The organism is Burkholderia sp. AU33423, from assembly GCF_002223135.1.
Lineage (GTDB): Bacteria > Pseudomonadota > Gammaproteobacteria > Burkholderiales > Burkholderiaceae > Burkholderia > Burkholderia lata_D.
The window spans coordinates 974593-1089243 of record NZ_NKFH01000004.1 but is presented as its reverse complement, the minus strand read 5'-3'; the positions used below and the strand labels follow the sequence as shown (position 1 = coordinate 1089243).

Genomic DNA, 114651 nt, shown 5'->3' with positions numbered 1-114651 from the left:
TGCGCGTTCGTACACGCCGCGTAGCGTAGCAGATGGTCGAGCCCGTCACGATCGCGCACCTCGATGCCGCGCGCCATCGCGTCGTGCTCGGCCTCGAGCGTCGGGTCGAGCGCGGCCGGCCAGTTTTCGCGGATCGTCACGTCGTGCTCGGTGTTGCCGTCGACGGTCTTCATGAACGTCAGCTCGCCGAGCGCCGTGCGCAGCGGCCGACCTTCCGGCAGCGGCAGCGACAGGCGCGACCCGTAGCGCTTGGCCGCATGGTTCGCGATCAGCACCGTGCCGGCCAGGTCGGTCACGAAGATCGGCTCGGGCATGCTGTCGAGGCTGTCCCACACGAAGCGCTTCATGTCCTGCACGCGCTGCGCGGCTTGCGCCATCAGCGCCATCTGCCGCTCCAGCACGTCGCCGCCGACACTGCGCGTGCGCGGCGCCTCGGGCAGCAGGTGCGGCTCGTCGGCGAGCTTCTGCAGCTCGCGGCGCAGGTACGACATCGTCATTTCCAGCCGCCGCCAGTTCCAGATCGGGTAGACGGCGATCAGCCCGAAGATCGCGGGCGCCGGCGACAGCCAGACGCGCGCCTCGAACAGCAGCGCCAGGCTCGCGACGACGGCAAGCGCGGCCAGGCTCAGCGTCAGCAGCAGCGCGCGCCACGGCGACAGCATCAGGAAGCCGCCCAGCAGCGCGGCGAGCGGCAGCAGCGACGCGACGAACAGCCCGGTGCGCGACGCGGGCGAGATCGCACTGCCGGTCGCCAGCATGTCGAGCACGTTGGCATGGATATACACGCCGGCGAGCGGCCCGAACTCGCCGGACACGGGCGTGGCGAAGCGATCGTAAAGCCCCGACGCGGTCACGCCGACGACGACGATCTTGCCGCGCAACGCGTCGGGCTTCACGCGCCCTTCGAGCACGTCGTCGAACGACAGCGTCGGATACGCGGGCGTGTTGCGGCTGAACGGGATCAGGTAGCGGCCCTCGCCCGCCGCATCGCGCGACAGGTCGTGCGCATCCGCGCCGGGCACGCCGCCGACCGGGTGCAGCCGGCCGGCCTGGATCGCGCGGTAGACGGGCACCATCAGCTGCGGCCAGCGCACGCGGCCGTCGCTTTCGAACAGCGCGACGCTGCGCACGATGCCGTCGCGGTCGACTTCGAGATTGATATGGCCGAGCCCCGTCGCGCGCGCCGCGAGCGCGGCGACCGGCGGATCGACGGATCGCGTGCCGTCCGCCTGCTCGGGGCTCAGCAGCACCGGCAAGAAGGTCGGCACGCGGCTCATTGCGTCCGCGAACGCGCGATCTTCCGGCGACGGTTCGGTAAACAGCACGTCGTAGACGACGGCGGCGGGCTGCGCGCGCGCGAGCGTGTCGAGCAGCCGCGCATGCACGTCGCGCGACCACGGCCAGCGGCCGAGCGCGGACACGCTCTGGTTGTCGATGTCGACGACGACCACGTCGGGAGACAGCGGCAGGCTGCGCAGCATCAGCAGCCGGTCGTAGATCAGGCCGTCGACGCTCGCCGACAGCCGGCCGAGCGCGCACGCGAGGATCACCGCGATCCCGAGGCAGCCGATCGCGATCCATTCGATCAGGAAGCGGCGGCCGAGGTGCCGCCGCGGAGAAACGGAGTCGGGTTTCATGCGCCGCGGATCAGCGCGACAACGTGAACGCGCTGACCGGACTGGTCTTCTCGTAGAACTTGCCGCCTTCGAACTCCTCGACGGTCACGGCCCAGAAATAGTCGCCCGGCGGCAGGTGCGCGACGGTGATCTGGCGCGTATGCAGGCCGACCTGGTCGACGACCGGCGCGCTCAGGTCCTTCGAGCGCGACAGCACGAACCGGTAGCGCGCCCCCTTGCCCGAACCGTTCGGCGACCAGCGGAACTCGTAGCCGCCCGCGCCGGGCGACGCGCTCGCGTCGAGCCCCATCACGCGGCGTTCGAACGTGTACGTACGCGGCCGGCCCTCGAGGCCGTTCGCATCGATCGCGGCGACCCGCACGAAGTAGTTCCCGTTCGGCACGTCGCGGAAAACCGCGCGCGGCGAATCGGTGCGCGTTTCGCGGAACAGGTCGAGCAGCCCGGCGTCGTGCGCGAGTTGCACGCGGTATGCCTGTGCGTCGGCGAGCGGCACGACGTCGAAGGCGACGTCGGGCTCGTCCTGCACCTTGTCGGGATGCGCGAGTGCCGGTGCGGGCAGCAGTTCGACGGGCGCGCCGACCGCGCCGGACGACGTCGCGACACTGCCGAAATTCGCATGCACGAGCGTCGGATCGGCCGGCTTCCGGCCGCCCGCGACGCCGACGGTGCCATCGAGCACTTCGACGCGTGTCGACGCATTGCCGGCCGCGTCGTAGTTCACGCGAAAGTGCGTGCCGCGCACGCCTGCCACGACCGACGGCGACCGGATCTGGAAGCGGTCGTCGCGTTTCTTCAGATGGGTGACCTCGCTGTCGACCGAGCCGCGCGTGAGTTCGAACTCACGATCGAGCGTGCCGGTCAGCACCGTGCGGCGCAGCGCCTTCAGGTCGAGCTGGCTGTCGGGCGGCAGGCTCATGTGCGTGCCGTCGGCGAGTTCGAGCGTCACGAAGCCGTTCGGGCCCGTGCGCACGCGATCGCCCTCGGCGAGCGTCGCGTCGTTCGCGAGCGGCGCAAAAGCATCGCCGGACGCGCGTTCGGCCGTGCCCTGCACCGCGATGACGCGGGCGGTCAGCTTTTCCTTGCGCAGGCGCGCCACCGGCAGCTTCAGCGCGATGCCGGGCTGCAGGTGCTTCGGCGCGGGCACGCCGTTGATCTGTTGAAGCAGTTGCCAGTCGTCCGCGCCCTGCAGGTAGCGCGCGGCGACGTCGTACAGCGTGTCGCCCGCCTGCGTGCGGTAGACGACCATCTTGCCCGCCGCCGCGGGCGGCTGGGCAGCCGCATGCTGCGCGGCGAACGCAAACGCGACCGCGCCGGCCGCGCGCAGCGCGACCGTGCGCAGGTTCGCCGTGCGCTGCGTGATTCCCGTGGTCACTCCGGTTCTCCCTGGCCGACCCGCTCGAGCCGGTAGCCGTAGCCGTAGATCGGCGCGAGGCGATAACCGTTTTCGGGCCGCAGGCCGAGCTTGGTGCGCAGCATCGAGATGTGCGTATCCATCGTGCGCGACGGGATGTCGGTCGCCTGCTTCCACACGAGATCGAGAATGTGCGCGCGCGACAGCGGCCGGTCGAGGTGCTGGAACAGCAGCAGCGCGAGTTCGAATTCCTTCTGCGTGAGGCTCACGGCCTTGTCGCCGACGTAGGCCTGCTTCAGGTTCACGTCGAAACGGAATTGATCGAATTCGCGAACGGTAGCCTCGGCGTTGACCGGATACGCGCGACGCAGCAGCGAGCCGATGCGCGCGCGCAGGATCGGGCCCGACACGGGCTTGACCACGTAGTCGTCGGCGCCGGCGTTGAGGATCTGTGTGATCCCCGCCTCGTCGTCACGGCTCGTCATGAAGATGATCGGCAGGCTGTGCTCGGTCTGATTGGCACGCACCCACTTCAGCACTTCCTCGCCGGACATGTCGGGCACGTTCCAGTCGAGCACCAGCAGATCGAACGTCTCGCGCTGCAGACGCTTCTTCAGGGCCTTGCCTTCCTTGAACGCATAGCACGTATGGCCAACGGCCGTCAGCGTTTGACTGACGAAATCCGTCTGGGCCGGATCGTCATCCAGTACAGCAATTCTCATAGCACCCCGCAAATCGAAATCGATTCGTCCAGTTCAGCTTCCCGCCCCCACCCGGCCGCGCAGCACGTGGGCCGCTTCCGGATACCGGCCGGCGAGCCGTCATTCGCCGCTCGCGCCACCTGCGCAAACCGGCGACCCCGGCTAAATATCTCAAAAACGGGGCACGGACGAACCGGCGATTTCATCATAGTAGTATGAAATTCGCCAATAAATTGCGCGGACTACCGTCTTTTCTTCGAATAATCCTTCCCCCCGCGCAATCGAGCGCCTAATCGGCGCCCGTGATGCCCGCCACCGGCTCGGCCACATCGTCGGCCGGCACGCGATGCGGCAGCGGTTCCGGACGCGCAGGCTCGACAAGCATCCGCTGCAGCTGGCCGCGCACGCGTTCCCACGCGGTGGCCGCATAGTCCGGCTGGCTCGCCGCCCACGCCTGCGCCAGATCGAACACGCGCTCGATCGTTGCACCGCAGTAGGTCAGGCCCGAGCCGTCGTCCTGCGCGGCATCGCGCAGCCGTTCGTCGAGCCACTCGGCCAGCCACGGCATCTCGGCCGCGACGGAATCCGCGTAGGCCTCCAGCGCGGCACGCGCGTGGCGATCCTGTTGCGGGTCGAGCTCGATACGGCTCAGTCCCGATACGCTGCGTCCCGCTCCGGACGGACTTCGAATGGTCCCTGGTCTGAAGGACATGTCCTCTCCCCGTTGTACGACGGTAGCATCAGGCATGGCCCCCGTGCCCGCCGTACGACGTACCGTGGCCGGCGCATCCGCTGGGAGCGGACGACCGGCCGGGTGAGTATACGCAGCCGATCACGAAGCGAGGTTTAAGAATTGTCAGAAAAGGGTAGCCGGCGCCAGGCGCTGCCGGCAGCGTGATGCGGGCCGTCAGCGGCGGCGCATCAGGAACACGAAGGTCTTGTCCTGCGTCGTCGATTCGACGATCTCGTTGCCCGTCTGCTTCGCGAACGCGGCGAAATCGCGCTGCGAGCCGGGATCGGTCGCGAGCACCTTGAGGATTTGCCCGCTTTCCATATCGGCGAGCGCTTTCTTGGCACGCAGGATCGGCAACGGGCAATTGAGCCCGCGCGCGTCCACTTCCTTGTGAATCTGCATCGGCTGTCGACCTTCGAATGACGCGCCGTTCAAGGCGCGGAGAGAAGCCGCGATTTTACCGCAGCGCCGCCGCGCCTGCCCGGGCCGCCAGCGGCCCGGCGCTCGCGGACACCGGGCTCAGGTGCCCGAAAAGCCGCCCGCGAGCCGTTCGCGCAGGTGACGCACGAGCGCGCGCACCGCGCTCGGCACGACCGGGCTGTACGGGCGGATCGCGAAGATGTGGTCGCCGAACGCGCCCGACGGCCGCCAGCCGTCGAGCAGCGCGACGAGCCGGCCGGCGTCGAGATCGCGCTGCGCGCTGAAATCCGGCAGCAGCGCGATGCCGAGGCCGCCGAGCGCGGCCTCGCGCATCGCCTCGCTGTTGTTCGCCGCGAAGCTGCCGCGCACCGGCACGCTCACGCGCTCGCGCCGCCGGCCGTGCGGCTCGAAGCTCCATGCGGCCGGCTCGTTGTCGCGCAGGTAGCACAGGCAGCTGTGGTCGACGAGCTCGCCCGGGTGCCGCGGCGCGCCGCGCGCGTCGAGATAGTCGCGGCTCGCGACGAGCAGCGAGCGCGTGTCGCACAGCTTCCATGCGACGTGGGTCTGCGGCGCGGTGGTCGTATGGCGGATCGCAAGATCGAAACCCTCCTGCGTCAGCGAATGCAGCCGGTCCGACAGGTCGAGCTCGATCTGCACGCCCGGATGCTGCCGCAGGAAATCGGGCAGGTGCGGCACGACCTGCTGGCGCCCGAGCGCGACCGGCACCGTCAGGCGCAGCAGGCCGCGCGGCTCCCCGGCCAGATCCTTCACGCGCGCGAAGTGCTGCCCGATCGACTCGAACGCGTCGCGCGTGCTGTCGACGAGCGTCTGGCCCGCGTCGGTGAGCCGCACGCTGCGCGTCGTGCGCCGCACGAGCGGCACGCCGGCGGCCTTTTCGAGATCGGCGATGCGCTGGCTCATCGCGGCCTTGCTGATGCCGAGCCGCTGCGCGGCGGCCGTGAAACTGCCGGCCGCGGCCAGCACCGTCAGCGAATGGATATGCGGCCAGAGCGCCTGGACATTTTGCTGATTCATCCGGTGATTATTCAGAATTCTGAACAGTGAATCAAGCTGCTCGGCCTTCTCCCGCCCTGCCCGTTTGCCTAGACTGGGCGCTGTCCACCCTCACCCGATCCCCCCAGGAGACACGATGAATCCGGTTCCCGCGTACACCTCCGACGCCGACGTCGGCCACTATGTCGACGGCGCGCCCGTCGCCGGCCGCAGCGGCCGCTTCCAGGACGTCCTCAATCCGTCGCTCGGCCGCGCGGTGCGCCGCGTGGCGCTCGCCGACGACAGCGAAGTGCAGCAGGCCGTCGCGTCGGCCCACGCCGCGTTCCCGGCCTGGGCCGCGACGCCGCCGATCCGCCGTGCGCGCGTGCTGCACCGCTTCCTGCAACTGATGAACGAGCACCGCGACGCCCTCGCGGCGATCATCACGGCCGAGCACGGCAAGGTGTTCTCCGATGCGCAGGGCGAAGTCGCCCGCGGCATCGACATCATCGAATTCGCCTGCGGCGTGCCGCAGCTCCTGAAGGGCGACTTCACCGACCAGGTCAGCACCGGCATCGACAACTGGACGATGCGCCAGCCGCTCGGCGTCGTCGCGGGCATCACGCCGTTCAACTTTCCGTGCATGGTGCCGTGCTGGATGTTCCCGGTCGCGATCGCGACGGGCAACACGTTCGTGCTGAAGCCGAGCGAGCGCGACCCGTCGGCGGCCCTGTTCATCGCCGACCTGCTCACACAGGCCGGGCTGCCGGCCGGCGTGTTCAACGTCGTGCAGGGCGACAAGGGCGCGGTCGACGCGCTGCTCGACCACCCCGACGTGCAGGCCGTCAGCTTCGTCGGCTCGACGCCGATCGCGGCGTACGTGCAGCAGCGTGCCGTGCAGTCCGGCAAGCGCGTGCAGGCGCTCGGCGGCGCGAAGAACCATCTCGTCGTGATGCCCGACGCGAACCTCGAGCAGGCGGTCGACGCGCTGATCGGCGCCGCGTACGGCTCGGCCGGCGAACGCTGCATGGCGATCAGCGTCGCGGTGCTGGTGGGCGACATCGCGGACCAGATCGTGCCGCTGGTGGCCGAGCGCGCGCGCAAGCTGGTGATCGGCGACGGCATGTCGCCGGAAGTCGAGATGGGCCCGATCGTCACCGGCGATGCGCTGAAGCGCATCGAAGGCTATATCGAGCAAGGCGTGAACGAAGGTGCGCAACTGGTGGTCGACGGCCGCGGGCTGCGCGTGCCGGGCCGCGAGGCCGGCTTCTTCACCGGCGGCACGCTGTTCGATCACGTGACGCCCGACATGCGCATCTACCAGGAAGAAATCTTCGGGCCCGTGCTCGGCTGCGTGCGCGTGAAGGATTTCGGCGAAGCGGTCGACCTGATCAACGCGCACGAATTCGGCAACGGCGTGTCGTGCTTCACGAGCGACGGCGGCATCGCGCGCGAGTTCGCGCGGCGCATCCAGGTCGGGATGGTCGGCATCAACGTGCCGATTCCGGTGCCGATGGCGTGGCACGGCTTCGGCGGCTGGAAGAAGAGCCTGTTCGGCGACATGCACGCCTACGGCGAGGAAGGCGTGCGCTTCTACACGCGCCAGAAGTCGGTGATGCAGCGCTGGTCGTCGAGCATCGGCAAGGGCGCCGAATTCGCGATGCCGACTGCGAAGTAACTACCCTACGGCACACCGCCCGCCGATCGGTCGCGCGGGCGGTACGTCGGCAGGATGCGTCAGCTGGCCTTCGTCCCGTGCGCGCCGTCGGCGGTCGGCAGGTACGACAGTTCGAGCCGGTACGCGAGCGCGACGAACAGGCTCTGCGCAAGACCCATCGTGGCCGTCAACGCGCGGAAGCCGAACGTCGCGCTGTCCTGCACCATCAGCGTCACCTCGGCCTCCCGCGCCAGCGGGCTCATCCGGCTGTCGGTGATCGCGATCAGCCGCGCGCCGCGCTGCACGGCCTGCTGCGCGACCTGCACGGTTTCCTCCGCATACGGCATGAACGAGATGACGATCATCACGTCACCCTCGCGCACCGAGCGGATCTGCCCGAGATGCATGCTGCCGAGCGCGCTGAACAGCCCGATGCGCTTGTCGGTGTGCTGCAGCGCATAGTCGAGGTACACGGCAATCGGAAACGCGCGCCGCGAGCCCGCGATCCAGATCGCCTGCGTATCGGCGAGCAGGTCGACGGCACGCGCGAGCGCCTGCGAATCGAGCGTCTGCCGCAGCTGCTGCATCCCGGCAATGCTGCCCTTGATGAATTCGTCGGCGATCTGCTCGGGCTGCAGGCTCGACGAGCCCGATTCGATCACGTCGCGCAGCCGCAGGTTGTACGCGCGCCCCGGCGCGATCTGCTGCGCGAGCCCTTCGCGGAACAGCTTCTGCATTTCGGAGAAGCCGGAGAAGCCGAAATGCTTCGCGAAGCGCACGACGGCCGACGGCTGGACGCCGCACGCCTCCGCGAGCGACTGGATGCCTTCCAGCCCAAGCTGGTCCCGATGCGTTTCCACGTGGCGCGCAATCACCTTCAGGCGATTGCTGAGGCCGTCGTACTCCTGCGTCAAATGCTGCAGGAACTGCTCGACGGTGGCGGGAGGTTTCTCGGATGAACTCATCGGATAGCGCGAAGTTGACGGCCCCGATGTGCGCGCGGTATTGGCGGGCGCGGCCCGGGACTCGACTGGATACATGCATGAAGGGCGAATTTAATCACGTTTGCGGCGCGGCCCGCGCCGCGTGCTCGCTCCCACGCGCTCGATCATCACTTGCCTACGCTCCACGGCAACACTGGAAGCGATTGTCCAACGCTCTCGCGGCGTCGTAAAGATCAGGGTGTCTACCAACGCCGGCCGTCGGTGCGAAGCCTTGTACGACAGGCGCGCCGCGCGCCGCGGCCGGCCCATGCCGCCGGTTCAGCGATAGTCGACCCACACGCCGCCCGCATCGGCGGAGCGCACGCAGTTCTCGACCCAGCGTACGCCTTCCACGCCCGCATGGACGTCCGGATAGCGGATGTTCTTCAATGCCGCAACGTCGCCGCGGTCGGCCGCATCCATCGCGAGCGCGAAGCGCGCATACAGATTCGACCAGGCCTCGAACAGCCCTTCCGGATGCCCGGCGCCGATGCGATCCTCGCGCAATGCATGTGGATGCAGATAACCCATCCCGCGATCGAGCACCTGCGCCGGCTGCCCCTGCACTTCGTAGCGCAGCTGGTTCGGATGCTCGTCCCACCATTCGACGCTCGCCTTCGAGCCGATCACGCGCACCTTCTGGCCGTGCATCGAGCCCGCGTTCACCGCGCTCGACCACACGTAGCCGACCGCACCCGTGTCGTATTCCATGATCGTGAACGCGTTGTCTTCCAGCGGCGCACGGCTCTTCACGAAGCTCTGACGCGAGCACATCAGCCGCCGGATCTTCAGCTCGGGCGCCATCACCTCGGAGATGTACAGCGGATGCGTGCCGATGTCGCCGAGCACGTAGCTCGGGCCCGCGAACTTCGGGTCGACGCGCCAGCGCGCGGCCGCACTCGCGGCCTCGACACCCTCGCTGTGGAACCCGTGCGCGAACTGCATCTGCACGATGCGGATCTCGCCGAGATCGCCGCGCGCGATCATCTCGCGCGCCTGCTCGATCATCTGGTGTCCGGAATAACCATACGCGACACCGACGATCCGGTTCTTCTCGACCGACAGCCGCTCCAGCGCCTCGGCCTCCTCGGTCGTGAAGCACAGCGGCTTCTCGCAGACCACGTGCAGCCCCGCGTTCAGCGCGGCGCGGCAGATCTCGAAGTGCGTGTTGTTCGGCGTCGCGATCGACACCGCGCGGATGCCGTCCGGGCGACGCGCCTCGGCGTCGAACATCGTCGCGTAGTCGGGATAGCAGCGCTCGGCCGCGACGCCGAGCTTCACGCCGAACTGGCGGCCGCGTTCGGGATCGATGTCGAACGCGCCGGCGACCAGCTGGAAGCTGCCGTCGCGCAGCGCGGCCGACCGATGGCTGTAGCCGATCTGGCTGCCGAGCCCGCCGCCGACCATGCCCCAGCGAATCGAATGTCCAAGCAGAATCTGTCCGTCAATCATGATGAGGGTGTTCCTGGTCCGTGTTCAGTTCAGGGTGTGCGTGATGAGGTGGATCACGCGAAGCCGGCCGACGCGAGAAACGCGCGGCTCGCGGCGACGTCGCGCAGGCTCGTGCCGGCATTGCGCGGGTCGCGCTCCTGCTCGATCGTGATATAGCCCGCATAGCCGATATCGTCGAGCGCGTGCCGGATCGACCGGTAGTCGAGCACGCCGGTGCCGATCGGGCACATCACGCCGCGCGCGCAGGCGGCGAAGAACGCGATGTGCTCGCCCATCACCGCGTCGTACACGGCCGCGTCGATGTCCTTGAAATGCACGTAGTCGACGCGCGTCGCGTGGCGGCGCAGCCACGCCTCCGGGTCCATGCCCGAGTAGTACAGATGGCCCGTGTCGAGACAGAGGCCGGCCGTGGCCGCCGGAATATCGGCGACGATCCGGTCGATCTCGTCCGCGAACTCGATGTAGCCGCCCGCATGCGGATGAATCACCGTGCGCACGCCGAATTCGTCGCGTGCGATCGTCGCGATCTGCCGGATGTGCCCGACCATCGCCGCCCAGCTTTCGTCCGACAGCCGCGGTGCCCGATCGCCATGGCCGGCCGCGTAGTCGCGTTCCTCGTGGCCCCAGTCCATCACGACGAGGTACGGCGCCGCGTAGCGCTGGCCTTCCTGCGTCGGCAGCTTCGGCAGCCGCGTGATCAGCGCGCAGATCTCGCGCGTCTGGCGCAACAGGTTCGGCAGGTTCTCCGGCGACACCAGATCGTCGAAGATCGTGCCGGCGGTGATGCTCAGGCGCTGCCGCTCGAGCTCGGCGCTCACCACGTCCAGTTCGAGCGGGATGTAGCCGTACGGCCCGAGCTCGATGCCCGAGTAGCCGGCCTCGGCGGCTTCGGCAAGCACCTGCCGCCACGGCGGCAGGTGCGGGTTCTTCACGTCGTCGACACCCCAGCAGCACGGTGCGCAACCTATCTTCATCGTCATGTCGGTCAGTCCCGCAAATAGGCGGCTGCGGTTCAGCCGCGATAGAACGCAGGGCGTTCAGCCATCGCGATCGGTTCGACCGCCCCGCTCTTCTGCGCACGCACGCAGGCGTCGGCCGCGACCGCCGCCGCGTAGCCGTCCCAGGCCGACGGCCCGGTGAGCGCATGCGCCCGCACGCCGTCGATGAACGCCTGCAGCTCGACGTCGTACGACGCGATGAAGCGCTCCTTCCAGTCGGTCATGATCTCGACCGACTGCCGCGCCGCCTGCTTGAGCCCGACGGCCGGCGGATCGGGCAGCTTCGCGATGCCCTGCTCGCCCACCACCTCGCACTGGATGTCATAGCCGTACTGGCAGTTCACGAAGATCTCGACGTCGATGCGCACGCCGCTCGCGGTTTCCAGCAGCACGATCTGCGGATCGGCGAGATGGGCGGACGCATGGCGCGTCTTCTTCGGATAGACGACCTGCGTGCTCACGTAGTCCTCACCGAGCAGCCAGCGCAGCACGTCGAGCTCGTGGATCAGCGTGTCGGTGATCGCCATGTCGGTCGTGTAGCGCTCGCCGACCGACTGGTTGCGGTGCGCGCAATGCAACATCAGTGGCGCGCCGATCTCGCCGCTGTCGATCACGCGCTTCAGCGCGCGGTAGCCTTCGTCGTACGGCCGCATGAAGCCGACCTGCACGAGCCGCTTGCCGTGCACGACTTCGGCCTCGACGATCCGCATGCAGCCTTCGGCCGTGACGGCGAGCGGCTTCTCGCAGAACACGGGCTTGCCGTGCGCGATCGCGTCGAGCACGAACGCTTCGTGCGTCGGCCCCCACGACGTGACGAGCACGGCCTGCACGTCGGCGGCCGCGACCACCTCGTGGCCGTCGCCGTAGATCTCGGCGTCGAGCCCATACTTCGTCACCGCGTCGCGCGCCTGCTGCGGATCGATGTCGTTGACGGCCACGACACGCGCGCCGGACAGCGTGCGGGTCAGTCTGCGAATATGGTCCTGGCCGATCGCACCGCAGCCGATCACGCCGATTTGCAAGGTCATCTAGGAGTCTCCAGTCGTTCATTGGCGGTGCGGCACGCGCCGCACCGGTCAGTCATCCGTCAGCGCGCCGTGCGATCGAAATGACGATCGACGTAGCGCTGGATCGTGTCGCGCATGTAGCGCGACGACGCTTCCGCGCGGTCCTCCCACGCGAACACGCACGACGACATCACGCCGTCGAAGCCGGCCGCGCCGAGCGCGCGAAAGAACACGTCCCAGTCGATCTCGCCCTGGCCGATGTCGAGATGCTGGTGCACGCGAATCTGGTTCGAACCCGGCGGGTTCACGATGTAGCGCAGCTGGCTGCTCTTGCGATGGTCGAAGGTATCGGCCACGCGCACGTGTGCGAGGATCGGCGCCGCCTGCGCGATCATCGCGGCCATGTCGTCGCCGTAGTAGAACGTGTGCGGTGCGATATACGACAGCTTCAGCGACGGCGAGCCGATGTTCGTGACGATGTCGATCGCCGGCTGCAGCTGCTCGATCCAGTCCTCCGGATGCGGCTCGACCGACAGCACGATGCGTTCGCGCTCGAGGATCGGCAACAGCTCGTCCATCGACCGGAACCACGCGGCTTCGCACAGCTCCCTCGGGTTTGCGCCCGGCCGTTCGCCGACCGAGCGCTCGGGCGACGCGCCGCGCCCGAACTCCGACACCATCAGCGCGCACTCCATCTCGACCGCCACCTCGATCGCCTTCTTCCAGCAGCGCACTGCCCACTGGCGCTCGTCCTCGAACGGGCTCGCCCAGCGGTACATCGGCTGCAGCGACGCGAGGCCGACGCCGCTCGCGCGCATCGCCTGCCGGAACGCGGCCATCCGCTCGCGCGTGGCGCGCGGCATCACCCACCAGTCGAGAAAGTCGCTGCGCGGCGACAGCTCGATCTGGTCGTAACCGAGCTCGGCCACCGCGTGCGGCAGGCGGTCGAGCGGCAGGTGGCGAATCATGTAGGGGTCCAGCGCGATCTTCATCGAATGTCCTCGACAGTGATGGGTGCCGGACGCAGGCGGCGGCACGTGCCGCCCTCGCCCGGCGATGCATGACGGGTCAGCGGCGCTTCTTCTTGTTGCGGTACTGGTCGGCGATCACGGCCGCGACGATGATCGCGCCCTTGACCATCTCCTGGTAATACGCGTCGATGCGGATGAATGTGAAGCCCGACGTCATCACGCCGAGGATCAGTACGCCGATCACGGTGCCGGTCACGCGGCCGAGGCCACCCGACAGCGACGTGCCGCCGATCACGACCGCCGCGATCGCATCGAGTTCGTACATCACGCCCATGCCCGACTGGCCGGAAATCGCGCGCGCGGCCGTCACGGTGCCGGCGATCCCGCTCAGGAGGCCCGCGATCGCGTAGACGAAGATCAGGTGGCGCGTGACGTTGATGCCCGACACGACGGCCGCATGCCGGTTCGCGCCGATCGCATAGGTGTACTTGCCGAAGCGCGTGTAGCGCAGCACGACGTGGAAGATCGCGGCGATCACGAGAAAGATGATCACCGGATTGGCGCCGGCGCCGATGGCCGCGAACTGATCGGTCAGCATCGACACCGGCATCCCGTTGGTGAACCACTTCGCGAAGCCGCGCGCGGCGACCATCGTGCCGAGCGTCGCGATGAACGGCGGGATGCCCGTCATCGCGATCAGCGAGCCGTTCAGCAGGCCGACCAGCAGCCCGACGCACACGCCGGCGAGCACGGGCCAGATGATCGGCAGGTCGGTCAGGTGCGGAAACACCGCGCGGGGAAAGTCGGACACCTGCGCGAGACTGGCCGAGACGACCGCCGCGGCGGCCACGACCGAGCCCGACGACAGGTCGATCCCGCTGGTGATGATCACGAGGTTCACGCCGACCGCGATGATGCCGATCACGGCCATCTGCAGCACGATGATCTCGAGCCGCTCGGTGTTGAACAGGAAGCTCTGGCCGACGACGATCCAGCCGACGATCTCGAAGAACAGGCTGATGCCGACGAGCACGAGGAAGATGCTCAGCTCGGGCGGCCACTTCGTGTGCCGCGTCTTGAGGGTCATGGTCTGCGCATCCGCGACCGGGTTCATGTTGCCCATTTCCTTGTCTCCAATCTTGGTTCGGCTCAGCGCGACGCGAGATCCATGATGCGGACCTGGTCGGCGTCCTTGCGATCGACGATGCCGGTCATGCGCCCTTCGTGCATCACCATCACGCGATCGCTCATTCCCAGCACTTCCGGCATCTCCGACGAGATCATCAGCACCGCGACGCCCTTGCCGGCGAGCGCGCTGACGAGCCGGTGGATCTCGGCCTTCGCGCCGACGTCGATGCCGCGCGTCGGTTCGTCGAGGATCAGGATGCGCGGCTGCGTGAGCAGCCACCGGCCGATCAGCACCTTCTGCTGGTTGCCGCCCGACAGGTTCTGGATTTCCTCGTGCAGCCCGGGCGACTTCACGCGCAGCATCCGGCTCATTTCCTCGCAGTCGCGCTTCAGCTGCGCCTGCCGCACGAAATTGAACTTCACGTAGCGGTTGCTGAGCACCGCGGCTTCCATGTTCGCGAGCAGGTCGAGATTCAGGAAGCAGCCGGTGTCCTTGCGGTCTTCGGTGAGGAAGGCCATCCCGTGCTTCATCGCCTGCGCGGGCGTCGTGATGCGCACCGGCTTGCCGTCGATGCGGATCTCGCCCGACGTGGCCGGCACGACGCCGAACAGCGCCTCCGCGACGTTCGAGCGCCCCGAGCCGACGAGGCCGGCCACGCCGAGGATCTCGCCCGCGCGCAGCTCGAAGCTCACGTCGCGGAACACGCCGTCGACGCCGAGGTTCTGCACCGACAGCACGACCTCGCCGATCGGCACCTCTTCCTTCGGGAACATCTGCGTGATCTCGCGCCCGACCATCATGCGGATGATGTCGTCGCGCGTGACGTCGCTCGATGCATGCGTGCCGATGTACTTGCCGTCGCGGAACACCGAGAACTCGTCGGCGATCTCGAACAGCTCGTTCATCTTGTGCGTGATGTAGACGATGCCCTTGCCCTGCTCGCGCAGCTGGCGAATGATCCGGAACAGGTGCGTGACTTCCTTGTCGGTCAGCGCGGAAGTCGGCTCGTCCATGATCAGCACGTCGGAGTCGAACGACACGGCCTTCGCGATCTCGACCATCTGGCGGCTCGCGACCGTCAGCGTGCGCACGTCGGTTTCCGGATCGATGTCGATCGACAGCCGCTCGAACAGCTCGGCCGTCTGGCGGCGCAGCGCGGCGTGATCGATCAGGCCGAAGCGGTTCTTCGGTTCGCGGCGGATCCAGATGTTCTCCGCGACCGTCATGTACGGCATCAGGTTGAGTTCCTGGTGGATCATCGCGATGCCGCGGTCGAGCGCGTCGAGCGGGCCGTTCAGCACGACCGGTTCGCCGTTGATCAGGATCTCGCCCTGGTCGGGCGTGTAGACGCCCGCGATGATCTTCATCAGCGTCGACTTGCCCGCGCCGTTCTCGCCCATCAGCGCATGGACGGTGCCGCGGCGCACGCGGAACTGCACGCCGTCAAGCGCGACGACACCCGGAAAGGACTTGCCGACGCCGCGCACCTCGAGCACGCAGTCGGCCGCGGAAGAAGCCGGCGGGGCCGACGCGCCGGTCGAGCCGGACGAAGCGGCCCGCGCAGCGTCGCCGGCCATCGGGCGCGCGACTCTGGCTGTAAACATGGACGTTCCTCGACAAGTCGTGCGCGAACCCGGTCGTGCCGGGCCCGCGCCATTCAACGGATCACCGGTCAGTGCTTCGCGTACTGGTTCATGTTCTCGGGCGTCACGAGCTCGAACGGCACGTTCACGTAGCGGTCGACGGGCTGCTTCTTCGCGAGCTTGAGCGCGGCCGCGACGGCCTGCTGCCCCTGGCCGGATGCGTTCTGGTACACCGACACCTTCAGCTCGCCGGCCTTCATCGCCGCGAGCCCGTCCGGCGTCGCGTCGATGCCCGCGACGACCGTCTTCGGCGTCAGCTTGCGCGCGGCCTTCAGCGCGTTGATCGCGCCGATCGCCATTTCGTCGTTGTTCGACACGATCGCGTCGAACTTCGTGCCGGAGCTCAGCCAGTTCATCGTGATGTCCTGGCCCTGCGTGCGGCTCCACTTGCCTTCGCGCTTGTCGACGATCTTCATGCCCGAGCAATCCTTCGTCGCGATCACGTCCTCGATGTCCTTGGTGCGGGCGCGCGCCGATTCGTTGGACAGCTCGCCCATCAGCACGAGGAGGTCGCCCTTGCCGCCGAGCAGCTTGCACACCTGGCGCGCCTGCAGCGTGCCCGACTGCTTCTCGTCGGACGCGACGACCGCGACGCCGGCCGGCAGCTTGTCGAAATCGACCGGCTTGCGGTTCACGTACACGAGCGGGATCTTCGCGGCCGTCACCATCTTGGTGATCTTCGGCGTCGCGTCGGTATCGACCGCGTTCACGATGATCGCGTCGACCTTCTGCGCGATCATGTTCTGGACCTGGCTCAACTGCTTGCCGACGTCGTTGCCGCCGTCCTCGATCTGTACCGTCGCGCCGTCCTTCTTCGCCGAATCGGCGATGCTGTTGCGCAGGATGGTCAGGAACGTGTCGTCGAACGACGCCATCGTCACGCCGATCTTCTCGGCATGCGCGAGCGGCGCTGCCAGGATCGCGGCGGCCGCGACGGCCATCAGCTTGGTCTTCATGATCAATCTGTCTCCTCATCTCCGGGGGGCGGAAGACGGCGCGTTGCGCGCCGCCGGGCCGAGTCCGATCGGGGCCCCATCGGGTCCGATCGGGACTGAAGCATCCGGATGAAACTGTAGATCACTTCCTCGAAAATTTGGAAATTTATTTCTACGTGATTTCACCTAGGGAACTGGATTTCCAAAAAGTCTAGACTCCGTTCCGTAGCCCGATTCCTTGCGGCAGGCAGTCCCGCGTCGTGCAGCACACGGTGCGGCTCGCCGCCCGAGGTTCGGTCCCCTAATCCGCCGGCATCGCCGAACGCCGGCCGCGAGCGTGACACGTGATATGAGCCTGCTGAACTTTCCGAGTGACCGCCCCATCGATCTCGCCTGCCTCGGCCGCGTGGCCGTGGATCTCTATGCGCAGCAGTACGGCAGCCGCCTGGAGGATGCGCGCAGTTTCCAGATGTATCTCGGCGGCTCGTCGGGCAATGTCGCGTTCGGCGTGGCCCGGCTCGGGCTGAAGACCGCGATGATTTCGCGCGTCGGCGACGAGCAGATGGGCCGCTTCCTGCGCGAGACGCTCGAGCGCGAAGGCTGCGACACGAGCCAGTTGCAGACCGACCGCGAGCGCCTCACCGCGCTGGTGCTGCTCGGGCTGAAGGACCGCGACACGTTCCCGCTGCTGTTCGTGCGCGAGAACTGTGCGGACATGGCCGTGCGCGCCGACGAGATCAGCGAGGACTTCATCGCCGGCTGCCGCGCGCTCGCGATCACCGGTACGCACTTGTCGACGCCGGGCACGCGCGAGGCGTCGCTGACCGCGCTCGGTTATGCGCGCCGCCATGGCGTCGTGCGGATTCTCGACATCGACTACCGGCCGGTGCTGTGGGGGCTGACCGCGCGCGGCGCGGGCGAAAACCGCTACGTGCCGGACGCGCAGGTGACGCGGCAGCTGCAGCAGGTGCTCGGCGAATTCGACCTGCTGGTCGGCACCGAGGAGGAATTCCTGATCGCGGGCGGCGTGCCGCACGACGTGATCGGCTCGTTGCAGGCGGTGCGCAAGATCACGAATGCGACGCTGGTCGTCAAGCGCGGCGCGCTCGGCTGCTGCGTGATCGAAGGCGACGTTCCCGCGCGCATCGACGATGCGCCGACCTTCCTCGGCGAACGCGTCGAGGTGCTCAACGTGCTCGGCGCGGGCGATGCGTTCCTGTCGGGCCTGCTGTCCGGGCTGCTGCGCGGCCGCGACTGGGCCGAGTCGACGCGCATCGCGAATGCGTGCGGCGCGATCGTCGTGTCGCGCCACGCGTGTTCGGCCGCGATGCCGACGCCGGCCGAGCTCGCGCACTGGTTCGACGGCAGCCGCAACCCGGTGGTCGACGCCGACCACGCACTCGCGCACCTGCATCGCGTGACGGTGCCGCGCCGCGAATGGGACGACCTGTGCGTGATGGCGTTCGACCATCGCAGCCAGTTCTACGAACTCGCGGTGCAGGCCGGTGCGGACGAAGCGCGGATCAAGACGCTGAAGCGCCTGCTCGTGCGCGCGGTCGAACAGGTCGAGCGCGATCGCCACATCGAAGGCCACGTCGGCGTGCTGATCGACGGCGGCGGCTACGGCAGCGACGCGCTGGCGTCGGCGACCGGACGCGGCTGGTGGGTCGGCCGCCCGGTCGAGCTGCCCGGCTCGCGGCCGCTGCGCTTCGACGAAACGCGCTCGGTCGGCTCGTCGCTCACGCACTGGCCGACCGAACAGGTCGTGAAGTGCCTCGTGCACTATCACCCGGACGACCCGGTCGACCTGCGCGTCGAACAGGAGCAGCGCGTGCTGGAACTGTGGGAAGCCACGCGCGCCAGCGGCAACGAACTACTGCTGGAAATGATTCCGCCGCGCGCGGTGACGCCGGCCGGCACTGAGGACGACGCGGTGCTGCGCACGATCGCGCGCTTCTACAACCTCGGCGTGAAGCCCGAATGGTGGAAGCTCACGCCGCTCACCGCCGACGGCTGGACGCGGCTCGCCGCGCTGATCGCCGAGCGCGACCCGCATTGCCGCGGCGCCGTGATCCTCGGGCTGAACCAGCCGCTGCAATACCTGGTCGACAGCTTCCGCTCCGCGACCAACCCGATCGTCAAGGGCTTCATGGTCGGGCGCACGCTGTGGGCCGACGCATCGCTGAACTGGTTCGCCGGCCGGATCGACGACCAGGCGCTGATCGACGAAGTCGCCGGCAACTTCGCGCAGCTCGTCGACGCATGGCTCGGCCGCCGTGCCGCGGCCGCCCGCGCCGCCGCGGCCTGATGCGACGCCCGCGATGACCCATTCCTCTTCACCGACCGACATGACCTCTACCGTGAGACTGACCGTCAGCCAGGCGCTCGTGCGCTACCTGGCCGCCCTGCGCGCCGAAGTCGTACAGCCCGACGGCCGCACCGAGATCCTGCCGTACTGCGGCGGCGTGTTCGCGATCTTCGGCCACGGCAACGTGGCCGGGCTCGGCGAGGCGCTGCACGCGGAAAAGGACCGCCTGCCGACCTTCCGCGCCCACAACGAGCAAGGGATGGCCAATGCGGCCGTCGCGTTCGCGAAAGCGAATTTCCGCCAGCGGATGATGGCCGCGACGTCGAGCATCGGCCCCGGCGCGACCAACATGCTGACGTCGGCCGCGCTCGCGCACGTCGGCCGGCTGCCGCTGTTGCTGCTGCCCGGCGACGTGTTCGTGTCGCGGCTGCCCGACCCGGTGCTGCAGCAGGTCGAGGATTTCGAACAGGGCGACGTCAGCGCGAACGACTGCTTCCGGCCGGTGACGCGCTACTTCGACCGGATCACGTCGCCCGAGCAACTGCTCGCCGCGCTGCCGCGCGCGATCCAGGTGATGACCGACCCCGCGCAGTGCGGCCCCGTGTGCCTCGCGTTGCCGCAGGACGTACAGACCTTCGCGTACGACTGGCCCGAGGATTTCTTCGCGTCGCCGGTGATCCGGATGCGCCGGCCGCCGGCCGACGCGCTCGAACTCGCCGATGCGCTCGACGTGCTGAAGGCCGCGAAGAAGCCGCTGATCGTCGCGGGCGGCGGCGTGCTGTACAGCCAGGCGTGGGATGCGCTGCGCGCGTTCGCCGATACGCATGGCGTGCCGGTCGCCGAATCGCAGGCCGGCAAGGGCAGCCTCGCGTGGGACCATCCGCTGAATCTCGGGTCGATCGGCGTAACGGGTTCGCCTGCCGCGAACCGCGCGGCCGCGCAGGCCGACGTGGTGTTCGCGGTCGGCACGCGGCTGCAGGATTTCACGACCGGCTCGCATGCGCTCTACGGCAATGCGACGCTCTTGAGCCTGAACGTGCAGCCGTTCGACGCAGGCAAGAAACGCGGCCGTCAACTGGTGGCCGATGCGCGCACGGGCCTCGGCCAGCTGTCGGCCGCCCTCGCCGGCTGGCAAGCCGATCCGGCATGGACCGCAAGCAACCGCGACCAGGCCGCCGCCTGGAACGCGCGCGTGACCGATCTGACGACGCGTATTCCGAAAGACACGCTCCCGTACGACGCGGAAGTGATCGGCGCGGTGCGCGACTCCGCGGCCGACGCGGGCCGCGACAGCGCGCGCGACGACCTCGTCGTGTGCGCGGCCGGCACGCTGCCGGCCGAGCTGCACAAGCTGTGGCGCAGCGGCGTGCCGGGCAACTACCACATGGACTACGCGTACTCGTGCATGGGCTACGAAGTCGCGGGCGGCCTCGGCGCGAAGCTCGCGCGGCCCGAGCGCGAAGTGATCGTGATCGTCGGCGACGGCTCGTACATGATGCTCAACGCGGAACTGGCGACGTCCGTGATGCTCGGCCGCAAGATCATCGTCGTGATCCTCGACAACCGCGGCTACGGCTGCATCGAGCGGTTGCAACTGAATTGCGGCGGCGCGAGCTTCAACAACATGCTCGACGACTGCGTGCCGGAGGGCGGCGAGCGCTCGACCATCGATTTCGCGATGCATGCGCGCGCGATGGGCGCCGAAGCCGTGCACGTGCGCGACATCGGCGAGCTGCGCAGCGAGATGAAACGCGCCCGCGCGGCGACGACGAGCCAGGTGCTCGTGATCGACACCACGCACCGTCGCACGACCGACGACGGCGGCGCGTGGTGGGAAGTCGCGGTGCCACAAGTATCCGAACGCGCCGGCGTCGATGCAGCGCACCGCGCGTATCTCGACGCGAAGACCCGGCAGCGGCGCTGATCGCGCGCACGGCCCACGAACCCTCCCCGCGAAAAACACATTCGAACCAAGGAAGCACCATGAGCTGGAACGTCCGCATCGGTATCAATCCCCTGTCGTGGATGAACGACGACCTGCCGTCGCTCGGCGGCGAGACGCTGCTCGAAACGGCGTTGAAGGAAGGCGCCGAAATCGGCTACGCGGGCTTCGAGCTCGGCAACAAGTTTCCGAAGACGGGCCCCGAGCTGAAGGCGAAGCTCGCCGAGTTCGGGCTCGTGTGCGTGTCCGGCTGGTATTCGGGTTTCCTCGCCGAGGTCGAGCCCGGCATGAGCGACGCCGATGCGGTCGCCGCCGAGATCGAGCGTTGCCGCGCACACCTGACGAAGCTGCAGTACAACGACGTGAAGGTCGTCGTGTACGGCGAATGCGCGGGCACGATCCAGGGCAACATCGACACGCCGGTCGCGAAGCGCCCGCGCTTCGTCGACGACGAAGCCTGGCGACGCTACGCGGCGCGCCTCGACGCGTTCGGCGCACACCTGCTCGACACGTACGGCATCAAGCTTGCCTACCATCACCACATGGGCGCGTACGTCGAGTCGCCCGACGACGTCGACCGGCTGATGGCGCTCACCGACCCGGCGAAAGTGTTCCTGCTGTTCGACACCGGCCACGCGTATTTCGGCGGTGCGGCCGATCCGGTCACGCTGCTGAAGAAGCATGTGTCGCGGGTGGTTCACGTGCATTGCAAGGACGTGCGGCCGCAGGTCGTCACGCAGGCGCGCAACGACGGCTGGAGCTTCCTGAACGGCGTGATCAACGGCACCTTCACCGTGCCGGGCGACGGCGCGCTCGACTACGAGGCGACGCTGCACACGCTGAAGGATGCCGGCTACGAAGGCTGGCTCGTCGTCGAGGCCGAGCAGGATCCGGCCGTCGCGCCGAGCTATGCGTATGCGAAGAAGGGTTACGAATCGCTGCGCGCGATCGTCGACCGGTTGAGCGCGTGAACGCATGAACGCGTGAACGCATGAGCCCTACCCTGTTGCGGAGCCCCACCCCATGACGATTTCTCCCCTGCTGGTCAAAGCCTCTGCCGACCGCGAAATCTGCAACGTCACGCCCGAGTCGGCCGGCTGGAAGCACGTCGGTTTCCGCGCGCTGCGCCTGAAAGCCGGCGACACCGAAACGCTCGACACCGGCGCGCGCGAGCTGTGCATCGTCGTGCTCACCGGCACGGTGCGCGCGGATGTCGACGGCACCCCCTACGATGCGCTCGGCAAACGCGACAGCGTGTTCGAGGACATTTCGCCGGACGCGCTGTACGTGCCGGGCGGCAAGACGGTCACGCTGGTCGCGACGCGCGATGCGGAAATCGCGCTGTGCACCGCGCCGTATGCGAGCGGCGACAAGCCCGTGCAGCGCCTCGACGGCGAGCGGATGCGCCGCTCGGTACGCGGGCAAGGCACCAACACGCGCTACGTGTGCGACATCCTGATGGGCGACAACCCGGCGGCCGACCGGCTGCTCGTGGTCGAGGTCGTCACGCCGGCCAGCCATTCGAGCAGCTATCCGCCGCACAAGCATGACCGCGACGCGGCGCCTGAAGAAACGTCGCTCGAAGAAACCTACTACCACCGGATCGATCCGCCGCAGGGTTTCGCGTTCCAGCGCGTGTACACGGACGACCGCAGCCTCGACGAAGCGTGCGCGGTCGAGGACCATGACGTCGTGATGGTGCCGCGCGGCTACCATCCGGTGGTCGCGCCGCACGGCTACAACCTGTACTACCTGAACGTGATGGCCGGGCCGAGCCGCGCGTGGGCGTTCAAGAACGATCCCGCGCACGAGTGGATGCTCGACGCGGCGCCCAAGCGCTGAAACGCCGACGTGCCGACACGCCGAAGCACTAAACGGAAGACGGGCCCGCGCGCGGCCCGTGACGATGCGACGCCCGGCACGCGCGTACCGCGCCGGCAACGCTACGGAGCCGCCATGGTGACGCCCCTCTTTCGCCTCGACCACCCCGCCTTCGACGACGATGCGTCGAACCCGGCGCTGCCGCACTTCAATGCGTCCGTCGCGCGCCGCATCGGAGAGATCGCGGTCAACCTCGCGTCGCGACGCGGGCTGCCGATCGCGGTCAGCATCGTCGGCGGGCACGCGCCGCTGTTCTACTGCGCGCTCGACGGCAGCGGCGCGCACGACAGCGATGCTGTCCGCCGCCGGCAGAACACGGTGCTGCGTTTCGGCCAGAGTTCGCTCGCGGTCGGCGCGTGCTTTCGGCGTGCCGGCTGGTCGCTGCGCTCGCAGGGCCTGTCGGACGACGATTACGCGCTCGACGGCGGCGGCGTGCCGTTGCGGCTCGACGGCGCCGGCATCGTCGGCGCGATGACGATCGCGGGGCTCGGGTCCGAAGCCAATCACGCGCTCGTCGTCGAATGCTTGCGGTGGCACGTCGGCGCGAATGCGCTGGCGATGAGCGCGTAACAGCCGTTGCGCGGTCGCACGCGCGCCGTCACGAACGGCGCGTCGGCAACACGTCGAGCGTGCTGGCCGGCCGTTTCGCCACGGCCGCATCGGCTTGCTCGTCCGGGATATCGTCGAGCGACCGGTTGTTGGTGCGCGGCCCGAACGCGCCGATCGACAGCATCACGATCAGCATGCTGCCGCCGATCAGCGCGAACACCGCCGATACGCCCGCCCGCTCGAGCAGCAGCGCGACGATGAAACTGCTGACGGCCCCGGTCAGGCGGCCGATCGAATGCACGAAACCGAGCGCGCGCCCGCGGATCGCGGTCGGAAACAGTTCCGCCTGGTACGCGGTGCCATTGCTCGCGAGTACCGTGCTCGACAGCGTGACGAGCAGGCCGAACGCGATGACGAACGGCGCTTGCGCCGACATCGCGAACGCGCTGCCGAACAGCGCGACGCCGAACGCCGACGCGACGATCAGCCACTTCCGTTCGATCCGGTCCGCGATCAGACCGGCGACGAGCGGCGACACCGGATAGGCGAACGCGATCACGAACGCATAGCCGAGACTCGTCGCGACGGTTGCGCCCCGGGCGGCGAGCAGCGTCGGCAGCCATTGGCTGAAGCCGAAAAAGCCGATGCTGAGGAATCCGTTGAACGCGATCAGCATCGCAGTGCGGCCGCGGTATCGCGCCCCCCACATCGACGGCGCACCCGGCGCGAGTGGCACGGCGGCAGCCGGTAGCCGGACCGCGGGCAGCGGCCGGCCGGATTCACGCTCCACCCTCTGTTCGAGTTGCCGCACGATGCGTTCGGCCTCGGCTTCCCTGCCCACGCCGACGAGCCAGCGCGGCGACTCCGGCAAGCGCGCCTGCAGCCACCAGACGACCGCCGCCCCGCTTCCGCCGAGCAGCACGACCCAGCGCCAACCGGACCAGCCGAGCGGATCGTGGGGCACCCAGAGCCACGACACCAGCGCGAGCACCGGCATGGCCAGGTACCCGACGGCGAAGCAGACGGCGAATGCCCGGCCCCGTACCGCCTTCGGCACCAGCTCGGTCAGGAACGCGCCGATCGTGATCAGCTCCGCGCCGACGCCGCAGCCTGCGACGAGGCGGCACACGAGCACGCCGAGCGCGCTCGACTGCACGCACATCATCAGGCTCGCCGCGGTATAGAGCAGCAGCGCACCGGTGAACACCGCGCGGCGCCCGTAGCGGTCCGCCAGGCGCGACACGAACATTTCGCCGATGAACAGCCCGATGAACGTCGCCGCGCCGAGCGCGCCCTGGTCCGACATGCCGAGCAGGCCGCGTGCCCCGGTGTGAAAGATGCCGTCGCGAATCAGCCCGGGCGGCAGATAGGTCATCTGGAACAGGTCGTAGACCTCGAAGAAGCCGCCGACGCTCAGGAACAGCACGAGCTTCCAGATACCGGCTGTCGCGGGCAGGCGATCGATGCGCGCGGCAAGCGATGCCGCAAGGGAGTCAGACATGGCGTGTCCTCGGTAGTCGCCCGCGTGGCGCGCGGGACGGCGGTCATGGCGCGGCACCGGCCGCGCGGCGTGGCAATCACACGGTGGCGACCGGATTGACCGGCGAACCGACGAGCCCGCGCAGATGCAGCGGCGGCGCGGTCAGCAGGAAGCGGCTGCGGTGATGGGCGTGCAGCCAGTCCGCGAGCGGCGTCAGGTGCCACAGTTCGCCGAGATGGATGCCGAGCTTGAACAGGCACAGCTCGTGCAACGGCATCAGCGCACCCGGCTGGGCGAACGGCTGCGCGTCGCGCGGGCGCTCCTCGACCGCATGGTTGTCGGCCGCGAGCGCCGCGAGCCCCGACGCGTCGATCCAGTTCAGCAGGCGCGCGTCGGCCCCGTCCAGCACGCAGCAGGCGTGCGGCGCACCGGTCTCGCCGCGCGCGGCCGCTTCCAGCAGACGGTCGGCGAAGCCCGTATGCACGCACACGATATCGCCGCGCTCGACGCTCACGTCATCCGCGCGCAGCACCGCCATCCAGTCGTCGAAGCCGATCTTGCGCCGCGCGTCGCCGAAGTGACGGCGCAGGTCGACCATCACGCCGCGCCCCTGCACGCCCGTCCGTGCCATCACCTCGATGCCGAGCGCCCGTGCGCCGCCTTCCGGCGCGCCGGTCTCCGGCACGCGGATATGCTCGCCCATCCGGTAGCCGTTGTAGAACACCCGGGTCTTTTCACCGTCGCCCGCCGGATCGAACAGCGAGCCGACGTGCGACAGCGCGTCCCATTGCGTCGAGAACTGCGAATGCATGCAGAACGCGTCGTCGCACACGACATCGGTTGCGTTCGCAACCTGTTCGTCCGCGCGATAGCCGAAGTACGGCCTGTCGCCGACCAGCGCCGGCATGATCGCCGGCGGACGCCGCCGTGCGTTGAGTCCGCCGCCGCGCGGCACGTCGAGCGGCAGGCTCAGCGAAAAAACGCGGCCTTCGCGCACTTCCGCGACGCCGCGCAGCACGGCGTCGGGCGTCAGCCAGTTCAGGCGCCCTTTCTGGTCGTCCGGGCCGAAATCGCCCCAGTTCGAGCCGGGCGGCCGATGGGTCCAGCGCGGATTCATGGTGTCTCCTCCATGCAATGTCCGGTGCATCCGGTTTCCGTCGTTGCGCGGTCCGCTTACCGTGAACGGATCACGCCCCGCGCAGCGAGCCGCGCGTACTCGTGCTCGCCGAGCAGCGGCTCGAGGATCTCGCGGTTGTGTTCGCCGAGCGCGGGCGCGGGCCGGCGGAACGCGCCGGGCGTACCCGACAGGCGCGGCGTGACGTTGTGCATCGGCAGGCTGCCGACGTCGTCGTCGGGCAGTTCGACCAGCGCCTCGCGCTCGATCACGTAGCGATCCGCGACGATCTGCGCGATGTCCTGGATCGGCCCGACCGTCACGCCCGCTTCCTCGAAGAACGCGAGATTGGCATCGAGATCGCGTGCGACAATGAATTCGCCGACGATCGCGTCGAGCGCCTCCGCATGCCGCACGCGCAGCACGTTGGTGGCATAGCGCGGATCGTCGACCAGATCCGCGCGGCCGATCGCGCGGAACAACCGTTCGGCCATCGCCTGCGTCGAACTCGACAGGCACAGCCACTTGCCGTCGCGGGTGCGATACGCATTGCGCGGCGCGGTGTTCGTCGAGCGGCTGCCGGTGCGCGGCTTGATCTCGCCGGTCATCACGTAGTTCGCCGCGGCCGGCCCGAGGATCGACAGCAGCGGCTCGAACAACGACACGTCGATCACCTGCCCCGCCGCCCGCTGCGTCCCGCGTGCATGCAGCGCGACCAGCACGGCGAGCGCGCCGGACATCCCTGCCGTCATGTCGGCAAGAAACATCGGCGGAAGGACCGGCTCCCGATCGGCGAATCCGTTGATCGCGGCGAAGCCCGCATAGCCTTCGGCGAGCGTGCCGAAGCCCGGCTTGTGGCGATACGGGCCGGTTTGCCCCCAGCCGGAAATCCGCGCGATCACCAGTTCCGGCCGGATCGCGAGCAGGTCGTCGGGGCCGAGCCCCATCCGCTCCGCGACGCCCGGCTTGAAGCTCTCGACGAACACGTCCGCGTCGCGCACCAGCCGGCGCACGATGTCGACGCCCTCCGGCGTGCGCAGATCGACGCACACGCTGCGCTTGTTGCGTCCGTAGACCTTCCAGTTCGTGCTGATTCCACCCGCGCCGACCGCGCGCAGCGTATCGCCGCGCTCGCTTTCGACCTTCACGACATCCGCGCCGAAGTCGGCGAGCTGCACGCTCAGCATATTGCCGGCCATCAATCGCGACAGGTCGACCACGCGCACGCCGGACAGCGGTCCGCCCGCGCCTGCGTCGAACGATTTCTGACGGATCGGACCGGTGGGCGCGCGACGATGCGCGCCGGCCGCATGAGCGGCCTGCGTGTCGGGTACGGACATGACTGTCTCCTGGTAGGTGTCTGTCGGTGGGTCAGGGAGGCGCGCGCCGCGCGCCTGCGCTATTCGAGCAGCGCGCCAAGCTGGTCGGCCGCCGGGAACGGCGCACCCGCGGCGGGCAGGTCGCCGCCGAGCGCATGCGTCAGCTCGGCAGCGGCGGCCTGCACGTACGGCAGGTAATCGGCCAGCACTTTCTTGTTGAAGCGATAGCGCGGCACGCCGAGCGAGATTGCCCCGCTCAGCACGCGGCCGACGCCGAACGCCGGACATGCGATCGCCGCGCTCTCCGGATCGCGCTCGGCAATCGACACCGTGTAGCCCTGCTCGGCCGTCTTCTCGTACTCGCCGCCGCGCGTGCCGGAAAACGCGAGCAGCACGCGCCCCGCCGCGCCGACGTCGAGCGGAAATCGGTCGCCTTCGCGCAGATGCGTACGCACCGCGCGCTGGGCCTGGATGCGGAACAGGCAGACGCGCTGGTCGCCTTCGCGCACGTAGAACGCGGCGGTTTCGCCGGTCTGCACCGACAGCGTCGACAGAATCGGCATCACATGCTCGCGCAGCTGGAACGACTCGCGGTACATCACGCCGAGCTGGAATACGGCCGGCCCCAGCACGTAGCGCCCGTCGGGCAAACGCTTGATGAAGCGGAACTGTTCGAGGGATTCGAACATCCGCAGCAGCGTGCTCATGTTGAGCCCGGTCACCTCGCTGACCTGCGCGAGCATCAGCCCGCCGGGCGCGCCGGAGAAAGCCAGCAGCGCGGTCAGCGCGCGATTGACCGCGGCCACGCCGCCTTCTGCCGGGTTGTTCGTCTCCACCTTGCTCATGTCCGCCTCACGCTGTGCCGGGCGACCGGGTGATCCGCATCGCCCAAGATCATCTAAAAATGAAAGTAACTTTCATTATACGCAGAGTGCCGACGACATCAACATGAATTCGCATGGCGCAGATCGTTCATCTTCTTTCAATTCCCGTTATTTATAGGCGTTAACGATAATCTTGACGAATGCGCCAATCAGTCACAAAAATGAAAGTGACTTTTATTTTACGAGAACGACGATGAACCCCTCTTCCCAACCCGTCTGGCGCTCGCTCCTCTACGTCCCTGCCCACGTCCCCCGTTTCGTCACGAAAGCCGCGACCAGCGCAGCCGATGCGCTGATCCTCGACCTCGAGGACAGCGTCCCGTTCGCGTGCAAGCCCGACGCCCGCGCCGGCCTCGCCGACGCCGTGCCGATGCTGCGCGGCGCCGGCTGCGACGTGCTGGTCCGCGCCAACGGCCCGCTCGACCTGCTGGTGCCGGACCTGCGGGCAGCCGTGCGGGCCGGCGTGCACGGCGTCGTGCTGCCGAAAGTGCGTGGCGGCTCGCACGTCGAGGCGATCGACGAACTGCTGGCCACGCTCGAGGACGAAGCCGGTGCCGCGCCCGGCAGCACGCGTATCGTCGCGATCATCGAAACGCCGCGCGCGTTCCAGGCAATGGACCGTATCGCGCGCGCCTCGCCGCGCGTCGTCGCGATGATGCTCGGCGGCGGCGACTTCGCGCTGAACTGCGAAAGCGGCACCGGCGCCGACGTGCTGCGCGTGCCGAAGCAGTTGCTGATCATCGCCGCGCGAGCGGCCGGCATCCTGCCGCTCGGCCTGATCGACGGTCTCGACGAACTGCGCGACCTCGATGCGTTCGAGCGCATCGCCTGCGCGTCCGCGGCACTCGGCTATGCGGGCGCCACCTGTATCCATCCGCTGCAGGTCGATGCGCTGAACCGCGCGTTCCGCCCCGACGACGATGCAGTGCGCGACGCGCGCGCCGTGCTCGCCGCCTACGACGACGCGCGTGCCAACGGCCGCGGCGCATTGCGCATCGACGGCCGGATGGTCGACGCCGCCGGCGTCGCACAGGCGGCGCGCGTGCTCGCGCGCGACGCCGCCGTACGGGCGCGCGCACGCTGACCCGCGCGAGCCTGCGATGCGCCCGTCCCCCCGCGTGATCCCGCAGCCACGCCTCGCCCGCGTACGTCGCCCGACGCACGCGAGCGGCCCGGCGCGGCACGCCCCGTTCGCCGTCCGCCCCGGATAGCGCTGCGGCGCCGCGCCTCTCGACCCGCGCGGCGTATGGAGAACAACAACCTCAAACAAGGAGACAGCCCCATGGGCAAGCGAATGTCCGCATTGTGCGGACTGGGCCTCGTATCGGCCGGCGCCTGCGCGCAAACCAGCCTCACGCTGTATGGCGTCGCCGACGTGTACACCGAATTTCTCACCGGCCAGGTCGCACCGGACGGCAAATCGTCGGCATCGCTCGTGCGGATGGCGTCGGGCGGCAAGAGCGGTTCGCGCTGGGGCCTGAAGGGCGTCGAGAATCTCGGCGGCGGCTGGCAGGCGGCGTTTCGCGTCGAAAGCAGCATCAACCTGACCAACGGCACCGGTGCCGGCTCGGGCGGCTTCGACCGCTCCGCGTGGGTCGCACTGCAGCACGACCGCTGGGGCGCACTGCGGCTCGGCCGCCAGTACACGACGCTGTTCGACATCATGGAGCGCTATTCGCCGACGGGCGCCTATTCGACGCTGTACGAGCCGGACGGCGCGATCGTCGGCATCAACTATCGCGAGAACAACGTCGTCAAATACCTGGCGAAGCTCGGCGCGCTGACGCTCGAAACGCACTACGCGTTCAGCGGCACGGCGGGCGCGTTCCAGTCGAACGCCGCGTACGGCGCAGGCTTCGACTACGCCGGCGATGCGTTCTCGTTCGCCGCGGCGTTCGACGATGTCCACACGCCGCAGCCCGGCGGCTTCGCGCATTTCCGCCGCTACGCCGCTTCCGCACTCGTGCCGCTCGGCCGCGCCCAACTGCTGGCCGGTGTCGAACACGCGCGCAGCGACATCGCCGCGCCGTCGGTCGTGACGAACTTCACGTTCTGGTGGGCCGGCGTCCGTTACGCGATCACCGATTTCCTGCAGGTGATCGGCGCGGTCTATTACGAACACATCCGTACGCAGAATCCCGCCCATTCACCCGCGCCGGCGTCCCATCCCGTCAGTCCGCAGCAGGTCACGCTGCAGTTGAACTACTTCGTGTCGAAGACGGTGACGCTGTACCTGGCGGGCGGCTACGCGCATCGCGCCGCGCTCGATTTCGACAACGACAACTACAACTTCCTGCACTACTCGCTCGCCGCCGATCGCTCGGGCAGTGCGGGCGTCGCGCTCGGCCTGCGCAAGGCGTTCTGACATTCGCAGCCCCTTCCCGCACCTGACACCTTCGGAGTCCAGAACCATGAACCGCCGCCATTTCCTTTCCGCCCTGACCGGCGCTGCGCTGACACTGCCCGTCATGCGCGCCCGCGCCGATGCGTCACCAGCCGCCAGCGGCGCCACGCGTGCCGACCTGCGCGACACCGACCGGCCCGAACTCGCGCGGCAGCTCGCCGACTATGCAGCCGGGCTGCAGTATCGCGACCTCGACGCCGCGACGGTCGAGACGATCAAGGCGCATCTGATCGACGCACTCGGCTGCGCGATCGCCGCGTATGACGAGCCGCCCGTGCGCATCGCGCGCAATGCGGCGCTCGCCTCGCCCGGTGGTGTCGCGACCGTGATCGGGACGAACCGGCGCACGAACCCCGATCTCGCCGCATTCGCAACCGGCACGGCGCTGCGCTACTTCGATTTCAACGATGCGTATGCCGGCAAGGAAACCGGCCATCCGAGCGACAACGTCGCCGCGTGCCTCGCGGTCGCCGAAGCGCAGCACGCCACCGGCCGCGACCTGATCCTGTCGATCGCGATCGCGTACGAAATCGCGTGCCGGCTGATGGACGCCGCCGCCATCAGCCCCCGCGGCTGGGACCACACCTGCTACAGCCTGCCCGCCGTCGCGCTCGCCACGGGGAAACTGATGCGCCTGCCCGCGCCGCAACTCGTGCAGGCGGTCAACCTGTCGATCAACAGCCATCTCGCGCTGAACCAGACACGGGTGCAGCAGTTGTCCAACTGGAAAGCGCTCGCCGACGCGGACGCGGCGCGCAACGCGGTGTTTTCGACCGAACTCGCCCGCGCCGGCCTCACCGGCCCCGCGCCGATCTTCGAAGGGACGGCCGGGTTCTTCGAGCGGGTATCCGGGCCGTTCACGCTCGATACGGGCGAATTCGGCGGGCGCGGCGGCGCGTTCCGGATCGGCCGATGCTTCGTGAAGTTCTATCCGGCGCAAGGGCTCACGCAAACGGCGATTCCGGCCGCGCTCGCGGTCGCCGCCCAGGTCGGCGACCTGCGGCGCATCCGCCGCATCGAGATCCACACGACCGAAGTCGGCTACGTGACGGCCGGCCGCGATCCGGAGAAATGGGCACCGTCGACCCACGAGACCGCCGATCACAGCCTGCCTTACATCGTCGCGCGGGCGATGCTCGACGGTGACATCACGACCCGAAGCTATGCGAGCGCCGCGCTGCGCGACCCGGCATTGCGCGCGCTGGTCGGAAAAATCACGGTCAGCGCCGATCCGGCGCTGACGGCCCGCTATCCCGCGCATGCGCCGAATCGCGTGACGGCCGTGTGCGACGACGGCGCGATTCATGCGAAGCAGGTGGACGACCTGCCGGGTTCGCCGACACAACCGATGCAGCGCGACGACTACGAAGCGAAGTTCATGAAGAATTGCCGGCCGCACTGGAGCGCGGCACGGATGCGCGCCGCGCTCGATTATCTGTGGCGCCTCGACGAACAGCCCGACGTCGCGACGCTGCCGCCGCTGTTCGTCATGGGCTGACCCGTGCACGGCCGGCATCACGAGGCACCACGAGGCACCACGAGGCTTCACGCTCAGCCGACGCTGAACGCGTCCGCCGCGACATCGTCCTCGAGCGACTCCGCGACCGCAATGATCATGCGACGCATCCAGCCGTGCGCGTTGCTCGCATCGTACCGGTGATGCCAGTACAGCGACCACGTGACCGGCTCCATCGCGAGCGGCAGTTCGCGGATCACGAGGCGCGGATCGCCGAGGCTCAGCGCGTGCCGCTCCGACATGATCACCGCGTACGGCAGCGCATCGAGCATGTTCGGCACGACGAGCCAGTGCGGCACGTTGAGCACGATGCGGCGCTTGCAGCCCATGTTCGCGAGCAGGTTGTCGATCAGGCTGTGGTCGACCGGGTTGATCGATACGTTGAGGAAGTCGAGCGCGAGGAACCGTTCGAGCGTCAGCGGCTTGTCCGCGTCGGGATGCTTGCGGCTCAGCATGCAGACCAGCCGGTCGTGAAATACGGTTTCCGACGACAGCGTGCCGGCATGCTCGAGGCCCGCGCTGATCGCCATGTCGAGCCGCCCCGCTTCGAGCGCTTCGGCCGTCTTGGCGGCGCTCGGATGCACGACGTCCAGGCTGATGTTCGGCGCCGCCGTACGCATGCGCCGCAACAATGCGGGCAGCAGCAGCAATTCGGTCAGATCCGACATGCGGACCGTGAAATGACGTTCCGATGTAAAAGGATGGAATTGATAATCCGATTCAAACAATTCTTCTATTTGTTGCATGATTTGCCGGACCGGCGAGATCAGCGCCTGGGCGCGCGGGGTCAGTTCCAGCCCTATCGCGCCACGCGCGAGGATCTCGTCGTTGAACAGATACCGCAGCCGCGACAGCGCATTGCTGACCGCCGGCTGCGTCAGGCCGACCTTCAGGCCGGCCCGTGTCACCTGTTTCTCGGTCAGCAGCGCATCGAGTATGACCAGCAGGTTCAGGTCGATCGAACGTAGATTCATGATTGTGACCATCCACTAAACGGGTTAATCGCCCTCCCCGGTTCACGATTATCGCAATGGGGAATTCCCCTGATATTTAGTTCAATAAACGAGAATAGTCCAATCTTGACGTTTCAATATTTTTTATATACCTGCCGCCATTGATTCGATTTTTGATTTAAATGACTCGTTTTCCAGGATTTTTTTGAAAAAACGAGTCAATCGAAATCAGCAATCGATGGATGGAAACGGTTCGCGCCGGCACGCGCGTACGGGCCGCCGTCCGCCCGCGCGTCAGACCGTCGCGACCGGATTCACCGGCGCACCGACCAGGCCCCGGATATGCAGCGGGGGCGCGGTCAGCAGGAACCGGTTGCGCCGATGCGCACGCAGCCAGTTCGCGAGCGGCGTCAGATGCCACAGCTCGCCGAGGTGGATGCCGAGCTTGAACAGGCACAGCTCGTGCAGCGGCATCAGCGCCTCCGGCTGCGCGAGCGGCTGCGCATGTTGCGGCCGCTCCTCGATCGCATGGTTGTCGGCTACGAGCGCGGCGAGCCGCGACTCGTCGATCCACTGCAGCAGGCGGGCGTCGCTGCTGTCCAGTACGCACGCACTCGCGACGGTCGCGGGCGACCCGCTTTCGTCGTTCAGCAGCAGATCGGCGAAACCGGTGTGAATGCAGACGATGTCGCCCTGCTCGACGCGCACGTCGTCTTCTTCCATCACGCGCATCAGCTGCGCGAAGCCCACTTTCGTGCGGGCGACGCCGAAGTGATGCCGCAGGTCGATCAGCACGCCGCGCCCCTGCACGCCGGTCCGCGCCATCACCTCGATGCCGAGCGCGCGCGCGCCGCCGGTGGCGTCGCCCTCCTGCGGCACCCGCAGATGCTCGCCCATCCGGAAGCCGTTGTAGAACACGATTTCCGGCACGCCGTCGCCGTCCGCATCGAATACGCCGCCGACATGCGCGAGACCGTCCCATTGCGTCGAGAACTGCGAATGCATGCAGAACGAATCGTCGCAGACCACGTCGGTTGCGTTTGCAACCTGTTCATCCGCGCGATAGCCGAAGTACGGCTTGCCGCCCAGCAGCGCCGGCATGATCGCCGGTGGCCGGCGGCGTGCGTTCAGCCCGCCGCCACGCGGCACGTCGAGCGGCAGGCTCAGCGAGAACGACAGGCCTTCGCGCACCTCGGCAACGCCCTGCCGCACGTTGTCCGGGGTCAGCCAGTTCAACCGCCCTTTCTGGTCGTCCGGACCGAAATCGCCCCAGTTCGAGCCGGGCGGCCGCTTGTTCCAGCGTGGTGTGCTCAAGATGGATCTCCTCCTTCCAGGTTCGCATGCGCGCCGGAGGTCAACGCCGCCAGCCCATCGAGCGGCGCGCCGTCGGCGAGCGCCTGCACCGCGTCGCGCAGTTCGAGCGCGCGAGGCAGGCCGATCGTCGAACTCGCCGCGAGTATGAACTTCGCGACGAGTTCCTGTTCGGTCAGCGGCCGCGCATTGGTGCCCTTGCTCGACTCGACGCGCGCCTCGAGCACCTGTCCGTCGCGCAGTTCCACCCGCAGCACGGCGGGCAGGAAATGCGGGAACCGCTCGTCGCACCACGGATCGCCGACGCAGCGCACCTTCGCGGCCAGCGCACGGCGCGCGGGATCCCGCACGAGCGTGTCGTCGAAATCGTCGAACCAGACCCCGAGCCCGCCGCCGCCGAGCAGCGCGGCCGCGACGGTGTACGGCCCCGAGAACGCCGCCGCATACCCGTCCGGCGGGTTGGCCTTCAGCGCGGCGGGCTCGCCGATCGTGCGCAGCGTCGACGTCGCGACCCGCAGCTCGGCGGACACCACGTCGTCGGCCGTCACGCCCTGCGCCTTCAACTGCAATGCCGCGTCGATGCCAGGATGCGTGAAGTGGTTGCACGGATACGGCTTGAAGATGATCCGGCTCGTCTCCCAGTCGACACCGAGTTCGCGCAGCACCGCGTCGACGTCGGCCAGCTCACCGCACCACGCGCGGAAGAAGCCGAAGCGGCCTTCGAGCGCGGTCGGCGGCGCGGTCACGCCCGCGCCCGCCAGTTCCGCCGCGCTCACGCCCGCATGCGCTGCCCAGCCGCAGTGGATCCGCTTCACGGAGCCGCCGGTGCGATTGGCTTCGAGCAGGCCCGCGCCCATGCTCGCGGCAATGCCGAGCGCGGCGGCGATTTGCGCGGCATCGAGCCCGAGCAGCATCGCCGCGGCCGCGGCGGCGCCGACCGTCCCGCAGATCGACGTCGCATGCTGGCCGCGTTCGAAGAACACCGAATTGCCGATCTGCGGGTTGTAGGCGGCCACGCCGAGCCGGATGCAGATCTCGGTGCCAACCGTGATCGCATCGAGCAACGCCGTGCCCGACGCGCCGCTCGCCTGTGCGGCGGCAAGCGCGGCCGGAATCACCGATGCGCTCGGATGCAGCACCGACAGCATGTGCGAGTCGTCGAAATCCATCGCGTGCGCAAGCGTGCCGTTGACGAGCGCGGCGCTCGCGGCCGGCAGCCGGCCGGGCGCGCCGATCACGGTCGCAGGACCGTTGCCGGCCCAGCGCCGCGCGACCTGCAGCACGGACTGTGCGACGGGCTCGTCATGCGCGATCAGGCTGTTGCCGACGAGGTCGAGCACGCGGGCGGCGGCCTCGACGCGCAGCGTGCGGTCGAGCCCATCGGTGCGCACCGCCGCCGCGAAGCGACCGAGCGCGCCGATGATGCCGTCCGGACTCACGGGCCCGGCGACCGCGGCCGGGGCGGCAAGCGTGTCGGGCGCGTTCATGCCGGTGCTCCGTCGCGCCGGAGATGGGTCGCCAGCGCGAGCGTCACGCGCGCGTTCGCGATCAGCGGCGGCGCCACCACGCGACCGTCGGGAAGCACGAACACCGACGATTCGCCATCCGCCGCATCGACGGCCTCCAGCACCCGCTCGGCCGCATGGATTTCCTCGTCCGACGGCGTGAACACCGCGTTGATGACCGGAACCTGCGAAGGATGAATCGCGAAACGGCCGACGAACCCCATCGATTTCGCACGCAACGTCGACTCCTTCAGACCGTCGAGATCGTTCAGCGTGTGATAAACCGTCTGGATCGGCCCGTTCAGCCCCGCCGCGCGCGACACCACCACGCAGCGCGCGCGACACACTTCGAGCGTGAAGTTGTCGACGCCGATCCGCAGGTCGGCGCGCAGATCGCTTTCGCCGAGCCCGATCCGCTCCAGCCGCGGCGACGCGGTCGCGAGCTGGTAAGCCGTCTCCACGCCATACGCCGATTCGATCAGGATCTGGATCCCCGCTTCGCTGCCGAGCGCATCGAGCCAGCCCGCGACTTCCTGGATATGCGCGGGAAAATCGCACTTGGGCAGACGCAGCGCCTGCAGCGCGGGCAGCGCAATCGCCTCGACATCGTCGCGGCACCATGGACTCCCGATCGGGTTGACGCGCACGTAGGTCGGCTTCGGCGGGCCGCCCGCGAGGATCGCGGCGGCGGCCTTGCGGGCGTCGATCTTGTGGCTCGCCGGCACGGCGTCCTCGAGATCCAGCACGATCGCATCGGCGTCGCTCGCATAGGCCTTCTCGACCACCTGCGTCTTGTGCGCAGGCACGTACAGATAGCTGCGGCAGGTTGCGCTCTGTTTCAAATCACACCTCGTTCGGTCAAATCGGCAAGGTCCTGCGGTTCCAGTCCCAATGCGCCGAATACTTCATCGTTGTGCGCGCCGCGCGACGGCCCGCCCCAGCGGATCGCGCCGGGGGTATCGGACAGCCGGAACGGCACGTTGTGCGTGCGGAACGCGCCCAGTTCGGCGTCGGCCACCGAGACAACCGAGCCGAGCGCCGCATACTGCGGATCGTCGAGCACGTCGGCCACGTCGTAGATCGGCGCGACGGCCGCCTCCGCGCGTTCGAACTCATCGAGCACCTCGGCGCGCGTGCGCTGCCCGATCCAGCCGCCGACCGCCGCGTCCAGTTCGTCCGCATGCTTCGCGCGCTCGACGCCGTTCGCGAACCACGGCTGGTCGATCAGGTCGGCGCGGCCGACGAGCCGCATCACGCGCTCGGCGATGCTGTGCGCCGACGTCGACAGCGCGACCCACTTGCCGTCCGACGTGCGATACACGCCGCGCGGCGAATTGTTCGGCGAGCGGTTGCCGGTGCGCTCGGGCACGCGCCCCGTCTGGTCGTAGCTCGCGACCTGCGCGCCCATCGCCGCCAGCATCGTCTCGATGATCGCGAGATCGACCACCTGCCCGCGTCCGGTGCGATCGCGCGCCTTCAGCGCCGTCATGATCGCGAACGCGGCGGTCAGCCCCGCCACCGTGTCCGCCAATGGAAACGACGGAAGCAGCGGCGGTCCGCCTGCCTCGCCGGTCGCCGCCGCCAGCCCGCTCATCGCCTCCGCGAGCGTGCCGAAGCCGGGGCGGCGCGCATACGGGCCGAACTGGCCAAAGCCCGTCACCCGGACGAGCACGAGCCGCGGATTGATCGCGGACAGCACGTCGTAGCCGAGCCCCCAGCGCTCCAGCGTGCCGGGCCGGAAATTCTCGACCACGACGTCGGCCTGCGCCGCCAGCTCGCGGAAGATCCGCTGGCCGTCGGCCGTGCCGAGATTCAGCGTGACCGCCCGCTTGTTGCGCGCGACCACCTTCCACCACAACGGGACGTCGTCGCGGCGCGCGCCGTACTTGCGCGCCGGATCGCCCGTCGGATGCTCCACCTTGATCACGTCGGCACCGTAGTCGGCGAGCATCGTCGCCGCGAGCGGGCCGGCGAACAGCGTCGCGGCGTCGATCACGCGAATGCCGCCGAGCGGCGCGCGGCTGGAGCTGTCCGACGCCGTGCCGGCGTCGACCTCCCCGGTTTCCACTGAGGCCATGGCGTTCTCCTACGAGATGGATTGCACGGCGCGCCGTGCGTCGCCATCGTCTGCATGACTAATCATCGTGCGACGAGGCAGGCACGGCGCGCGACCCGCGGCTTAGACCACGTTGATCCGATAGATCGGGAAATACGTCTCGATCTTCCCGTTCAGGTAATCGGACGCCAGCTTCGGCACGTCGTCGAAATCGAAGATCTCGGTCGGTTCCTGGCCGATCCAGCCGGTCGACTCCTGGAAGTCGCGGATCGTGATGCTGTCGTCGTAACGCCATGCGTGCGTGTGGATGTGCAGGCGGCGGTTGATGCATTCCGTCGCGCGCAGGTTCCACAGACGCATCCCGGTTTTCCAGCCGACCGTCGCGACGATGCCGGTGCGGCCCGTCACACGCATCGTCGCGCGATACAGTGCGCCGCCGAGATTGTCGAGGAAGATCGCGACGCCGCGGCCGCCGCTCAGCTCGGCGATCGTTTCGGCAAATACGCGCTCCGACTCCCGGTAACGTGCCTGGTAGTCCGGATCGGCGCGGTAGCGCGCCTCGTCATACGCGAGATCCGGAAACTTGCGGCGGTCGACCGGCGTGATGCCAAGCTTCGCGAGTTCCTCGAGCCGGCGATCGTTGCTCGCCGTCATCGCGACGCGAAAGCCCTCGCGCTTCGCCAGCTGCAACTCGGCCAGCGTCGTGCCGCCGCCCCAGCCGAACACCAGATAGTCGGCCGGATCGACGTCCGGCAATTGCGAACGCCAGCACGTCGACGCGACCTTCCAGTTGTCCCATGCGGTGAAGTAGCGGCCGTAGGTCGCCCATTGCAGCAGCGAGTGACGGCTGTCGGTCGGCACCGGCACCAGGTTGTCGGCGCGCATCTTGGTGCGCTGCGCCATCACGCCGATCGTGCCCGGTGCGTCGTACGCGTAGACGAGTTCGGCGAACCCGTATTCGTCGCGCTTGCCGAACGGCATCACCATGCAGATCTCGCCGTCCCTCAGCGTACCGACCGCGCTGCCGCGCTCCAGGACACGCACCAGTGCGCCGTTGCCCAGCACGATCTTGTCCTCGCGGCGCTGGCGGCAGATATCGACCGGATTACGCGACAGCGCGTGGTCGAGGTTCGCTTCCCACGATCCGTACAGCGGCTCGACGAGCACCTCGTCGGCTTCGAGACTGGAAAATTCGAAGGTCTCGCGGCGCAGCTCGCCCGCGACGGGCGGCTGCTGGCGGGTCGGTTCCGGTCCTGCGTAAAGAACCCATGCATCGGTCTTGATCATCGTCATTCCTCGGTAAACGACTGGTATGTGAAAAAGCGCGCCGAACGACTCGCCGGCTTCAGCGCGACTGGGCCTGCTCCAGTGCCGCCTCCACGTCCGCCGCCGCGGCGACCTGCCCGAGCTTCGGGAAGATCTGGGTCAGCGCGAACGTCTGCGCATCGGCCGACGAGGTGCTGACCGCGTCGCTCACGACGACGACGTTGTAGTTGTTTTCGTAAGCCTGGCGCGCCGTCGACTCGACGCCGATGTTGGTCGCGATGCCCGTCAGCACGATGTCGGTGATGCCGCGGCGACGCAGCTGCACGTCCAGGTCGGTGCCGGTGAACGCGCCCCACTGATGCTTCGTCACGACGATGTCGGACGGCGATACGCCGAGCGCCGGCGCGAACGCGCTCCATTCGGGATCGAGATTCGGCGGCGGCGACGGCGCATCCGTCTTCACCTTCAGCGCCACGCCACCGTCCGGCAGGTAGCTCGTGTGCACGTAGATGACGGGCAACCCCAGCGCGCGAAAAGCCGCCGCCAGCTCGACCGTCTTCGCGACCACCTGTGCGCCGGTGTACGGCGTGACCGGCAGCGAGACGATACCGTTCTGCAGATCGATGGCGACGAGCGCGGCGGTGCGATTGAGCGTCGGAATGGACATGTAAAACCCTCACTTTTGTTGTGGAACGGAAGAAACGGCGGCGTCGAGGTGCCGGCTCGATACGGCATTGAGCAACAGCAGCACGCTGATGACCGCCAGGACGACGGCAAGCTCGCGCAGGCCGTGATCGCTCGCCGGATGGCCGAGCGCGAGACCGACGAGCGCGAACGACAGGCTGCCGCCGACGTACTGCGCGGTGCGATACAGCCCCGAGGCCGTGCCGATCCGGTCGTGCGGCGTGCTCTGGTAGAGCGTGGCCTGGTTGCCGAGATTGTTGAAACCATTAGGAATACCAAACACGATGGACAGCACGACGATCGCCGCGACCGGCAGGCTGCTCGTCATCAGGCTCATCACGACGCTGCCGATGCAGAGCAGCGCGGAACCGATGACCAGCACCGGGCGCGCGCCGTGACGGTGCACGATGCGGGTCGCGAGCATCGTCGTAACCGTACCGATACCGGCGACCGGCAGCATCACGAGGCCGGCATCGGCGGCCGATAGCCCCCTCGCCTCCTGCAGCCACATCGGCAGCGCATAGAAGATCGCGTAGAACACCGCATAGGTGCCGATGCAGCGCAGGTACGTGCCGAGCAGCGGACGGTTTTCCGCCAGCATCCGGATGTCGATCAACGGTGCCGCGGCCTGGCGCTCGCGGTGGATCAGGAGCGGCACCAGCACGAGCGTCGCGGCCAGCAGCAGCCAGTCGGGTTCGCGCGTCACCGATTGCAGGAACAGCAGCAGGCTCGCGAGTGTCAGCACGAACAGCACGACGCCCGGCAGGTCCAGTTCCTTCAGCGTGCCGCGCAGCGTGGTGCGCGCCTGCGCGCCGCGATAAGCCGGGTCGGCCGGAATCCACAGCCACGCGAATAGGAAGGCGGCCAGCACGATCGGCACGTTGATCCAGAAGATCGCGCGCCAGCCGGCGAACTGCACGAGCGCGCCGCCGAGCGGCGGGCCGAACGCGACGGCCACCTGTGCCGCGATCGAGATCGCGCCGAGGCCGCCCGTCGGCGTCGCGCCGTTCGCGTGCCGCTGCGACCACGCACGAATCATCGCCATGCCGGCAGGATAGGCAGCGGACGTGCCGATGCCGAGCGCGACGCGCGAGGCGATCAGCCAGCCGAGCGTCGGCGCGAACGGCGCAAGCGATGACGCGACCAGCACGATCGCGAGGCCGATACAAAAGATCCGCTTCGCACCGAAGCGATCGGCGAGCCGCCCCATCGTCGGCTGGCCGGCGGCCGTCGCGAGATAGAGACCCGACACGAGCCAGAGCGTATCGATGCGCGCCTGCGCGGCGCCGTGCGGCGCGAATGCCTGCTGGATGCTGACGAGCGCGACCGCGATCATCGACGAGTTCAGCGCGTTGAGCAGCGTGCCGAGCACGATCGGACCCACCAGCTTCGCCGGCAGGCGCAGACCTGCGTTGCGTCGGTCGTCGCCGCCTTCGGGCGGGCCGCCGGCGGTTGGACGTGCCGCTTGCCCGGATCGATCGTCAGTCGTTTTCATGGCGCCTTCGCGTGGTGAATGTGCATCGTTCGATGAATGTCGAACGTGCGTTCACCATACCGCCCGGCGCGCCGCGGATGAAATGGATTGTTGCGATGCACACATTCGCAACTTGAATGGGTGGCATGCGCGTGACGCACCGAACCGGCACCTGTCGAGAGGCTGACGCGGCACGGGAAACGCCCGTCAGCCTTACGCGACGGGCGATCAAGGAGAATTCGGGGAGATGGCTTCAGTCATGCACGGCAAGCGGGATGCACCGTCGCCACGCACGTCGCATGACAGTTTTATGCCGCGGTGCGATGTGGGATCAGAGGGCGGCCTCTACAGGAATCGTAGTCATCCCGCATGCGTACATCGAATGCCGTGGGTCGCACGGCAACCGGCGGCACGCTGCGTGGCCTGCCGAAGCAGACTCGCCGCAGCGTCCGCCGGATTTCGTCGCCCCTGCTGCCGGGGCGGCGTGATCCGGTCAGTTCAACCCGCCACTCACGACGAGGTGCTCGCCGGTCATCCAGCGTGCATCGTCCGATGCGAGGAACACGGCGACCGACGCGATGTCGTCCGGCTCGCCGAGGCGGCCGAGCGGCGTCTGGCCGAGCACCTGCGCTTCGAGATCGGAACCGATGATGCCCGCGCTGTGCGTGCCTTCGGTCACGACCATCCCCGGGTTGATCGCGTTCACGCGGATCTTGCGCGGCGCGAGTTCGAGCGCGAGCACGCCGGTGATCGCGTCGACCGCGCCCTTCGTGCCGCTGTACACGGCGCTGGCAGGCGGCGTGATGCTGGTCACCACCGAGCTGATGTTGATGATGCTCGCGCCTTCACCGAGATGCTTGACCGCTGCCTGCGTGGTAAGCAGCACGCCGAACACGTTCGTGTCGAACTGACGGCGGTAGTGCTCTTCGGTGATCGCTTCGATCGGCGCGAATTCGTACACGCCGGAATTGTTGACGAGCACGTCGAGACGGCCGTACGTGTCGATCGCGGTATCGACGATGCGCTGCGCATCCGCCGCCTTCGACACGTCGCCGCCCACCGCGACCGCACGGCCGCCGGCTTCGACGATCGCGCTCACGACCGCATCGGCGCCCGCCTTGCTGCTCGCGTAGTTGACGACGACCGACGCGCCTTCCGCGGCCAGTGCCTTCGCGATCGCCGCGCCGATGCCCTTCGAGCCGCCCGTGACGATCGCGACCTTGTTTGCCAGCTTGCTCATGATTTCATTCCTCAGTCCAAGACTTTCGATGGATGGCGCCGGCTGCCGCGTTGCTGCGTCGTTGCGTTGCTGCGTCGATATGCAACCGGTATGGCTGGCAATTTACGGTGCGGCACCGCAGCGATAAAGCGGCTCGACACGAATTGACTGGCAGCGTTTTCCGAACAATCGCTCGCGCGCCGTCAGCCGGCGCTCAGCCATGCGTTCGCGACGTCGCCGCCCAGGCCGTCGAGCGCACCGTCGTAGACGATCCGTCCGCGCCCCATGACCGCGACGCGCCGCGCGAGCCGCGGCGCGAACTGCAGCCGCTGCTCGATCAGCACGATCGCGACACCGTCCGCCTGCAACGCGGCAAGGCACGTGCCGACTTCGTCGACCGCGAGCGGCGCGAGCCCTTCGGCCGGTTCGTCGACGATCAGCACGCGCGGGCGGCCGGCCAGCGCCCGCACCAGCGCGAGCACCTGCTGCTCACCGCCCGACAGCCGCCCCGCTTTCACGTCCGCGCGCGCGGCCAGCAACGGAAAGCGGTCGAACAACCGTTCGAGCGCCGTCCGTTCGGCCGCGCCGGTGGCGCCGCGCAGCCCGAGCCGCAGGTTGTCGCGTACCGTCAGCAGCGGGAACACGTCGCGGCTTTCGGCGACGTAAGCAACGCCGCGCCGCGCGATCTCGAACGTGCGCGCCCCCACGCATTCGGCGCCGCCGATGCGCACCGAGCCGGCCGTGCGCACGAGCCCCATCACGGCCTTCGCGAGCGTCGAGCGCCCCGAGCCGTTGCGGCCGAGCAGCGCGAGCGTCTCGCCCGGCGCCAGTGCGAGATCGACGCCGTCGAGCACGGGTTGCAGCCCGTACCACGCGCGCAGGCCGCGAATGTCGAGCAACGCGCTCATGGGCCGCCCTCGCCCAGATAGGCGGCACGCACGGCCGGATCGGTGCGGATCGCATCGGGCGCGCCGGTCGCGACCACCGTGCCGCGCACGAGCACCGTGATGCGTTCGGCGAAGCCGAACACCGCATCCATGTCGTGTTCGATCAGCAGGACCGTGCGCCCCTGCGTCGTCGCACGAATCAACGCGATCATCCGCGCCGCCTGCGCGCGGCTCATCCCGGCCGTCGGCTCGTCGAGCAGCAGCGTGCGCGCGCCGCTCGCGAGTGCGATCCCGAGATCGAGCGCGCGCTGTTCCGCATAGCTCAGTTCGCCGGCCAGCGTGTCGCGGTGCGCATCGAGGCCGATGTCGTGCAGCACGCGAGCGGCCGCGAGATCGACCGACGCCGATTCGCGCAGCCGGTTCCACCAGCGCCGCCGTTCGGCCGGCGCATGCAGCGCCGCGCAGCGCAGGTTGTCGAACACGGTCAATCGCGCGAACGCGCTCGTCTGCTGGAAACTGCGACCGATGCCGAGCCGGCTCGCGACCACCGGCCCGCGCCCGCGCAGCTCGACGCCGTGCAGCACGACGCGCCCGCGCGTCGGCGGCACCGCACCGGCGATCACGCCGAACAGCGTCGACTTGCCCGCGCCGTTCGGTCCGATCAGCGCATGACGCTCGCCGGCCGCGATGCTCAGTTCGACGCCATCGAGCACCGTCTGCGCGCCGAAGCGCTGCACCACGCCGTGCAGCGCGATCGCGTTGCCGTTCATCGCCCGTCCTCCCGCTGGCCGGCCTGCCCGCCCGGCGCGAGCCGCGTGCGCCAACCCCACAGCAGCGTACCGATACCGAACGCGGAGCACGCGACGGCCCAGCCGGCCGGCGTATCGGCGTCGACGCTCCAGGCGCCGAACGCGAAGCCCGCGCCGTCGTCCTGCGCGAAACGCCACGCGTAGCCGAGCTCGGCCGCGCAGACGATCGCGACGCCCCAGAACACACACGCACCGACCGCGCACAGCATGCGCCACCGCTCGGCCGCCGGCGCGCCGCGCCGCAACGCATGCGCGAGCGCCTGCACGATCCCGGCGATCCCGCGCGGCGCGGCCACGACGATCACGACGAACAGCACGCCGAGATACAGCGCCCACGCGCGCGACACGCCCGCGACGACGATGCTCAGCACCGTGAGCACGGCCGCACCGGCCGCCGGCCCGAAGAACGCGCCGGTGCCGCCGATCACCGCGGCGATCAGCACGGTCGCCGAGCGCGCCATCGATGCGCTGTCGGGCGTCGCGATCTCGACGTCGATCAGCGTCAGCGTGCCGGCGACGCCGGCGAAGAACGACGCGCAGGTGACCATCGCGAGCCGCACGCGGCGCGGATCGGACCCGAGCGCGGCGACGCGCACCGGGTTGTCGCGCACCGCATTCGCGAGCCGCGCGAGCGGCGTGCGCGTCAGCGCATGCATCGCCCACGCCGACGCGAGGCACCACACGGCGATCACTGCATAAGCCTGGACGGGTGCGCCGAAATGCCAGCCGCCCCACGGCGTGCCGCTCGCGCGGTCGATCGGCACGCCGCCGATGCCGCCGAACCAGGCCGGCACGCTCCACGCGGCGGCCGCGACGCATTCGCCGAGCCCGAGCGTGATCATCGCGAACGCGGTGCCCGAGCGGCGCGTCGCGAGCAGCCCGGCGGCGAAGCCGAAAGCGGCACCAGCCACGCCGCCGACGAGCGGCAACAGCGGCAGCGGGCCGCCAAAGTGATTGAACCAGTGCGCGGCCGCAAACGCGCCGAGGCCCGCGAACGCCGCGTGCCCGAACGACAGCAGCCCGGTCGTGCCGAGTTGCAGGTTGTACGACAGTGCGAGCACGACGAGCGCGGCTGTCTGCGCGAGATAGCCGAGCACCGCGCCGTGCGGCCACAGCCACGCGGGCAGCGCGACGCATGCGGCGAACAGAGACCAGCGCGCGACGCCGGCGAGCATGCGGCTACGCATCGGCACGCTCGCCGAACAGCCCGCGCGGCCGCGCGACCAGCACCACGACGAGCAGCAGGTACGGCACCAGCGGCGCCAGCTGCGCGATCGACACCGCGGCCACGCTGTCGGGCAGCACGATGCCGGCCCATTCCGTCAGGTCGCGCAGCGACGTGTCGCTCGCGGCCGCGAAGGTCTGCGCGAAGCCGACCGCGAGCGACGCCGCGAACGCGCCGCCGAGCGAGCCGAGCCCGCCGATCACGACAACCGCGAACACGACCGACCCGACGGTCTCGGCCAGCGCGGGTTCGATCACCGCGAGCGGCGCGCCGATCACGCCGGCCAGCGCCGCGAGCGCGGTGCCTGCGCCGAATAGCGCCGTCATCACGCGCGGCACGTCGTAGCCGAGCGCCTCGACGGCCGCGCGGTGCGTGAGCGCCGCGCGCACGACGAGCCCGATGCGCGACGCGCGCAGCAGTGCGCCTAGCGCGACCAGCATCGCCGTGGACATTCCCATCATGAACAGCCGGTAGCGCGGCAGCGCGAGGCCGAATACGGTCACGGGCGCGCCGTCGAACAGCGCCGGCACGGGCGCCGGCAGCGGCGCGAGGCCCCACACGAGTTTCGCGCCCTCGCCGATCAGGTACGCGAGGCCGAAGGTCAGCAGCAGTTCGCTCGTATGGCCGCGCGCCTGCACGCGGCGCAGCAGCATGCGTTCGCAGCCGGCGCCGAGCAGCCCGACCGCGAGCGGCGCGAGCACCAGCGCGGGCCAGAAGCCCGCGCCGGCCGCGATGCTGTAGCCGACGTACGCGCCGAGCATGTAGAAGCTCGCATGCGCGAAATTGAGCACGCCCTGCACGCTGAAGATCAGCGTGAGGCCGGCCGACAGCATGAACAGCAGCAAGCCGTAGCTGAGGCCGTTGAAGGCCTGGAGCGCGAACGCGTGCACCGCGCAGTCAGGCCGCGAGCGGCTCGAGCGCGGCGCGCAGCGCATCGGGCAGCGGCACCGGCCGGCGCGTGCCGCGATCGACGTACACGTGCACGAAATGCCCCTGCGCGGCGGGCGTGGCTTCGCCCTGCGCGAACAGCCCGACCTCGTAGCGCACGCTCGACGTGCCGAGCTTCACGACCCGCAACCCGGCGTCGACCGACTGCGGGAACACGAGCGGCGCGAAGTAGTTGCACTGCGTCTCGACCACGAGGCCGATCGTCTGCCCGTGCTCGACGTCGAGCACGCCGGCGCGGATCAGGTATTCGTTCACGACCGTGTCGAAGTAGCTGTAGTAGACGACGTTGTTCACGTGCCCGTAGACATCGTTGTCCATCCAGCGGGTCGTGATCGGGAGGAAGTGGCGATAGGCGTCGCGCGGACGCGGTTGCGGCTTGTCGGACATGGCGATGGCGGTCAGGACGAGGGAAGCGAGGTGGACGACGCGCGGCCGCCGCGGGACACGGCGCACCGGCAAGAAGCGGAACGCCGCGCCGCGATCGCTCGCGGCACGGCGGATGCAACGCTGCTGACGGGCCGGCCCGTCACTGCCCCGGCCGGTCGACGAACTCGAAATCGAGGCCGCGCGCACGCATCCAGTCGGCGAGCGCGACGCCCGTGCCGGCGCGCCACGGGCGCAGCAGCGGCGGATCGACGAGCTTGTATTCGAGCAGTTCCGGTGACAGCGCGACCGTGCCCGATGCACGCACGTGGTACGCGATGATCAGCTCGTTCTTGCGGATGAATTCGTAGACGCCGACGAGCGACACGTGTTCGGCCTTCAGCGCCGTTTCCTCGAACACTTCGCGCGCGATGCCGTCCTCGGGCGTCTCGCCGTTCTCGAGGAAGCCGGTGATCAGCGCGAACATGCCTTCGGGCCAGGCCGCGTTGCGCGCGAGCAGGATCTTGCCGTCGAGCTCGACGATCGCCGCGACGACGGGCAGCGGGTTGTTCCAGTGCACATAGCCGCAGGTGTCGTCGGGGCACGCCTGGCGAATGCGGCCGCCTTCATGGTCGGGATCGGCGCGCTCGGTGAGCGGGCTCGCGCAGCGCGGGCAAAAGCGGTAATCGGCGGTGGTCATCGATGGGAATCTGGCAGGCGCCGGACGGCCGCCTGCCGGCTGCCCGCGCACCCGCTTGGCGCGGGAAAGGCTTCATTCTAGCGAGTTTGCCCGTGCCGCAGACGATCCGGCCCCGCCGACATCAGGGTTGCCCGCGCCCTCGCGCGGCGGTCGCCGCGAAGCCGGCGGCGCCCAGCAACAGCGCGGTTACCGCGACCCACAGCGCGGGGGAAAACGACCCGAAGCGCGCGGCCAGCGGTGCCGCGACGAGCGGGCCGAGAATCTGCCCGACCCCGTACGACGCGGTCGCGTAGCCCATCAGCCCGGCGGCCCGCTCGCCGTGCAACCGCCGCGCCTCGCGCATCGCGAACAGCGTGATCGCGGTGAACGGCAGGCCGAGCAGCGCGCTGCCGACCGAGAAGCCGGCCGCGTTCGGCCACACGATCCCGGCGGCAATGCCGAGCGCCTGCGTCGCGCAGCCGGCCGCCAGCAGCAGCCGGTTGTCCCAGTGCCCGGGCAGCCGCGCGGCGGTGATCGCGCCAACGATCAGCGCCGCGCCGAACATCGGCCAGAACAGGTCGGGCCACGGCGAACCGGCCGGCAGCGCGGCGCGCGCGATCACCGGCAGGAACGTCGCGGTGATGATGTAGCCGAAGCCCGGCATGCCGTACAGCACGACGAGCCATGCGGCGTCCGCGCGATGGCGGCGCTTGTGCGCGGGGTTCGACGCGGTGGCGGCGGCCGCCTGCGGCGCGGCACCGCCCGACGGCACGGCTTGCACCGCCGGGGCAGCGGCGAACGTGCGCCAGATCGCGACCGACAGCACCGCAGACAGCGCGGCGAACCCGAGCCAGCCCGACGCCGCGCGCTGGCCGGCCAGCGCGCTGCCGATCAGCCCCGTCACCACGATGCCGACGCCGGGCCCCGCGTAGATCACCCCGCTCCACTCGGGCGCACGCAGTTCGGCGAGCCGCCGCAGCCCCCATTGCGACACGAACACGAACGTCCATGCGCTGACGATGCCCGCGACGAAGCGCACCGCGAGCCATACCGGCAGCAGGTGGCCGACACCCATCGCGGCGGTGAGCAGCACGGTGGCCACGAGCCCGACGCGCACCATTCGCGCGGGCGCCACCCGCAGCGCCGCGCAACTGACCGCGCCGACGAAGTAGCCCGCGTAGTTCGCCGACGCGAGCCAGCTGCCGCCCTTCAGCCCGATCGAACCGTCCGCGAGCATCAGCGGCAACAAGGGCGTGAACGCAAAGCGGCCGACGCCGAGCACGACCGCGAGGCCGACCATGCAGGCCAGCGCGGCCGCGCGGGCGCGGCGGTCGGCATCATCGACGGAAGGTGCGCCGGCGGCGGCGGTCGGGGCATCGGAGCGGGACATGGCGGCATGGGCCGGCGTTCGACGCGCCGGCCGGATCGGAAATCGGAATGCTGCCATCCTAGCTTGACCAAACGTTCTCGAAAAATGAATAATTGAGAATCTACTCATCGCTCGGAGAGAATTATGGACCTGGCGGCGCTGGCGATTTTCCGGGCCGTGGTGCGCGAGAACGGCGTAACGCGCGCGGCGGCCAAGCTCAATCGCGTGCAGTCGAACGTCACGACGCGCATCAAGCAGCTCGAGGAAGAACTCGGCGCGGCGCTGTTCGTGCGCGACGGCCGCCGGCTCGTGCTGACGCCGGCCGGGCACACGCTGCTGCCGTATGCGGAGCGCCTGCTCGCGCTCGCCGACGAAGCGCGCGACGCGGTGCGCGAGGACACGCCGCGCGGACGGCTGCGGCTCGGCACGATGGAAAGCACGGCCGCGAGCCGGCTGCCGACCCTACTCGCGCGCTATCACCATGCGTGGCCCGACGTGTCGCTCGAACTGCTGACGGGCACGACGGGCTGCCTGATCGACCGCGTGCGCGACTTCGAGATCGACGCCGCCCTGTTCGCACGCCCGCCCGAACCGGACACGCTGCCCGACACGTTCGACACGGTGCCGATCTTCCGCGAGGATCTCGTGCTGCTCACGCCGCGCGGCCATCCGCCGGTGCGCACGCCCCGCGACGTGATCCTGCCGACACTGATCGCGTTCGAGCGCGGCTGTGCGTATCGGCAGTACGTCGAACGGTGGTACGCGGCGCACGGTGTGAAGCCGGAGCGCGTGCTCGAACTCGGCTCGTATCACGCGATCGTCGCGTGCGTCGCGGCCGGCGCGGGCATCGCGGTCGCGCCGCGCTCGGTACTCGATCTGCAGCCCGAGACCGGCAACATCGCCGCGCACGCGATTCCCGAACTCGAAGGCATCGACACGCTGCTCGGGTGGCGGCGCGGTTATGCGTCGGCGGCGCTCGCCGCCCTGCGTGATGCGCTCACCGACGCCACGCGGCAGCCTGGCGACGCGGCGAAGCCGGCCGCGACCGTGCCGGCCTGACCCGGATGACCGTGCCGGCCTGACCCGGATTCGCGCGCCACCGTAGCGATCGACGCGCACGGACCGCACAAACGAAACGACCCGACCGGCACCTGCCGATCGGGTCGTTTTTCATTTCACGCGATGCCGTCACTGCGACGGCATCGCATCGGTCATGCAACGATCAGAGCCGCTCTTCGACCCAGCCCTTCACGCCAGCCAGCGCGCCCGGCAGGTTCGCCGGCTCGGTGCCGCCTGCCTGCGCCATGTCCGGACGGCCGCCACCCTTGCCGCCAACCTGCTGCGCGACGAAGTTCACGAGCTCGCCGGCCTTGACCTTCTTGCTCGCGTCGGGCGTGACGCCTGCGATCAGGCTGACCTTGCCGCCTTCGACGGCCGCCAGCACGATCGCCGCGCTCTTCAGCTTGTCCTTCAGCTTGTCGACCGTTTCGCGCAACGTCTTCGCGTCGGCGCCGTCGAGCGTCGCGGCCAGCACGAACACGCCGCCGATTTCGACCGCCTGCTGCGCGAGCTCGTCGCCCTGGCTCGACGCGAGCTTCGACTTCAGCGCGCCCAGCTCCTTCTCGAGCGACTTCACCTGGTCCTGCACCTGCGCGATACGCTGCGTGAGTTCCGACGGCTGCGCCTTCAGCGCGGCCGCGGCTTCATTCACGCGCGCGTCGAGCTCCTGCACGTAGCGCACCGCGTTGTCGCCGGTGATCGCCTCGACGCGGCGGATGCCGGCCGCGACGCCGCCTTCGACGACGATCTTGAAGAAGCCGATGTCGCCGGTGCGGTGCACGTGCGTGCCGCCGCACAGTTCACGCGAGAAGCCGAGGTCGAGCACGCGCACTTCATCGCCGTACTTCTCGCCGAACAGCGCCATCGCGCCGCCCTTCACCGCTTCGTCGTACGGCATCACGCGCACGATGCCCGGCGCGTTGGCCAGGATTTCGTTGTTGACGATCTGCTCGACGCGACGGATTTCGTCGTCGGTCATCGGTGCGTTGTGCGCGAAGTCGAAGCGGGTCTTTTCCGCGTCGACCAGCGAACCCTTCTGCTGCACGTGCGCGCCGAGCACTTCGCGCAGCGCCTTGTGCATCAGGTGGGTGGCCGAGTGGTTGCGCTGCGTGCGGGCGCGGCGATGCGCGTCGATTTCCGCGCGCAGCACGTCGCCCACTTTCAGCGTGCCCTGCTCCAGCGTGCCGTGGTGGCCGATCACGTCGGCCTGCACCTTCAGCGTATCGGCCACCGCGAAGCGCGTCGCGGCGTTCGCGAGCACGCCCTGGTCGCCGACCTGGCCGCCCGATTCCGCGTAGAACGGCGTGTGGTCGAGCACGACGACCGCGTCCTGGCCCGTCTTCACTTCGTTGACCGACGAACCGTCGACGTACAGCGCGACGACCTTCGCGTCGTCGAACGCGATTTCTTCATAGCCGTGGAAGGTGGTCTTCGCGCCCGTGTATTCGAGGCCCTGCGCGGCCTTGAACTTGCCGGCCGCACGCGCCTGCTCGCGCTGGCGCGCCATCGCGTCGTCGAACGCCGGCTCGTCGACCGTCATCCCGCGCTCGCGGCACACGTCGGCCGTGAGGTCGAGCGGGAAGCCGTAGGTGTCGTGCAGCTTGAACGCGAGCTCGCCGTCGAGCACCTTGCCGCCCTTCGCCTCGACGTCGGCCAGCGCGGCTTCGAGGATCGACATGCCGTGCTCGATCGTCTCGAAGAAGCGCTCTTCTTCCTGGCGCAGCACGTCGGTCACGCGCTGTTCGGCTTCCTTCAGCTCCGGGTAGGCCGTGCCCATCTCGGCGACGAGGTCGGCCACCAGCTTGTGGAAGAACGAGCCCTTGCGGCCGAGCTTGTAGCCGTGGCGGATCGCGCGGCGCACGATCCGGCGCAGCACATAGCCGCGGCCTTCGTTGCCGGGAATCACGCCGTCGACGATCAGGAACGAGCATGCGCGGATGTGATCGGCGATCACCTTCAGCGAGTTGTTCGTGAGGTCGCTGATCTCGGTCACGCGCGCGGCGGCCTTGATCAGGTTCTGGAACAGGTCGATCTCGTAGTTGCTGTGCACGTGCTGCAGCACCGCGGCGAGACGCTCGAGGCCCATGCCGGTGTCGACCGACTGCTTCGGCAGGCGCGTCATGTTGCCCTGCGCGTCGCGGTTGAACTGCATGAACACGAGGTTCCAGATCTCGATGTAGCGGTCGCCGTCTTCTTCAGGCGATCCCGGCGGGCCGCCCCACACGTCCGGGCCGTGGTCGTAGAAGATTTCCGTGCACGGGCCGCACGGGCCGGTGTCGCCCATCGTCCAGAAATTGTCCGACGCGTAGCGCGCGCCCTTGTTGTCGCCGATGCGGATGATGCGCTCGGTCGGCACGCCGACTTCCTTCGCCCAGATGTCGTACGCCTCGTCGTCTTCCTGGTAGACCGTGACCCACAGCTTCTCCTTCGGCAGCTGGTAGACCGTGGTCAGCAGCTCCCACGCGAACTTGATCGCGTCGTGCTTGAAGTAGTCGCCGAACGAGAAGTTGCCGAGCATCTCGAAGAACGTGTGATGGCGCGCCGTGTAGCCGACGTTCTCGAGGTCGTTGTGCTTGCCGCCCGCGCGCACGCTGCGCTGCGCCGTCGTGGCGCGCGAGTACGGACGCGGGTCCGTGCCGAGGAACACGTCCTTGAACTGGACCATGCCCGAGTTCGTGAACATCAGCGTGGGGTCGTTACCGGGCACGAGGCTCGACGAGCGGACGATCGTGTGGCCCTTCGATTCGAAGAATTTGAGGAATTTCTCGCGGATTTCGGCAGCTTTCATGGCGTGCGGGGACAGTCTGGCAAAGACGGCTTCAAACGCCGGCGCCCTCGTCGGGGCGCGCGGCGGCATGGATTCGGAAACGATCGATTATACGGGATCGGGGCCGGCTTCCGGGCAAAGCGGCGGAAAGCGGCTCGGCCCTCCCGCCGGCCCGGGTGGGCCACTCGCGCAGCCGATTCGCCGTAAGATGCTCGGCATGCCAACCGGCCCTGCCCGACAAGGCGAGCCATGAAAGGAGACGATTCGACGATGGGTGCCCTGAGCCATATCCGCGTGCTGGACCTCACCCGCGTGCTCGCGGGCCCGTGGTGCGCGCAGACGCTTGCCGATTTCGGCGCGGACGTGATCAAGGTCGAGCGCCCGGGCGCCGGCGACGACACGCGCCACTGGGGGCCGCCGTACCTGAAGGACCCGGACGGCGCGGATACCGCCGAGGCCGCGTATTACCTCGCGGCGAACCGCAACAAGCGCTCGGTGACGGTCGACATCGCGACGCCCGAGGGCCAGCAGATCGTGCGCGAGCTCGCCGCGCAGAGCGACGTCGTGCTCGAGAACTACAAGGTCGGCCAGTTGAAGAAATACGGGCTCGATTACGACTCGCTGCGCGCGGTGAAGCCCGACCTCGTCTACTGCTCGGTCACCGGCTTCGGCCAGACCGGCCCGTACGCGCACCGCGCGGGCTACGACTTCATCATCCAGGGGATCGGCGGCTTCATGAGCATCACCGGCGAGCGCGACGGCGAGCCGGGCGGCGGCCCGCAGAAGGCCGGCGTCGCGATCGCCGACCTCGCGACCGGCCTCTATTCGACGATCGCGGTGCTCGCCGCGCTCGCGCACCGCGACCGGACCGGCGAAGGCCAGTACATCGACATGGCGCTGCTCGACGTGCAGGTCGCGCTGCTCGCGAACATGAACACCAACTTCCTCGCGAGCGGCAAGCCGCCGGTGCGCTGGGGCAACGCGCATCCGAACATCGTGCCGTACCAGACGTTCCAGACGCGCGACGGCTGGATCATCGTCGCGGTCGGCAACGACGGGCAGTTCCGCAAGTTCGTCGAGGCCGGCGGCCGGCCCGAGCTGGCGGACGACGAGCGTTTCGCGACGAACCCGTCGCGCGTGCGCCACCGCGACACGCTGGTGCCGATCCTCGCGGAGATGGTGAAGGCGCGCGACAAGGCCGACTGGATCGGTGCGCTCGAAGCCGCCGGCGTGCCGTGCGGCCCGATCAACGATCTCGGCGAGGTGTTCGACAACGAGCAGGTCGTCGCACGCGGGATGCAGGTGTCGCTGCCGCACCCGTGCGGCGCGGACGCGAAGCTCGTGCGCAACCCGATCCGGATGAGCGCGACACCGCCGGAAGCACGCACGGCCCCGCCGCTGCTCGGCGCGCAGACCGACGACGTGCTGCGCGACATGCTCGGCTACGACGACGCGAAGATCGCCAGGCTGCGGGCGAAACAGGCGATCTGAACGCGGCGGGGGGTGCGGGTGCGGATGGTCGCGTGGCAGCGGCTTCAACCGCCGCCCTGCCCCGCGCGGTCAATCGAACTGTCAATCCAACTGTCAATCGCGACGGGCGAGCGCGTCGAGCCAGCCGCGCGCATCGGGCCAGTCGCCCAGCCCGCTGTCCGCATTGATGTGGCCACGCGGGCCGATATCGTGGAATGCACTGCCCCACGCGTTCGCGCAGGTGCGGGCGAACGCGAGCGAGCCATACGGATCGTCGCTGCTGGCGACGACGCAGGTCGGAAACGGCAGCCGTTCGTATGGCACGGGCCCGAAGCCGTGCGCGTCGGTCGGAAACGCTGGACCGTCGGGATCGGGCAGCGCGACGAGCAGCGCGCCGCGCACTTTCGCGAGCGCGGCCGGGCGCGCATAGCGCGTCGCCCACCACGCGGTGGTCAGCGTACCGAGGCTGTGGCCGGCAATCAGCACCGGCTCGCGCGCGGCTTCAACCGCGCGATCGAGCGCGAGACACCAGCCGTTGCGGAACGCCCGGTCCCAGTCGGGCATCGCGACGCGCGAGAAACGTGCATCGGCACGCTCCCAGCGGCTCTGCCAGTGAAGCGGGCCCGAATTGGCGTAGCCCGGCAGGACGAGAACGGGGAATCGGCTCATGGAAAGTGCGTCGACGGGTGAAATCGTTATGGTGCGTCGGCGCAGTGTCGCACACCCGTTCCTCCCTGATGCTGCCTGTCTGATACCGGAAGGATGTGCGTGGGGTCGGGACGCGTCGAGCGCTGCGTCTCGCCCGGACTGCGAGCCGCCTGGCAGGCGGCTCGCGTCATGTCATCGGTCAGCGCACGTTCGCGCCGACGATACCGCCTGCCGCTGCGCCGGCGACCGTGCCGAGCGGGCCGCCCGTCACCAGGTAGCCGAGCGCGCCGCCCGCGGCTGCGCCGATACCGGCATTGCGCTGCGTATGCGTCATGGCGCACGCGCCGAGTTGCGAGAGGGCCGCGACGATCACGGCGGTACGAACGATAAACGTGGTCTTCTTCATCATGATTTTTTTGTCCTCCCGCCGCACGGCATCCCGAACGGCGGCGTTGATTTGGTGAAGCCATCATAGGCAACGCCAAACGGCCCGGGCAATCCGATTTACGTCGTGTTACAGCCGACACAATATCGAGATAATCGGTCGAAACCCGCCCCCGTCATGCCGCAAGCCGCGCGGGACGGACCCCGGTCAGGTAGAATTACAGGATTAAACCGGCGCGACGCGCCGACACAACCCTGACGCCATCCGCATGAGCACCGAACGCAACGACGCCCCCGCGGCTTCCAATTTCATCCGCAACATCATCGACGACGACAACCGCACCGGCAAATGGGGCGGCCGCGTCGAGACGCGCTTTCCGCCCGAGCCGAACGGCTATCTGCACATCGGCCATGCCAAGAGCATTTGCCTGAACTTCAGCGTCGCGCGCGACTACGGTGGCGTGTGCCACCTGCGCTTCGACGATACGAACCCGGAAAAGGAAAGCGTCGAGTACGTCGATTCGATCGTCGACGCGGTGCGCTGGCTCGGTTTCGACTGGCGCAAGGACGCGGTCGATCACCAGTACTTCGCGAGCGACTACTACGACAAGCTGTACGAGTTCGCCGAGCTGCTGATCCAGCGCGGCAAGGCGTATGTCGACAGCCAGAGCGCCGATGAAATGCGCGCGAACCGCGGCTCGCTGACGGAAGGCGGCAAGCCGTCGCCGTTCCGCGATCGCACGCCGGAAGAAAACCTCGACCTGTTCCGCCGCATGAAGGCAGGCGAGTTCAAGGAAGGCGAGCACGTGCTGCGCGCGAAGATCGACATGGCTTCGCCGAACATGAACATGCGCGACCCGGTGATCTACCGGATCCGCTATGCGCACCACTACCGCACCGGCGACGCATGGTGCGTGTATCCGATGTACGACTACACGCACTGCATCTCGGATGCGCTCGAAGGCATCACGCATTCGCTGTGCACGCTCGAATTCGAGGATCACCGCCCGCTGTACGACTGGGTGCTGAACGAACTCGCGGAAGCCGGCATGTTCACGCGCCCGCTGCCGCAACAGATCGAATTCTCGCGACTGAACCTCACGTACGCGATCACCAGCAAGCGCAAGCTGCTGCAGCTCGTGACCGAAGGCCACGTCGACGGCTGGGACGACCCGCGGATGCCGACGATCGTCGGCGTGCGCCGCCGCGGCTTCACGCCGGAGAGCATCCACCTGTTCTGCGAGCGGATCGGCGTGACGAAGATCGACTCGTGGATCGACATGAGCATCTTCGAAGGCGCGCTGCGCGACGACCTCGACGACAAGGCCGCACGTACCGTCGCCGTGCTCGATCCGCTGAAACTCGTAATCGACAACTATCCGGAAGACCTCGAGGAAGCCTGCACGGCGCCCGTGCATCCGCACCACCCGGATCGCGGCGTGCGCACGTTCCCGATTTCGCGCGAGCTGTGGATCGAGCGCGAGGACTTCGTCGAGAACCCGCCGAAGGGCTATTTCCGCCTGTTCCCGGGCAACAAGGTGCGCCTGCGCTACGGCTACGTGATCGAGTGCACGGGCTTCGACAAGGACGCCGACGGCAACGTGACGGCCGTGCACTGCAACTACTTCCCGGACAGCAAGTCGGGTACCGAAGGCGCGAACACGTACAAGGTCAAGGGCAACATCCACTGGGTCAGCGCGAAGCATGCGCAGCCGGCCGAAGTGCGGATCTACGACCGCCTGTTCAAGGAGCCGCATCCGGACGCGGGCGGCGCGAACTTCCTCGAGGCGCTGAATCCCGATTCGAAGAAGATCGTGCAGGCATACATCGAACCGGGCAACGACGACGTCGCACCGGAAACGCGCCTGCAGTTCGAGCGCCACGGCTACTTTGTTGCAGACCGTGTCGATTCGAAGCCGGGCAAGCCGGTGTTCAACCGGATCGTCGGGCTGCGCGACAGCTGGGGCAAGCCGGCATAACGGCATGCTTCACACGCGGCACGCGGCTTCGCAAGCCGTCGTCGCGTGACCATAAAAAAACCGGCCCCAGGGCCGGTTTTTTGTTGCGTGCTTCGAAGCGAAGCCGGGACATGGAGCCGCAGAAGCCGCCGCGCTCGTTCACTCACCCGTCAACCGCCGATGCAGATCCGCGAGCGACAGCTTCGTGCGAAACAGCCGTGCGAGGCTGCGGCTCGCATACGCGTCGATGTCGCCGGGTGTGGTCCAGCGGTACGCATCCATCTCGGGAATCATCGAGCCGTCGCGACGGCTCGGAAACAGCGACGTGCACGTGCACTGCGCGGGATCGATCTCGCCTTCGGCCACCTGCACCGCGAACAGGTGCAGGTCCTTGTCGTGCCGGTACGCGAAGCGGCCGAGATCGAGCAAGCGTGCCGGCGAGAACGCGATGCCGGTTTCCTCGAGCAGTTCGCGCAGCGCGGCGTCGGCCGGCGTCTCGCCCGGCTCGCCCTGCCCCTTCGGGATATCCCAGTGCGTGGTATCCGTCGCGTGCGCGAGGAACACGCGGCCGGCTCCATCGAGGATCACGACGCCGCACGACACCGTGCGCGGCGCGCCGCCCCGCTTCATCACGCGCGTGCTCAGCGCTTCTGCAGTTGCCACTTGCCCGCGGCCGTCTTGCAATAGACGGGCTTGAGCGTCATCGTCTGGCCCTTCGCGGTGATCTCGGTGGCGACTTCACGGCAGGTCTTGCCGTCCGTCTCGGTCGTGCTCGGCGTGAGCTTCGCATCGATCTGCGTGCCGCGGCCGCTGCTCTGCCACGTCGTGGTTTCGCCGTCCTTGCCTTCGTCGCGCACCTGCACGACCGCCTTCGAGAGCGACGCGCGGTCGGTCTTGTTGAAATAGCTGATCGGCGTGTCGTTCAGGAAGTTCAGGTTGTTCTGTGCATGGGCGGGCAGCATCGCGGCTGCGCACGCGGCGCCGGCCAGCACACGCGTGACGACGGAAAGGGATGCACGCATCGACATGTTTTTTCTCCTTGGATGTTCGATCGAACGGCGCGGTGCATGCCGGCGGACCGGTACGCACACTGCGCCTGTCAGCGAGCGAGGATAGCATGCGTGCCGTCGGCGCCGCCTTCTAGTGGCCGGCCGGTGCGGCCGTTTGCTGATATCCGTCAGTCAGCGTACCCAGGAACGCGATCACGTCCTTGATCTCGGCCGCGTTCAGCGCCGGCTGGTCGCCGCGCTTGCGGTCGAACGGCGGCTCGCGGTTGATGTTCGGCCAGTAGCGCTTCGGCAAATCGTCGTAGATCTGCACCTTGCCGTTCACGACCGGATAGAACTTCTCCGGATGGATGTCGCGTTCGACGTAGAAGCGCATCACGTCCTCGAGCGAGTGATACACGCCGTTGTGGAAGAACGTCTTGCGCAGCGCGACGTTGCGCAGCGACGGCGTGCGGAACAACCCGCAGAATTCGTCGCGCCCCTTCAGGTCGGTGCGCTCGGGGCCGCAGGCGCCGAGATCGTAGAAGCGCGGGTCGCGATTGACGGGCAGCGCGCGGTTGCGCGGCACCGCGACCGCGATCAGCCCGAAATCGCTGAACTGCGGCGGGCCGCCTTCGAGCGTGCGCTGGCTGATGTGGCAGCTCGCGCAGTTGCCCTTCTTCTCGTCGTTGAACAGCTGCAGCCCGCGCAACTCCGCGGGCGTGAGCTGCGCGTGGCCGGCCAGATACGCGTCGTATTTGCTCGTGTACGGATCGAACAGCGCCGGCTGCTGCTGGAAGGCGTCGAGCGCGCGCAGCACCGCATTGAACGTCGCCTGGTCGTCGCCGAGCACCTGGTCACCGAACGCCTTGCGGAACGCATCGGCATACGGTGCGGCGCGAACCGCCTTCGCGACCCTTGCCGGCGAGCTGCTCATCTCGAACGGCGACGTGAGCGGAATGCGCGCCTGCGCGTCGCGCGTGTCGACGCGACCATCCCAGGTCAGCCCGCCGGTCGGACCCGCGTCGATGCTTTCGTCCCCTTCGTCCGGCGAATCGTGGAAGTGCTCGCTGAACGGCGGGATGCCGCGCAGGTACTTCAGCGACGGCACCGCGCGAAAACCGGTCCGGTGCATGTCGTCGCCGCCCAGTTGCACCGACAGCGCGTTCGGCGGCCCGAACGCATGCTCGGCGCTATGGCACGACGCGCATGCGAGCTTGCCGGAGCCCGACAGCGACGGATCGAAGAACAGCTGCTTGCCGAGCGCCGTCATCTGCTTGACGCCCTCGAATACCTGCGCGCGCGTCTGCGGCTGGCTGGCCGGCGCGACCGCCGGGGCGGCCGGCGCGGCCTGAGCCGCGGGTACGACGGACGCGGCCGATGCAGTCGTGCCGGGCTGCGCATCGCAACCGGCGAGCGCCGCGAGCGCGCCGACCACCGCGAGCGTCGCCGCGGCCGGGATCAGCGATCGCGCGGACGCGAAGGTTTTCAGAAGGGTGTGCATCGTCATTGTTCTGGTAGCGGTGGGCAATCGGCCGGAGCTTATGTCAGTTCCGTGACCGTTGGATGACGTTCAACCGACAGTCAATTGAAAGCGTCCCTACACCCGGCTGTCAAATCGGTTCCAGATAATGCGCGCAGCCGGGCGGTACCGCGAGGTTCGTGCGCCGGCCCTCCCGCCACCCGGTTCCCACACGCGACCAACGACGAATGAGAGAGAACATCGCATGAAGAAGCACGCCTGGATTCGCTATACGCCGATCGCCCTCGCGGCCGCGCTCAGCCTGACCGCCTGCGGCGGCGACGACGTCACGCAGCAAGGCCTGTCGGCCGTCAAGAACGTTGTCGTGATCTACGCGGAAAACCGCAGCTTCGACAACCTGTATGGCAACTTCCCCGGCGCGAACGGCCTGCAGAACGCAACGGCCGCGAACTCGGTGCAAAAGGATCGCGACGGCTCGACGATGGCGACGCTGCCGAAGATCTGGGGCGGCCTGACCGCGACCGGCATCACGCCGGCGGTGACCGAGGCGATGACGGCGAACCTGCCGAACACGCCGTTCGCGATCGACGATCCGAAAGGCTTCAACCAGTCGATGAGCATCGCGACGCGCGACATCGTGCACCGCTTCTACCAGGACCAGATGCAGATCAACGGCGGCAAGAACGACATGTATGCCGCGTGGACCGACGCGGGCGGCCTGACGATGGGCCACTACACGGCCGATCCGTCGAAGCTGCCGCTGTGGAAGGTCGCGCAGCAGTACGTGCTGGCCGACAACTTCTTCATGGGCGCGTTCGGCGGTTCGTTCCTGAACCACCAGTACCTGATCTGCGCGTGCGCGCCGTTCTATGCGAACGCGGACAAGAGCCCGGCGGCCGGCAAGATCGCAGTCCTGAACGCCGACGGCAAGTCGCTGAAGGTCGCCACGAACTCGCCGGCCTCCGCGCTGAGCGGGCCGCCGAAGTTCGTCAATGACGGCGCGCTGACGCCGGACTTCTACGGCGTCAACACGATGCAGCCGGCGTACCAGCCGAGCGGCAACAAGGCGGCCACGGGCGGCGATCCGCTGCTCGCCGACCCGGCCAATCCGTCGACGATGCCGCCGCAGACGGCGACCAACATCGGCGACCTGATGACCAATGCGGGCGTGTCGTGGGCATGGTACGGCGGCGCGTGGGGCCAGGCGCTGCAGGCGAGCCAGAACGGCACGTCGAACGTGATCTACGGCGCCGATCTGTCGACGCCGAACTTCCAGCCGCACCACCAGCCGTTCAACTACTTCGCGAACCAGGCGCCGGGCACCGCGAGCCGCGCGCAGCACCTGCTCGACGGCGGCGCGAACGGCGCCGAGTTCATCAAGGCGATCGACGCGGGTACGCTGCCGCAGGTCGCGTTCTACAAGCCGCAAGGCAACCTGAACGAGCACCCGGGCTACACCGACGTCACCTCCGGCGATCAGCACATCGCCGACGTGATCGCGCACCTGCAGGCGAGCCCGCAGTGGAAGAACATGGTCGTGGTCGTCACGTACGACGAAAACGGCGGCTTCTGGGATCATGCCGCGCCGCCGACCGCCGACCGCTGGGGCCCGGGCACCCGCATTCCGGCGCTGATCGTGTCGCCGTACGCGAAGAAGGGCTTCGTCGACCATACGCAATACGACACGGGCTCGATCCTGCGCTTCATCACGCGCCGCTTCTCGCTGCCGCGCCTCGCGGGCCTGCAACAGCGCGACGACACGCTGAAGGCCAACGGCGGGCAGCCGATGGGCGACCTGACGAACGCGCTGCAACTGTCGCCGAACCTGTAACGGGTTGGCGGCACTGCAATGAACCGGCCGGCGCGATGCCGGCCACCCCATGACACAGGGCGGCTCCGGCCGCCCTTTGTCATTGCGCAAACGCAAACGTCAACACGTGCGCGCCGCATCACCCGCCGCGCTGCAGCCGGACGCCATCGAGTGCGATGGCCAGGATCATCGCGCGCGCATTTGGCGGCGTCGGTCGTCCGCTCGGGCGGAACACGTCGTCCCCGCACGCGATCCGTGCGCCCGACAGCACGCAGACACCGGCCTGCCGTGCGCGCCCCGGTTTCCAGTGCTGCTCGCCGAAATGCGCACGCCCCGGCTCGACCCAGCGCACGACCAGCAGCTGCGCCGAGCGCTCGAGCACCTGTACGTGCGGGCGAACCGTCGACACGCGCGGACGGTCGAGCGCCGCCGCCAGGATCATCGCTTTCGATTCGAATGGCGCCCGCCCGCGCGGGCTGAACACGGCGTCGCCGCAGACGATCTTCTCGCCGGACAGCGCGCAGTGGCCCGAGCGCAGCGCACGCCCCGGCGCCCAGCGTTGTTCCGCGCCGCCCGGCGCGAGCCAGCGCACGATCAGCATCTCGTCCGAATACGCGAGCACCTGCACACGCGCATTCATCCGGCACCACGCATCGGGCAACGCTTCACCGGAGGACGCGCCGCGGCGCGCGTGCTACCACCCATACTTCAGCTCGACGCCGACATAGTCGGCGTTGTGCCCGCCCGCCTGGCGGATCGCATCGCCGACCTGGAAATGCACGGCCTCGATCGCACCGATCAGGTTCGCGGCGATCGTCCAGTCCGCGCGCAGCTGCACGTACATCCCGGTCCACAACCCGCCCTTGCCCGCCGTGCCCGGCACCGGGATGTTCGGCTGCTGATAGACGGCGTCGCCGGTCGTCTCGCGCCACTGGAAGCCGAGCGCACCGAGCAACGACAGGTTCGCCGACGGCTTCAGCGTCACGGAAGGCTTCACGTGAATCAGGTTCGCGTAACTCGTATAGCCGGCCAGCGTGAAGTAATAGCCGTTCGGAAACAGCGGGTTGAAGGTGCTCACACGGCCGTCGTGCGGATGCCGGTCGCCAGACGCCGCGTCGACCTGCAGCGCGATGCGCGGCGACCACGGCGCATCGAGCTTGTAGCCGGCAATCGAACCGACGGCCCACGCCCCGATCGTCGCGTTGCCGACCGTGCCGGTCTGCAGCATCGTTTCGAGATCCCAGTCGAAGCGCCCCAGTGTGCCCGTGTAGCGCACGTCCCACACGTCGCGATGCTCGGGACCGCTCGCATCGAGGAACCGCGCGTTGTTGCGGTTGTAGCGCGACCAATAGCCGGACAGGTCGCCCGGCCCGACCGACTGCCGCTCGAAGCGCACGCCGCTGAACGTGAGATCGCGATTCGACACGTCGTCGAAATCGGACGCGTTGCGGTTCTGCACCGGCTGCGTCGCATAGCCGATGAAGCGCCACTTCTGGTACTCGTAAACGGCCCAGACCGCATCGAACGCCTGCCGCACGTTCGGGCCGTCGCGCGTGGCGATGAAACGCTGCAAGTCGAACGCCATCTCCTGGCGGCCGACGCGGAACTTGAACGTGCCGCCGCCGAGCGCGCCCGTGTAGGTCGCGAACGCCTGCTCGAGATCGAGCGGGTTCTTGTCGACCGGCGACACCGTGTTCTTGCCGAACGCGCGGGCGTCCTGCAACTGCACGAAGAACTGCCAGTGCTGGCCGAGATGCGCATCGGCATGCACTTCGATGCGCTGGATCAGGTACGTATCCGATTGCGCGGAGCCGATCCCGAACAGCGGCGCGTCATTGGTCTCGAGACGCTCGCGCACGTTCACGCCGAGCGATAGATAGGAAGCCGGATCGTTGCCGAGCGGCATGTATTTCAGCCCGTCGAGCGGCGCGCGCGGCACGCACGGATTCGCGAGCACCGACCAGTCTTCCTGCCAGCGGTTGAACAGCACCACGGGGCGCTTGGCCGTGCAGGTCGATGCGGCAGCGGCGGTTGTCGTCGCCGATGTCGTTGGCGTTGCCGATGACGCGGCCGGCGCCGGTTCCTGCACCGGCGTGGAAGCCGGCGTCGATGCCGCCGCCGTTTGCGCGCATGCCGCGTCGGCGCCCGCGAACAGCAGCCCCGCGACGATCGACACGCACGCGGCCTGTGCGGCGTGCTGGCCGTGATGTCTCCTCCCTCCCCGCTCGATCATGCGCGCTCCTGGGTGGTCGTACCCGCCGTTCGTGCCGCGCACAGGGCAAGCGTCGCGAGCGCGCCGACCGGCGCGAGCAGCGCGAGGAACCCGACGAAGCGAAACCCGAGCGCGCCGCATGCGGCGCCGAGTGCGAACGCGACGATCGCCGGCAGCATCTTGCCGAAGCGCGCCCGCGCCGCCGTGCGCGCGGCATCGGCCGTGCCGGCGGACAGCATGTCGACGACGTCGAGAATCGCCTGCGTGACGTTACCGGTCATCACCGTGTTCGGCACGCCGCCGGCGCGCGCAATCACGCGCGGATGCGCGTTCTGCACGCCCATCGCGAACGTGCCGACGATGCCGGCCACGAGCGCCGGCAGGCTGTCGGGCTGCGTGACGGGCGTCGCCCACACGCCGGCCGCGCAAAAGCCGAGCAGCAGCACGGCCTGCACCGCATGCAGCGTGCGCGTGCCCTGCCAGGCGGGCCGCCCGGACATCGACCGCGCGATCAGGCTGCTCGCGATCACGCCGCAGACGAACGCGGGAAACACGCTCAGCTTCAGCACGACGCCCTGGCCGAAGCCCGCGATGCCCGCGCCGATCAGCACGAAGTTGCCCGTCACGTGCGCGGTGAACAGCCCGAACAGCGCGACGAAGCTCAGCGTGTCGACGAAGCCGGCCACCGCGGCAAGGATCGTGTCCTCGTGCTTCATCGCGCGGCGCTCGCGTGGATCTCGGCGACATAGCCGCCCGGGAACTGCACGAGCGCAGCGTCACGGCCGTCCGACGTGAACGGCGGCACGAGCACCGTCACCCCCGCGGCCTGCGCCTTCTTCAGCGTCGCGGCGAGATCGGCGACTTCATAGCCCGTCATTTCATGCCCGTACGGATACGGCAGGTGGCCGTCGGTCACGAGCACGGTCATCTTGCCGAAGCCCGATTCGATGCGAATGCGGCGATACGTGTCGTTCGGCCGGCCGATCTCGATGCCCGGCGCCTTGAGGGTGTCGGACACCACCTTGCCATTCGAGAACTTCACGAAATCGTGCACCAGCTTGTGCACGCTTTCCGGCGATACGTACACGCGGTTCTCGGGTACCGTCTCCAGCGCGTCGTAGTGCGGCGCTTCGGTATGCCAATAGAGTTGCATGTTCAGCCCGCCGGTCCAGCGGATGATCGCGTCGCGGCCGATCGGATCGGGGAACGTGTCGACGACCACGTCCGCGCCGTGTGCGCGCGCCGTCTTCATCGCGACGTCCATGTCGGTGACGAGATAACCGGTGCGCTCCGCGCAGAACGGATACGGGATCGGCGTCTTGAAGCCGAACACCGACACCGTGCCGACCGGCGTGAGCACGAGCTGCGACATCGTCTGGCTCGGCGTCGGCGTGACCTGGAACACGCCCTGCTTCGACTTCTTGCCGCCGAACGTCGCGACGAAGCTGTCGGTGAAGCGGTCGAAGTCTTCCGGCGCCACGCACACGTGCGTCGTGTCGTACTGCGGCCCGACGGCCAGCACCGGCACCGGCGGCGTCGGAACCGGCGGTTTCGCGAACGTCGCCGGCGCCGCGACGCAGCCGGCCGCGATCGTCAGCGCGCACAGTGCGGATCGAATGGTCATCATGATCAGGTTTCCTTGTTGTGTCATCGAATGGTGCAACCGGTCACGCGCGGCCGTCGCCGTCCGCGCGCTTCGCATCGGCGAGCAGCGTCGCGAGCACGAGTGCGGCGATCAGCCCGAGATGCTCGAAAAAGCTGTTGAGTGCCATGAAATGCTCGGCGCCCGTGCGGTTCCAGAAATCGTTGGCCACCGCCATCGCGACCAGCGTCAGCATACCGAGGCTGCCCGCGCCGAGCCACGTAAAGCGACCCAGCACGATGCACAGCGAGCCGGCGATCTCGACCGCGATCGCGAACGCCGCCCATAGCGTGGCCGGCTGCAGCCCGAAATGCGCCTGCTCCGCGACCGCGCCATTGAAGTCCAGCGCCTTCGCGACGCCGCCGATCAGGTACGCGGACACCAGCGCCAGCCGCGCGAGCGGCAGGACCCACGGCTGCGCGAGCAGCGCGCGGACCCACGCCGGGTTGCCGGTGCCGGCGTGATGGGTCGGGGTCGCCATGTCAGACCGCCCAGCACGAACAGCCGAACGCGCCCCAGAAGCCCTTCGCGTCCGACGTCGGCAACGCGCGGCTCCACGCGTTCGCGTGTGCATGGCCGTGCAGGCCGCACGCGCTTGCGCAACCGCACTGCGCGGCGGCCGCCGCGGCGCGCTGCAGCGGCGCGCCGTTGCGCTGCGTCGCGCCCCAGCCGCCGTAGCCGCCGTACTCGCGCACCGGCGACCAGTCCGGCATCGCGGGCGGAATCGGCGCGTCGTGCGACGCGAACGGCCCCGCGCCCCACACGATCCGGCCGCCGACCACCGTCAGCAATGCAGTCGTCTCGACGATATCGTCCTCCGCGCACGTGAAGAAATCGCGATCGGGGACCATCAGGTCGGCGAGTTGCCCGACCGCGATGCGTCCTTTGCGGCCGACTTCGTTCGAGAACCACGTCACGTACTCGGTCCACATGCGCAGCGCGGTCTCCCGATCGAGCAGGTTGCGCTGCGGGTACATCCGCATCCCGCCGACCGTCTTGCCCGTCACGAGCCACGCGAGCGACACCCACGGGTTGTACGACGCCACCCGCGTCGCGTCGGTGCCGGCCGACACCTTGAGCCCCTTCTCGAGCATCTTCGCGACCGGCGGCGTCGCCTCGGCCGCCTGCGCACCGTAGCGCTCGACGAAGTATTCGCCCTGGTACGCCATCCGGTGCTGCACCGCAATGCCGCCGCCGAGCGCGGCGATGCGGTCCATCGAGCGCTCCGAGATCGTTTCGGCGTGGTCGAAGAACCAGTTCAGTCCGTCGAGCGGAATATCCTCGTTGACCTTCTCGAACACGTCCAGCGCACGGCTGATGGTTTCGTCATAGGTCGCATGCATGCGCCACGGCCAGCGGTTCTGCGCGAGCACGCGCACGACGCCTTCGAGATCGTCCTCCATCTGCGCCGGCAGGTCCGGGCGCGCGACGCGGAAATCCTCGAAATCGGCCGCCGAAAACACCAGCATCTCGCCCGCGCCGTTGTGGCGGAAGTAGTCGGTGCCGTCGTGGTACTTGACGCTCTTCGTCCAGTTCACGAAGTCTTCCTTCTCCGCATTCGGCTTCTGCGTGAACAGGTTGTAGGCGATGCGGATCGTCATCTCGCCCGCGTCGTGCAGCTTGCGGATCACCTCGTAATCGTCGGGATAATTCTGCGACCCGCCGCCTGCGTCGATCACGCCCGTCACGCCAAGGCGATTGAGTTCGCGCATGAAATGGCGCGTCGAGTTGTACTGATACTCGAACGGCAGCTTCGGGCCTTTTGCGAGCGTCGCGTAGAGGATCGTCGCGTTCGGGTTCGCGAGCAGCAGGCCGGTCGGGTTGCCGGCGGCATCGCGCAGGATCGTGCCGCCCGGCGGCTCGGGCGTGTCCTTCGTGTAGCCCACCACGCGCAGCGCGGCCGCGTTCAGCAGCGCGCGGTCGTACAGGTGCAGGATGAACACGGGCGTATCGGGTGCGACCGCATTCAGTTCGTCGATCGTCGGCAGGCGCTTTTCGACGAACTGGTGTTCGGTGAAGCCGCCGACCACGCGCACCCATTGCGGCGCAGGCGTGATCGCGACCTGCTGCTTCAACATCTCCATCGCGACCGCGAGCGAACGCACGCCATCCCAGCGCAGCTCGAGGTTGTAGTTCAGGCCACCGCGAATCACGTGCGTGTGGTTGTCGATCAGGCCCGGCAGCACGCTGCGGCAATCGAGATCGACGACCTTCGTCGCACGGCCCGCGAGCGGCACGATGTCGGCATCGGAGCCGACCGCGACGAAGCGGCCGTCCTTGATCGCCACGGCGGTGGCGACGGGGTTCGCACGATCGAGCGTCGTGATGCGCCCGTTGTGCAGGATGAGATCGGGTTGAGTAGCGGTTGCGCTCATGAAGTGTCCTCGATGCGGTCAGAAGCCGAGCCAGTGACGGACCGGCGCGATGGCCTGGGCGCCGATCAGCATGCCGGCCAGGCCGACCAGCGCGATCAGCGGCGGTGCCGGCGAACGCACCTTGATCACGCTGTACACGACGCCGATCAGCACGCCGGCGCCCAACGAAAGTAGATAAGATTCCATAACGATTTTTCTCCCGGCCGGATTAGAATCACCTGCATCGCACGCCCGCTTTCGCGGTGCACTGCATCCGTTCCGCTTCCCTGCCATTCATCCCGATCATGCAATACCTTCCTGATCTCGAAGCCTGGGCCATCTTTGCGCGCGTCGCGGAGACGGGCTCGTTCGCGAAAGCCGCCGACCTGCTCGGCGTATCGCAGCCGACGGTGTCGAAGGCCATTGCGCGCCTCGAAAAACGTCTCGGCGCGATGCTGCTGTACCGCACGTCGCGCAAGCTGTCGCTCACGCCGACCGGCGAACTGCTGCGCGACCGCGCGATCCGCCTGCTCGCCGACGCGGAACTGATCGAGAGCGAAGCGTCCGCCCAGGCGCTCGAACCGCACGGCCTCGTGCGCGTGAATGCGCCGATGTCGTTCGGGGTGCGTCACCTGTCGCCGGTGCTGCCCGCGTTTCTCGAACGCTATCCGCGCGTCGACATCGACCTCGTGCTCACCGATCACATCGTCGACATCGTGTCCGGCGGCTTCGACGTCGCGATCCGCATCGCCGAGCTGAGCGATTCGTCGCTGCGCTCGCGCCGGCTGTGCGCGGTGCGCCGGCCGCTCGTCGCGTCGCCCGCATACCTCGACCGGCGCGGCCGCCCCGCGCACCCGCGCGACCTTGAACAGCACGTGTGCCTCACCTACACGAACCTGCCGACACCCGAACACTGGCGCTTCCGCCACGCGGCATCGGGCGACGAGGTCGGCGTATCCGTGCACGGCCGCATTCGCACCAACAACGCGGACGTGATCGTCCCCGCGCTCATCGCCGGTCATGGCCTCGCGCTGCAGCCCGAGTTCCTGGTGTGGGACGCGATGCAGCGCGGCGAGCTCGAGGAAGTGATGGCCGACTGGAAGATCGCCGACATCAACGTCAACCTCGTCACGCCGCCGGGCATGCTGCGCGCCGCGCGCGTGACGGTGCTGCTCGACTTCCTCGCGGAGCACTTCGCGCGCGCGCCGTGGGCGCTGCCTGCAGCCTGAGCGGGCGACGGCCGGCGACAGCAGATCGCCGCGGCCGGCCGTTGCCGCGATCGTGGCCGGTGTCCGTTACTTCGCCGGTACTGCCGCGAGCGACTCGTGCGGCGTTGCGGTGCGTTGCGCGGCCTTGTGAACCATCGTGTACGCGTAGTCGACGCCCATCCCGTACGCACCCGAGTGCTCCTTCGCGATCGCCATCACCGCGTCGTAGCTGTCGCGGCGCGCCCAGTCGCGCTGCCATTCGAGCAGCACCTGCTGCCACGTGACGGGCACGACACCGGCCTGCACCATCCGCTGCATCGCGAAGTCGTGCGCGGCCTGCGACGTGCCGCCCGATGCGTCGGCCACCATGTAGATCTCGTAATCGCCTTCGAGCATCGCGCACAGTGCGAACGTGGTATTGCAGACTTCCGTCCAGAGACCCGACACGACCACCTTCTTGCGGCCATTCGCGGCGAGCGCGTCGCGCACCTTCTGGTCGTCCCACGAGTTCATCGACGTGCGTTCGAGCGTCTTCTGGTTCGGGAACACGTCGAGCAGCTCGGGGAAGGTATGGCCGGAGAAGGCCTCGGTCTCGACCGTCGTGATGGTGGTCGGCACGTTGAACGCCTTGGCGGCCTTCGCGAGCCCGACGACGTTGTTCTTCAGCGTCTGGCGATCGATCGACTGCACGCCGAACGCCATTTGCGGCTGCTGGTCGATGAAGATCAGCTGGCTGTTCTGCGGCGTCAGTACTTCAAGTTTCGGATTGCTCATGGCGCAAGGTGTCCTGTGAACGAAAAAAGGGGGCCTGCCTCGACCGTCTGAACGGGAGGAGCCGGAGGTACGTCAGCGCCGGATCGTCGTCCGGGCCGAAACATTTAAGCCGCAAACGCGCGGCGCGAACACCCAAGAAACGGAATCGATCCGATTCCTGAATCGATGCCTGTTCGGGGCTGCCCGCTCTTTTTTTCTTCACGCAAACCCGATACGCTTTCGAAATCTTGACGGCGCGCCCCGCGCCGCTCGTCTGCCATCACGGGACGCCCGCCATGAAACCGTATTTCCTGTCGCTGCTTGCCGGCATCCTCGCCGGTGTCATCTACGGCGCGCTCGGCGTGAACTCGCCGGCCCCGCCGATCATCGCGCTCACCGGCCTGCTCGGCATGCTGGCCGGCGAACAGATCCTGCCCGTCGCGCGCCGGATGCTTTCCGGACACCGGCTGAACACCGCATGGCGCGATGCACAATGCAGCCAGCACATGTTCGGCGCGCTGCCCGGCGGCACCACGAACGATCGCAAGCCGTCGTGACGCAATCGTTCAGCACCGGCCACGCATGACCAACGTCGAACTGTTTCATTACCTGCTGCTGTTGATCTGCGGGGCCGGCGCACTCACGTGGCTCGCCGAACGGATTTCGATTCCGCCGGCCGTCGTGCTGCTGCTCGGCGGCTGCGTGGTCGCGGTTGCCGGCAAGCGCGTGCCCGACATGGACCCGGCGCTGCTGCTCGCGGCCGTGCTGCCGCCGCTGCTGATGTCGAGCGGGTTCTACACCGCGTGGAAGGAATTCCGGCAGCAGCTTGCATCGATCGCGTCGCTCGCGCTCGGCGCCGTGGTGTTCACGACCGTCGCGGTCGCGCTCGCCGTGCATGCGGTGAACCCGGCGCTGCCATGGGCCGCCTGCTTCACGCTCGGCGCGATCGTGTCGCCGCCCGATGCGGTCGCCGCGAAGGCGATCCTGCAGCGCCACCCGCTGCCCGCGCGGCTCGTCGCGGTGCTCGAAGGCGAAAGCCTCGTCAACGATGCGTCGGGCCTGCTGCTGTACCAGATGGCCGTGTCGGCCGCGCTCGCCGTGTCGATCACGGCCGCGAGCGCCACCGGCCTGTTCTTCTCGCTCACGCTGATCGGCATCGCGGTCGGTCTCGCGTGCGGCCATGCGATGAGCTGGGTGCTGCCGCGCCTGCGCGACCCGATGCTCGGCATCGTCGTGACCTTCGCGATGGCGTGGGGCAGCTACGGGATCGCGGAAGCCGTCGACGGCTCGGGCGTGCTGTCGGTCGTCACCTGCGGCCTCGTGCTCGGCGTGCGCCAGCATCGCGTGTTCGACGCCGACATGCGGATCAAGGCGAAGGCGACCTGGGAAGCGATCGTGTTCGTTCTCGACGCGCTCGTGTTCATCCTGATCGGCCTCGCGCTGCACGCGATCCTCGCGCGCGTGAACCACGAAGGCGCGGTGCTGATGGCCGGCCTGCGCGTCGCGCTGCCCGCCACCGCCGCCGCGATCTCCGCGCGCATCGTCTGGGTGTTCGTCGCGATGTGGCTGCCGGGCCGCCTGCGCGCGCCGCACGCCGGCCATGCACCGTGGTCGTGGCGCGAAGCCGTCGTGCTCGGCTGGTCGGGCATGCGCGGCGTCGTGAGCCTCGCGGCCGCGATCGCGCTGCCTGCCAATTTCCCCGGCCGCGACCTGATCCTGTTCAGCACGTTCCTGCTGATCATCGCCACGCTCGTCGTGCAGGGCGGCACGCTCGCGCCGCTGATCCGCGTGCTGAAGCTGCGCCCGGCCGCGCGGCACACGATGTCCGAGCATGCGGTGCGTGCGCATGCGTTCGGCGCGGCGCTCGCCGAACTCGACGCGCTCGAGCAGCGCGGCTCGACCCTCGAGCGGCCGTCGCTCGACCGCCTGCTCGCCGAATACCGGAATCGCGTCACCTTCAACGAACGCGCGCATCGCCACGGCGCCGAGCCGGCCAACGTACGGGCGCGCATGCTGCGCGTCGAGCTCGAACTCGTCGGCGTGTCGCGCCGCGCGCTGCTCGACCTGCATCGCGACGGCAAGGTCGACGACGCCGTGCTGCACCGGATCGAATCGGAACTCGATTTCGAGGAACTGCGGCTGCAGCGGCTGCTCGAACCGTGACGCCCGGCCCGTCCGCCGGCCTCCCCCTTTTTCACATGGAACTGCAATGAGCGAACTGTCCGTCGAAGCGAGCATCGGCTCCGTCGATTACCTCGTCCACTTCAGCGATGGCGTCCACCAGTGGCGCGCCGACGAACCGGCGTCGCTCGGCGGCGGCGATGCGGCGCCCACGCCCGTCGCGCTGCTGCTGTCGAGCCTCGGTGCATGCACCGCGATCACGCTGAAGATGTATGCGCAGCGCAAGGGCTGGCCGCTCACCGAAGTGCACGTGAAGCTCGCGCACGAATCGGGCAGCGCGGGCAGCACGATCGTGCGCCGCATCACGCTGGAAGGCGACCTGTCTGGCGAACAGCGCGAACGGCTGCTGCAGATCGCGAACGCGTGCCCGGTGCACAAGATCCTCACGCATCCGATCACCATCGACACGGCGATCGCCTGACGCGCCCCGCCTCGACTACCAGATCCCCACCATGTCCGCCTCGATCAAGACCCTGCTCACGCCGCGCGAAAGCGACATCGGCAACCTCGTCGTGCGCCGCGTGCTGCCCGCGCGCGCCGCCCGCCTCGTCGGCCCGTTCATCTTCTTCGACGAGATGGGGCCGGCGGTGCTGCCGGCCGGCAGCGGCATCGACGTGCTGCCGCATCCGCACATCGGCCTCGCGACCGTCACCTACCTGTTCGACGGCTCGCTGATGCACCACGACAGCCTCGGCTTCCGGCAGAAGATCGTGCCGGGCGACGTGAACTGGATGACCGCCGGCCGCGGCATCGTGCATTCGGAGCGTTCGCCCGACGAAGACCGGCCGCGCGATCAGCCGGTCCACGGGATCCAGACCTGGGTCGCGTTGCCGGTCGAGCATGAGGACACCGCGCCCGCGTTCGTCCATCATGCGGCCGACACGCTGCCGTCGTTCACGCGCGACGGGGCGAGCGTGCGCGTGATCGCGGGGACCGCGTTCGGGCTCACGTCGCCGGTCGCCGTGTTCTCGCCCACGCTCTATGCGTATGCGGAATTCGCGGCAGGCGGCACGCTGGCGCTCGATGCCGAACATGAGGAGCGCGGCGTCTACCTCGTCGACGGCGATCTCTCGATCGACGGCACGCCGCTCGCTGCCGCGACGATGGCGGTGCTGGAGCCGGGCGCGACCGTGGCGCTGGCGAGCACGAACGGCGCACGCGTGATGCTGCTCGGCGGTGCGCACCTGCCGGGCGAGCGCTTCATCGAATGGAATTTCGTATCGAGCGAGCGCGCGAAGATCGATGCGGCCCGTGCGGCGTGGGCCGATCAGACCTTCGGCAAGGTGCCGGGCGAAGAACACGAGTGGACGCGCCAGCCGGAACGCAAGGCGCAACAAGGCAACAACGCGCAGTAAGCGGGTTCGCCCGCAGGCGAGCCACGCAACGGCCGGCACACCTGCCGGCCGTTGTGCGTTTACCGCTTCAATCCCATTAGCTTCGCGAGCGTCGGCCAGCGGTCGAGCGACTCGATGAACGCGCGGCGCGCCTGCTCGTCGACGTAACGCTCGGGATCGAGCGCGGGCAGATGCCGCGCGAGGCCGAGCACGTCGTTCGGTTGCGACAGGCGATCATCGTCGCTGTCGGCGGGGAGAATTACTGTTCGTCGATCCATACGCCATCCGGAGTTTTCACCGAGTAGCCCGCGGCCGTCTGCATCGTCACCGTGCCCTCGTTCTCGCCCACCATCCGCGTGCGCGGCAGGTCGGCCGCGTACTGCGCGAGCGTCGTGCCCGGCTTGAACGGGCTGTTCGACACGAGGTTCGACAGCAGTTGCGCGAGCGCGAGGAAGCTGGTCGGCTGGTCGATCACGGTCGTCGCGCCGTGGTTGCCGGTAAAGCCGACGAGCCGCACGCCGACCGGCCCGTGCACGATGCGCGGTGTCGGGATCTCGCGCAGGCCCGCGACCTGGTACTTGTCGCCGCGCAGCGCGGCGCCGTGCTCGGGCACGAACACGATCACCGCGCGGCGGCCCGATTGCGCGATCAGGTCGGCGAGGTGATCGAAGTCGTCCATCAGCTTCGTCACGCGCTGCGGATACGAGTCGATGCTCGTCAGCGCGCTGCCGACGACGCGGTTGCCGTCGTGCAGGCTGATCGTGTTGTAGTACAGCGCGACCGGGCCCGGCACCGACGCGCGCTGCGCGTACCAGTTCGCGAGCGTCGCGTAGTCGCTCTTGATCTCCGAGCCGTCGAACGCGTGCATCGCGACGGGCGCGGCCGCGTTCGACACCGGCGGCGCGTCGGGCACGCCGATGTTGTCGTGGATCACCTGCAGGAAGTTGTCGAAGTGGCCGTCGTGGTTCAGCAGCGACTGCACCTTGTAGCCCGCGCTCGCCAGCTGCGAGAACAGGTAGCACTGCTGCGGCGCCGGCTTGTACAGGTCGGCGTGCGCTTCCTGCCCGCAGCTCGCGCGCAGCACGCGGATCGCGGCCGGGCCGCTGTAGCTCGCGGCCGTGCTGAAGTTATTGAACAGGTAGTCGAAGTGACTCAGCATCGGGTGGTTGCGCACCTTCGCGGCATCGAGGTCGTCCCACGACAGCGAGCAGATGTGCAGCACGATCACGTCGAACTGCGCGGCCGGATCGTTGCCGAGATGGCCGAACGCGACCTGCCGCTGCGATTCCTGCGTGCGGAACGTCGCGAGCGCGGCGTTGTGATCCTCCGGCTGGCCGGCGAGCGTCGTGCCCGTCGCGGTCGCTTGCTGCGGAAGCGGTGCGACGACGCGCGCCATCAGCCCGCTGCCGGCCTGCCACAACGGCATCACGATCAGCACGGCCAGCACGAACGTCGCGACGCGCAGCCAGCGATTGACGATGAAGTAGACGATCAGCGCGCCGGCCACCGTCAGCAGCAGCACCGGCGGCAACAGGCGCGGCAGCAGCTCCATCCAGTACTCGAAGCGGAACGTGCTCACCTCGCGCGCGGCCTCGGCGAGCCGCGCGAGCGGCGGCGCATGCATCTCGCGCGCGAGCAGCGGCGCCGCGATCGCGATCGCCGCGACCTGCCGGACGATGCGCCACGCGCGCCGCCGGATCGGTGCGCTCGCCGCGAGCGCCACCGCGAACGCGAGGTTCGCGAGCCAGAACGGCTGCAGGTGCCCGGTCGCGAACAGCGCGAACTTCAGGATGAAATACAGATTCCAGAACGTCATCTAACCCACTCCATGATGAGCGCCGCGTCAGTCGCGCGCCCGATCGAGTTTCGGCGCCAGCATGGCCAGCAGGCCGCGCGCCGCACCCTTCCACATCCGTACGTTGCCGTCCAGGCCGATACGCAACACTTCCTTCAACCCGCCGAGCGGCGTGTCGACACGCTGGCCTTCGTGCCAGTCGAGCCACGCGTCCGCGCGGCCGAACGTGCATTGCACGAGCTGGCGCTCCTGTTCGAGCGTGAGTTCGTCGAAGCTCACGCCGACATGGGTCGGCGTCACGCGGCTCACGCGCACCGGGAACGGGAACGACCGGTCGCCGCGCGTCACGCACACCGTCAGCGTGTCACCGACGGCAAGCGGGAGCCCCGGCACCGCTTCGAGGCCGAGGCCGCCGGTCGAGTAGTCGCTCGTGAAGCACGCGGCCGTCGAACCGTCGGCGAGCAGCAGCATGGCCGGCACGCGCATCGCGATCCGGTGCGTGACGCGCACCTGCTTGGTCTCGCGCGCCACGGCCAGTGCCGCACCGAGCATCGCGAGGTTGTACACGGTCCAGCCGAGCGTGATCAGGATCGTCGATGCCTCGTCGCCCTGGTCGACCACCAGCCGCCACAGGCCGGCGAGGATCGCGAGCACGTTCATCCCGAACAGCACCAGATACGGCTTCGACGTCGACCAGTCGACGTAGCCTTCGTCGATCTTGCCGCCCTTGTCGGTCACGTTGAACTTGCCGTGCTTCGGACTGAAGAACGCGACGGTGGTCGGCAGCGCGATGTACCACGCGAGCACCGACTCGTAGACCTCGGCCCAGAACGAATGGCGGTAGCGCCCCTGCATCCGCGAGTTTGCGACGTTCGCGAGCACGAGATACGGGATCACGTAGCTCGCAAGCGCGAGCGCCGACGCGTTGATGAAGTACAGATGGAAGAACAGGTACGCGAGCGGGATCGTCAGGAACACCAGCCGCGGAATCCCGTAGAAGAAGTGCAGCATCGCGTTGCCGTAGCAGATCCGCTGGATGAGGCCGAGCCCGCGCCCGAGAAACGGGTTGTCGATGCGGAAGATCTGCGCCATCCCGCGCGCCCAGCGCGTGCGCTGCTTCACGTGCCCCGCGAGGCTCTCGGTCGCGAGGCCGGCCGCCTGCACGGTCGGCAGGTACGCCGACGTGTAGCCGCGCCGGTGCAGCTTGAGCGCCGTATGCGCATCCTCGGTCACGGTCTCGACCGCGACGCCGCCCACCTCTTCCAGTGCGCTGCGCTTGAGCACCGCGCACGAGCCGCAGAAGAACGTCGCGTTCCACAGGTCGTTGCCCGACTGCACGAGGCCGTAGAACAGGTTGCCTTCGTTCGGGATCTCGCGGAACGTGCCGAGGTTGCGCTCGAACGGATCGGGCGAGAAGAAATGGTGCGGCGTCTGCACGAGCGCGCACTTCGGGTCGCGCAGGAACACGCCCATCGTCGTCTGCAGGAACGAGCGCGTCGGCACGTGATCGCAGTCGAAGATCGCGATGTATTCGCCGTGCGTCTTCGGCAGCGCGCGGTTGATGTTGCCGGCCTTCGCGTGGCGGTTGTCGTCGCGCGTCACATAGTCGATGCCGGCCTCGCGCGCGAACGCCTCGAATTCGGGGCGCTTGCCGTCATCGAGCAGATACACGCGCAGCTTCGCGCTCGGCCAGTCGATGCTCTGCGCGGCGAACACCGTCGGCTTCACGACCGACAGCGGCTCGTTGTAGGTCGGGATGTAGATGTCGACGGTCGGCCAGGTATCGGGATCGTCGGGCAGCGGCACGATCGGCCGGTCGAGCGGCCACGCGGTCTGCACGAAGCCGAGCAGCAGGATCATCCACGTATAGGCTTCCGCGCCGTACAGCAGGTAGCCGGCGACGGCCTCGACCGGGCCGCGGAAATCGAGCGTCTGCGTGGTGCGCCACCACACGTAGCGCACCGTCGCGAGCAGGGCGAGCGACGCGAGCGCGAGCGTCGGCAGGTGGCCCGGCAGGCGGCGCAGCGCGAGCGCCAGCACCGCGACGATCGCGAAGAACGCGAACTGCGCGCCCGGCATCAGCGGCGACATCCCGGCCGCGGCCCACAGCAGCGCGCCGGCGATCAGCAGCAGCGGCGCGAGCCAGGGGCGCCTGCCGACGCCGTTCGCGCGCGCATCGAGCCAGCCGCCCCAGCGCACCCACGGCAGGCGCGCGAGCATCGCGTCGATGCGCCGGCCGACCGCGCGCCCGGCCACGTAGACGGGCACGACATACTTGTCGAACCATGCGAGCGGATCGCGCGCCGGCCGGCCGTCCGCCGCACGCGGCGCACGCACGATCGCACGCCACAGCCATTCGCGCGGGCTGAGCGGCTGCAGCACGCCCCACTCCTGCGCCAGCCGCAGGGACGTGACGCGCACCCAGCGGCGCACGTGATCCGGCCGGCCCGGCGGCGGCGCATGGAAGAACAGCCGCACGATCCAGTCGACCAGCGTGCGTTGCGCCGGCAAGCCGATGCCGCGTGCGAACCAGTCGGCCGCACGACGGCCGACCGCACGCAGGCGCAGCACGAAGCCCGCGTTCATCGCGCCGCTCCGCGGCGACCGGCGGCGCCTGCCGCCAGCCACGTATCGACCCAGTTCGCCACGCCGTTCAGGTCGTGCGACGCCTGCGAATACGGCGCGTCGTCGAAGATCCAGCTGCCGCGCGCGAGCGCTTCGGGCAGGGCCGCATCGACGTGGATGCGCTGCTCGAGCATCGACGCCGGCCCCGCGACCGCGCGCAGCATGCCGAGCGCATCGCGCTGCATGTCGCGCGCCGGATTCAGCCGGTTCACGACGATCTGCAGTTCGCCGCCGCCGGCACGCAGCGCACCGAGCCGCGCGGCCGTCGTCGCACACGCGCTCGGCTCGGGCGGCACGACGACGAGCGTCAGGTCCGCGCGGCGAATCGCCTGCTCGGCCTGCGTCGACGGATAGCGCGCGGTGTCGATCAGCACGACGCCGTCGGCCGGCAGCGCAATCTCGTCGAGCGCGCGCGACAGCCACGCGGGATCGGCCGCGAGCCGCGCATCGCACGCGGCGGCGCCGGCCGCGTCGACCTGCCCGTACGGGACGAACAGCACGCCGTCGGCGTTACGCCACGTCTGTGCATGCCACGGCTCGCCGCCGCCGAGCACGCTCTGCGCGAGGCCACGCTCGGCCAGCGAGTCGAGGCCGAGCGTCGCGCCCATCAGGTTCTGTGCATCGAATTCGACGGCGACGACCGGCCGGCCGCGACGCGCGAGCAGCACCGCGAGCGCGGCCGTGAGCGTCGTGCGGCCCGCGCCGCCCGTCGTCGACGTAATGGCGATCGTCTTCATCGGGCCGCCTCGCCGCTGCGCTCGCCGCGCTCCGCATCGGGCAGCAGCCGCCCGCGCAGCGCGACCGGCACGAGTTCGCAAGGCACCGCGTCGCGCCGGTCGATGCCGCGCGGCGCATGAAAACCGCGGCCGATGCCGAGGTGCTGCGCGATGATCCATACCGGCACCGCGATCACGATGCCGACGATGAAACCGATGACGATTTCGGCAATCATGCGACTCCCTCCTTGCGCAGCGGCATCGCGCTGCGGACGGCGCTGCGCTTGCGCGCGGCGGGAATGACAGGTTCCGGCGCCGATGCATCGACAGCCGCGGCCGCCGGTGTCGCACCGATCGCCTCGAGCGCGACGATCGTATCGATGGCGTCGATCGCGCCGCTCACTTCGCTCGCGTCGGGCAACGCCGCGCCGAGGTCGGTGCGCACCGACGGTTGGCGCGTCGCGCCCGCCGGCTGCGTGGCCGCGAACAGATCGCTGTAGTCGGCGATCGGCGCGCGCCGGTTCTCCGCCTTCAGCGCATTGAGCTCGGTGTCGATGCTGCCGTGGCCGAGGCATACGACCCGGTCGGACAGCGTGTCGACCGGCACGTCGAAGATGCGCGCGAGCGCGTCCTCCGCATCGACCGGTTCGCACGCGAACAGGAACACGTACAGGTGCGCGGCATCGGCGGTCACGACGTCGCCCGCGCGGCGCGGCCGGCAAGACCGCAGCGCGTCGACATGCGACACGCTCGGCAGCAGCGCGATCTTCGCGAGCGTATGCGGCAGCGCGAGCACGGCGCCGCGATCGAGCACCGCGCGAATCCGCAGGCAGAACGCGCCGACCGGCAGGTAGCCGAGCACCGAATCGCCGAGCGCAGCCGCGAGCGCCGCACGATAGTCGGCCGCGACGGGCCGCGCATAGAGCTGGCCGCGCAACGCGTGCACGGCGGCCTGCATCCGCGATACCGGCAGGTCGCGCGCGACGACGCGGCTCGCGCCGACGCTCAGCACGAGCACCTCGAACTGCTGGCGCAGCACTTCGCCGCGCTCGACGACCGCGATCTTCAGCGCACCGCCGCACTGCCGGCGCAATGCGTGCACGTCCGCGCAGAGCGCTTCGAGCTGCGCATGCGAGCGGAACACCAGCACCGCGGTGGCGGCCTGCGCATGCGCGCATGCGGCGACGACGGCCGCGTTGTCTTCAACGACCTCCCAGCCGTCCGGCACGCGGTTCGCGCCGTCGAGCACCGCGCGGCTGACGACGACGCGATCCTCGTCGCTCGCGATCTTCATCCGGTGCGCGGGCTCGGTCGCGCCGCCGTCGACGTTCGCCGACAGCCGGCCGCCCGGCGCAAAGCGCAGCGGCCGCACTTCGCCGGCCGCAAGCGTATCGCCCGCCCGCCAGAAATCGACGACCCACAGCAGCTCGCCGTGCGTGCGCTGCAACTGCGCGACGCCCGAGCAGATACCGTGAAAACCGCTGCGCGGCGCGCGATCCGCATCGCGGACGAGCGGTGCATCGTCGGTGCGCGCTGCGCCGCCCGCACGGGTCGCTTCGGGATCGAGCAGCAGCACCAGCGCGATCCGGTGCGTGCGGCACCAGTCGGCGAGTGCATGCGCCTCGTCGGCGAGCGCGATCGGGTCGTCCCAGCTGAACCAGCGCTGCGCGCCCTCGACGAAATACAGCGAGCGCGCGCGAAAACCGTAGCGCTTCATCGCGCGCAGGCCGCCGGTCAGTCGTGCGAACGGGCCCGGCGCCGCGCGGCGCGGGGCGTCCGCGGTTGCGCCGGCGCCGGTGTTGTCACCGTTGGCCGGCTCGGCCGCGGGCGGCATCGCCAGCACGTTCAGGTTGCGCGGCCAGCCGGCCGGCTGCGCGCCGCCAGCAAAGCCGCGCGCCTGCATCTGGTCGGCGACCTGCGCCGCGTCGCGTGCGAGCACGATCGTCACGTCGCGCGTGCGCGCCTGTCGCGCGCTCTCCCAGACGAGCGCATCGCAGGCCGGCGTGGCGCCGGCCGCGTAGATCGCGTACAGGCCGCCGGCTTCCAGTTGCGTCCACGCATCGGGCAAGCCGTCGATCGCGAGCCGGCTCACCGTGCCGACACGGCCGCCGGCCGGCGCGCCCAGCAGCGCGCGCAGCCAGTCCAGCAGGCCGGCTGCGCCGAATGCGGGACGGGTGGCATCGAGTTCCGTATTCACGGCGTTCCCCTAGTAACCTAGTAATCCGAATAAAGCCGCACCGGCGTCGGCGTGACGAGCCAGCTGCGTTGCGCGCGCGCGTCGAACGCATAGCGCAGGTACACGAGCGCCGAGCTCGGCGCGTAGTCGTGCGACCGGTCGACCTTCAGCTGCGCGCCGACACTCAGGTGCGGGTTCACGCGGTACTCGACGATCCCGTTGATCCCGTACGAGAACGACACGCCGCGCGTCGAGCTGCCCGCGTACACGAACCCGGCCGCCACCTGCGCGGCCCGCTGGTCCGACGACATCGGGTAATACAGCGAATCCTTCTCGTAGCTGTTCGAGATCCCGCCCGTGACGGTCAGGTCCCACGACAGCGCATCGTGCCGCCCCGCCCATTCGATCGGCACGCCGAGCGACAGGTAGCGTTGCGGGCTGTAGTAACCGCCCTGCCCGTACGTGTAGTAGCGCAGGTTCTCCGCGTAGTGCCACGCATTGCCGACGAGCCCGGTGCTGACCTTCATCGTCGCGCGCTCGTACACGGGCACCGTAAAGCCGGTGCGCAGCGTGACTTCCGCGTTGCGTTCGACGTTGCGGCCGGACAGCACGCCCGCGCCGAGTTCCGCGAACAGGTTCGTGCGGCCGACGTCGACCGACGCGCGCAGGTTCACGCCATCGCGGCGCACGCCGCCCCAGACCGCGCCCGTCCACGGGTCGCGCATCCCCGAGTACGACAGCACGCTGCTCGTTTCCGGCCGCCGCGACGCATTCACCGAGAAACTGGCCGGGCCCGCGTCGAAGCGATAGCGCACGCCGCCGACCAGGTAATGCACGGGGAAACCGAGCGGCGACGTGCCGAGATCGAAGCGCCATGCGTCCGTCAGATAGCCCGCGCCGAGCGCGACGCCCGTGGCCGTCTGGTGCAGCGAGCCCGGCGGATTCGCGATCGACGCGGGAGTCAGCGCGTTCTGCGCCTTGAGCGCCGCGTAGCTGCCGAAGGTACTGAGCGAATACGCGTTCGGGTTGCTCGTGTCGAGCGTGCCCGGGTCGAGATGCACGGTGTCGATCTGCGCGAACACGTGCCCGTCGTAGCGGATCGGCATCTGCATGTAGATCGGCACCTGCTGCGCGCGATACGACGAGATGCCTTCGTCGCCCGACTTGTACGCGGGCGTCCAGCCGGTTTCGATCTCGGGATTGCGCCGCTGCTGGAGATCCGCGAACGCGGCCTGCGCGGGCGTCAGCCCATCACGGCCCGGGCTCACGCCCGTCGTGCGCTCCTGCGACTGCGACAACCGGTACAGCGACGCCGCATCGTCATAGCGCCCCTGCGCCTCGGCCACGCGGCCGGCCGCGACCGTCACATCCGGGCGCGACGGATACGCGGCATGCAGCCGGTCGGTCACCTGCACGGCTTCGTCCGGACGGCGCAGCGCATTCAGGCGACGCACGGCCGACAGTTGCGTGTCGACGTCGTCGTCCGGCGTGCGCGCGAGCACGGCCTGCACGCGTGCGAGCGCGCCGGCACGATTGCCGCTGTCCTCGTCGATCCGGGCGAGCGCGAGCTGCGTATCGGCGTCGTCGGGGGTACGCGCGACGACCGGCGCAAGCGCGGCGCGCGCCGCATCGTAATGGCCTTGCGCGCGTTCGAGATCGGCCAGTTCGAGCGCATAGCGCTTGTCCGCGCGGCCGGCCGGGCTCGCGCGATCGAGCAGCTTGCGCGCCTGCGCGTAATCCTGCTGCGCGATCGCGTCGTCCGTCTGCCGCAGCACGAGCCGCAGCGACTGGTCCTCGATCCTCGCCGTCTGTGCAGGCGTCAGCGACGGTTCCCGGCGCAGCGTGTCGAGCCACGCGGCGAGCGCGTCGTCGCGCCCCGCGCTGCCGAGCAGGTCGCCGTAGCGCAGCCGCACGTCCGCGTCGGCTTCGCGCGGGTGCGCGGCGATCCAGTCGTGCAACGGTGCGAGCCCGCGGTCGGGTTCGCCCGCGTCGATCCACTGCGCCCCGATCGCGGCGAGCATGTCGGGGTCGTCCGGCGCGCTGGCCTGCGCATGCGCGAGCGTGGCGGCGAAGGCCGCGCGATCGCCGCGTGTGTACGCGCCGCGCGCGTCGGCCAGGGCGCTTTCGGCATCGAGCTTGCGCGCAAGCGCCCGCATCCCGTCCGAACGCTGCGCGTCGTCGACCGGCGCGAGCGCGGCCTGCGCGCCCGCGACGTCGTCGAGCGAATTGCGATACAGCGCGGTCGCGTAGCGCATCTCGGGCGTCGCGCCTTGCGCAAGCCCGTCGTCCATCACCGTGCGGCCGAGCTGCGGCAGCCCCATGTCGCGGTAGAGGCGCGCGAGCGCGAAGCGCGTCCACGGCGCGTCGGGCGCCGCGCGCACGGCCGCCTCGTAGCGCTGCGCGGCAGGCCCGCGTTCGCCCTTGTCCGCCAGCACGCGCGCCTGGTTCGCGAGCAGGTCGGCACGCAGGCCGTCGAGCGCGCGCCGATCGTCGCGGCCCGTCACGCGGCCTTGCAGCGCATCGAGCAGCGGGCCGATCTGGTCCGCGCGGCCGGTGTTCTCATACAGCGTGGCCGTGCCGCGCACGGCCGAGAGGTCCGGCGAACGCGCGGCCAGCAACTCGCGCAGCAACGGCTCCGCGCGTGCCCAGTCGCGCTGCGCGAGCAACGCGTCGGCCAGCTGCAGCTTCGCATCCGGGTTGCCCGGCTGCATCGCGAGTGCCGCGCGTGCGGCACGCTCCTCGTCCTGCGGACGGCCTGCGGCGGCCGCCGCGCGGCCTTGCGCGAGCAGCCCCCAGAACTGCGCGGTGCGCGCGAGGCCCTGCCATTTGCCGCGCTGGTCGGTCGAAAGCGTCGCGGCGCGCGTGAACAACGTGCGCGCTTCGTCGTGCCGCCCTTCGCGCAGGCGCAGCAGGCCGAGCCCGCCGACCGCGTCGGCGTCGTCCGCCCGCGCCCGCGCGGCACGCGTGAGCAGCGGATCGGCGCCGCCCAGGTCGCCGCGCGCGAGCGCCTGCAGGCCGCGCTGCTGCGCGATGTAGTCGGGATTGCGTTCGAGCTGGCGCTGCGCGTCGCGCCGGCGATCCAGTTCCGCGACGCGCTCGACGAATTCGGTATCGTCCGGCACGAGCGCGAGGTACGCATGCAGTGCATCGAGATACGCGGGATCGCTACCGGCCGACTGCAGCACGCGCCGCCACAGCGCCATCGCCTCCGTATGGTCGGCGTCGGCGCGCTTCGCGAGCGCCCAGGCGATCCGGTTCGCCTCCGGCCGCGTATCGGCGCGCTGGTTCAAGAGCCGCGCCAGCGCCATCGTCGCGCTCGTGTCCTGCGGATCGGCCGCGACCGCGCGGCGCAGCGCGGCGATCGCCGGCTCGCGTCCGCCCGGCGCATTCGACACGATCTGGTAATACTCGGCGCCGAGCGCACCCGACGGCGCGCCGTTCGGAAACAGCGCGACGATCCGCCGGGCTGCTTCGTCCGCGCGGCCGCTGCGCGCGAGCAGGCGAATCTGTGCCATCTCGCCCCGCCCGCTCGTCGCGACGCGGTATTCGTCAGCCGCCCGCCGCGTGGCGGGCGCATTCGGCGCCTGCGCCTGCAGGCGCGCGAGCGACGCCTGCGCGCCTTTCGCATCGCCGAGCCGCAGCAGCACGCGCACCTGTTCGGCCAGTAGCTCGGGATCGCCCGGCGCGATCAGCAACCCCTTGCGCAGCGCGTCGCGCGCGAGGTCGTCGCGATGCTTGACGCCCCACATCCGCGCGGTGTCGAGCTGACGCTGCGCATCGGCGGACGCGGCAGTCGCCGGCGCTGCGGGGTTCGCCAGCGTCGCGTCCGCGGCGGTGCCCGGCGCCGCCGCGCACACCGACGACGCGAGCCATGCGAATCCCGCGACGTGCGGCGCGGCGCGCTTCAGCGGGCGGCGCACGAGCGGCCTCCCCAGCGGGCGTCGAGCGTGCCGTCCGCGCCGAACCGGTAGCGCCCGTCGCGCCAGCCGAGCCCGAACAGCGTCAGCACGCTCGTGTAGTAACCGGGCGGCGACTGGCGCGCGAGCGTATCGACACGCGCCGCCTGGGCATCGGCCAGCGCGCGCTGGCCGCGCGCGTCGAGGAACGGCACGGCCGCCGCCGAGAACCCGCCGTTGCCGTCGTTCGGCCCGGCGATGCCGGTCGTCGTGTCGACCTTCTCCGGCGGCGCGCCATGCGCGGCGATGTAGTCGGCGAACGGCGCAAAACGCGCGAGCATCGGCGCGGCGAGCGGATCGGCGCGGTCGAGCATGCCGGCCCACAGATAGACGCGGATCGCGTTGTACGCGCTCTCCGCATGCGTGTCGCGATCGGGCCCGAAGCCCGTGCTCGCGCGATACAGCGCCCAGTCGGGCGAAAAACCTTTCGGTGCGGTGTCGAGCAGCACGCGTCCGGTGCTGGAGACGAGCGCGGCCCAGCGCTTGTCGTCGGGCAGGCGCGCGCCGAGCGCACGGATCACCTGCGGCGGCGAATAGCTCGGGTTCACGCGCCACTGGCCGTCGGCGAGCTTGAACCCCGTCGGCCCGGGCAGCAGCGTGAGGCCGAGGCCCGGCACGGTCGCCGTCTCGACGTCGAGCACGCGCTTCGCGAGCAGCGCGCCACGCGCCGTGTAGCTGCGTTCGTGCCACAGCCGCCCAGCCTCGACGAGCGCATACGCGATCCACAGGTCGGCGTCCGACGCCGCGTTCGCGTCGAGCACGCGCCACGCGCCGTCGGGCGCGCGGCCCCACAGCCACGCCGGCAGGTGTGCGCTCAGGTCGCCCTGCGCGAGATTGTTCTCGGTCCATGCGAGGATCGTGTCGAACATGCGCCGGTCGTTCGCGACCAGCGCGAAGAACAGTCCATACGCCTGCCCCTCCGATACCGTGCGTGAATCGGCCGAGCCGACGTCGATCACGCGGCCGTCGGCCGAGATGAAATCGCGCTTGAACGCGTCCCAGCGCGGCCACGCCGCGCCGCATCCCGCGTCGGCCGCACCGGCTCCCGCGGCCTGCGCACGCGTGGCCATCCCGGCCGCCGCGCACGTCATCGCCACCGCCAGCGCGAGGGCCGCGCCGACGCGCCGCGCCGGCCGCATTGCCCGTCGCTTCGCCATTGCCCGCGCCATCCGTTACATCCCCCGACGACGCGCGGCGATTCTCTGCAGCACGCTGAACACGCCGAGCGCGAGCAGCAGCCCCGCCACGACGCCGACCGCGCCAAGCACGACCGGATGCCGCGCCGCCTGCGTCCACACCCGCGCATACCACGGCACGAATCCGACCACGTAAGGCTCGCCGACGCGCAGGCTGTCGACCTGCCCCGGCCGCACCAGCGCCAGGTCGCCCTGCAACTGCGACACGAGCCCGGCGTTCTCGAACACGTTGAGCAGGTCGCCGAGGTGCGGCTGGTCGGTCGCCGTCAGCGCGACGACGCTGCGCCCCCGGCTGCCCGGCAGCTCGAATCCGGCGAGCGCCGCGAGCGAGCCCGTCTGCTCGATATGCGCGCCGCCTTCGGTCAGGCCGACGCCATTGCGCCAGCGCTCCTTCACCGAGAACGCGACGCGCGCGGCGCCTTCGCCGCCCGCGCCACCCTGCTCGCCGATCACGAGCGGCAGCGCCGAGCGCCAGTGCGCGAGCAGCGGCGACGTGGGCGAGCCGTCGATCACGAGCAGGTCCTTGCTGCCCGACAGCGCGGCGACGTCGCCGGGCCGCGCCACCTGCACACGCAGCGCCGGGAAGCCGGTCCATTCGCCCATGTGGCCGAGCATCGTCAGGTAGGCCTCGAGCTCCTGCGGCGACGGCCGGTCGGGCATCACGACGGCCGTCTGCGACAGGTCGGCGAAGCGCGTGAACGGGAAGCCGCTGTTCGCGAAGAACGCGAGGTTCGGCAACTGCGCGTAATGGACGAAGTGCGAGAAGTCGATCGTCGAATCGGGATCGATCGCCGCACGCTGCGGCTCGGTCGCCGTGCTCGAGCACAGGCCCGTCTTCTGCGAATCGAGCGTGAAGCGGAACTGCAGCTGGTTGCCGCTGCCGACCCGGAACGCCGGGATGTCGACGTCGCTCGTCACGCGCCCTTCCGGCACCGACAGCAACGGCAGCTGCATGCGGCCGTGCGCATCCTCGGCATGGGCCGGCCCGAGCCGGTACGACTTCACGAGCTGGTCGTTGATCTCGACGGCGAGCGTCGAGTTGTCCTGCACCGTCGGCGCCGTGTAGCGGTAGCGCAGCGCGATCGGCACGCCCGCGCCGTTCCACGAATGCAGGTCGGACGGCACACGGAGGTTCAGGCGAATGGCGTCGGGCGACGTGCCGCGCACTTCCAGCTCGCGCGTATCGGATACGAGCTCGCGGAACGTGATCGGCCGGTTCACCGGCAGCCAGCGCGGCGCGTCGTACGGTTTGCGCGGCGCGCCGAGATCGACGTGCGCGACCGTCGCCGACGGCCCCGACAGCGCCGCGCGGCCCAGCACGAGCGTCGCGACCGCATCGTCGACCTCGGCCGCCGTGCGGCCCGTGACGACCAGCAGCTTGCGCCCCGGCGCGGCCGGGTTGTCGGCCACGGCGAGCAGCGGACCGTTGATCGACGGCAGCGCGAGGCCGGCCGGCAGCGTCGCGGCCGTGCCGATCACCACCGCCTGGTCGTCGGCCGGCAGCCCGGAGGACACCGGGAAGCGCGCATGCCGGTAGTCGGCCAGCGCGCCGAACCACGACGCGAGCACGCCCGCGCTGCGCAGCGTCGCTGAATCGGGCGACGCCGGCAGCACGAACGGCAGCCGCACGCGGCCGTTGTCGCGCCGGTCGAAGAACGGCGCGGGCAGCAGCGCGAGATCGTTCGGCAGGCGAACCGGCGATTCGTCGAGGATCAGCTCGCTCTTCGGGCTCACGTCGGCCCACAGCGCCGAGTTGGCCGGATCCTCGCAATGGTCGAGCGTGTAGTGCGCGATCAGGCGCAGGCCGATCTGGTTGAAATCCGAGAAGTAGCGCGGATCGATCGGGATCTCTTGCGTGACCGTGCGGCCTGCCTGCGCGGCATCGAACGGGACGGTCGCGATGACCTCGCCGTTCACCGACACCTTCAGGTGCGACATCGGGAACACCAGCGACGGCGAATATGCGTAGGTCAGGCGCAGCCGCGCGCCGGTGACCACGCGGTCGAGCCGCACGCCCGCGTTGATCGTGCGGGCGTCGTCGGCGCCGCGCAGGCGCAGCGGATCGAACGCGCCGAGCGACGCGAACGGCAGGTGTACCGTCGTCGCCGGCAGGCCGGCTGCGCTCGCGCCGGCCGCCGCGGGCACGGTCGCGGGCACCGGCGCCGGCGCAGCGCCGGACGCGGCGGCGACCGGCACGGCCGGCATCGGCGCGGCCGACAGCGCGGCGGCATGCAAAGCGCCGGCCATCGCGGCCGAGAGGACGAGCGGCGACACGGCCGGCTTCATGCGGCACCCCGTTTCATCTGGATCATCCGGTCGTCCGTCGTATCGAAATCGATGCACGCAAAGCAGCTATGCCCGTGAGTGAACATCCCCACTGCTTCCCCTCATATGTATCAAACTGACCTGATTCACTTATCGAAACGATGCGGCGATTCTTTAATCGCGCGTCATCGTGCTGCGCGCGCCTGGCACCGGCACACGCCCATTCGTCACACTATCTCAAAAACAAGCCAAAACTCACCCCGATTAGCGACATTGAAGCGAAAAAAACCTCAATCCGGTCGGAAATGCTGCGCGAGAGGGATGAATGGTAAGAATTGCGCCGTTGTCGCCCGACAGGCCGAACGGCATACTGCCGGCGCGGACCGGCCGGCCGGCGGCGGTCCGTTGCAGACCGCCCCGCCGGAACGCGCGGCCGCGAGGCGGCGCGTATGCTACCGCATTCCCGGGCCGCCGGACGTGCTTTCTTTCACGGAAAAACTGAATTGAATCAAATCGTCGACACCGCCACTCCGTCCCCCGATACGCTGCTGCGCATCATCGCCGCGCAGACCGAGATCGCGAAGCTCGGTCTCGATCTCGGCAGCGTGATGGCCTATGTGGCGGAGCAGGTGCCGCAGCTCACCGGCGCGAGCGCCGCCGCGGTCGAATTCGCCGAGGGCGACGACATGGTGTACCGCGCCGCGTCGGGCACGGCCGCCGGGATGCTCGGCCTGCGTCTGCGGCGCTCGGGCAGCCTGTCGGGCCTGTGCGTGCAGCAAGGCGCGTTGCTGCACTGCATCGATTCGGAAACCGACCCCCGAGTCGATCGCGACGCCTGCCGGCGGGTCGGCCTGCGCTCGATGCTCGTGATGCCGCTCACCCATGCCGATACGACGGTTGGCGTGCTGAAGGTGATGTCGCCGGAAGTCGACGGCTTTTCGCAGGCCGACGCGGCCACGCTGCGGCTGACGGCCGACCTGATCGCCGCCGCGATGTTCCACGCGGCGCGCAACGAGGCGAACGAACTGTACCTGCGCGCGACGCACGACGCGCTCACGGGCCTGCCGAACCGCGCGCTGTTCTACGACCGCCTGCGGCAGTCGATGCACACGACGCTGCGCGCGAACGGCCGGCTCGGCATCCTCAACATCGACATGGACGGGCTGAAGCCGATCAACGACGGGTTCGGCCACCGCGCGGGCGACGCGGCGCTGCGCGAGATCGCCACGCGGATGCAGCGGGCGGTACGGCGCTCGGACACGGTCGCGCGCATCGGCGGCGACGAATTCGCGGTGATCCTGCCGAACATCGGCAACCGCGACGATGCGCATGCGCAAAGCACGCGGCTCGCGCACCAGGTCGGCGAACCGTTCGAATTCGAGGGGCGCCCGATGCGGCTCGGCGTCAGCGTCAGGATCGCGCTGCTGCCCGACGACGGCACCGACATGAACGCGCTGATCGAGCATGCGGACCAGGCGATGTATGAAGTGAAGCGCACGCGGTCGCAGCGGGTCGCTCACGCGTAACGCGGCTCGACAAGCCGGCTGCGGCGGCCTTGAACGGGCGCTAGCCGATCTGCGGAACGGCGATCGCGAGCCCGACCACGAGCCACTGGACGATCGCGACGAGCACACCGGCCCGGCACAGCCCGACCGCGCCGCGCACGCGTGCGTCGAGTGCGCGTCCGGCCTTCGACGCATCGATCCAGCCGAGATCGGCGAGTGCGCGGTCGAGCGCCGCGAGGCCGTCGTCGACCGATCCCTCGCCCGCCGCCGCACGCGCGAGCGCGGCGAACAGCCGGCGGTCGATCTCGATCCGCACCGCGTACCACAGCGCCGCGATCCCCGACCCGGTGCTGATGACGGCCAGCAGCACGCGGGCGATCGTCGCCGGCGCCCAGCCCGACGCGATCCACCAGCCGGCGCCGGCCGCGGCCAGCGCGGTCGCGATCGCCCACGCGCCCGCATCGAGCGCGCCGCGCGCGGCGGCAATCCTGAATGGCGCGGACGGGTCGCGCATCACGCGCCTCCCGCGCCGCGACGGCGATCGATCCACTGCTGCAGCACCGCCACGCCGTCGTCCGACCACACCGCATGCGGCCGCACCGCACGCACGGCGGCCAGCGCGCCACGCGCGTCGCCGAGCCCGCGTCGCGCCGCAAGCCACGCGGCCGCGCACAGCACGCTGCGCCCGTAGCCGAGCGCGCAGCAGACCAGCACGTCGCGCCCTTCCCCGTGCAGGCGTTCGAGCGCCGCGACGGCCTGCGCGAGTTGCCCGGCCGTCGGCGCGACGAGATCGAGCTGCGGCACGGTCACATACGCGAGCGACGCGTCGGCCGCCGCCCAGCGCGGCATTTCGGCGGTCAGGTCGACCAGCGCCGTGAAACCGTGGCGGCGCACGTCGCGAGTCGTCGGCGTGCGGCCGATCGAAACACGTTCGTCGATCCGCACCGGCGCCGGCTGCCGGAACGTCCACAGTCGCGAATTGATGAACGCGCCCGCGATCGTCGGCGCAAGCAGCCAGCACATGACGACCGGGAACCGCCCGTACGTGTCCTTCTGGAATGCGCCGGGCGCGCCGCGCCGGTAGATCCACGCGACACAGGCGAGCGCCAGCGCGACCCACCCTGCCGCCAGCGCCCAGCCGGGTGCGCGCGGCACGCACGCGAGCGCCACGAGCGCGACCGCCGCCGCGCCAAGCGAATAGCGGCGCGCGAGCGCACGGCCGGCCGCGCCCGGCGACGCATCGGCGCCCGGCAACCGGCCCGCGGCATCGCGCAGCGGAAACAGGAACAGCGCGAGACAGCCGACAGCCGCGCCGGTCGGCACGTCGATCGCGTGATGCTGGTAGGTGGTCAGCACCGACACGCCGATCGCCGCGAACCACAGGTGCAGCACGACGCGCGCGAGCGTGCCGCGCAAGTGCTTCGCATAGACGGCCCACAGCACGACGAGCAGCCCGATGTGCAGCGACGGCGCCTGGTTGAACGGCTTGTCGAAGCCCATCAGCAGCGTGAACAGCGCACCGGCCACGCCGCCGGCGTCGGGTCGCTCGAACCCGAAGCGCAGCGGCCACGCGATGAAGCACGCGACCGAGATCAGCTGCACGGTCAGCAGCCGCTTCACGTGATCGAGCAGGTCGGCGCGGCGCGTCCAGAAGAAGAACGACAGCGCATACAGCAGGTCGATCGACCAGTACGGCACGATCGTCCACGGCACGAACGGGATCGCGTGCTCCCAGCCGAACGCGAAGGTCGGCACCGCCGCGCGACGCGCGGCGAGCCAGTTCGCGAAACCGTAGGTCGAGAAGAACACGGCGCCCATCACCGCGAGCCAGCCGAAGCGCAGCGCGAACGACGCGTCGCGCGCGCCGGCGCCGGCCGCCGCCGGTTCGGCGAGGTCGCTCGCGCCGCCGCCGAGCGCGCTCATGACGCGTCGACCCGCTGCGCGAGGCTGACCGTGAAGATGCCCATTTCGTCGATCCGCTGGTCGAGCTTGCGGAAGCCCGCGCGCGCGACGAGCTCGTCCATCTCGGCCTGCGAGCGGCGGCGCATCACCCAGGTCGCTTCTCCGCGGTGGTTGTTCAGCGCACGCGCGATGAATTCGAGCTGCGGATGCCACGGCTGCCCCGTATAGACGAGATAGCCGCCCGGCGGCACGGCCTGCGCGAGCCCGCGCAGCGAACGCTCGATCAGCGCGTTCTCGCCGAACAGTTCGTAGAGGCCCGACACGATCGCGAGCGTCGGACGCGGCTCGAGCGTCGCGAGCGACGCCTCGTCGAACGCGTCGCCGCGCTCGAAGCGCGCGATCGGCTCGAGGCCGCGCTGCGCGATCAGCACGCGCCCGGCCTCGACGTTCGGCGGGCTGTAGTCGCGCAGCGTGATGTCGTCGGGCGCCGCGCCGTCGCGCTCCGCGGCCGACGCGATCGCGTCGAGCACGTAGCGCCCGTGCCCGGCCGCGATGTCGACGATCCGCACCGGTGCGCCGTGGCCGCGCAGGCGGCCGATCGCCGCGCCGATCAGCTCCTGCAGATGCACCTTGCGCTGGCGGATGCCGACCCAGCCCGGCGAATCGAGATAGGTGCGGTCGATCAACGCACCGATGCCGAGCCGCCCTTGCGCGCGGTTGCGGTACACGTAGTCGAGTGTCGAGCCCGAATCGAAGCCGAGCCGCAGCCCGAGCGCGATGCCGTCCGACAGCGCGCCGCCGGCCTTCAGGCCGGCACGCGTGAGCGCCCAGTACGCCCGCGCGAACGCATTCGCGGGCGGCCGGCCGAGCGCCGCGTATTCGTCGTGGAACGCGCCGCGCCGGTCCGCGTCGGCGAGCGACACGCGCGGGCTCGGCGCATCGAATTCGCGCAGCACGAACGCACGCAGCGGAGCGAGTGCCTGCGCGCGGTCGCGTTCGCCGAGCGTGTCGTGATAGAAGCCCGGCAGCACGATGCGCTCCTTGCGCGCGGCGCCGAGGCGTTCGAAGAAGCGGTCCTGCGGGCCGCGATGCACGACCCAGTCGGCGCCCGAGATCAGCAGTTGCGTCGGCACGGTGATCGCGGCCGCGTCGGCGACGATCCGCTGCGCGGTGTCGTGCAGGTCGAGCAGCATGTTGACCGCGATCGGCCGCGTGATCAGCGGATCGGACGCATAGCTCGCGATCCGCTCGGGATCGTGCGTGAGGAATTTCGGCTTCACGTAGCTGTTCACGTAGAACAGCCCGCGCAGCTTGTGCATCAGCCGCAGGCCCGGCCGCGCGAACGGCACGTAGAGCTTGATGTGGAACGCCGGCGACGCGACGACGAGCGCGCGGATCGGCGGCGCATAATCGTGCGCCCAGGTGGCCGCGAGCACCGCGCCGACGCTCTGGCCGACCACCGCCATGTCCTCGATCGCGATGCCGTGCGTGTCGCGGATATGCTCGACGAAGGTCTGCAGGTCGCGCACCGATGCGGCCGCGCTCGGGCTGTAGCCGCGCGCGCCGGGCGAGCGGCCGTGGCCGCGCGCATCCCACGCGAAAAATGCGAAATCGGGCAGGTCGAGCTCGTCGACCAGATGCGCGACGCGCGCCGAGTGTTCGTGGCCGCGGTGCAGCAACACGATGGCGCCGCGGCAGCGCGGGCCCGTGGCGGGCCAGTGACGATAGAACAGCGTTTCGCCGTCGTGCGTGATGAAGTCGGCCTCGCGGGCCATGCGTGCGCTCATGCGTTTCTCTCTCGTTTCGTTATTCGAATTTTGGTGCGCCGCCCTCCGGCGCCCGATACCGCAACTGCGCTGACTACTGTTTCAACCGCCCTTTTCCGCAATGCCGGCCTGCACGCGCCGCACCACGGTCACGATCGACAGCACGATCAGCAGCCGCCACAGCCATGCTGCAACGCCGCCGACCGGAAACCCGAGCCCGATCCACAGCGCGAACGCGCCGAGAGCGAGCGCGCGGTCGCTCTTGCCGAACGGGCCGTCGTAGCGACGGCTCACGCCGACCAGCGGGCCGATCAGCCCCGCGCATTCGACGATCACCGCCGTCAGCGCGAACAGCCAGACGTCTGCCGGAGCGAACGCGGGAATCGCGAGAAACGGCAGCACGAGCGCGACATCGGACACGACGTCGCCGAGTTCGTTCAGGTAGGCGCCGAGCGTACTCTTCTGGCCGTGCTCGCGCGCGAGCATCCCGTCGATCGCGTTGAGCGCCATCCGCGCGAACAGCCACAGCGGGATCAGCAGGAACAGTGCACGGGCGAACACGCCGAGCCCGGCGAGCGCGCCGACGACGATCGAGCCGCCGGCCGCGAACAGCGTGACCTGATTGGCCGTCACGCCGCGCTCGGCGAGCGAGTTCGCGAACGGGCGCAGCGTGTTCTGGAATTTGGGTTTGAGTGCGTAGAGGCTCATCGTTTCGTATTCGTATTATTCGCGCGGCACAGTCGGATACGTTTCCCGCCGCCATGCCCCGGGCGACGAAACGGCCTTGGACGGCCTTCCATGGACGGCCCTAATCGTCGCCGAGCGGCCCCGATGCGTCAAGCACGCGCCCGGCCCGCACGCGCGGCGCCAATCTGGCGTTTTTGACGGAAACTCGCGATAATCCGCTGGCCCGATCGCAGCGAGATCCATTCGAACTGCAAACGGGCACTCGTGCAACAGCCGACTATCACGCCGCCGACCGGCGCATTCGCCGCGACGCAACCGCGTGTGACGGCGAATCGTCCGATTATCGCGGACCTGCGACAGGCAGCCACGAATTTGAAAAAATTTAAACAAGGGCCGTCCGGCGCGCATCCTGCCGCGCCGGCATTCCGGGGTCCCGCCCGCCGCTCACGCGCAGCGGGCCATGCAGGCACGCAGGAGGCGCAGCGCCGATGAACATCCTCAACGTCTGGCAGCGCGATTTCCTGCTGTCCATCGTGCGGCTCGTCGCCGGCGCGTATCCGGTCTGGCATCAGGCGCCGCCGTCCCCGACGCAGAAGATCTACTTCTCGAATCACACGAGCCACATCGACACGCTCGCGATCCTCGCCGCGCTGCCGCGCAACGTGCGTGCGGTCGTGCGGCCGGTCGCCGCGCGCGACTATTGGGACAGCAGCGACATGAAGCGCCACATCGCGCAGAAGCTGCTGAACGTCGTGCTGATCGATCGCCACCGCGAATCCGGCGGCGATCCGCTGGACCCGGTGCGCGACGCGCTCAAGCAGGGCCACTCGATCATCATCTTCCCGGAAGGCACGCGCGGCGCCGAGATCCTGCCGCAGCCGTTCAAGAGCGGGCTGTTCCACCTCGCGACCGAGTTTCCGGACGTCGCGCTCGCGCCCGTCTATCTCGAGAACCTGCAGCGGATCATGCCGAAGGGCGCGATCTGGCCGGTGCCACTGATCTGCAAGGTGCACTTCGGTGCGAACGATGCGCTCGGCGCGCAGGAAGACAAGCCGACGTTCCTCGCCCGCATGCGCGACGCGGTCGTCGCGCTCGCGCCGCCGCAGCGGCCGGCCGGCTGAACGCGGCGCCCTCCTCTCCCCTTTCCGGATATCAACCATGCGAACCATTTTCTGGGAACTGGTCGCGGGCGTCACGGGCGTGCTCGTCGTCGCGACCGTGATCGGCGCGATCCTCGGCGCACGCAGCGGCGGCACGAGCGCGACCATCGTCAACCTGAACCAGCGCATCCGCGCGTGGTGGGCGATGATCGCGATCATGGCCATCGCGATCGGCCTCGGCAACAACATCACCTATCTGGTGTTCGCGGTGCTGTCCTACCTGACGCTGCGCGAATTCATCACGCTCACCCCCACCACGCCGAGCGACCATACGACGCTGTTCATCGCGTTCTTCGTCGCGATTCCCGTGCAATACCTGCTGCTCGGGATCAACTGGTACGGGATGTATTCGATCTTCGTGCCCGTGCACCTGTTCTTCGCGATGTCGCTCGTGTCGGCGCTCACGCAGGACACGCGCGAATTCCTGAGCCGCAACGCGAAGATCAACTGGGCGCTGATGGTCTGCGTGTACGGGTTGAGCCATGCGCCCGCCGTGCTGATCCTCGACATTCCGCACTACGTGGGGCAGAACGCGCTGCTGCTGTTCTTCTTCCTGTTCGTCGTGCAGATCAGCGACGTGCTGCAGTACGTGGTCGGCAAGCTGTTCGGCAAGCGCAAGATCGCGCCGCAGCTGTCGCCGTCGAAGACGATCGAAGGTTTCATCGGCGGCGGCCTGCTGGCCACGCTGTGCGGCGCCTCGCTGTATCGCGTGACGCCGTTCAGCTTCGGATCGGCGTTCGGCATCTCGCTGGCGATCGTGATCGCGGGCTTCGTCGGCGGCCTCGTGCTGTCGGCCGTCAAGCGCTCGCTCGGCACCAAGGACTGGGGCTCGATGATCGCGGGCCACGGCGGGATGCTCGATCGTGTCGACTCGATCTGCTTCGCCGCGCCGGTGTTCTTCCACCTCGTGCGGTATCTGTACGTGTGATGCGCGGGCGGCGCAACGCCGCCCGTTCCTGCGCGCGAAGGATCAGTATCCTTCGCGCAATGCCTTCGGCACGACGTAGCGGCCACGCGCCGCGTCGAACTTCACCGTATGACGCGCGCGGATCGTCTTGTCGCCGCGCATGCCCGTTTCCGTGACCGTCAACGGATAGACGTCGCCGGTGCCGGTCAGGTCCGGCGCGATCTCGAAGCGACGTTCCTCGCAGCGCGCCCGGGCGTTCGCACATTCGGTCGACTCCGCGTTGTCGAGCGCCTCGTCGATGCGCGCCGCCGCCAGCACCAGTGCATTACCGACCGGCAGCCAGATCGCGCGGAAGCGTTGCGTATAGCCTTGCCGCGTGTCGCTTTCGCCGATGACGAACCCGAACAGATGCGGCCCGAGCCGTTCGATACGCACCGTGCCCGGCTCGCCGCGCCCGCCCGACGCGATCTCCGTTTTCTTCGTGACCGGCTCGAGCGTCTTGCCGTCCGCCGTCGGTTTCAGCACATACAGGTCGATCGTGCCGGTCGTCGCGTCCGAATCCATGCCTGGCATCCCGTTCTGCACGGCCGCCTCGGTCTCGCCGCACATCGCGAGCAGCGTGCGCGGGCCATCCGCGGTCGCGACGCGCAGCGAGCCGCATGGCGTATAGATCAGATCGTCTCCGTCCGCCTGCCAGCCCTTGCGGTCCGCGCGCCACTTGCCGTAAGTGTCGTGGATGAAGGTCTTCAGCAGCGGGTCGGGCTGGACCGGCTCTGCCGCATAAACGGGCGGCAACGCGGAAAGTGCGGTGAGCACCGCGAGCGCGCCAAGCGCGGCGAGCGAAGCCGCAAGCGGCTTCAGACGTGTGTTCCGGTGCGGGACAGTCATGACGTGGTTCGTTCTGTTCGAAAAGAGGAGTGGCGAACGGTGGCGGGCCCACACGTTTATGGTTGCCGTGGCGCGATGCCGGTGCCGTCCGGCTTCAGCCGCGCAGTTGGCACCCACCCTTCGGCGATGCCGCGCGTGCGCGGATTCAGGTAGACGACCGACGTGAAACGGCCATAGTCGGCACGCGCATCGACGTGGTCGTGCTCGACGATGAACAGCCCGTCGATCCGGCACGCGTCGTCCGGCGCGGAATAGAACGGCAGGCGCCCCTTGCCGACGACGACGCGCCCGGCATCGCTGCCCATCACGTCATCGCCCTGCGCCTGCGCGCGGCGGTTCAGCGCATCGCAATCGACGGCGTTACGCACGGGCGCGGCCGGTGCGGCCGATGTGGCCGGCGCAACGCACGTCGACACGAATCGCGACAACGCACGCCGGTCGATCTTCAGCACGTCCGGCCGGTCGGGATCGCGCGTGACGTCGAGCGCACGCATCGCCTGCGTATCGAGCGTGACCCAGCCGATCGTCGCCTCGCGATTCGGCGTGCCCGAGTGATCCGGCATCGTGAACAGCCTGACGCGGTAGACGTTGCCGTCACGCTCGTCCACGTCGGCATGGATGTCGCGGCGGTTCATCTCGGTCTGCCGCAGCGCCGGTACGATCAACCGGGTCAGTTGATCATTGCACGACACCGGCGGCGTGGCGGCGGCCGTCGGCCACGCCATCGCGCCCAGGCATGCCATCGCGGCAGGCACGGCGACAGCCGCGGCGAACCGGCGGCGGCGCATGGCCTCGCCATTCGCGCCGGCCGGCGTTACGATCTCGTTCTTCACCCAGGCTCCGTTCGATGCGCGCGGGAATCGGCCCGCGAGCCCGTAGCGTACACGCACAGTGCGGCACCGCAAGCGCGCATCGCACCTGCCCGACATGGACCCACGCATGAACCTCACGTTGCAGGACGTCGCATGGCACCGCTCGGTCGGACGGCTCATCGAGTCGCTCGACCAGCCGGGTTTCTGGCTGGCGCTGATCCGGCTGATCGAGGAATACGTCGCGGTCGACAGCTGGGTCGCGCTGACGTTCGGCGACGGCCGCCCGCAGGTGTTCGCCGAATGCCCGTACGAAGGCGGCGGCCCCGACCCGCTGTTCCGCGACTACGTGCAGGGCCTGTACCAGCTCGACCCGTTCTACATCGCGAACCGCGACGCGCCGAAGAGCGGCCTGTTCCGGCTGTCCGACGTCGCGCCCGAATGCTTCCGCGATACCGAGTACTACACGCTCTATTTCACGCACAACGTCGTCGAGGACGAGGTGCAGTTCAACGTCGTGCTCGACGATGCGCGCACGCTGTGCCTGTCGCTCGGCAGCAAGCGGCGCTTCAGCCCCGAGCAGGTGGCGCTGCTCGACCTGATCCGGCCGTGGGTGGCCGGGCTGATGCGGCAGCGGCTCGCGTTCGAGCCGGCCGCCATCGAAGCCGCGCTGCCGCCGCGGGCCGGCACACGTGCGCAGGACGGCTTCGAGCGCGCCATGGCGCGGCTCGGCACGCCGCTGACCGCGCGCGAACTCGACGTGATCCGGCTGATCCTGAGCGGCCGCTCGAACAAGGAAGTCGCGAACAAGCTCGCGATATCCGCCGAAACGGTCAAGGTGCATCGCCGCAACATCTACGGGAAGCTCGCCATCAACTCGCAATCGGAGCTGTTCTCGCTGTTCCTGAGCGCGCAAACCGGCACCTGACGCGCATCGCGGGCCGCACGCGTCGATGCTCGCCGGCACCGGCGGCGTCACAGATCAATACCCCCGAAGGGTTAACGCGCCGGCGGGATGGGAAGTCCGCCACTTCGGCGCATACTGGGGCCTCCTTACCCACCCTTCCGGCGCCACCGGCGACGGGCCCCTGCTTACCGACATCGCCATGAAACTGAAGCTCGATATCGTCCAGCTCGCCGGTCGCGACGGCGACACGCCCTACAACCTGCAACGCACGCTCGAAGCGATCGCCACCTGCGCACCGGGCACCGACATCGTGATGTTTCCGGAAGCGCAGCTCACCGGCTTCCTCGATCCGTCGAATCTCGCGGAATGCGCCGAGCCGCTCGACGGCCCGAGCGTCGGCGCCGTCATGGCAGCCGCACGCGCACGCGATGTGGCGGTCGTGGTCGGGCTGATCGAGAACGACGGCGGCCGCTTCTACAACACGACCGTATTCGTCACGCCGGACGGCATCGCGCTGCGCTATCGCAAGACGCATCTGTGGGTGAGCGAGCATGGTGTCGTGCTGCCCGGCGACCGTTTCGCGACGATCGAATGGCGCGGCGTGCGGATCGGCCTGCTGATCTGCTACGACAACGAATTCCCCGAAACGGGCCGCGCGCTCGCCGCGCTCGGCGCCGAGCTGATCCTCATCACCGACGGCAACATGGAGCCGTACCGCCCCGTCCACCGCACGTCGGCCACGGCGCGGGCGATGGAGAACCAGGTGTTCGCGGTAGTCGCCAACCGCGTCGGCGACAGTTCACACGACGTCGTGTTCGCGGGCGGCAGCCTCGCGGCCGATCCGTTCGGTAACCTGATCTTCGAAGCCGGCAATACCGAATCGCGTCACGCGGTCGAACTCGATTTCGACCAGCTCGCCGCGTCGCGCGCGGTCTACGACTATCGCCGCGATCAGCGCCTGCACATCGGCGGCGAACGCATCGAGCACGCCAGCGGCCTGCGCGAACTGCTGATTCCGTAAGCGCCGGCCCGCCTCCGGCGGCGACATCCGTCACGCCGGGGCGGGCACCTCGATCGCCAGCAGCGCCGAACTGACCGACTTGCCGTGCGCGTCGAGCGCGAGCGAGCGCGTGACGCCGCCGCCGAGCGCATCGCGCAGCACGAAATTGAATGCGCCGAGCGCCGGCAATTCGTAACGCACGACGTCGCCGTGCACGATGCCCGCGAGCCATGCCTTCACCGCGTTGGCATCCAGATGCGTGCGCAGATGATCGTAATGACGCGGATCGCGGCAGATGACCGACACGTTCAGCGTATTGCCCTTGTCGCCGGTGCGCGCATGCGCGAGTTCACGCAGTTGCATCATGCCTCCACGAATGAAAACGACGGCGTCACGGCCGCGCGCGGCAGCAGCACCGACTGCACCGCGATGACCTCGCGCGTCGACTTGAACGCGCCGCCGCCGCCGGCCGGCCCGTTCGTATAGAGCGTCTCGACTTCGTTGCCGATGCGCGCGGCTTCGGCGGCGCTCGCCGCACGGCCGGCCACCCGCACCCGCACCTCGGCCGGCTCGCCGCGCACGGCAGGCGTCGCGTCGCCATACAGCGAATCGACACCGATCAGGTCGAAACGCAACTCGGTCGCGGCGACGCCGGTCATCGCCAACCGCTCGCGAACGATCTCGAGCGCGAGACGCGCACGTTCGAGCGCACCCGGGCCGCCGTACGAAATCTGGCCTTCGCCGATCCAGCCGTCGACGTAAGCCACCGATACCTTCAGCGTGTCGGGCCGCGCGGCGCCGCGCCCGCCCGTCACGCGCACGCGATCGGTCGCCTCCTCGGCGACGGTGACCTGCGTGAAATCCGCGACGACATCGGGCTGCAGATACCGCGCCGGATCGTGAATCTCGTAGAGCAGCTGTTCCTTGCAGGTCGCCGCGCTCACGCGGCCGCCTGCGTGCGGCACCTTGGTGATCACGACCGTGCCGTCGGCCGCGACTTCGCCAATCGGAAACCCGAGGCGCGCGAGGTTCGGCACGTCCTTGTAGCCGGGATCGGCGAAATAGCCGCCCGTCACCTGCCCTGCGCATTCGAGCAGGTGGCCAACGACCGTCCCGGCGCCAAGCGTGTCCCAGTCATCCATCCGCCAGCCGAACGCGTGAATCAGCGGCGCCGCGAACAACGACGGATCGGCGACGCGCCCGGTCAGCACGACGTCCGCGCCGGCCGCGAGCGCATCGACGATCGGCGCGGCGCCGAGGTACGCGTTCGCGGACACGATGCGGTCGCGATACGCGGCGACGTCGTCGCCCGATTCCTCGAAGCGGAATGCGCCGCGCAGCACTACGTCGAGCACGTCGTCGCCTTCGACCGCCGCGACCTTCAGCTTCGCGAACCCCAGCGATTGGGCGATCTGCGCGGTGCGCCGTGCAGCCGCACGCGGATTCGCCGCGCCCATGTTCGACACGATACGCACGCCCTTTGGTGCTGCGACCGGCAGCACCGCGCGCATCCGCGCGTCGAGCAGCGGGTCGTAGCCGAGTGCCGGGTCCTTGCGCCGCGCCTGCTGCGCGATCGCGATCGTGCGCTCGGCCAGGCATTCGAAGACGAGATAGTCGAGCTGCCCGTGTTCGGCCAGTTCGACCGCGGGCTCGATCCGGTCGCCCGAGTAGCCGGCGCCCGCGCCGATGCGCACACGCCGTTCAGGTTGCTTTGCTGTCATGTCCGTACCGTCGTCCGGCGGAGGTCACCGCCGGGAAAGATCAAAAGATGCCCAGCACGACGCACGCGATCGTCATCACGATCGAGGCGCCGAACAGCAGCGGGAACGTGAATTTCTGGTGCTCGGCCAGCTCGATGCCGCACAGGCCGACGACGAGGAAGGTCGCGGGCGTCAGCGGGCTGACCGGGAACCCCGTCGTCATCTGGCCGAGCAGCGCGGCCTGCCCGACCTGCACGGCCGGCACGCCGAGCTGGCCGGCCACTTCCGCGATCACGGGCAGCACGCCGAAGTAGAACGAATCGGGATCGAACAGCATGCTGAGCGGCATCGACGCGAGGCCGAGCACCACTGGAATGTGGCCGGCCATCGACGGCGGCACGAAGCCGACCGCCGCCTGCGCCATCGCCTTCAGCATCCCGCTGCCCTGCATGATCCCCGTGAACACGCCGGCCGCGAGCAGGATGCCGGCCATCATCAGCGCGGCGCGCGCATGCGCGTCGATGCGCTTGCGTTGCATGTCGACGTCCGGGTAGTTCACCATCAGCGCGATGCACAGCCCGACCATGAACATGATCGCGGGCGGGATCTTCTCGCCCATCACGACCATCGTGCCGAGCACGACGAGCGTCAGCACGAGGTTGAACCAGAACAGGTGCGGCCGGCGCAGCGCCTGCTCGTCGGGCGTCAGCTCGCGCTTCGGCAGCGGAATCGATGCATCGTCGCGCGACAGGCCGAGCCGCTTCTCCTCGCGCCGCCCGAGCCAGTACGCGACACCGAACACGAACACGAGCCCGATCGCCTGCACCGGGATCAGCGGATTGAACAGCGCCGACACCGGCAGGTGCAGCGACGCCGACGCGCGGATCATCGGCCCCGTCCACGGCAGGAAGTTGATGCCCGCGGCCATCGACACCGCGGCGGCCAGCACGCGCCGGTCCATCTTCAGCCGGTCGTACAGCGGCAGCACGGCCGGAATCGTCACGAGGAAGCAGACGGCGCCCGAGCCGTCGAGGTGGATCAGCAGCGCGAGCAGCGTGGTGCCCATCACGATGCGCGTCGGCCGCGTGCCGACTGCGCGCAGGATGCGGTCGATGATCGGGTCGAGCGTGCCGGCGTCGGTGATCGTCCCGAAATAGAGGATCGCGAACACGAACATCCCGACGACGGGCGCGAGCCCCTTCAGCCCGTCGATGACGAACTTGCTGGTGTGCAGCCCGAAACCGCCGATCAGCGACGCGGCGATCGGCACGATGATCAGCGCGACGAGCGGCGACATCCGCTTCGACAGAATCGCGGCCAGCAGCACGACGATCGTGCCAAGCCCGAGTAACGGCAGCATCCGTGTCTCCTACCTTGTCTTTTGTTGGAGACGAGCGTAAGGTCGGCGCAGCGATAGCACAATTGAAATGATTTGATCGCAGCAATCACGAACCGTTATGGATCTGAATCTTCGCGACATTCGCGCGTTCGTCACCGTCGCGCAGGCCGGCAATTTCACGCGCGCGGCCGCACGCCTGCACCTGTCGCAGCCGGCGCTGACCGTGCAGATCCGCCGGCTCGAGGAGATCGTCGGCGCGCGCCTCTTTGACCGCAACAGCCGCAGCGTCGCGCTCACGCAGACCGGGCGCGAGCTGCTGCCGCTGCTGCAACGCTCGCTCGACGACATGGAGCGCGTGCTGCGCGATGCGCGCGCGCTCGGCGAAGGCACGAGCGGCACGGTGCGGCTCGCGTGCCTGCCGACCTTTGCGTCCAGCGTGCTGCCCGAGCTGATCCAGTCGTTTCGGCGCGAGGTGCCGCGCGCGGGCTTCGAGATCCGCGACGGCGTCGCGAGCCTCGTCACCGCACTCGTGCGCAACGAGGAAGCCGATCTCGGATTGACGGGCGGCGATACCTTCGATGCGTCGCTGGAGGTGCTGTATGCGGGCGCCGACCGGCTCGTCGCCGTGTGCCCGAAGGATCATCCGCTCGCGCGCAAACGCCGCGTGACCACCGCCGACGTCGCGGCCGTGCCGCTCGTGCTCACCGCACGAGGCACGAGCGTGCGCAGCGTCGTCGATGCCGCGCTGGACGCGACCGGCTGCACGCCCGACATCGCGTGCGAACCGACCTACATGATGACGGCCGTCGCGATGGTGCGCGGCGGCCTCGGCGTGACGATCCTGCCGGCAACCGCGCGCGAGGTGCGTGCCGAACCCGAGCTGGTCGCGAAGCCGATCGACGACCCCGCGTTCGTGCGGCCGATCGCGCTCGTCACGAAGCGCGGCCGCACGCTGCCGCGCGTCGCGCAGGCGTTCGCCGAAGCCATGCTGATGGAATTGAACAAGCGCGCGTGAACCGCGCGCCCGGATCGGCGGAGCCGGTCGCCCGCCCGACGCTTACTTCGCGTCCGGATCGACGTGCAGCGATTCGCCGATCGCATAGAAATTGCCGCCCGCGATGTAGTGCAGGCTGCGCAGCGCCGGATCGGCCGATTCGAAATACCAGTGGCCGTCGCGGAACACGCGCGTGTCGGACCACGCCGCCACCACCTCGCCGATGAACAGGTCGTAGGTCTGCTGGTTGTGCGGCTCGGGAATCAGCCTGCACGCGAGCCAGCCCGAGCAGCCGGCGACGAACGGCAGGTCGTGGCCTTCGACGTCGAACAGCGTGACGCCCGCTTCGCGCAGCTTGTCGGGCCGCTCGACGAGACTGTGGCTGCCGACCGCATGCGTGAGCCGAAGCTGCGCGGCCGTCGGCACCTGGATCACGAACGTGCCGCTGCGCTCGACGAGCTCGCGCGTCTTCGCGGTCTTGTCGAGCACGACCGTCAGCTTCGGCGGCAGGAAGTCCAGCGCGCACGCCCAGGCGGCGGCCATCACGTTGTCGACGCCGTCGTGGCGGGCCGATACGAGCACGGTCGGGCCGTGGTTGAGGAGACGGTAGGCCTTCTTCAGCTCCACCGGAGCGATGTGACTGTCCATACGGGTTCCTTGGAGAACGGCTCGCACGGACGGATGCCGTGCGGCGCGGCACCGGCCGGTGCGCAGGCGCGCCACCGGGCCGGAGGCCGCATTCTCGCACCCAATGGCAATCGGCGCTGACCGCGCCGCCGGTCACTTCGCGAACAACTGGCCGATATCGCGGAACGCCTTGAATTCGAGCGCGTTGCCGCACGGATCGAACAGGAACATCGTCGCCTGTTCGCCGACCTGCCCCTGGAACCGCACATACGGCTCGATCACGAAGGTCACGCCGAACGACTTCAGCCGCTCGGCCAGCGCCTCCCAGCTCGGCCAGTCGAGCACGATCCCGAAATGCGGCACCGGCACGTCGTGACCGTCCACCGCGTTCGTATGCGCGCCTTCCTGCGACGCGGTCTTCGGATGCTCGTGGATCACGAGCTGGTGCCCGTAAAAATTGAAGTCGACCCACTGTGCACTCGAGCGCCCCTCTTCCAGCCCGAACACGCGGCCGTAGAAATCGCGCGCGGCCGGCAGGTCGTAGACGGGAATCGCCAGGTGAAACGGGGAAAGACTCATGATGGCCTCGTGATGGAACGCTCGCGGGGCGCGAGGACGGCACCATGGTAGTCAAGGTCAAGCAGAAATTAAATCAATATATAGTTGCGTCATTCACAAACAGAATTGATGAATGATCCGCGAACTGAAAACCCTCGTCGCCGTCGCCCGCGAAGGCACGTTCGCCGCCGCCGGCAACCGTATCGGGCTCACGCAGGCGGCCGTCAGCGCGCAGATGCAGCGGCTCGAAGCCGAACTCGGCTTCGCGCTGTTCGACCGGCAAGGCCGGTCGGCGCGGCTCAACGAGATGGGTCATCACGTGCTCGACCAGGCGCAGGCGCTGATCGGCCTGTACGAGAACCTGAGCTCGACGTCGCCCGGCTCGCCGGCCGCCGTGCGCGTGACGATCGGCGCGATCGCATCGGTGCAGAGCGCGCTGCTGCCGGCCGCGCTCGCCGATTTCCATCGCCGGCATCCCGCGTGCCGGACGCGCGTGATACCGGGCCTGTCGATCGAGCTGGTCAACCGGGTCGATGCGGGCGAGATCGACATGGCCGCGATCATCCGGCCGCCGTTTTCGCTGCAGAGCGACCTGCACTGGACGACCCTCGTGCAGGAACCGTTCCGGCTGATCGTGCCGCGCAGCGTGAAGGGCAAGGACTGGGCCGAGCTGCTCGCGCGCGAGCCGTTCGTGCGCTACGACCGCGCGTCGTTCGGCGGCCGCCAGGTCGACCGCTTCCTGAGGAAGATGCACATCGCGGTGCGCGACACCTGCGAACTCGACGAGCTCGACGCGATCGTCAAGCTGGTCGAGAACGGCGTCGGCGTCGCGATCGTCCCGCAGACCGCCGTGTATCGCCGCTGGCCGCCCGGCGTGCGCGCGCTCGACCTCGGGCATCACACGTTCCACCGTGACATCGGGCTCGTGCATCGCGCGCGGCGCACGATGTCGGAGCCGGCGCAGCGGCTCGCGCAACTGATCGAAGCGGCGGCACTGCAGGCGGCCTAGCGCCGATGTTGCCGATCAGCGCCGCCCGGCCGCCCAGTCGACGGCCGCGTCGAACAGCGCGACACCGGCCGGCGACAGGTTCACGAACGTGTCGTTGTCGAGGAAGAACATCACGCGGCGCGCCGGCGCGAGCGCCTCGTAGTCCATCGTCGCGCCCTTCTCGTACGCGAAGATCGCGGCCTTGTCGGGCTGGCCGTACACGGTCGCGATCGTGATCGCGCCGAGCCCCGGCTTGCCCCAACTCATCGGCGCCTGCTTGCCGTACACGTTCGTCGCGCCGGCCGGCAGCCCGGCCGCGATCGGGTGCGGCGCATTGACGAGCCACAGGTAGCGCTCCTTGCCCGTTTCGCCGAAGTCGACGTCGTGACGCTTGCCCGTCATCGCGAAATCGTCGAGCAGGTCGTTTTCCCAGGTCACGAGCGGCTTGTCGAGCGTGCGCCAGCCGGGCCGCACGTTCTTCGACGACACCGTCGACGAAATCACGACCAGGTCCGCATCACGCGCCGCATCGGGCGTCGACGATTCGTCGATCAGGCGCACCGCATAGCCGCGTTCGCCGAGATGCTGGCTGATGCGTTCGTCGACCTTCAGGTTCGGCCCGCTCAGCTGCACGAGCATCGCGATATGCGTGACGGCCTGCGGGGCATCGGCCGCCAACGCGGGGGCGGCCACCCCCGCGCCGAGGCCCAGGCCCGCACCGATCGCGAGCACCGATCCCGCGATCGCGCGCAATGCACGGCGCCGCGCTCCGGCGGCCACGGCGCGCACGGCGCCGGTCTTCATGTTCCGGTTCATCTGGATCTTCTCCGAAGCCGCGCGCCGCCGTGACGGCCGCGCGGCGATTGCGTGGTCAGAACTGCAGCGTGGTGAGCAGCGACACCTGTCGCGCATCGCCGATCGCGACGAAGTAACGGTTCGCGCTCGACGGGTAATAGGTGCGATTGAAGAGGTTCTTCACGTTGAGCTGGAACGACAGCTTCTGCTTGCCGATCCGCGTGTCGTAGGTCGCGAACGCGTCGGCGAGCACGTACGACGGCAGCGTGAAGCTGTTCGCCGAATCGCCGGGCCGCGCACCGACGTAGCGCATGTCCGCGCCGATGCGCAGGTCGTCGCCGCCCACCACCGTGCCGAAGTCGTAGACGGCCGCGAGCGACGCGGTGTGACGCGCGACGTTCCACAGCTGGTTGCCCGCATACAGCGGATCCTCGGTCGTCTTCGCGTCGATGTATGCATAGCTCGCGATCACGTTCACGCGCTCGCCGATCTTGCCCGACACGTCGAGCTCGATCCCGCGCGAGCGCGCCTTGCCCGACGTGCGCCAGTCGGTCAGCTTGGTCGCGTCGTTGTACTGCGACACGAGCACGTTCTTCTTGTCGATGTTGAAGAACGCGAGCGTGCCCGTCATGCCGCCCGGCAGGTCGAGCTTGCCACCCACTTCCCACGCGGTCGCTTCCTCGGGCGGCGTCGCGCCGTCGATGATGTAGCCCGTCATCGGCGCGATCGACGACGACGGCTTCAGCGATTGCGAATAGCTGCCGTACAGCGAGAACGTGTCGGTCCACTTGTAGACGACGCCCGCGCGCGGCAACCACTTCGAGCCGCTGAGATCGGTGTTCGCGACGAACGGCCGGCCGCGCCCCGCGACCTGGTTGTACGTGATGTAGCGCAACCCGCCCGACACGATCCACTTGTCGGTCAGGTGGATCGTGTCCTGCACGAACGCGGACGCATCGTGCAGCGTGTCGGTCTGGTCGCTGTCGCTCGCCGACACCGTGCTCGACGGCGGCAGCAGCCCGTAGACAGGATCGAGATAGTTGAACGGCGTCTTCACGGCCTGCCGCAGCATGTCCTTGCGGTAGATGCGGCGGTATTCGGTATCGAAGCCGATCTGCACGTCGTGCCGCATCCCGCCCAGCATCAGCTTGCCGTTCACGTAGCCGATCCCGTAGCTGTCGGTGCTGAGCGAGCCGTGCGTTGCGTCGTTGCTGCGCGTCATCGTGCCCTTCACCGGATCGACGCCCGTCGTGCGCAACTGGTTCGCGTCGTAGGTCTCGCGGTTGTAGCTGTAACCGAAATGCGCGCTCCAGTCCGCGTTGAACTGGTGATCGACGCTCACCTGCGCGAGGTGCGATTCGCCGTCCATGTTGTTGAACGGCTCGTCGATGCGCCGCCGTGCGGGAATGTCGAGCGGCGCGTTGGTGCGCGGGTCGAGCGCGGTGCCACGATCGAACGGCGTATGGAATTTGCGGTACTGGTAGGACACCGCGACCTGCGTATCGCGGCCATACCACGCGAGCGACGGCGCGACGAAGGTCTGCCGGTATTCGCCGAAGTTGCGCCAGTACTGCTCGTTCGACTGGTCGACGATCAGCCGGTACGCGAGCCGCGAATCACCGACCGGCCCGGTCGAATCGAAGGTCGCGCTGCCGCCGTTCTTGCCGTGCCCGAACGTCGACGCGCCGAGCGAGATCGCGTTGTAGCGCTTGAGCTGCGGCTGCTTGGTGACGACGTTGACGACGCCGCCCGGGTCCATCAGCCCGTACAGCAGCGACGTCGGCCCCTTCAGCACCTCGACGCTGTCGACCGCCGCGTTGAATGCGCGCCCCTGCACGAGCGGCATCCCGTTCTGCATGATCGAGCCGTCGCGGTTGCCGCCGAAGCCGCGCTTCATGATCGTGTCCTGCGTGCCCGCGAGCGTGTTGCCCTGCGTGATGCCGCTGACGTTGCCGAGCGCGTCGTCCAGGTTGCGCGGGCGCTGGTCGCGCAATACCTGCGCGGGCACGATGTTGACGGCCTGCGCGGTGTCGAGCAGCGGGATCTCGGAACGCAGCACGCCCGCCTCCTTCGGCGCGCGATAGCTTTCGGCGCGTAGCGCGCTGGTGCGCACATTGATCGCGGGCAACTCGGCGCCCGCCGCGACGCCTGCCCCCGCGGGACGTGCGACTGAACCGTCCGCGCGCTTGAGCGTGTAACCGCCGCCCGATTGGCGCAACGCGACGAGCCCCGTGCCCGCGAGCAGGCGGTCGAGCGCGCCGTCGACGTCGAAGCGCCCCTGCACGCCGCTGCTCGTCAGGCCGGCCGTCAGCTCGGCCGGAAACGCGAGCAGGATGCCCTCATCGCGGCCGAACCGGTTCAGCGCCGCTTCGAGCGGGCCGGCCGGAATGTCGAACGCACGGCGTGCCGCGCGCTGCGCGGCCGGCGCCGCTTCGGTGTCGGTGTCGGTGTCGGCCAGCGCGGGCAGCGGCAGCAGCGCCGACACCAGGACGGCGCCGGCCAGCCGGCGCGCGAGGCGACCCGGCGCGGCCGGTGCGGCCGGGCGCGACGCGCGCGGCAGATGTCGGGCAGGCGCCGGACGGCGCCGATACGTGAGACGGATGGAAACCATGATCGGAAGGTCGGTGGACGATGAGCCAGTGCTGCTTTCATTACCCATGTCACGCGAACATCGAGAAACAGCTCAGGTCAGTGGAAATATTTTTTGAAACGCTCACGAACGGGCCGGCACGACCGTCGCCCAGTAGCGCGTCAGGTAGTGAACGTCGATCGGCAGCGTCGCCTTCAACGTGTCGAGCACGCGCGCGGGATCGTCGAGCGGATAGGTACCCGACACGCGCAGGTCGGCCACGGCCGCATCGCAGCGCAGGCTGCCGCGGCGATAGCGGTCGAGCTCGGCGACGAGGTCGGCCAGCCGCATGCGCGATGCGACGAGCATGCCGCCCGTCCACGCGGACGCATACGCATCGAGCGGCGCCGGCGCACCGATCGTGTCGCGCGTGAAATCCGCGCCCTCCCCGGCCGCGATCACGCGTGCATCGGCCGTCGCATCGTCGGGCTGCACGCGCACGGCACCGGCGAACACCTCGACGCGGGTCGCGCCATCGCGCTGCCGCACCGCGAAGCGCGTGCCGAGCGGGCGCAGTTCGCCCTGCGCCGTCGCGACGACCAGCGGCCGCGCGGGCACGCGATCGTCGTGGCCGCTCGTCACCATGATCGTGCCGCGCAGCAGGCGCAGGCGGCGCGCCGTATCGTCGAAGCGCACGTCGAGCGCCGTGTCGGTATCGAGGACGACGACCGTGCGATCCGCGAGCGTCACCGTGCGCCGCTCGCCGACCGCCGTGCGCAGGTCCGCCGGCCAGATCGCTGCGCGCCGCGCGGGTTCGGCCATCCATGCGGCACCGCCCGCGCACAGCAGCACGGCCAGCGCCTTCACGGCCGCGCGGCGGCGGCCCGCCCGCGGCGGCAGCAGCGCCGCCTGCGCGGCCTGCGGGTCGAGCCCGGCCGCCAGCCCGCCGAACCGGCGCTGCATCGTTTCGATATGACGCCATGCCGCGTCGTGCGCCGGATCCTCGGCGCGCCAGCGCGCGAGCGCGGCGTCGAACGCGTCGTCGGTGCGGCCGGCCTGCCGGTCGACCCACCATTCCACCGCGCGCCGCGCCACCTGCGGCGGCACCGCCGGCGCTCCCGGGGCAGCCATCGGTCAGGCCGCCATCGCGAAGAAGCACTGCGTGCCGGCCTTCACGAGATAGCGTTTCACCGTCGCCAGCGACATGCCGAGTTCGCGCGCGATCTCGGCCTGCGTGAGCCCGTCGAGCTGCGCGAGCAGGAACGCCCGCTTCGCCGCGAGCGGCAGGCCGTCGAGCAAACGGTCGATTTCGAGCAGCGTCTCGAGCACGACGGCCCGCTCCTCCGGCGACGGCGCATGCGCGTCGGGGCGCAGTGCGAGCGCGTCGAGATAGGCGCGCTCGATCTGCTCGCGCCGCCAGTGGTTGCTCAGCACGCGCTGCGCGACCGTCGTCAGGAACGCGCGCGGCTCGTCGGCGCCGATCGGCTCGTCGCGCGCAAGCAGGCGCATGAACGTGTCGTGCGCCAGATCGGCCGCGCGATGCGCGCAACCGAGCTTCCGGCTCAACCAGCCGCGCAGCCACGCGTGGTGGCCGGTGTAGAGGGCGTCGATTTCTCGATGGAGAGACAGCTTGTCAGCGGACATGGCCGGGTTCCGGGATGCGCAGGCGTCAACGATCTTGTAAATGAGAATGATTATTATATACAAAACCAGATCGGCGACCGGCGTTTCGATGCTCAGTCGTGGTGGCTGCGCGCTGGCGGGCAGCGCGGTGCTGTCGGTCACGCTGGCGTGGCATACGCAGGGCGTTCCACACACGCGTCGCCAATGACGAGGAATCAGTCACCCAAGCGTGAGGCCGTCGCCAGACGCGCGCGCCGCGTAATTAACACATTCATTACACCCCGGCCAATTCGATTCATTAAATAATTATTTGACGGATCGATAACAATATCCCGGCCATCCCAATTCCTCCCTGAATTGCCCGAAATTGTCGCGAGATATGCAAGCCGCAATGGCTAAATCGTGAAATGTCCAGTCGATTGATACGTAATTTTCAACAATTCAAATCCCTCTATCTCGGAAATCGGAGGACATCCCTGTCTGCGTCAGACCACAAAAGAGAATTTCATTTTTGCCGTTTTAATCGGGCTCGGTAGTCTCCTGCCATTCCGGATCACGAACACAAGCCAATGCGCAAGGAGATGACATGAAACGCACGACCCTCTCGCTGATTTCCATCGCGTCATTCGCGGCGATATCCGTCGCGCATGCGCAGTCGAGCGTCACGCTGTACGGCGTGATCGACACGTCGATCACCTACGTGAACCATGCGCAGGGCAAGGACAACGCGTGGATGCTCGGCAACAGCAGCGCGGGCAACCTGGCCGGCAGCCGCTGGGGCGTGAAAGGCACCGAGGATCTCGGCGGCGGGCTGAAGGCGCTGTTCCAGCTCGAGAACGGCTTCGACCCGAGCAACGGCCGGATGGGCCAGGGCGGCCGCATGTTCGGCCGGCAGGCGTTCGTCGGCCTGACGAGCGACCGCTACGGCACGCTCACGTTCGGCCGCCAGTACGATCCGCTCATCGATCTCGTGCAGGGCATCACTGCCGACAACTATCTGGGCAGCGTGTTCGCGACGGCGGGCGACGTCGACAACTACGACAACAGCTTCCGCGTCGACAACGCGGTGAAGTACACGTCGGCCGTCTATTCAGGCCTGCAGTTCTCGGCGATGTACTCGTTCGGCGGCATCGCCGGCAGCACCGGCGCCGCGAATTCGTATTCGGCCGCCGTGTCGTACAACAACGGGCCGTTCAGCGTCGCGGGCGGCTACTTCCACACGACCAACAGCCCCGCGTCGAACACCCAGCGCAGCGGCTGGACCAGCTCGTCCGACGGCACGTTCGACGGCCCGGTCAACAGCGGCTATGCGAGCGCGCATTCGATCGGCATCGCGCGCATCGCGGGCCAGTACGTCGCCGGCCCGTTCACGGTCGGCCTCGGCTACAGCAACGCGCAGTACCGCCGCGATGGAAGCTCGGTGTTCGGCTCGAACGAGCACTACAACACGGGGCAAGGCTTCGTGAACTACCAGGCAACGAACGCGCTGCTGGTCGGCGTCGGCTACAGCTACACGCGCTCGGGCGGCGACACGTCGGCGACCTATCACCAGGTATCGGCCGGCGCGGACTACAACCTGTCGAAGCGCACCGACGTCTACCTGACCGCCGCGTACCAGCACGCAAGCGGCCAGACCGGCGACGGCAAGGGCGGCTCGATGGCCGCGCAGGCGTCGATCGGTTCGTACGGCTATGCGGGCACGAGCTCGCAGACGATGGTCAACCTCGGCCTGCGCCACCGCTTCTGATGCGAGACGGCCGGCTGCGCGCCGCGCGGCCGGTCGAATCCGCTTTCACCGATACGGCGGCTGCGGCCGCCTTTGTTTCCGGATCGCCTTTCCATCGCCCTTTTCAATCCGGATATCGACTGCCGCGCGATTTCCATCCGGTTTGATTCAGCACCGATTTCCCCGAGTGAATGACGCGACGCGTCAGTATTCCGGCCGCCCACTACGCCGGCATTTGCGCGAAAATCCGGCCATTTTTACCGATAAAGCTTCACCGCCCCCTGCTATCGGACGCAATAAAAATGTGTGGCGAACGCATGGGCAAATGCAAAGGAAAGTTTGACGCGAGCCATTTGCGTGCGCGCTATGGCACACTTCGCGTCTGCGTAATTTCCTTGCACCGGGCGGCCGGATTCCGCCCCATCCTGCCATGCCGCGTCAGACAACCCGTTCGATCAGCCGAGATACGCTGAAAATCGCCGCGACGATTGCGATGTCGTGCGCGCTGCACGGTGTCGCGCGGGCCGATTGTCTCGACGACGCGGCGGCGTTCCAGCACGTGAGCGTCAGCCTGATGCGCGGCATCGCGCAGGTCGAGTCGGGCATGAATCCGAACGCCGTCAACACCAACACGAACGGCACGGTCGACATCGGCCTGATGCAGATCAACAGCACCTGGCTGCCGACGCTCGCGCGCGAAGGCATCACGCGGGAGAGCCTGTTCGATGCCTGCACGAACGCGTACGTCGGCGCGTGGATCCTGTCGCAGAACATTCGCCAGCTCGGCGCCAACTGGAACGCGATCGGCGCGTACAACTCCGCATCGCCCGACAAGCGCCTCGCGTATGCGCGCAAGGTCTATGATGCAATCCGGACCATGCCGGATTCGCCGGATACTCCCATGCCCATCCTTCCACCGTCCTTTACGCCACCGCAACAGGCCCAGGCGTACAACCCGTTCGCGAGCCTGAGCGTGTCCGCCCCGCAGCAGGTCACGCGTCCGCGCACGATTTCGTCGGCCCCGCCGCCTCCGCCGCCGCAGGGCGGCCCCGCCGGCCCGGCCGGCTCGTACAACTTCGGATGGACGGTCACGGGTGCGGACCAGGCGAAGCCGACCCAAGTCTTCGACGACGGCGCACGGATCTACGTGCAGTTCAGCGACATGAAGCACGTGCCGGCGATCTTCACCGAGACGTCGTCCGGGCGCGTGCTGATGTCGTGGGAGTTGCAGTTTCCGTATGCCGTCCTGACGCGTCCCGCGCAAACGTTGATCTTCCAGCTCGGGCCGTTCGAGGCGCGCGCGCAGCGTAGCGCGGGCAATGGCGCCGGGATGACGGCGCAGGCCGGGACGGGGGGCGCGGCTGCGGCCACCACGGGATCGAAGAAGTCGGCGAATGCCGTGGCGAATACGGCAGCCAGTCCGGCGGCAACGACGCCAACCGCGGTAAAACGCACGGCGTCGGCCGATGCGCTGTGGTACGTGAATACGCCTTCGACGTCGGGAACCACGACGGCCTCGCCGTCGACCGCGAACATTCCGGCCACGCTGCCCACCGCGATCACGTCGAACACGCCGCCGCCCGCGCCGGCCCAGGTGCCGGCTGCAGCCGCTCAGCCGTCGCGCGCCAGCGCGGATGCGCTGTGGTACATCTCGAAGTAGCGCACCGCCGATCGCCCGCGTCGCGCGGCGATCATTGCTCGACGGTCGGCGGCAATTTGGGTGCGTTCATGTCATCCACCCATTGCAGTTCGGCCGTGCCGTTCTTCCTGAAATACACGCGCAGATAGCGCGACGTCGACGATTCCGGCTGCGGAATCGTCACGTCGATCGTCTTGTGCTCCGCCTGGACGCCACGCTCGATCTCGTCCAGCGGCTGCGCGAACACCCACGCGAGCTTCACTGTTTGCCCCGGCGTGACCTGGCAGCCGCAGGCGAACCCGCCGCCACCGCCGAAGGCTTCACCGGCTTCCCGCGCGGACGGATTGCCGAAGCATCCCGACTTGTGTTCGTTGTCGAGCCAGAACTCGTGAAGCTTGCGGGTGTACTCGTTATAGCCGGTGACGCAAACGGTGCGAGGCGCCAGCGATGCTGCGCCGTCATGTCGTTCGCATCCGGCCAGCATGCCGAGCACGCCCAGCGCCGCCAGTGTCAGCGCGCGGGCCCCTGCCCTGGTCTGCGTCGACAGCCTCGCAAACGCGGCCATCCCGGACACCGCCCGCATGCCGACGACGTTCACCCGCGTACCCGCACGCACGCCGCCCCCCTCACCCACGCCGCACCCAGATCACCTTGCCGTCGCGAATGCCGAGATTGCGGCGTCCCTGCCGGTAATCCATCGTGCCCGGCAATGACGTGCCGTCGCGCTCGAGCACGCGCCACAGGCAGCCGTCCAGTTGCGCCGCCGCGTCGGCCTCGGTCTTGCCGACCAGCGCGTCGTCCGGCCCCGCGTCTGCCTTGCAGGCGGGCG

General features: G+C 68.9%; 101 protein-coding genes (2 of these 101 cut by a window edge). 27 read left to right on the top strand and 74 right to left on the bottom strand.

The window, feature by feature from the left end; all coding sequences use genetic code 11:
* From CFB50_RS07720 to CFB50_RS07695, 6 genes are all read right to left on the bottom strand, one after another.
* Positions 1 to 1637: the 5' portion of a CHASE2 domain-containing protein gene (locus CFB50_RS07720; RefSeq protein ID WP_089445454.1), read on the bottom strand. It extends 751 nt beyond the left edge of the window; 1637 of the gene's 2388 nt are visible here — the first part of the coding sequence; the start codon lies at positions 1635 to 1637; its stop codon lies beyond the left edge, outside the window.
* 10 nt (positions 1638 to 1647) lie between these two features.
* Positions 1648 to 3009, bottom strand: a complete 1362-nt coding sequence (locus CFB50_RS07715; protein WP_089445453.1) for a FecR family protein — start codon at positions 3007 to 3009, stop codon at positions 1648 to 1650.
* Positions 3006 to 3710, bottom strand: coding sequence for a response regulator transcription factor (locus tag CFB50_RS07710; RefSeq protein ID WP_006490421.1), 705 nt, complete (start codon positions 3708 to 3710; stop codon positions 3006 to 3008). Before CFB50_RS07710 ends, CFB50_RS07715 begins: the two co-directional genes overlap by 4 nt.
* A gap of 268 nt (positions 3711 to 3978) precedes the next feature.
* Entirely contained in the window at positions 3979 to 4401 is a 423-nt protein-coding gene (locus CFB50_RS07705; protein ID WP_089445452.1) for a peptidase, read from the bottom strand.
* Positions 4402 to 4596: 195 nt separating this feature from the next.
* The gene (locus CFB50_RS07700) at positions 4597 to 4824 is read right to left on the bottom strand and encodes a sulfurtransferase TusA family protein (protein WP_006402122.1); all 228 of its coding nucleotides are present in this window, start codon (positions 4822 to 4824) and stop codon (positions 4597 to 4599) included.
* Positions 4825 to 4941: 117 nt separating this feature from the next.
* On the bottom strand, positions 4942 to 5877 hold the full coding sequence (locus CFB50_RS07695; RefSeq protein ID WP_089445451.1) for a LysR family transcriptional regulator: 936 nt from the start codon (positions 5875 to 5877) through the stop codon (positions 4942 to 4944).
* A 115-nt stretch (positions 5878 to 5992) separates the two neighbouring features.
* Here CFB50_RS07695 and CFB50_RS07690 point away from each other — a divergent pair, with 115 nt between their 5' ends.
* Positions 5993 to 7513 carry a CoA-acylating methylmalonate-semialdehyde dehydrogenase gene (locus CFB50_RS07690; protein ID WP_089445450.1) on the top strand — a complete coding sequence of 507 codons (1521 nt, stop codon included), beginning with the start codon at positions 5993 to 5995 and terminating at the stop codon, positions 7511 to 7513.
* A gap of 59 nt (positions 7514 to 7572) precedes the next feature.
* On the opposite strand, the gene CFB50_RS07685 is transcribed toward CFB50_RS07690, so the two are convergent.
* The 8 genes from CFB50_RS07685 to CFB50_RS07650 form a co-directional block, all read right to left on the bottom strand.
* Positions 7573 to 8457, bottom strand: a complete 885-nt coding sequence (locus CFB50_RS07685) for a MurR/RpiR family transcriptional regulator (RefSeq protein WP_089445449.1) — start codon at positions 8455 to 8457, stop codon at positions 7573 to 7575.
* Between the two features lie 297 nt (positions 8458 to 8754).
* Positions 8755 to 9927 carry a Gfo/Idh/MocA family protein gene (locus tag CFB50_RS07680; RefSeq protein WP_069247773.1) on the bottom strand — a complete coding sequence of 391 codons (1173 nt, stop codon included), beginning with the start codon at positions 9925 to 9927 and terminating at the stop codon, positions 8755 to 8757.
* Between the two features lie 53 nt (positions 9928 to 9980).
* On the bottom strand, positions 9981 to 10907 hold the full coding sequence (locus tag CFB50_RS07675) for a TIM barrel protein (RefSeq protein WP_089445448.1): 927 nt from the start codon (positions 10905 to 10907) through the stop codon (positions 9981 to 9983).
* Positions 10908 to 10939: 32 nt separating this feature from the next.
* Complete coding sequence (locus CFB50_RS07670) at positions 10940 to 11953, bottom strand: Gfo/Idh/MocA family protein (protein WP_089445447.1); 1014 nt, start codon at positions 11951 to 11953, stop codon at positions 10940 to 10942.
* Positions 11954 to 12012: 59 nt separating this feature from the next.
* The gene (locus CFB50_RS07665) at positions 12013 to 12924 is read right to left on the bottom strand and encodes a sugar phosphate isomerase/epimerase family protein (RefSeq protein ID WP_089445446.1); all 912 of its coding nucleotides are present in this window, start codon (positions 12922 to 12924) and stop codon (positions 12013 to 12015) included.
* Between the two features lie 76 nt (positions 12925 to 13000).
* The gene (locus CFB50_RS07660) at positions 13001 to 14026 is read right to left on the bottom strand and encodes an ABC transporter permease (RefSeq protein WP_069247769.1); all 1026 of its coding nucleotides are present in this window, start codon (positions 14024 to 14026) and stop codon (positions 13001 to 13003) included.
* 26 nt (positions 14027 to 14052) lie between these two features.
* On the bottom strand, positions 14053 to 15636 hold the full coding sequence (locus CFB50_RS07655) for a sugar ABC transporter ATP-binding protein (RefSeq protein WP_089445445.1): 1584 nt from the start codon (positions 15634 to 15636) through the stop codon (positions 14053 to 14055).
* 68 nt (positions 15637 to 15704) lie between these two features.
* Complete coding sequence (locus CFB50_RS07650; protein WP_089446064.1) at positions 15705 to 16631, bottom strand: sugar ABC transporter substrate-binding protein; 927 nt, start codon at positions 16629 to 16631, stop codon at positions 15705 to 15707.
* Between the two features lie 328 nt (positions 16632 to 16959).
* Here CFB50_RS07650 and CFB50_RS07645 point away from each other — a divergent pair, with 328 nt between their 5' ends.
* From CFB50_RS07645 to CFB50_RS07625, 5 genes are all read left to right on the top strand, one after another.
* Entirely contained in the window at positions 16960 to 18918 is a 1959-nt protein-coding gene (locus tag CFB50_RS07645; protein ID WP_089445444.1) for a bifunctional 5-dehydro-2-deoxygluconokinase/5-dehydro-2-deoxyphosphogluconate aldolase, read from the top strand.
* A 40-nt stretch (positions 18919 to 18958) separates the two neighbouring features.
* Positions 18959 to 20842 carry a 3D-(3,5/4)-trihydroxycyclohexane-1,2-dione acylhydrolase (decyclizing) gene (gene iolD / locus CFB50_RS07640; RefSeq protein ID WP_089446063.1) on the top strand — a complete coding sequence of 628 codons (1884 nt, stop codon included), beginning with the start codon at positions 18959 to 18961 and terminating at the stop codon, positions 20840 to 20842.
* A gap of 59 nt (positions 20843 to 20901) precedes the next feature.
* On the top strand, positions 20902 to 21831 hold the full coding sequence (iolE, locus tag CFB50_RS07635; protein WP_089445443.1) for a myo-inosose-2 dehydratase: 930 nt from the start codon (positions 20902 to 20904) through the stop codon (positions 21829 to 21831).
* Positions 21832 to 21883: 52 nt separating this feature from the next.
* Entirely contained in the window at positions 21884 to 22702 is an 819-nt protein-coding gene (gene iolB / locus CFB50_RS07630; protein WP_089445442.1) for a 5-deoxy-glucuronate isomerase, read from the top strand.
* Positions 22703 to 22816: 114 nt separating this feature from the next.
* Positions 22817 to 23311, top strand: a complete 495-nt coding sequence (locus CFB50_RS07625) for a heme-degrading domain-containing protein (protein ID WP_069247763.1) — start codon at positions 22817 to 22819, stop codon at positions 23309 to 23311.
* A gap of 28 nt (positions 23312 to 23339) precedes the next feature.
* On the opposite strand, the gene CFB50_RS07620 is transcribed toward CFB50_RS07625, so the two are convergent.
* The 4 genes from CFB50_RS07620 to CFB50_RS07605 all read right to left on the bottom strand — a co-directional run bounded on the left by CFB50_RS07620 (position 23340) and on the right by CFB50_RS07605 (position 28048).
* Positions 23340 to 24791 carry an MFS transporter gene (locus CFB50_RS07620; protein ID WP_089445441.1) on the bottom strand — a complete coding sequence of 484 codons (1452 nt, stop codon included), beginning with the start codon at positions 24789 to 24791 and terminating at the stop codon, positions 23340 to 23342.
* Positions 24792 to 24867: 76 nt separating this feature from the next.
* The gene (locus tag CFB50_RS07615; RefSeq protein WP_089445440.1) at positions 24868 to 25887 is read right to left on the bottom strand and encodes a cyclase family protein; all 1020 of its coding nucleotides are present in this window, start codon (positions 25885 to 25887) and stop codon (positions 24868 to 24870) included.
* Between the two features lie 56 nt (positions 25888 to 25943).
* Complete coding sequence (locus CFB50_RS07610) at positions 25944 to 27224, bottom strand: CaiB/BaiF CoA transferase family protein (RefSeq protein WP_089445439.1); 1281 nt, start codon at positions 27222 to 27224, stop codon at positions 25944 to 25946.
* Between the two features lie 59 nt (positions 27225 to 27283).
* Positions 27284 to 28048: an IclR family transcriptional regulator gene (locus tag CFB50_RS07605; protein WP_069247759.1), complete on the bottom strand. Its 765-nt coding sequence runs from the start codon at positions 28046 to 28048 to the stop codon at positions 27284 to 27286.
* 232 nt (positions 28049 to 28280) lie between these two features.
* Here CFB50_RS07605 and CFB50_RS07600 point away from each other — a divergent pair, with 232 nt between their 5' ends.
* From CFB50_RS07600 to CFB50_RS07590, 3 genes are all read left to right on the top strand, one after another.
* Positions 28281 to 29171, top strand: a complete 891-nt coding sequence (locus tag CFB50_RS07600; protein WP_089445438.1) for an HpcH/HpaI aldolase/citrate lyase family protein — start codon at positions 28281 to 28283, stop codon at positions 29169 to 29171.
* A 198-nt stretch (positions 29172 to 29369) separates the two neighbouring features.
* Positions 29370 to 30452, top strand: coding sequence for a porin (locus CFB50_RS07595; protein WP_089445437.1), 1083 nt, complete (start codon positions 29370 to 29372; stop codon positions 30450 to 30452).
* 46 nt (positions 30453 to 30498) lie between these two features.
* On the top strand, positions 30499 to 31989 hold the full coding sequence (locus CFB50_RS07590; RefSeq protein WP_089445436.1) for an MmgE/PrpD family protein: 1491 nt from the start codon (positions 30499 to 30501) through the stop codon (positions 31987 to 31989).
* 53 nt (positions 31990 to 32042) lie between these two features.
* On the opposite strand, the gene CFB50_RS07585 is transcribed toward CFB50_RS07590, so the two are convergent.
* From CFB50_RS07585 to CFB50_RS07510, 16 genes are all read right to left on the bottom strand, one after another.
* Complete coding sequence (locus CFB50_RS07585; protein ID WP_069249278.1) at positions 32043 to 32981, bottom strand: LysR family transcriptional regulator; 939 nt, start codon at positions 32979 to 32981, stop codon at positions 32043 to 32045.
* A gap of 273 nt (positions 32982 to 33254) precedes the next feature.
* Entirely contained in the window at positions 33255 to 34274 is a 1020-nt protein-coding gene (locus tag CFB50_RS07580; protein ID WP_089445435.1) for a cyclase family protein, read from the bottom strand.
* Positions 34271 to 35758: an MmgE/PrpD family protein gene (locus CFB50_RS07575; protein ID WP_089445434.1), complete on the bottom strand. Its 1488-nt coding sequence runs from the start codon at positions 35756 to 35758 to the stop codon at positions 34271 to 34273. Before CFB50_RS07575 ends, CFB50_RS07580 begins: the two co-directional genes overlap by 4 nt.
* On the bottom strand, positions 35755 to 36618 hold the full coding sequence (locus CFB50_RS07570) for an HpcH/HpaI aldolase/citrate lyase family protein (RefSeq protein ID WP_089445433.1): 864 nt from the start codon (positions 36616 to 36618) through the stop codon (positions 35755 to 35757). Before CFB50_RS07570 ends, CFB50_RS07575 begins: the two co-directional genes overlap by 4 nt.
* Positions 36615 to 37853: a CaiB/BaiF CoA transferase family protein gene (locus CFB50_RS07565; protein ID WP_089445432.1), complete on the bottom strand. Its 1239-nt coding sequence runs from the start codon at positions 37851 to 37853 to the stop codon at positions 36615 to 36617. Before CFB50_RS07565 ends, CFB50_RS07570 begins: the two co-directional genes overlap by 4 nt.
* A gap of 102 nt (positions 37854 to 37955) precedes the next feature.
* Positions 37956 to 39119, bottom strand: coding sequence for a quinone oxidoreductase family protein (locus CFB50_RS07560; protein WP_089446062.1), 1164 nt, complete (start codon positions 39117 to 39119; stop codon positions 37956 to 37958).
* Between the two features lie 58 nt (positions 39120 to 39177).
* The gene (locus CFB50_RS07555) at positions 39178 to 39765 is read right to left on the bottom strand and encodes a hydrolase (protein WP_069247751.1); all 588 of its coding nucleotides are present in this window, start codon (positions 39763 to 39765) and stop codon (positions 39178 to 39180) included.
* 9 nt (positions 39766 to 39774) lie between these two features.
* Positions 39775 to 41277 carry an MFS transporter gene (locus tag CFB50_RS07550; protein WP_089445431.1) on the bottom strand — a complete coding sequence of 501 codons (1503 nt, stop codon included), beginning with the start codon at positions 41275 to 41277 and terminating at the stop codon, positions 39775 to 39777.
* A 472-nt stretch (positions 41278 to 41749) separates the two neighbouring features.
* Positions 41750 to 42496: an SDR family NAD(P)-dependent oxidoreductase gene (locus tag CFB50_RS07545; RefSeq protein ID WP_089425159.1), complete on the bottom strand. Its 747-nt coding sequence runs from the start codon at positions 42494 to 42496 to the stop codon at positions 41750 to 41752.
* A 182-nt stretch (positions 42497 to 42678) separates the two neighbouring features.
* Complete coding sequence (locus CFB50_RS07540) at positions 42679 to 43383, bottom strand: ABC transporter ATP-binding protein (protein WP_089445430.1); 705 nt, start codon at positions 43381 to 43383, stop codon at positions 42679 to 42681.
* Positions 43380 to 44132, bottom strand: coding sequence for an ABC transporter ATP-binding protein (locus CFB50_RS07535; protein WP_089445429.1), 753 nt, complete (start codon positions 44130 to 44132; stop codon positions 43380 to 43382). The genes CFB50_RS07540 and CFB50_RS07535 overlap by 4 nt, the downstream gene beginning before the upstream one ends.
* Complete coding sequence (locus CFB50_RS07530) at positions 44129 to 45358, bottom strand: branched-chain amino acid ABC transporter permease (protein ID WP_089445428.1); 1230 nt, start codon at positions 45356 to 45358, stop codon at positions 44129 to 44131. Before CFB50_RS07530 ends, CFB50_RS07535 begins: the two co-directional genes overlap by 4 nt.
* Entirely contained in the window at positions 45351 to 46286 is a 936-nt protein-coding gene (locus CFB50_RS07525; RefSeq protein WP_089446061.1) for a branched-chain amino acid ABC transporter permease, read from the bottom strand. The genes CFB50_RS07530 and CFB50_RS07525 overlap by 8 nt, the downstream gene beginning before the upstream one ends.
* A gap of 7 nt (positions 46287 to 46293) precedes the next feature.
* Entirely contained in the window at positions 46294 to 46731 is a 438-nt protein-coding gene (locus CFB50_RS07520) for an acyl-CoA thioesterase (protein WP_069249274.1), read from the bottom strand.
* Positions 46732 to 46870: 139 nt separating this feature from the next.
* A complete protein-coding gene (locus tag CFB50_RS07515; RefSeq protein WP_039347430.1) occupies positions 46871 to 47407 on the bottom strand; it encodes an NUDIX domain-containing protein in 537 nt (178 codons plus the stop codon).
* 121 nt (positions 47408 to 47528) lie between these two features.
* Positions 47529 to 48776 carry a YbfB/YjiJ family MFS transporter gene (locus CFB50_RS07510; protein ID WP_089445427.1) on the bottom strand — a complete coding sequence of 416 codons (1248 nt, stop codon included), beginning with the start codon at positions 48774 to 48776 and terminating at the stop codon, positions 47529 to 47531.
* Positions 48777 to 48899: 123 nt separating this feature from the next.
* Between CFB50_RS07510 and CFB50_RS07505 the strand changes: the two genes are divergently transcribed.
* Positions 48900 to 49814, top strand: coding sequence for a LysR family transcriptional regulator (locus tag CFB50_RS07505; RefSeq protein ID WP_089445426.1), 915 nt, complete (start codon positions 48900 to 48902; stop codon positions 49812 to 49814).
* A 163-nt stretch (positions 49815 to 49977) separates the two neighbouring features.
* On the opposite strand, the gene alaS is transcribed toward CFB50_RS07505, so the two are convergent.
* The gene (gene alaS / locus CFB50_RS07500; RefSeq protein ID WP_069247745.1) at positions 49978 to 52602 is read right to left on the bottom strand and encodes an alanine--tRNA ligase; all 2625 of its coding nucleotides are present in this window, start codon (positions 52600 to 52602) and stop codon (positions 49978 to 49980) included.
* A 249-nt stretch (positions 52603 to 52851) separates the two neighbouring features.
* Between alaS and CFB50_RS07490 the strand changes: the two genes are divergently transcribed.
* Entirely contained in the window at positions 52852 to 54072 is a 1221-nt protein-coding gene (locus tag CFB50_RS07490; protein ID WP_089445425.1) for a CaiB/BaiF CoA transferase family protein, read from the top strand.
* 93 nt (positions 54073 to 54165) lie between these two features.
* On the opposite strand, the gene CFB50_RS07485 is transcribed toward CFB50_RS07490, so the two are convergent.
* Together CFB50_RS07485 and CFB50_RS07480 are read right to left on the bottom strand one after the other, a co-directional pair.
* Positions 54166 to 54720, bottom strand: a complete 555-nt coding sequence (locus CFB50_RS07485) for an RBBP9/YdeN family alpha/beta hydrolase (protein WP_089445424.1) — start codon at positions 54718 to 54720, stop codon at positions 54166 to 54168.
* A gap of 178 nt (positions 54721 to 54898) precedes the next feature.
* Positions 54899 to 55108 (bottom strand): ornithine acetyltransferase, encoded by a 210-nt coding sequence (locus CFB50_RS07480; RefSeq protein ID WP_011351716.1) that lies wholly within the window; start codon positions 55106 to 55108, stop codon positions 54899 to 54901.
* A 244-nt stretch (positions 55109 to 55352) separates the two neighbouring features.
* Here CFB50_RS07480 and CFB50_RS07475 point away from each other — a divergent pair, with 244 nt between their 5' ends.
* Positions 55353 to 57062 carry a glutamine--tRNA ligase/YqeY domain fusion protein gene (locus CFB50_RS07475; RefSeq protein ID WP_069247742.1) on the top strand — a complete coding sequence of 570 codons (1710 nt, stop codon included), beginning with the start codon at positions 55353 to 55355 and terminating at the stop codon, positions 57060 to 57062.
* 138 nt (positions 57063 to 57200) lie between these two features.
* Here the strand turns inward: CFB50_RS07475 and CFB50_RS07470 are convergent, their stop codons facing one another.
* From CFB50_RS07470 to CFB50_RS07460, 3 genes are all read right to left on the bottom strand, one after another.
* Positions 57201 to 57671, bottom strand: a complete 471-nt coding sequence (locus CFB50_RS07470; RefSeq protein WP_089445423.1) for an NUDIX hydrolase — start codon at positions 57669 to 57671, stop codon at positions 57201 to 57203.
* 11 nt (positions 57672 to 57682) lie between these two features.
* Positions 57683 to 58069, bottom strand: coding sequence for a hypothetical protein (locus CFB50_RS07465; RefSeq protein WP_089445422.1), 387 nt, complete (start codon positions 58067 to 58069; stop codon positions 57683 to 57685).
* A gap of 112 nt (positions 58070 to 58181) precedes the next feature.
* Positions 58182 to 59531 (bottom strand): cytochrome-c peroxidase, encoded by a 1350-nt coding sequence (locus CFB50_RS07460; RefSeq protein ID WP_089446060.1) that lies wholly within the window; start codon positions 59529 to 59531, stop codon positions 58182 to 58184.
* A 223-nt stretch (positions 59532 to 59754) separates the two neighbouring features.
* Here CFB50_RS07460 and CFB50_RS07455 point away from each other — a divergent pair, with 223 nt between their 5' ends.
* A complete protein-coding gene (locus tag CFB50_RS07455; protein ID WP_089445421.1) occupies positions 59755 to 61341 on the top strand; it encodes an acid phosphatase in 1587 nt (528 codons plus the stop codon).
* A gap of 118 nt (positions 61342 to 61459) precedes the next feature.
* Here the strand turns inward: CFB50_RS07455 and CFB50_RS39890 are convergent, their stop codons facing one another.
* From CFB50_RS39890 to CFB50_RS07420, 7 genes are all read right to left on the bottom strand, one after another.
* Entirely contained in the window at positions 61460 to 61921 is a 462-nt protein-coding gene (locus CFB50_RS39890) for a DUF3331 domain-containing protein (RefSeq protein WP_373452954.1), read from the bottom strand.
* Between the two features lie 93 nt (positions 61922 to 62014).
* A complete protein-coding gene (locus CFB50_RS07445; protein WP_089445419.1) occupies positions 62015 to 63553 on the bottom strand; it encodes an alginate export family protein in 1539 nt (512 codons plus the stop codon).
* Positions 63550 to 64248, bottom strand: a complete 699-nt coding sequence (locus CFB50_RS07440; RefSeq protein ID WP_089445418.1) for a YoaK family protein — start codon at positions 64246 to 64248, stop codon at positions 63550 to 63552. The genes CFB50_RS07445 and CFB50_RS07440 overlap by 4 nt, the downstream gene beginning before the upstream one ends.
* The gene (locus CFB50_RS07435) at positions 64245 to 65159 is read right to left on the bottom strand and encodes a glyoxalase (RefSeq protein ID WP_089445417.1); all 915 of its coding nucleotides are present in this window, start codon (positions 65157 to 65159) and stop codon (positions 64245 to 64247) included. The genes CFB50_RS07440 and CFB50_RS07435 overlap by 4 nt, the downstream gene beginning before the upstream one ends.
* 40 nt (positions 65160 to 65199) lie before the next feature.
* Positions 65200 to 65655 (bottom strand): DoxX family protein, encoded by a 456-nt coding sequence (locus CFB50_RS07430; RefSeq protein ID WP_089445416.1) that lies wholly within the window; start codon positions 65653 to 65655, stop codon positions 65200 to 65202.
* Between the two features lies 1 nt (position 65656).
* On the bottom strand, positions 65657 to 67549 hold the full coding sequence (locus tag CFB50_RS07425) for an amidohydrolase (RefSeq protein ID WP_089445415.1): 1893 nt from the start codon (positions 67547 to 67549) through the stop codon (positions 65657 to 65659).
* Positions 67550 to 67567: 18 nt separating this feature from the next.
* Positions 67568 to 67735, bottom strand: coding sequence for a DUF1427 family protein (locus tag CFB50_RS07420; RefSeq protein WP_043182444.1), 168 nt, complete (start codon positions 67733 to 67735; stop codon positions 67568 to 67570).
* Between the two features lie 98 nt (positions 67736 to 67833).
* Between CFB50_RS07420 and CFB50_RS07415 the strand changes: the two genes are divergently transcribed.
* On the top strand, positions 67834 to 68757 hold the full coding sequence (locus CFB50_RS07415; RefSeq protein WP_089445414.1) for a LysR family transcriptional regulator: 924 nt from the start codon (positions 67834 to 67836) through the stop codon (positions 68755 to 68757).
* Positions 68758 to 68823: 66 nt separating this feature from the next.
* Here the strand turns inward: CFB50_RS07415 and CFB50_RS07410 are convergent, their stop codons facing one another.
* The gene (locus CFB50_RS07410; protein WP_069247732.1) at positions 68824 to 69510 is read right to left on the bottom strand and encodes a hydrolase; all 687 of its coding nucleotides are present in this window, start codon (positions 69508 to 69510) and stop codon (positions 68824 to 68826) included.
* A 275-nt stretch (positions 69511 to 69785) separates the two neighbouring features.
* On the opposite strand from CFB50_RS07410, the gene CFB50_RS07405 reads away from it, so the two are divergent.
* From CFB50_RS07405 to CFB50_RS07390, 4 genes are read left to right on the top strand one after another with little or no spacing between them, the layout of a single operon-like run.
* On the top strand, positions 69786 to 70046 hold the full coding sequence (locus CFB50_RS07405; RefSeq protein WP_034186741.1) for a XapX domain-containing protein: 261 nt from the start codon (positions 69786 to 69788) through the stop codon (positions 70044 to 70046).
* A 25-nt stretch (positions 70047 to 70071) separates the two neighbouring features.
* The gene (locus tag CFB50_RS07400) at positions 70072 to 71652 is read left to right on the top strand and encodes a cation:proton antiporter (protein ID WP_089445413.1); all 1581 of its coding nucleotides are present in this window, start codon (positions 70072 to 70074) and stop codon (positions 71650 to 71652) included.
* Positions 71653 to 71698: 46 nt separating this feature from the next.
* Positions 71699 to 72091, top strand: a complete 393-nt coding sequence (locus tag CFB50_RS07395) for an OsmC family protein (protein WP_069247730.1) — start codon at positions 71699 to 71701, stop codon at positions 72089 to 72091.
* A 31-nt stretch (positions 72092 to 72122) separates the two neighbouring features.
* On the top strand, positions 72123 to 73025 hold the full coding sequence (locus tag CFB50_RS07390) for a pirin family protein (protein ID WP_089445412.1): 903 nt from the start codon (positions 72123 to 72125) through the stop codon (positions 73023 to 73025).
* 59 nt (positions 73026 to 73084) lie between these two features.
* Here CFB50_RS07390 and CFB50_RS07385 read toward each other — a convergent pair whose 3' ends face one another.
* From CFB50_RS07385 to bcsB, 9 genes are read right to left on the bottom strand one after another with little or no spacing between them, the layout of a single operon-like run.
* A complete protein-coding gene (locus CFB50_RS07385; RefSeq protein ID WP_046545421.1) occupies positions 73085 to 73282 on the bottom strand; it encodes a hypothetical protein in 198 nt (65 codons plus the stop codon).
* Entirely contained in the window at positions 73264 to 74820 is a 1557-nt protein-coding gene (gene bcsG, locus CFB50_RS07380) for a cellulose biosynthesis protein BcsG (RefSeq protein WP_089445411.1), read from the bottom strand. The genes CFB50_RS07385 and bcsG overlap by 19 nt, the downstream gene beginning before the upstream one ends.
* A gap of 27 nt (positions 74821 to 74847) precedes the next feature.
* Positions 74848 to 77385 carry a UDP-forming cellulose synthase catalytic subunit gene (gene bcsA, locus CFB50_RS07375; protein WP_089446059.1) on the bottom strand — a complete coding sequence of 846 codons (2538 nt, stop codon included), beginning with the start codon at positions 77383 to 77385 and terminating at the stop codon, positions 74848 to 74850.
* Positions 77382 to 78161: a cellulose biosynthesis protein BcsQ gene (bcsQ, locus tag CFB50_RS07370; RefSeq protein ID WP_089445410.1), complete on the bottom strand. Its 780-nt coding sequence runs from the start codon at positions 78159 to 78161 to the stop codon at positions 77382 to 77384. The genes bcsA and bcsQ overlap by 4 nt, the downstream gene beginning before the upstream one ends.
* Positions 78158 to 78376 (bottom strand): hypothetical protein, encoded by a 219-nt coding sequence (locus CFB50_RS07365; RefSeq protein WP_069247725.1) that lies wholly within the window; start codon positions 78374 to 78376, stop codon positions 78158 to 78160. Before CFB50_RS07365 ends, bcsQ begins: the two co-directional genes overlap by 4 nt.
* Positions 78373 to 80337 carry a cellulose biosynthesis protein BcsE gene (gene bcsE, locus CFB50_RS07360; RefSeq protein WP_089445409.1) on the bottom strand — a complete coding sequence of 655 codons (1965 nt, stop codon included), beginning with the start codon at positions 80335 to 80337 and terminating at the stop codon, positions 78373 to 78375. Before bcsE ends, CFB50_RS07365 begins: the two co-directional genes overlap by 4 nt.
* A 17-nt stretch (positions 80338 to 80354) precedes the next feature.
* Positions 80355 to 84236: a cellulose synthase subunit BcsC-related outer membrane protein gene (locus tag CFB50_RS07355; protein ID WP_089445408.1), complete on the bottom strand. Its 3882-nt coding sequence runs from the start codon at positions 84234 to 84236 to the stop codon at positions 80355 to 80357.
* Complete coding sequence (gene bcsZ, locus CFB50_RS07350; protein ID WP_089445407.1) at positions 84221 to 85441, bottom strand: cellulose synthase complex periplasmic endoglucanase BcsZ; 1221 nt, start codon at positions 85439 to 85441, stop codon at positions 84221 to 84223. The genes CFB50_RS07355 and bcsZ overlap by 16 nt, the downstream gene beginning before the upstream one ends.
* A 3-nt stretch (positions 85442 to 85444) precedes the next feature.
* Positions 85445 to 87754 (bottom strand): cellulose biosynthesis cyclic di-GMP-binding regulatory protein BcsB, encoded by a 2310-nt coding sequence (gene bcsB, locus CFB50_RS07345; protein ID WP_089445406.1) that lies wholly within the window; start codon positions 87752 to 87754, stop codon positions 85445 to 85447.
* Between the two features lie 482 nt (positions 87755 to 88236).
* Between bcsB and CFB50_RS07340 the strand changes: the two genes are divergently transcribed.
* Entirely contained in the window at positions 88237 to 89259 is a 1023-nt protein-coding gene (locus CFB50_RS07340; RefSeq protein WP_256978775.1) for a sensor domain-containing diguanylate cyclase, read from the top strand.
* 40 nt (positions 89260 to 89299) lie between these two features.
* Here the strand turns inward: CFB50_RS07340 and CFB50_RS07335 are convergent, their stop codons facing one another.
* The 4 genes from CFB50_RS07335 to CFB50_RS07320 form a co-directional block, all read right to left on the bottom strand.
* A complete protein-coding gene (locus tag CFB50_RS07335) occupies positions 89300 to 89752 on the bottom strand; it encodes a hypothetical protein (protein WP_089445404.1) in 453 nt (150 codons plus the stop codon).
* Positions 89752 to 91161 carry a phosphatase PAP2/dual specificity phosphatase family protein gene (locus CFB50_RS07330; RefSeq protein WP_089445403.1) on the bottom strand — a complete coding sequence of 470 codons (1410 nt, stop codon included), beginning with the start codon at positions 91159 to 91161 and terminating at the stop codon, positions 89752 to 89754. The genes CFB50_RS07335 and CFB50_RS07330 overlap by 1 nt, the downstream gene beginning before the upstream one ends.
* Positions 91158 to 92927 carry a bifunctional alpha/beta hydrolase/class I SAM-dependent methyltransferase gene (locus CFB50_RS07325; protein ID WP_089445402.1) on the bottom strand — a complete coding sequence of 590 codons (1770 nt, stop codon included), beginning with the start codon at positions 92925 to 92927 and terminating at the stop codon, positions 91158 to 91160. Before CFB50_RS07325 ends, CFB50_RS07330 begins: the two co-directional genes overlap by 4 nt.
* An 81-nt stretch (positions 92928 to 93008) precedes the next feature.
* Positions 93009 to 93614 (bottom strand): CDP-alcohol phosphatidyltransferase family protein, encoded by a 606-nt coding sequence (locus CFB50_RS07320; protein ID WP_089445401.1) that lies wholly within the window; start codon positions 93612 to 93614, stop codon positions 93009 to 93011.
* Between the two features lie 467 nt (positions 93615 to 94081).
* Here CFB50_RS07320 and CFB50_RS07310 point away from each other — a divergent pair, with 467 nt between their 5' ends.
* Both CFB50_RS07310 and CFB50_RS07305 read left to right on the top strand, forming a co-directional pair.
* Complete coding sequence (locus CFB50_RS07310) at positions 94082 to 94714, top strand: lysophospholipid acyltransferase family protein (protein ID WP_011351684.1); 633 nt, start codon at positions 94082 to 94084, stop codon at positions 94712 to 94714.
* Between the two features lie 37 nt (positions 94715 to 94751).
* Positions 94752 to 95681, top strand: coding sequence for a phosphatidate cytidylyltransferase (locus tag CFB50_RS07305; protein ID WP_069247715.1), 930 nt, complete (start codon positions 94752 to 94754; stop codon positions 95679 to 95681).
* Positions 95682 to 95723: 42 nt separating this feature from the next.
* Here CFB50_RS07305 and CFB50_RS07300 read toward each other — a convergent pair whose 3' ends face one another.
* Together CFB50_RS07300 and CFB50_RS07295 are read right to left on the bottom strand one after the other, a co-directional pair.
* Positions 95724 to 96548, bottom strand: coding sequence for a topoisomerase IV (locus CFB50_RS07300; protein WP_089445400.1), 825 nt, complete (start codon positions 96546 to 96548; stop codon positions 95724 to 95726).
* 56 nt (positions 96549 to 96604) lie between these two features.
* Positions 96605 to 97381, bottom strand: a complete 777-nt coding sequence (locus tag CFB50_RS07295; RefSeq protein ID WP_256978774.1) for a hypothetical protein — start codon at positions 97379 to 97381, stop codon at positions 96605 to 96607.
* A 106-nt stretch (positions 97382 to 97487) separates the two neighbouring features.
* On the opposite strand from CFB50_RS07295, the gene CFB50_RS07290 reads away from it, so the two are divergent.
* Both CFB50_RS07290 and CFB50_RS07285 read left to right on the top strand, forming a co-directional pair.
* Positions 97488 to 98285 (top strand): helix-turn-helix transcriptional regulator, encoded by a 798-nt coding sequence (locus CFB50_RS07290; RefSeq protein WP_089445399.1) that lies wholly within the window; start codon positions 97488 to 97490, stop codon positions 98283 to 98285.
* 178 nt (positions 98286 to 98463) lie between these two features.
* Positions 98464 to 99285, top strand: a complete 822-nt coding sequence (locus CFB50_RS07285; RefSeq protein WP_089445398.1) for a carbon-nitrogen hydrolase family protein — start codon at positions 98464 to 98466, stop codon at positions 99283 to 99285.
* Between the two features lie 30 nt (positions 99286 to 99315).
* Here the strand turns inward: CFB50_RS07285 and CFB50_RS07280 are convergent, their stop codons facing one another.
* Genes CFB50_RS07280 through CFB50_RS07270 form a run of 3 tightly spaced genes read right to left on the bottom strand, consistent with a single transcriptional unit; the run spans position 99316 to position 102324 of the window.
* Positions 99316 to 99627, bottom strand: coding sequence for an AtuA-related protein (locus CFB50_RS07280; RefSeq protein ID WP_089445397.1), 312 nt, complete (start codon positions 99625 to 99627; stop codon positions 99316 to 99318).
* Positions 99627 to 100985 (bottom strand): acyclic terpene utilization AtuA family protein, encoded by a 1359-nt coding sequence (locus tag CFB50_RS07275; protein ID WP_089445396.1) that lies wholly within the window; start codon positions 100983 to 100985, stop codon positions 99627 to 99629. Before CFB50_RS07275 ends, CFB50_RS07280 begins: the two co-directional genes overlap by 1 nt.
* A 40-nt stretch (positions 100986 to 101025) precedes the next feature.
* Positions 101026 to 102324: a CitMHS family transporter gene (locus CFB50_RS07270; protein WP_089430929.1), complete on the bottom strand. Its 1299-nt coding sequence runs from the start codon at positions 102322 to 102324 to the stop codon at positions 101026 to 101028.
* Between the two features lie 97 nt (positions 102325 to 102421).
* Here CFB50_RS07270 and CFB50_RS07265 point away from each other — a divergent pair, with 97 nt between their 5' ends.
* Entirely contained in the window at positions 102422 to 103318 is an 897-nt protein-coding gene (locus tag CFB50_RS07265) for a LysR family transcriptional regulator (protein ID WP_089445395.1), read from the top strand.
* Positions 103319 to 103360: 42 nt separating this feature from the next.
* Here CFB50_RS07265 and CFB50_RS07260 read toward each other — a convergent pair whose 3' ends face one another.
* Together CFB50_RS07260 and CFB50_RS07255 are read right to left on the bottom strand one after the other, a co-directional pair.
* On the bottom strand, positions 103361 to 103945 hold the full coding sequence (locus CFB50_RS07260; protein WP_089445394.1) for a flavin reductase family protein: 585 nt from the start codon (positions 103943 to 103945) through the stop codon (positions 103361 to 103363).
* Positions 103946 to 104077: 132 nt separating this feature from the next.
* Positions 104078 to 104503 (bottom strand): VOC family protein, encoded by a 426-nt coding sequence (locus CFB50_RS07255; RefSeq protein ID WP_089445393.1) that lies wholly within the window; start codon positions 104501 to 104503, stop codon positions 104078 to 104080.
* Positions 104504 to 104615: 112 nt separating this feature from the next.
* Here CFB50_RS07255 and CFB50_RS07250 point away from each other — a divergent pair, with 112 nt between their 5' ends.
* Complete coding sequence (locus CFB50_RS07250) at positions 104616 to 105491, top strand: LysR family transcriptional regulator (protein WP_089445392.1); 876 nt, start codon at positions 104616 to 104618, stop codon at positions 105489 to 105491.
* A 15-nt stretch (positions 105492 to 105506) separates the two neighbouring features.
* On the opposite strand, the gene CFB50_RS07245 is transcribed toward CFB50_RS07250, so the two are convergent.
* The 4 genes from CFB50_RS07245 to CFB50_RS07230 are packed head-to-tail and all read right to left on the bottom strand — an operon-like array spanning position 105507 to position 110478.
* Entirely contained in the window at positions 105507 to 106286 is a 780-nt protein-coding gene (locus CFB50_RS07245; protein ID WP_089445391.1) for a hypothetical protein, read from the bottom strand.
* A gap of 55 nt (positions 106287 to 106341) precedes the next feature.
* A complete protein-coding gene (locus CFB50_RS07240) occupies positions 106342 to 108924 on the bottom strand; it encodes a TonB-dependent siderophore receptor (RefSeq protein ID WP_089445390.1) in 2583 nt (860 codons plus the stop codon).
* Between the two features lie 54 nt (positions 108925 to 108978).
* The gene (locus CFB50_RS07235; RefSeq protein ID WP_089445389.1) at positions 108979 to 109965 is read right to left on the bottom strand and encodes a FecR domain-containing protein; all 987 of its coding nucleotides are present in this window, start codon (positions 109963 to 109965) and stop codon (positions 108979 to 108981) included.
* Between the two features lie 3 nt (positions 109966 to 109968).
* The gene (locus CFB50_RS07230; protein ID WP_089445388.1) at positions 109969 to 110478 is read right to left on the bottom strand and encodes a sigma-70 family RNA polymerase sigma factor; all 510 of its coding nucleotides are present in this window, start codon (positions 110476 to 110478) and stop codon (positions 109969 to 109971) included.
* A 565-nt stretch (positions 110479 to 111043) separates the two neighbouring features.
* Here CFB50_RS07230 and CFB50_RS07225 point away from each other — a divergent pair.
* Positions 111044 to 112204 (top strand): porin, encoded by a 1161-nt coding sequence (locus CFB50_RS07225; protein ID WP_089445387.1) that lies wholly within the window; start codon positions 111044 to 111046, stop codon positions 112202 to 112204.
* A gap of 409 nt (positions 112205 to 112613) precedes the next feature.
* The gene (locus CFB50_RS07220; RefSeq protein WP_089445386.1) at positions 112614 to 113843 is read left to right on the top strand and encodes a transglycosylase SLT domain-containing protein; all 1230 of its coding nucleotides are present in this window, start codon (positions 112614 to 112616) and stop codon (positions 113841 to 113843) included.
* Positions 113844 to 113874: 31 nt separating this feature from the next.
* On the opposite strand, the gene CFB50_RS07215 is transcribed toward CFB50_RS07220, so the two are convergent.
* A complete protein-coding gene (locus tag CFB50_RS07215; RefSeq protein ID WP_256978770.1) occupies positions 113875 to 114387 on the bottom strand; it encodes a hypothetical protein in 513 nt (170 codons plus the stop codon).
* A gap of 61 nt (positions 114388 to 114448) precedes the next feature.
* Positions 114449 to 114651: the 3' portion of a hypothetical protein gene (locus tag CFB50_RS07210; protein WP_089445385.1), read on the bottom strand. Its footprint extends 127 nt past the window's final position; 203 of the gene's 330 nt are visible here — the last part of the coding sequence; its start codon lies off the right edge, out of view — the gene reads right to left on this strand; it ends in the stop codon at positions 114449 to 114451.

Excerpts from the sequence above, each read along its gene's own strand:
- CFB50_RS07435 (WP_089445417.1), bottom strand. The coding sequence starts at position 65,159 with ATGATGACCATTCGATCCGCACTGTGCGCGCTGACGATCGCGGCCGGC.
- bcsQ (WP_089445410.1), bottom strand. The coding sequence starts at position 78,161 with ATGAAGACGATCGCCATTACGTCGACGACGGGCGGCGCGGGCCGCACG.
- CFB50_RS07300 (WP_089445400.1), bottom strand. The coding sequence starts at position 96,548 with ATGACTGTCCCGCACCGGAACACACGTCTGAAGCCGCTTGCGGCTTCG.
- CFB50_RS07425 (WP_089445415.1), bottom strand. The coding sequence starts at position 67,549 with ATGAGCGCAACCGCTACTCAACCCGATCTCATCCTGCACAACGGGCGC.
- CFB50_RS07305 (WP_069247715.1), top strand. The coding sequence starts at position 94,752 with ATGCGAACCATTTTCTGGGAACTGGTCGCGGGCGTCACGGGCGTGCTC.
- CFB50_RS07700 (WP_006402122.1), bottom strand. The coding sequence starts at position 4,824 with ATGCAGATTCACAAGGAAGTGGACGCGCGCGGGCTCAATTGCCCGTTG.
- CFB50_RS07565 (WP_089445432.1), bottom strand. The coding sequence starts at position 37,853 with ATGGCCTCAGTGGAAACCGGGGAGGTCGACGCCGGCACGGCGTCGGAC.
- CFB50_RS07605 (WP_069247759.1), bottom strand. The coding sequence starts at position 28,048 with ATGAGCAAGGTGGAGACGAACAACCCGGCAGAAGGCGGCGTGGCCGCG.
- CFB50_RS07680 (WP_069247773.1), bottom strand. The coding sequence starts at position 9,927 with ATGATTGACGGACAGATTCTGCTTGGACATTCGATTCGCTGGGGCATG.
- CFB50_RS07665 (WP_089445446.1), bottom strand. The coding sequence starts at position 12,924 with ATGAAGATCGCGCTGGACCCCTACATGATTCGCCACCTGCCGCTCGAC.
- CFB50_RS07320 (WP_089445401.1), bottom strand. The coding sequence starts at position 93,614 with ATGAGCCTCTACGCACTCAAACCCAAATTCCAGAACACGCTGCGCCCG.
- CFB50_RS07480 (WP_011351716.1), bottom strand. The coding sequence starts at position 55,108 with ATGATGAAGAAGACCACGTTTATCGTTCGTACCGCCGTGATCGTCGCG.
- CFB50_RS07585 (WP_069249278.1), bottom strand. The coding sequence starts at position 32,981 with ATGAATCTACGTTCGATCGACCTGAACCTGCTGGTCATACTCGATGCG.
- CFB50_RS07230 (WP_089445388.1), bottom strand. The coding sequence starts at position 110,478 with ATGTCCGCTGACAAGCTGTCTCTCCATCGAGAAATCGACGCCCTCTAC.
- CFB50_RS07465 (WP_089445422.1), bottom strand. The coding sequence starts at position 58,069 with ATGTCGATGCGTGCATCCCTTTCCGTCGTCACGCGTGTGCTGGCCGGC.
- CFB50_RS07335 (WP_089445404.1), bottom strand. The coding sequence starts at position 89,752 with ATGCGCGACCCGTCCGCGCCATTCAGGATTGCCGCCGCGCGCGGCGCG.
- CFB50_RS07325 (WP_089445402.1), bottom strand. The coding sequence starts at position 92,927 with ATGAGCGCACGCATGGCCCGCGAGGCCGACTTCATCACGCACGACGGC.
- CFB50_RS07395 (WP_069247730.1), top strand. The coding sequence starts at position 71,699 with ATGAGCGAACTGTCCGTCGAAGCGAGCATCGGCTCCGTCGATTACCTC.
- CFB50_RS07625 (WP_069247763.1), top strand. The coding sequence starts at position 22,817 with ATGGTGACGCCCCTCTTTCGCCTCGACCACCCCGCCTTCGACGACGAT.
- CFB50_RS07445 (WP_089445419.1), bottom strand. The coding sequence starts at position 63,553 with ATGATCGAGCGGGGAGGGAGGAGACATCACGGCCAGCACGCCGCACAG.
- CFB50_RS07275 (WP_089445396.1), bottom strand. The coding sequence starts at position 100,985 with ATGACAGCAAAGCAACCTGAACGGCGTGTGCGCATCGGCGCGGGCGCC.
- CFB50_RS07250 (WP_089445392.1), top strand. The coding sequence starts at position 104,616 with ATGATCCGCGAACTGAAAACCCTCGTCGCCGTCGCCCGCGAAGGCACG.
- CFB50_RS07365 (WP_069247725.1), bottom strand. The coding sequence starts at position 78,376 with ATGATTGCCGAAATCGTCATCGGTTTCATCGTCGGCATCGTGATCGCG.
- CFB50_RS07590 (WP_089445436.1), top strand. The coding sequence starts at position 30,499 with ATGAACCGCCGCCATTTCCTTTCCGCCCTGACCGGCGCTGCGCTGACA.
- CFB50_RS07660 (WP_069247769.1), bottom strand. The coding sequence starts at position 14,026 with ATGGGCAACATGAACCCGGTCGCGGATGCGCAGACCATGACCCTCAAG.
- CFB50_RS07675 (WP_089445448.1), bottom strand. The coding sequence starts at position 10,907 with ATGACGATGAAGATAGGTTGCGCACCGTGCTGCTGGGGTGTCGACGAC.
- CFB50_RS07245 (WP_089445391.1), bottom strand. The coding sequence starts at position 106,286 with ATGAACCGGAACATGAAGACCGGCGCCGTGCGCGCCGTGGCCGCCGGA.
- CFB50_RS07545 (WP_089425159.1), bottom strand. The coding sequence starts at position 42,496 with ATGAGCAAGCTGGCAAACAAGGTCGCGATCGTCACGGGCGGCTCGAAG.
- CFB50_RS07405 (WP_034186741.1), top strand. The coding sequence starts at position 69,786 with ATGAAACCGTATTTCCTGTCGCTGCTTGCCGGCATCCTCGCCGGTGTC.
- CFB50_RS07440 (WP_089445418.1), bottom strand. The coding sequence starts at position 64,248 with ATGAAGCACGAGGACACGATCCTTGCCGCGGTGGCCGGCTTCGTCGAC.
- CFB50_RS07670 (WP_089445447.1), bottom strand. The coding sequence starts at position 11,953 with ATGACCTTGCAAATCGGCGTGATCGGCTGCGGTGCGATCGGCCAGGAC.
- CFB50_RS39890 (WP_373452954.1), bottom strand. The coding sequence starts at position 61,921 with ATGCTGATCGTGCGCTGGCTCGCGCCGGGCGGCGCGGAACAACGCTGG.
- CFB50_RS07285 (WP_089445398.1), top strand. The coding sequence starts at position 98,464 with ATGAAACTGAAGCTCGATATCGTCCAGCTCGCCGGTCGCGACGGCGAC.
- CFB50_RS07555 (WP_069247751.1), bottom strand. The coding sequence starts at position 39,765 with ATGTCCATTCCGACGCTCAATCGCACCGCCGCGCTCGTCGCCATCGAT.
- CFB50_RS07490 (WP_089445425.1), top strand. The coding sequence starts at position 52,852 with ATGGGTGCCCTGAGCCATATCCGCGTGCTGGACCTCACCCGCGTGCTC.
- CFB50_RS07460 (WP_089446060.1), bottom strand. The coding sequence starts at position 59,531 with ATGCACACCCTTCTGAAAACCTTCGCGTCCGCGCGATCGCTGATCCCG.
- CFB50_RS07620 (WP_089445441.1), bottom strand. The coding sequence starts at position 24,791 with ATGTCTGACTCCCTTGCGGCATCGCTTGCCGCGCGCATCGATCGCCTG.
- CFB50_RS07420 (WP_043182444.1), bottom strand. The coding sequence starts at position 67,735 with ATGGAATCTTATCTACTTTCGTTGGGCGCCGGCGTGCTGATCGGCGTC.
- CFB50_RS07475 (WP_069247742.1), top strand. The coding sequence starts at position 55,353 with ATGAGCACCGAACGCAACGACGCCCCCGCGGCTTCCAATTTCATCCGC.
- CFB50_RS07650 (WP_089446064.1), bottom strand. The coding sequence starts at position 16,631 with ATGAAGACCAAGCTGATGGCCGTCGCGGCCGCCGCGATCCTGGCAGCG.
- bcsA (WP_089446059.1), bottom strand. The coding sequence starts at position 77,385 with ATGAACGCGGGCTTCGTGCTGCGCCTGCGTGCGGTCGGCCGTCGTGCG.
- CFB50_RS07215 (WP_256978770.1), bottom strand. The coding sequence starts at position 114,387 with ATGGCCGCGTTTGCGAGGCTGTCGACGCAGACCAGGGCAGGGGCCCGC.
- CFB50_RS07515 (WP_039347430.1), bottom strand. The coding sequence starts at position 47,407 with ATGACCACCGCCGATTACCGCTTTTGCCCGCGCTGCGCGAGCCCGCTC.
- CFB50_RS07415 (WP_089445414.1), top strand. The coding sequence starts at position 67,834 with ATGCAATACCTTCCTGATCTCGAAGCCTGGGCCATCTTTGCGCGCGTC.
- CFB50_RS07290 (WP_089445399.1), top strand. The coding sequence starts at position 97,488 with ATGAACCTCACGTTGCAGGACGTCGCATGGCACCGCTCGGTCGGACGG.
- bcsZ (WP_089445407.1), bottom strand. The coding sequence starts at position 85,441 with ATGGCGCGGGCAATGGCGAAGCGACGGGCAATGCGGCCGGCGCGGCGC.
- CFB50_RS07400 (WP_089445413.1), top strand. The coding sequence starts at position 70,072 with ATGACCAACGTCGAACTGTTTCATTACCTGCTGCTGTTGATCTGCGGG.
- CFB50_RS07540 (WP_089445430.1), bottom strand. The coding sequence starts at position 43,383 with ATGAGCGCGTTGCTCGACATTCGCGGCCTGCGCGCGTGGTACGGGCTG.
- CFB50_RS07705 (WP_089445452.1), bottom strand. The coding sequence starts at position 4,401 with ATGTCCTTCAGACCAGGGACCATTCGAAGTCCGTCCGGAGCGGGACGC.
- CFB50_RS07390 (WP_089445412.1), top strand. The coding sequence starts at position 72,123 with ATGTCCGCCTCGATCAAGACCCTGCTCACGCCGCGCGAAAGCGACATC.
- iolD (WP_089446063.1), top strand. The coding sequence starts at position 18,959 with ATGACCTCTACCGTGAGACTGACCGTCAGCCAGGCGCTCGTGCGCTAC.
- CFB50_RS07265 (WP_089445395.1), top strand. The coding sequence starts at position 102,422 with ATGGATCTGAATCTTCGCGACATTCGCGCGTTCGTCACCGTCGCGCAG.
- bcsG (WP_089445411.1), bottom strand. The coding sequence starts at position 74,820 with ATGACGTTCTGGAATCTGTATTTCATCCTGAAGTTCGCGCTGTTCGCG.
- CFB50_RS07600 (WP_089445438.1), top strand. The coding sequence starts at position 28,281 with ATGAACCCCTCTTCCCAACCCGTCTGGCGCTCGCTCCTCTACGTCCCT.
- CFB50_RS07685 (WP_089445449.1), bottom strand. The coding sequence starts at position 8,457 with ATGAGTTCATCCGAGAAACCTCCCGCCACCGTCGAGCAGTTCCTGCAG.
- CFB50_RS07505 (WP_089445426.1), top strand. The coding sequence starts at position 48,900 with ATGGACCTGGCGGCGCTGGCGATTTTCCGGGCCGTGGTGCGCGAGAAC.
- CFB50_RS07710 (WP_006490421.1), bottom strand. The coding sequence starts at position 3,710 with ATGAGAATTGCTGTACTGGATGACGATCCGGCCCAGACGGATTTCGTC.
- CFB50_RS07695 (WP_089445451.1), bottom strand. The coding sequence starts at position 5,877 with ATGAATCAGCAAAATGTCCAGGCGCTCTGGCCGCATATCCATTCGCTG.
- CFB50_RS07520 (WP_069249274.1), bottom strand. The coding sequence starts at position 46,731 with ATGTCCGACAAGCCGCAACCGCGTCCGCGCGACGCCTATCGCCACTTC.
- CFB50_RS07220 (WP_089445386.1), top strand. The coding sequence starts at position 112,614 with ATGCCGCGTCAGACAACCCGTTCGATCAGCCGAGATACGCTGAAAATC.
- alaS (WP_069247745.1), bottom strand. The coding sequence starts at position 52,602 with ATGAAAGCTGCCGAAATCCGCGAGAAATTCCTCAAATTCTTCGAATCG.
- CFB50_RS07410 (WP_069247732.1), bottom strand. The coding sequence starts at position 69,510 with ATGAGCAATCCGAAACTTGAAGTACTGACGCCGCAGAACAGCCAGCTG.
- CFB50_RS07225 (WP_089445387.1), top strand. The coding sequence starts at position 111,044 with ATGAAACGCACGACCCTCTCGCTGATTTCCATCGCGTCATTCGCGGCG.
- CFB50_RS07615 (WP_089445440.1), bottom strand. The coding sequence starts at position 25,887 with ATGAATCCGCGCTGGACCCATCGGCCGCCCGGCTCGAACTGGGGCGAT.
- CFB50_RS07310 (WP_011351684.1), top strand. The coding sequence starts at position 94,082 with ATGAACATCCTCAACGTCTGGCAGCGCGATTTCCTGCTGTCCATCGTG.
- CFB50_RS07645 (WP_089445444.1), top strand. The coding sequence starts at position 16,960 with ATGAGCCTGCTGAACTTTCCGAGTGACCGCCCCATCGATCTCGCCTGC.
- iolE (WP_089445443.1), top strand. The coding sequence starts at position 20,902 with ATGAGCTGGAACGTCCGCATCGGTATCAATCCCCTGTCGTGGATGAAC.
- CFB50_RS07550 (WP_089445431.1), bottom strand. The coding sequence starts at position 41,277 with ATGAAAACGACTGACGATCGATCCGGGCAAGCGGCACGTCCAACCGCC.
- CFB50_RS07470 (WP_089445423.1), bottom strand. The coding sequence starts at position 57,671 with ATGAAGCGGGGCGGCGCGCCGCGCACGGTGTCGTGCGGCGTCGTGATC.
- CFB50_RS07260 (WP_089445394.1), bottom strand. The coding sequence starts at position 103,945 with ATGGACAGTCACATCGCTCCGGTGGAGCTGAAGAAGGCCTACCGTCTC.
- CFB50_RS07270 (WP_089430929.1), bottom strand. The coding sequence starts at position 102,324 with ATGCTGCCGTTACTCGGGCTTGGCACGATCGTCGTGCTGCTGGCCGCG.
- CFB50_RS07560 (WP_089446062.1), bottom strand. The coding sequence starts at position 39,119 with ATGATCAAGACCGATGCATGGGTTCTTTACGCAGGACCGGAACCGACC.
- CFB50_RS07575 (WP_089445434.1), bottom strand. The coding sequence starts at position 35,758 with ATGAACGCGCCCGACACGCTTGCCGCCCCGGCCGCGGTCGCCGGGCCC.
- CFB50_RS07485 (WP_089445424.1), bottom strand. The coding sequence starts at position 54,720 with ATGAGCCGATTCCCCGTTCTCGTCCTGCCGGGCTACGCCAATTCGGGC.
- CFB50_RS07510 (WP_089445427.1), bottom strand. The coding sequence starts at position 48,776 with ATGTCCCGCTCCGATGCCCCGACCGCCGCCGCCGGCGCACCTTCCGTC.
- bcsB (WP_089445406.1), bottom strand. The coding sequence starts at position 87,754 with ATGAAGCCGGCCGTGTCGCCGCTCGTCCTCTCGGCCGCGATGGCCGGC.
- CFB50_RS07235 (WP_089445389.1), bottom strand. The coding sequence starts at position 109,965 with ATGGCTGCCCCGGGAGCGCCGGCGGTGCCGCCGCAGGTGGCGCGGCGC.
- CFB50_RS07255 (WP_089445393.1), bottom strand. The coding sequence starts at position 104,503 with ATGAGTCTTTCCCCGTTTCACCTGGCGATTCCCGTCTACGACCTGCCG.
- CFB50_RS07385 (WP_046545421.1), bottom strand. The coding sequence starts at position 73,282 with ATGGATCGACGAACAGTAATTCTCCCCGCCGACAGCGACGATGATCGC.
- CFB50_RS07595 (WP_089445437.1), top strand. The coding sequence starts at position 29,370 with ATGGGCAAGCGAATGTCCGCATTGTGCGGACTGGGCCTCGTATCGGCC.
- CFB50_RS07530 (WP_089445428.1), bottom strand. The coding sequence starts at position 45,358 with ATGCGTAGCCGCATGCTCGCCGGCGTCGCGCGCTGGTCTCTGTTCGCC.
- CFB50_RS07240 (WP_089445390.1), bottom strand. The coding sequence starts at position 108,924 with ATGGGTAATGAAAGCAGCACTGGCTCATCGTCCACCGACCTTCCGATC.
- CFB50_RS07610 (WP_089445439.1), bottom strand. The coding sequence starts at position 27,224 with ATGTCCGTACCCGACACGCAGGCCGCTCATGCGGCCGGCGCGCATCGT.
- CFB50_RS07280 (WP_089445397.1), bottom strand. The coding sequence starts at position 99,627 with ATGCAACTGCGTGAACTCGCGCATGCGCGCACCGGCGACAAGGGCAAT.
- CFB50_RS07690 (WP_089445450.1), top strand. The coding sequence starts at position 5,993 with ATGAATCCGGTTCCCGCGTACACCTCCGACGCCGACGTCGGCCACTAT.
- CFB50_RS07535 (WP_089445429.1), bottom strand. The coding sequence starts at position 44,132 with ATGAACGGCAACGCGATCGCGCTGCACGGCGTGGTGCAGCGCTTCGGC.
- CFB50_RS07655 (WP_089445445.1), bottom strand. The coding sequence starts at position 15,636 with ATGTTTACAGCCAGAGTCGCGCGCCCGATGGCCGGCGACGCTGCGCGG.
- CFB50_RS07430 (WP_089445416.1), bottom strand. The coding sequence starts at position 65,655 with ATGGCGACCCCGACCCATCACGCCGGCACCGGCAACCCGGCGTGGGTC.
- iolB (WP_089445442.1), top strand. The coding sequence starts at position 21,884 with ATGACGATTTCTCCCCTGCTGGTCAAAGCCTCTGCCGACCGCGAAATC.
- CFB50_RS07455 (WP_089445421.1), top strand. The coding sequence starts at position 59,755 with ATGAAGAAGCACGCCTGGATTCGCTATACGCCGATCGCCCTCGCGGCC.
- CFB50_RS07330 (WP_089445403.1), bottom strand. The coding sequence starts at position 91,161 with ATGAGCGCGCTCGGCGGCGGCGCGAGCGACCTCGCCGAACCGGCGGCG.